Raw genomic sequence first — 111,690 nt, 5'->3', positions numbered from 1 at the left:
GCCCGGTCAGTCGTCGGGCCAGCCCTCCGGGCAGGACCCCACCTCGTCGAACCCGTACGGCCAGGGTCAGCCCGGCCAGTACGGCCAGTACGGCCAGCCCAGCCAGCAGGGCCAGTACGGGCAGGACCCGTACGGCCAGCAGGGTCAGTACGGCAGCCCCTACGGCCAGACCCCGTACGGCCAGACCCCGTACGGCCAGACCCCGTACGGCCAGAGCCCCTACGGCCAGAGCCCCTACGGCCTGCAGGGCCCCGGCACGGGCCGCCGGCCGGGCTCCGTCACCGCGGCGGTGTGGCTGTCGTTCGTCGGGTCCGCCCTGGCGCTGCTGGGCGCCCTCCTGATGTTCGCGCTGGCCGGCAACGACGACTTCATCGACGGGTTCAGCGAGGCGGCCGGCGGGGGGGTCTCCGACGACGACGTCACCACGATCGTCCGCATCTTCGCGCTGCCGGCCATCATCTTGTCCGTCGCGTCGCTGGCCGTGACCCCGTTCGTGCTGAAGCGGCGCAAGTGGGCCCGCGTCACGCTCATCGTGCTCGCCAGTCTCGGCATCCTCGCCTCGCTGCTCTTCGCCCCCCTGGGCCTGGTGTGGACGGGCCTGTGCATCGCCGGCATCGTCACCCTCGCCCAGCGCAGCGCCGGCGACTGGTTCCGCGGCGGCGGCGCCATCCAGTCCTCGCCCGGCTACGGCAGCGCCACGACCGACCAGAAGCCCTGGGGCTGAGCCTCCGCGTCCCCCGTCGGCGCGCCGCGTCGCGCTGACGGGGGGACGGAGCGCGTGGTCCAATGGCCGCGTGAGCAACTGGAACCCTGACCCCAGCTCGTCGCAGCCCGGCCAGCCCACCCCGCCGCCCTACGGCAGCCAGACCGGCGCCAACCCGCCGGGCGCCTACCAGGGCGCGCCCTTCAACGGGGGTGCGTACGGCGGTCCCACCGGTTCGCTCAAGCGCCCCGGCACCGTGACCGCGGCCTCCGTCATCACCTGGTTCTCGACGCTGGTGGTCGGCGCCATCGCGCTGTTCGGCCTCATCGGCTCGGTCGCGAGCCGCGACACGATCGCCGACGAGCTCCGCCAGATGGCGGAGGACGACCCGGACTTCCGCGAGCAGCTCGAGCAGTTCAACAGCAGCGGCGGCCTGGACGCGGTCGTCGACGCCACGGTCGGCCTCCTGGTCGCCCTGAGCGCCGTGGTGCTCGTCTGGTGCCTGGTGGTCTTCGTGCTGACGATCTTCGCGTTCAAGGGCTCGAGCGCCGCCCGCATCGCGGTCGTCGTCTCCTGCATCGTGAGCGCGCTGGCCCTGCTGCTCGTCTCGTGGCTCGTCTTCCCGATCATCTTCATCCTGCTCGCGATCGTCGCGACGGTGCTGTTCTTCGTCGGCGGCGCCAGCGAGTGGTACCGCAACAAGTCCCTCGCCCGCCGTCGAGGCTGAGCTCACCCGCACGCCCACCGGACGCCGGTCACCCCTCGGGGTGGCCGGCGTCCGTCGTACCCGGGGCTGCCCAGCCGGCTCAGGCGCGCAGGTCGGCCGCCGCGAGGCGGCGCAGGCCCTCGACGAGGACGGGCTCGTCCTTGCAGAACGCCCAGCGCACGAGGTGCTGCCCCACCGTCGGGTCGGAGTGGAACCCCTGCAGCGGGATGGCGACGACGCCCGCCCGCTCCGGCAGGGCGGCACAGAAGGCGGCGCTGTCGGCCCAGCCGAGCTCCGCCACGTCGGTCACGGAGAAGTAGGTGCCCTCGGGCACGCGCGGCGCGAGCCCGGCGGCGGACAGGCCGTCGCAGAGCAGGTCGCGGCGCCGCTGCAGGTCGGCGGCCAGGCGCAGCGGGAAGTCGCCCTCCGCGTCGAGCGCGTGGGCCGCGGCGGGCTGCAGCGGTGAGCCGGAGGTGAAGGTCGTCCACTGCTTGACGGCGAGCACGGCCGCGACGAGGTCGGCCGGACCGGTCGCCCAGCCCACCTTCCAGCCGGTCAGCGACCACGACTTGCCGAGGCTGGAGACCGTCAGGGTGCGCTCCGCCATGCCCGGCAGGGTGGAGATGGGCACGTGGCGGTGGTCGTCGTACACGAGGTGCTCGTAGACCTCGTCGGTCACGACGAGCACGTCGTGGCGCACCGCCACCTCCGCCACGACCGCGAGCTCGGCGGGCGTCAGCACGGAGCCGGTCGGGTTGTGCGGGCTGTTGAGCAGAATCAGGCGGGTGCCGTCGTGCACCGCCGCCCGGAAGGCGTCGGCGTCGAGGCGGAAGTCGGGGGAGCGGAGGGTGACGGGTCGCCGTACCGCTCCCGCCATGGCGAGCACCGCGTCGTACGCGTCGTACGACGGCTCGAGCAGCACGACCTCGTCGCCCGGGTCGACGAGGCCCAGCAGGGCGGCGGCGATGCCCTCGGTGGCCCCGGTGGTGACGACGACCCGGGTGTCGGGGTCGAGGTCGATGCCGTGGTGGCGGGCCTGGTGGCGCGCGACGGCCTCGCGCAGCGCCGGGACGCCGACGCCGGGGGCGTACTGGTTGCGTCCCTCGGCCACCGCCGCCCGGGCGCGCTCGAGCACCGAGGCAGGACCGTCGGTGTCGGGGAAGCCCTGCCCCAGGTTGATCGCCCCGGTGCGCAGCGCCAGGGCCGACATGGCGGAGAAGACGGTCGGCGGGATGCCCTGCGCCCGGCGGGCGAGGCGAGCGCCCACGATCAGTCGGCCACGCCGTACAGCCGGTCGCCGGCGTCGCCGAGGCCGGGGACGATGTAGCCGTTCTCGTCGAGGCGCTCGTCCATCGCGGCCGTCACGACCCGCACCGGGATGGAGAGGTCGGCGAGCTCGTCCTCGAGGCGCTTCGTGCCCTCGGGGGCGGTGAGCAGGCAGATGGCCGTGATGTGGTCGGCGCCGCGGTCGACGAGGAACCGGATGGCGGCGGCCAGCGTGCCGCCGGTCGCGAGCATCGGGTCGAGCACGTAGCACTGGCGGCCCGAGAGGTCGTCGGGCAGCCGCTCGGCGTACGTCGAGGCCTGCAGCGTCTCCTCGTTGCGCACCATGCCGAGGAAGCCGACCTCGGCGGTCGGCAGCAGGCGGACCATGCCGTCCAGCATCCCTAGACCGGCGCGCAGGATCGGCACCACGAGCGGCTTGGGCGTGGACAGGCGGACGCCCGTGGCGGGCGCCACGGGGGTGCGGATCTCGGAGGGCACGACGCGCACGTCGCGCGTCGCCTCGTAGGCCAGCAGGGTCACGAGCTCGTCGGCGAGGCGCCGGAACGTCGGGGAGTCGGTGGTCGCGTCGCGCAGCGCGGTGAGCTTGTGCGCGACGAGCGGGTGGTCGACGACGAGGGTGTCCATGGGCACCGAGCCTAAGGCGTGCGAGACCGGCCGCGGATCCCGCTGGCGCGTCGCGCCCGGGTCTGACACGCTGGGCGTCGGTCGTCGGGCACGCGAGGAGGGGGACACGTGGACACGGACAGCATCGACTTCGCCCTCGTGGCCTACCGCGAGGAAGGCGTGTGGCAGCTGCACGAGATCGTGGACGACGTCCTCGACTCGGTCGACACCCTCGCCGCCGCGCTGCGGCGCTTCCCGGGCGACGGCGGCGCCATCGGCGTCGTGGGCGTGGACGAGGACTTCTTCGTGCTGGTGCGCGTCGCCGGTCCGCGCACGCGCATCCTGCTCTCCGACGTCACCGCCGCCGACGAGTGGGAGCTGGCCCGCACCGCCGTCGAGGCGCTCGACCTGCCGATGCCGGAGGACGAGGACGAGCAGGAGCCCGCGGGCGACCTGTCGCTGCTCGCCGACCTCGGCATGAACGCGATGGACCTGGGGCTGCTGCTCGACGACTTCGACCTCTACCCCGACGAGATGGTCTCCGAGATCGCCCGCAAGCTGGGCTTCGGCGTGCTCTTCGACGACGCGGTCGGTCTCACCTCCGCGTGAGCCGCCGCCCGTCCGCCCGTCCGTCGGCGCCGGTCCCCGCGTGATCCACCCCCAGGGGGGCCGCTGGGGCGCGCCCATGCGCGCCGCCCTGGGCGAGGCCCGCGCCGCCCTCGCGACCGACGACGTCCCCATCGGGGCCGTGGTGGTCGACGAGCAGCGGCACGTGGTGGGACGCGGCCGCAACGTGCGGGAGGCCGACACCGACCCCACCGGGCACGCCGAGGTCGTCGCGCTGCGCGAGGCCGCCCGTGCCCGCGGGGAGTGGCGCCTGACCGGCTGCACCCTCGTGGTGACGCTCGAGCCCTGCACGATGTGCGCCGGCGCGGCCGTGCTCGCCCGCGTCGACCGGGTGGTGTTCGGCGCCTGGGACGAGAAGGCCGGGGCCGTCGGCTCGTTGTGGGACGTCGTGCGCGACCGCCGGCTCAACCACCGTCCCGAGGTCGTCGGGGGGGTCATGGCGGGGGAGTCGACCGCCCTCCTGGAGGAGTTCTTCTCGGCCCGCCGGCCGTCGTGAAACTGAGAAACGACTGAGACGCGGGTGCGGGGGTACCGGCGGTATGTCGGCGGCGCTCGCGCCACCGGTGCACCACACCCTCCCCCACCCGGGCGGCGTGCCGCCGGGACCCGGACCCGGGGCGGCGCGCTGCCGCGAAGGAGCACCACATGACCACCACGCAGCACACCCAGCACAACTCCGCCCACGGCACCGGCGTCGCCCGTCGCCGGATCAGCACGGAGACGAAGGCGTCGTTCAAGACGACCGAGCTCATCGCCTACGTGGCGGCCGTCGTCGGCGTCCTCGTCGCCTCGGCGCTCGTCGACGTGTCCGACTTCGGCGCCCAGGAGGCGTGGTTCTACGTCACGCTGCTGACCATCGGCTACATGGTGAGCCGCGGTCTGGCCAAGTCGGGCTCGCGCGACTTCTACGACGACGACTCCGCCGACCACGGTCGCACCGGCACCCACGCCTGATCCCTCCCGCACCACCACGAGTGGCGCCGTCCCGACCGGGGCGGCGCCACTCGTGCGTCCGGGCGTGTGCCGGTGTCCGGGGCCCAGGCCCGCTGACCGGGGCTCAGGCGCCCGGGGCGAGCACCACGGCGCCGTGGGCCGGTACGACGAGGGGTGACCCCGCGTCGTACCCGCCGGGCGTCGCCCACGCGACGCCGTACCCCTCGGGGACCTCGACCGTGGCCGGCTCGGTGCCCAGCGCGAGCACCATCCGCACGGACCCGCGGCCGATGTGCACCACGCGCGTGGTCTTGTCGACCTCGCAGGTGGTGGCGGCGAAGGACGGGTCGGTGAGGTCGGGCAGGGTGCGCCGCAGCGCCGCCAGCTCGCGGTAGACACCGAGGAGCACCGCGTGGCGGCCGCCCTCGGGCTCGGACCAGTCGAGCTTGCTGCGGGTGAACGTCTCCGGGTCCTGCGGGTCGGGCACGACGGCCGGGTCCCAGCCCATCTTCTCGAACTCCGCGATGCGGCCCTCGGCGGTCGCCGTCCCGAGCTCGGGCTCGGGGTGCGAGGTGAAGAACTGGAACGGCGTCGAGGCCGCCCACTCCTCGCCCTGGAACAGCATCGGGGTGAAGCCGGTGCCCAGGGTCAGCAGCGCGGCGGTCGCGAGCTGGTCGTCGTCGAGGTGCTCGGTCAGCCGGTCGCCGACGGCGCGGTTGCCGATCTGGTCGTGGTTCTGGCTGCAGACCACGAGGCGCCACGTGGGCGCGGTGGCGGTGTCGATCGGCACGCCGTGGTCGCGCTCCCGGAACGAGCTGTAGGTGCCGGCGTGGAAGAAGCCCTCGGTCAGCACCTTCCGCAGCGCCGCCAGCGGCTCGAAGTCGGCGTAGTAGCCGGCCGTCTCGCCGCTGAGCGCCACGTGCACCGCGTGGTGGAAGTCGTCGCTCCACTGCGCGGTCAGCCCGTAGCCGCCCGCCTCGCGGGGCGTGAACATCACCGGGTCGTTGAGGTCGGACTCGGCGATGAGCGTCAGGGGCCGGCGCACGTGCGCCGACCAGTCGGCGGTCTCGACCGCCATCTCCTCGAGCACGTGGGTCGGCGAGGAGTCGTGCAGCGCGTGCACGGCGTCGAGGCGCAGGCCGTCGACGTGGTAGTCGTCGAACCAGGAGCGGACGTTGTCGAGCACGTAGCGCCGCACCTCGCCCGCGGCGTCGTCACCGTCGAGGTTGACGAGGTCGCCCCACGTGTTGCGGCCCGTCTTCAGGTAGGGGCCGAAGAGCGGCAGGTAGTTCCCCGACGGCCCCAGGTGGTTGTAGACGACGTCCTGGATCACGCCGAGACCGGCCGCGTGGCAGGCGTCGACGAAGCGCTGGTACGCCGCGGGCCCGCCGTACGTCTCGCTCACGGCGAACCAGCCGACCCCGTCGTAGCCCCAGTTGTGGGTGCCGTTGAACGCGTTGACCGGCAGCAGCTCGACGAGGTCGACCCCGATGGAGACGAGGTGGTCGAGGCGGCCGATGGCGGCGTCGAGCGTGCCCTCGGGGGTGAACGTGCCGAGGTGCAGCTCGTAGATCACGGAGCCGGCGAGCTGCCGCCCGGTCCAGCCCGCGTCGGTCCACGTGAACCCGGACGGGTCGAAGGTGCGGGACAGGCCGTGCACGCCCTCGGGCTGGCGGCGCGAGCGCGGGTCCGGCCTGGGCGTGGGGTCGTCGTCGAGCAGGTAGCCGTAGCCGACGCCCTCGGGGTACGCCGCGGGGTCGAGGCGCAGCGCACCGGCCGGCACCGTCCACCAGTCGTCGGCGCCGCGCTCCAGCTCGACCACCTCGTCGTGGTCGCCGGTGGCGACGGTGAGCCGGACGGTGCGGGGCCGGGGGGCCCAGACGGCGAACGGTGGGCGCGGTGGGCGCGTGGTCATGCGGACTCCCTCGTGAGCAGGGCGACGGGGTACGTCGCGAGCAGGTCCGCCACCAGTACCCGCCCCGACGCGTCCCGCGCGACCGGGGCGTCGGCGAGCAGGTCGCGCCACTCGCCCTCGGGCAGCTCGAGCGTCGTCGTGCCCCACCCGCCGCGACGCCCGAGCCCGACGGGCAGCCGCGTGACGACGCTGACGGCGCCGCCGCGGTCGAACGCCACGAGGTGGTCCGCGGCCTCGCCCTCGGCGGCCAGCGGCGCGTACGACGAGAACAGCTCGGGGCGGTCCCGGCGCAGGCGCAGCACCGTCGCGACCAGGCGCAGCTTGACCGCACCGGAGTCGGCGAGGCCGCCGGCGAGCGGCGGGCGCACGCCACCCAGCAGGGCCGGCAGGACCTCGGAGCGCACGTCGAAGTCGACGGGACGGCGGTTGTCGGGGTCGACGAGCGACTGCTCCCACAGCTCGCTGCCCTGGTAGACGTCCGGCACCCCGGGGATCGTCAGCGCCACCAGCTTGGCGGCCAGCGCGTTCGACCAGCCGGGACCGGTGACGGCGTCGAGCAGCGTCACGAGCGTGCGCCGGGCGTCGCGGTCGTCGAACGCCGCGTCGACCGCGCGGTGCACGGCGGCCTCGTAGTCCTCGTCGGGGGCGGTCCACGTCGTGCCGTCGCCCGCCTCGCGCATCGCCTTCTCGGCGTACGCGTGCAGGCGCGAGCGCAGGTCCCCGCTGCTGGTGGCGGGCCAGGCGCCGACGATCGCCTGCCACAGCAGGGCACCGAAGCCGGGGTCGGGCAGCGGAGCGGCCTCGAGCAGCTCCGAGAGCGCCCCGGCCCACAGGTCGGGCAGCTCGGCGAGCACGCTGATGCGGGCGCGCACGTCCTCGCCCCGCTTGGTGTCGTGCGTCGACATCGTGGTCATCGCGTGCGGCCAGTGCTCCTGGCGCTCGGTCATCGCCGCGTGGAACGTCGCGGCGTCGACGGCGAAGACCGACGGGTCCGCACCGACCTCGTTGAGGCTCGTCAGGCGCGACCAGCGGTAGAACGAGCAGTCCTCGACGCCCTTCGCCATCACCATGCCGGAGGTCTGCTGGAAGCGCAGCGCAGCCGGGTGCTCGGGGTCGGTCAGCAGCGGGTGCAGGCGGTCGAGCACCGCGTCGAGGTCGGGGCGGTGGCGCCGGGCGGAGGTGAACGCCTCCTCCAGGTGGTCGCGGCCGGCGGGCAGGTACGAGCGGTAGACCGGCATGCCGGAGACCAGCTCGGCGACCGCGTCGACCACCTCGTCGCCGTCGTCGCCGAGCTCGCGGGAGATGCGGCGCACCTCGGAGCCGAGGATGCCGTCGGCGACCTCGCGCTTGCGGTCGTGGACCATCGCGTGCCACTCGACGGGTGCGCCGCGCAGGGAGGCCTCGAGCGCGTCGAGGGGGGCCTCCCCGGCCGGGTCGACGAACAGGCGGTCGACGAGGGCGAGCGCGTCGTACCCGGTCGTGCCGGCGGTCGCCCACGACGGCTCGAGCTCCTCGCCGGGCTCGAGGATCTTCTCGACGAGCACGTAGGCGCCGCCCGTGATGCCGGCCAGGTCGTCGAGGTAGCCCGCGGGGTCGCGCAGGCCGTCGGGGTGGTCGACGCGGAGCCCGTCGACGAGGCCCTCGGCGAACCACCGCTTCACCTCGGCGTGCGTGGCGTCGAACCAGCGCCGGTCCTCCACCCGCACGGCGGCCAGGGTGTTGACCGCGAAGAAGCGGCGGTAGTTGAGCCGGTCGTCGGCGGTGCGCCAGCCCACGAGCTCGTAGTGCTGCGCGGCGTGCGTGGCCTGCGCGTCGGGGGTGCCGTCGACGAGCGCCAGCGTGCCGGGCCGCACCGGGAAGCGGTGGTCGTGGTAGCGCAGCTCGCCGTCGACGACGCGCAGGTTGCCCACCGCCCCGTCGGCGCCGAGGTCGTCGTCGCCCACCACGGGGATGCGGATGCGCCCGCCCCCGGCCTCCCAGTCGACGTCGAACGCGTCCGCCCAGGGCGACGCGTGGCCGGCCGCGAGCAGCGACCACCACCAGGCGTTCTCCGCGGGCGTCGCCACGCCGACGTGGTTGGGGACGATGTCCACCAGCACGCCCATGCCGAGCGAGCGGGCGCGGGCCGAGACGGCCTGCAGCCCGGCGGGGCCGCCGCGGGACAGGTCGATGCCGTTGTGGCCGACCACGTCGTACCCGTGGTCGCTGCCGGGCTCGGCGGCCAGCACCGGCGACAGGTAGACCCAGTCCACGCCGAGGGCGTGGAGGTAGGGCAGCGTGCGGGCGGCGGCGTACAGGTCGAACTGCGACGTGATCTGCAGTCGGTAGGTGCTGGTGGGCGTGCGGGCGCTGCGGCGCTCGTCGTTCATGGTGGGTCCCGTCCTCGGCCGGCCGTGGGGTGCAGCGTCGTCAGCGTAGAGGGGCGCGCCGAGCGCGCGGGCCGCGTCGGCGGGCGACCCGCGGCGCGGCGCCCGTCCGTGGTCTGATGGGTGGGCGACCGACCCGACGACCCCGACCGGAGCCGACCGGTCCGGCGAGGCGTCGGGTGACGACTGGGGAGGAACGACCATGCGAGTGACCGTGCGACGCGGGGTACGTCGGGGAGTGGCCATCGCCGCGGGAATGGTGCTGACGACGTCGGTCGTCGCCGGCTGCGGCGGCGACGAGGGCTCCGGCGGTGACGACTCGTCGGGGGGCGGGTCCGACGACAGCGCCGAGGAGTTCGCCGACTCGTCGGCCGAGGACATCATCGCGGCGGCCCAGGAGGCCGTCGAGGGTGCCGAGTCGTTCCGCGTGGCGGGCGAGATCGAGGAGGACGGCGACACGGTCGAGGTCGACCTGATGGTCGACGAGGCCGGGGACTGCACGGGCGAGATGACGCTCGGCAGCGTCGGCGGCCTCCAGATCGTCGGGGTCGACGGCTCCTACTGGGTCAAGGGCGACGCCGAGTTCTGGACCGCGGCCGCGGGCGACCCCGCGGCGGCCGCCGTGTTCGCCGACAAGTGGGTCGTCGACGCCGAGCAGGACTTCGCCGAGGTCTGCGACATCGAGACGTTCCGCGACTACGAGTCCGACGGCGACGTCGAGAGCCCCGAGAAGGGCGACGTGACCGAGGTCGACGGCGAGGAGGCCGTCGAGGTCACCTTCACCGACGACGACGGCGAGACCGCCACCATCTCCGTCCTCACCTCGGAGCCGCACTACCTGGTGCAGCTCGAGCGCGAGACCGGTGCCTTCACGCTGAGCGACTTCGACGAGCCCGTCGACGCCGAGGAGCCCCCGGCCGACGAGGTGTTCGACCCGAGCACGCTGGGCTGACCCGCCGCGCGACGCACGACGGCGCCGGCCCCGCGGAGCGATCCGCGCGGCCGGCGCCGTTCGTCGTACCGGGTGGTGTCCCGGGGGTGGTGCCGGTCAGTCCGTGGTCATCGCCGCGATGCTGGCCGCCACCGAGTGGTCGGGCTCCTCCACGGGGGCCTGGTGCTCGCGGAGCACGAGCACGCTGCGCGAGGTCATCGACAGGTGGCTGCCCGCCGGGTGGCCCTCGTCGTCGGCCAGGTGGCCGGCGGTGTCGATCACGACGTCCCACGCCTCGGCGTACTCCGCGGGGGGCAGCACGACGTCGCAGTCGCCGTCCCCGTTGAAGTAGAGCAGGAAGTGGTCGTCGGTGATCGTCTGGCCGCGGGCGTCCTTGCCGGCGATCCCGTGGCCGTTGAGGTACATCCCGAGCGCCTTCGCGCCGGGGCCCTCGCCGCCGTCCCAGTCGCCGTCCTCCATCGGGCGACCGTCGAGGTGCAGCCACACGATGTCGTTGAGCCGGTCGCCGTCCTCGCCGGGCAGCGGGGTGCGCACCGAGCCGCCCGTGAAGAACCGCTTGCGCCGGAACGTCGGGTGGGTACGACGCAGGCGGGCCACCGCCGCGGTGAACTCCACGAGCGGCCGGTCCGCGTCCTCCCAGTGCACCCACGACAGCTCGGAGTCCTGCGCGTAGGTGTTGTTGTTGCCCTGCTGCGTGCGGCCCAGCTCGTCGCCGTGCAGCAGCATCGGGACGCCCTGGCTCAGCAGCAGCGTCGAGATGAAGTTGCGCTGCGAGCGGGCGCGGGCGCCGAGGATCTCGGGGTCGTCGGTGGGCCCCTCGACGCCGTGGTTCCACGACCGGTTGTGGCTCTCGCCGTCGTTGTTGTCCTCGCCGTTGGCGTCGTTGTGCTTCTCGTCGTAGGAGACGAGGTCGCGCAGCGTGAAGCCGTCGTGTGCGGTGACGAAGTTGATGCTGGCGAACGGGCGGCGCCCCGAGTGCTCGTAGAGGTCGCTGGAGCCGGCGAGGCGCGACGCGAAGTCGCCGAGGTCGGTGTCGCCGCGCCAGAAGTCGCGGACCGTGTCGCGGTACTTGCCGTTCCACTCCGTCCACTGCGGGGGGAAGCCGCCGACCTGGTAGCCGCCGGGGCCGACGTCCCACGGCTCGGCGATGAGCTTGACCTGGCTGACCACCGGGTCCTGCTGCACGAGCTCGAAGAAGGTGGCGAGGCGGTCGACGTCGTAGAACTCGCGGGCCAGCGTCGAGGCGAGGTCGAACCGGAAGCCGTCGACGTGCATCTCGGTGACCCAGTAGCGCAGCGAGTCCATGATCAGCTGCAGCGAGTGGGGGTGGCGCACGTTGAGGCTGTTGCCGGTGCCGGTGTAGTCCATGTAGTACCGCTGGTCGTCCTCGACGAGGCGGTAGTACGCCGGGTTGTCGATGCCCTTGAAGCTGAGCGTCGGCCCGAGGTGGTTGCCCTCCGCGGTGTGGTTGTAGACCACGTCGAGGATGACCTCGATGCCCGCGGCGTGCATCGCCTTGACCATCGACTTGAACTCCTGCACCTGCTGGCCGTCGTGCTCGCTCGCGGCGTACGAGGCCTGCGGCGCGAAGAAGCCGAGGGTGTTGTAGCCCCAGTAGTTGCGCAGGCCCTTCTCGAGCAGCGTGTTGTCCTGCACGAACTGGTGCACGGGCATCAGCTCGAGGGCCGTCACGCCCAGCTTGGAGAGGTGGTCGGTGATGGCGGGGTGCGCGAGCGCGGCGTAGGTGCCGCGGATCTCCTCGGGGATCTCCGGGTGCAGCTGGGTGAGGCCCTTGACGTGCGCCTCGTAGACGATCGACTCGTCGTACGGCGTGCGCGGTCGCCGGTCACCCTCCCAGTCGAAGAAGGGGTTGATGACGACGCCGTGGGTCATGTGCGGCCCGGAGTCGTCGTCGTTGCGGGAGTCCTCGTCGCCGAACGTGTAGGCGAAGAGCGAGGGGTCCCAGTCGATCTCGCGGCTGGTCGCCTTGGCGTAGGGGTCCAGCAGCAGCTTGTTCGGGTTGCAGCGCAGGCCCTGGTCGGGCTCCCACGGGCCGTGCACCCGGTAGCCGTAGTGCTGCCCGGGCTGCACCGTCGGCAGGTAGGCGTGCCACACGTGGGCGTCGACCTCGGTGAGCTCGACGCGGGTCTCGACCCAGGTGTCCTCCCCGCCCTCGGGGTCCGGGTCCAGCAGGCACAGCTCCACCCGCTCCGCGACCTCGCTGAACAACGCGAAGTTCGTCCCGCTCCCGTCGAACGTCGCCCCCAACGGGTACGGCGTACCCGGCCAGACCTCCATGCCTGCTCCTCTCGCTGCGCACCGTCGTGTCGTCTGAACGATCCAACCAGGGGGGTGGGCGGTGCGCCGCGCGTCCCCGGGCCCCGGGCGCGGCGCCGCGGGTCGCACCTCGGCGGCGGACGGGGACCTCAAGATGCTTGATCCGATCTTGAGAGAACGATGTTCTCTTTACCCTTGACCTGTTCCCGGTCGGCCAGGATCGACCTAGGGTTCGTAGCGGTCCGGTGAGGGGTTCACCGGGCCATCTACGTCAGGGAGATCGCCATGTCCGAGATCCAGGCCCGTTCGGGCCACGTCAGCCGCCGAGCGGTCACCCGGGCCGCCGTCTGGTCCGTGCCCACCGTCGCCGTCGTCGCGGCCGCGCCGGCCTTCGCCGCGTCCGCCGTCGACGTCGGCGCCTTCAGCATCACCGGGACCTGCGGCACCCTCGGCCTCGTGAACGTCGGCTTCGACCTCACCGCAGGCCCCCAGGACCTCCCGGCCGGCACGACGGTCACGATCGCCCAGTTCGGCGTCAACCTCGGCGCGCTCGGCACCCAGCCGGGCGGGATCGCCACGGTGACCCCCGGCTCCAGCACCACCTCCGTCCAGCTGGTCGCCCCTCTGCCCGCGGGCACGACGCTCTCGCTGCGCTCCACCGTGAACGTCTCCGCGTTGTGGTCCGCCGACGCCGTCGTCAACCTGCCGAGCGGCTTCACGGCCACGGGCGCCAAGACCACGGGCGGCATCGGCGGCACGGCCGTCGCCTGCTCGGCCACCTGAGCGTCCTCCAGCTCGCGACCGCCGGCACCCTCCTCGGGGTGCTGGCGGTCGGTGCCTCCGCGAAGTTGCGCCGGCCCGACCTGGCGCGGTCCGGTCTCGCCGCCCTCGCGCCCTCCCGGGTGGCGCGGTGGCGGGGCGCGCCGTACCTCCTCGTGGGGCTCGAGGCCGGGCTCGCCGTCGGCCTCCTCCTGTCGGGATGGGCGGGTCGGGCGGCGCTCGTCGGCGTCGTGGTGGTGCTCGCTGCCTTCACCGTGGCGCTGGCCCGCGCGGTCCGCCGCCGTGGCGAGGGGGCGCGTTGCGGCTGCTTCGGCGCCTGGTCCGACGAGCCCGTGACCGCGCTGTCGGTGGCCCGCACGGCCGGCCTGGTCGTCGTCGCCGTCGTCGCCCTGCTCACCGGCTGGGGTACGCCGGGTCTGCTCGCCGCACTGGGGTCGGCGTCCGGATCCGAGGTGGCGGCCGCCGCCGCGCTGGCGGCGCTGCTCGGCGCGGTGCTCGCGCTGACGACGGCCCTCGGCGTCGCCCGGGGCCGCGCGGGCGTCGGCCGCGGCGCGTCCCTGCCGGCGTACCCGGGAGCGACGGCGGACCTCACCGGGCAGCCGGTCCCCGTGGTCGAGGTGGTGCTGCCCGACGGGCAGGTGCGTCTCCTGGCCGACCTCGCCCACGACCGCAGCCTGCTCGTGGTGGTCGCCTCGCTGCAGTGCGCCACCTGCCACGAGGTGCTCGACGAGCTCCCCGCCTGGCAGGCCGACCTCGGCCGCGGCGCCCACGTGCTCGTGGTGACCTCCTCGGACCGCGACCCCTTCCTCGACCGCTTCCCGGACCTGCGCCCCCACCTCGCGCTCGGCGCCCACGGGGCGCGGGAGGCGTTCGGCATGCCGGGCACGCCGGCCGCGGTGCTGATCGGCGTCGACGGCAGGGTGGCCACGCGGGTGGCGCTCGGGGTCGACGAGGTGAGGGGCCTGCTCGCGGGCACGCTCGACGCGGTCCGGCGCGCGGGGCACCGTCCCCCGGTGGAGGCGCCCGGCGGGTGAGCCCCGACGTACGTCACACCCGCTGGAAGCCGCCGGTTACCTGCGAGTAAGGTCCCGCCTCGTGAACCGAGAGATCTACGACGAGGACCACGAGGCGTTCCGCGCATCGGTGCGCGAGTTCCTGGAGCGTTCGGTCATCCCCGACGTCGAGGCGTACGCCGAGAAGAAGGGCATCCCGCGCGAGTTCTGGCTCGAGGCGGGCAAGCAGGGGTTCCTGGGGCTCGAGATCCCCGAGGAGTACGGCGGCGCGGGCGCGGGCGACTACCGCTTCAACGCCGTCATGGGCGAAGAGCTCAGCAAGGTCAACGCGGCGCTCGGCTCGTGCTGGGGCATCCACGCGGACATCACGGCGCCGTACCTCGTGCAGCTCGGCACCGAGGAGCAGAAGCAGCGCTGGCTGCCGGGCGTGGCGGCGGGCGAGATCCTGCTCGCCATCGGCATGACGGAGCCCTCCGGCGGCTCCGACCTCGCCGCGCTCAAGACCACCGCGGTGCGCGACGGGGACGAGTGGGTCATCAACGGGTCGAAGACGTTCATCACGAACGGCTACTCCGCCGACCTCGTCATCACCGCGGTGCGCACCAGCCCGGAGAAGAAGGCGCGCGGCATCACGCTGTTCGCGATCCCGGCCACCGCCGAGGGCTTCAGCCGCGGCCGCAAGCTCGACAAGGTCGGCCAGGACGAGTCCGACACCGCCGAGCTGTTCTTCGAGAACGTCCGCCTCGGCGACGACCACGTGGTCGGCGAGGTGGACGGCGGCTTCATCCACATGATGCAGAAGCTGCCGCAGGAGCGCCTCGGCTGCGCGATCTCCAACATCGCGCACGCCCAGCAGATCCTCGTCGAGACGCTGCAGTACACGAAGGACCGCAAGGCGTTCGGCCAGTCGATCGGGCAGTTCCAGCACTCGAAGTTCCTGCTGGCCGAGCTGTTCACCAAGATCGAGGTGAGCCAGGCGTTCCTCGACCAGTGCGTGGTCGCGCACGGCAAGGGCGAGCTCACCCCCGTGGACGCCGCCAAGGCGAAGTGGTGGACCAGCGAGATCCAGAACGACGTGCTCGACCACTGCGTGCAGCTGCACGGCGGCTACGGCTTCATGAACGAGTACCGGGTCGCTCGCGCCTGGCGGGACGCCCGCGTCTCGAAGATCTGGGCCGGCTCGAACGAGATCATGAAGGAGCTGATCGGTCGGGACCTCGGTCTCTGACCTGAGGGGTTCGCGGTTTTATTTGCCGTGTCTTTGCCCTGGGACGGGGGGTGGTCCGGACCTCCCGGGACCCCCGTTTGACGGGTACCGGGACCTGGGGTGGATTACGTGCGTAGTGCACGTAATCCGACCCTGGGGAGGGTCCGCCCATGTCCGACCACACGCTCGATCACACGTCCGGCCAGACGCCCGGCCAGGCGCCCGGCGACACGTCGAGGAGCGGCGTGTCCCGCCGCTCGTTCACCCGCGCCGCGGCGTGGTCCGTCCCGACCGTCGCGGTCGTCGCCGCGGCGCCGGCGTACGCCGCGTCGATCTCGGACGTCGGGGCGTTCGCGCTCGCGGGCAGCTGCGGCACGCTGGGCGTGCTCGGCCCCGGATTCACCCTGCAGGCGGGGCCGACGGCCCCGCTCCCGGCGGGCACGTCGGTGACCGTCACCGGTTCGGGCGTGACCAACATCGGGGTGTTCTCGGTCTCCGGAGGGACGGCGAGCGTGGCCGTCCTGAGTGGCACGTCGCGCCTCATCACCCTCACGAGCGACCTGCCCGCCGGGGCCACGATGGCGTTCCGTACGACGCTCTCGATCAGCGTGGCCTTCCAGCTGAACGCGGTCGCGACGCTGCCCAGCGGCTACGAGGCGACGGGCGCCAAGACGACGGGCAACGTCAGCAGCACGTTGATCCTCTGCTCGGGCAGCTGACGACGCGACCGTTGCCTCAGGTGGCCGGGACCGTGGTCGATGGGGTCCTGGACAGGAGGCCCGGGACCTCGTCGACGGTCGACGCGGCACCGGGGCACGCATGAGCACGCAGCAGCACCACCGTCCCACGGATGCCACGCCCCGCGAGCTGTCCCGTCGCACCTTCACCCGTGCGGCGGCGTGGAGCGCACCCATCGTGTCGGTCGCCGTGGCAGCCCCCGCTCACGCGATGAGCGTCGCCGTCGAGCACGACCTGTTCGTGGCCTTCGTCGGCTCCCAGTGGACGAGCGTGCCCGGTGGTGGCGACGCCGCGTGGGCGAGCATCCCGGCGGTGCTCGAGGTCTCGAACCTCGGCACGGCCGACTCGCCGGTGGGGACCGTGGGCACGCTGACGTCGGACGCGCCCGTGCTCCAGATGCAGGCATCCCACCCCGAGGTCACCGTCACCGAGACGTCCGGCGGCGCCGAGATCGGGCTGCCGTCCGTGCCCGCGGGCAGCACGCTGACCGTCTCCCTCGGCGCCCTGCTCGACCAGGAGGCGGCGCTCGCCCTCGGGTCCGGAGACCATGCCGCCCAGGTCGCCTTCGCCCTGACCGGCACGGACGCATCGGCCACGAACGACGCCGCGTCGGCTCCCGTCGTCATCACGGTGACCAGCGCCTGGGGCATCCCCTGACGGTTGGCGACCGCCTCGGCTCGCCCGGAAACGCGGTGCGGCGGGGGAGCCCCCCGCCGTACCGTCGTCCCGATGCGTCTCTTCACCGCCCTCGTCCCGCCCGCCGACGTGCTCGAGCACCTCGACGACTTCCTCGACGTGCGGCGTGCGGCCGCCGACCTGCGGTGGAGCCGCCCCGAGAACCTGCACGTCACCCTCGCCTTCGCCGCCGACGTGGAGGAGTGGCGGGTCGACGAGGTGCTGGAGCGGACCGCGGCGGCCGCGGCGCGCCGTACCCCGTTCACCACCCGCGTCGCCGGGGGCGGCGCCTTCCCGCACCCCGACGCCGCGCAGGTGCTGTGGGCCGGACTGGCGCTCGACGAGCCGACCGGCGCCGAGCTCGAGGCCCTCGCCCGGGGTGCCCGGGCGGCCGTCGCCACCGCGGGCGCCGCGGTCGACGGCACCCGGTTCCGGCCCCACCTGACGGTCGCACGCGCGGGGCGACCGCGGCAGCTGAGCGACTGGGTGCGGCTGCTCGACGCCTACGAGGGCCCGGAGTGGGCCGTCGACGAGGTGGCCGTCGTCGCCTCGCACCTGGGGGAGGGGCCTCGGCGCCGGCCGCGCCACGAGGTGCTCGCCACCGCCCCGCTCGCCGGCTGAGGTCACCCGCGGTCCCCGAGCGGCCCTGGCGCCACGACCACTACGCTCAGGGCCCATGAGCGCCCCCGACTCCCCGGCCAAGCAGCAGCTGATCGCCCAGGTCGACGCCAAGGCCGTCGTGCGCGGCGAGGTCGTGCTGAGCTCCGGCGCGACCGCCGACTACTACGTCGACATGCGCCGGGTGACGCTCGACGCCGCGGCCGCCCCGGCGATCGGCCGGGTCATGCTCGACCTGACGGCCGACTGGGACTACGACGCGGTGGGCGGCCTCACGCTCGGCGCCGACCCCGTCGCCACCGCCATGCTCCACACCGCCGCCGCCGGGGGCCGGGTGCTGGACGCGTTCGTCGTGCGGAAGTCGCAGAAGGTGCACGGCCTGCAGAAGCTCATCGAGGGCCCGCCCGTCGCGGGCCGCCGGGTGCTCGCCGTCGACGACACCTCCACCACCGGCGGGTCGGTCCTCGAGGCCGTCGCGGCCCTGCGCGAGGCCGGCGCCGAGGTCGTCGGGGTCGCGGTGGTCGTCGACCGCGACACCGGCGCCGCCGAGCGCGTCGAGGCCGAGGGCGTGCCCTACCGCTTCGCGGTGGGCAAGGACGAGCTCACCATCTGAGGCGCTCTCAGCCTCCGTCGTTATCCTCGCCGGGTGATCACGACCGGCGCCCTGCCTGGCCTGAGCCTGATGACCGGCCCGACCCTGCTGAACAGCGACCCCGACGACCTCACCGGGTTCGCCGGCTGGGCCGTCGACCTCATGGAGAAGATCGGCCCCGTGGGGGCCGGCGTCGCGATCGCGGCAGAGAACCTGTTCCCGCCGCTGCCGAGCGAGGTCATCCTCCCGCTCGCGGGCTTCACCGCCCACCAGGGCGACTTCACCCTCGCCGAGGCGCTGTTCTGGACGACGGCGGGCTCCGTCATCGGCGCCGCCGTCCTCTACTGGCTGGGCGTGGCGTTCGGCCGCCAGCGGATGTACTGGGTGTGGGAGCACATGCCGCTGGTGAAGACCGAGGACCTCGAGCGCACCGAGGCCTGGTTCGAGCGGCACGGCAAGAAGGCGGTGTTCTTCGGCCGCATGATCCCGATCTTCCGCAGTCTCATCTCGGTCCCGGCGGGCATCGAACGGATGTCGTTCGGCCTGTTCCTGCTGCTCACCCTGGCGGGCAGCCTCATCTGGAACAGCATCTGGGTGCTGGCGGGCTACTTCGCCGGTTCGCAGTGGGACCGCGTCGAGCCCTACATGGGCGTCGTGCAGAAGGTCGTCATCGCCGCCGTCGTGATCGGCGTCGCGTGGTTCGTGATCTTCCGCGTGCGCCAGATCCGCCGGGCCCGGCACCTGCGCAACCCCTGGGACGACGAGCCCGAGGGGGCGTGAGCACGCCCGCCGAGCCGGGGCGCGCGCCGTACGACCCCATGCCGCACGGACCCGCCGAGGTGGGCGTCGGCCCGTGGGAGGGCCCGTGGCCCGAGGGACCGCAGTGGGACCCCGAGCTGCTGCGCGACGGTGACCGGCGCAACGTGGTGGACCGCTACCGCTACTGGCGCCTCGAGGCGATCGTCGCCGACCTCGACACCCGCCGGCACGGCTTCCACGTGGCGATCGAGAACTGGCAGCACGACTTCAACATCGGCACGATCGTGCGCACCGCCAACGCGTTCCTCGCCGCGGAGGTGCACGTGGTCGGCAACCGCCGCTGGAACCGCCGCGGCGCCATGGTCACCGACCGCTACCAGCACGTGCGCCACCACCCGTCGGTGCCCGACCTCGCGGCGTACCTGCACGGGCTCGAGCGTCCCGTGCGCCTGCTGGGCATCGACAACCTCCCGGGGTCGGCCCACCTGGAGACGACGGCCGTGCCTCACGACGTGTGCTTCCTCTTCGGCCAGGAGGGGCCCGGCCTGTCGGAGCAGGCGCGGGCGGTGTGCGACGGCACCTTCTCGATCGCGCAGTTCGGCTCCACGCGCTCCATCAACGCCAGCTCGGCGGCGGCGATCGCGATGCACGCGTGGGTGCGCACCCACGCCGACCTGGGCGACGCTCAGGTCTGGCGCGGCTGAGCGCCGTCGCGGCGCCGCAACCGGGCCACCTCGCCGCGCAGCCGGTCGACCTCGCCCTCCAGTGCGAGGACCCGGGCGATGCCCGCGATGTTGAGACCCTCCGCCAGCAGGGTGCGGATGCGGTGCAGCCGGTCGATGTCGGCCTCGCTGTAGAGCCGCGTGCCCCCCGGGGTGCGGTCGGGCTCGAGCAGCCCGCGACGCTCGTAGACCCGCAGGTTCTGCACCTGCAACGACGTCATCTCGGCCGCCACCGAGATGGCGAACACGCCCGTCGTACGTCGTGCCACGACGCCTCCTCGTGATCCGGTGCTCGGGGGGCTTGATTCTCCCGTGGGCCTGGAATATATAACGGAGATGTCAGGTTCCCTGATGCACCAACCATCAGGTCCCGGCGCGGGACCAGGACACACGAGGAGGATGACGTGATGCTGCTCCGGACCACCGACCCGTTCCGCGAGCTCGACCGCCTGGCCGCCCAGCTCGTGGGCTCCGGCACGACCAACCGCCCCGCCGTCATGCCCATGGACGCGTGGCGCGAGGGTGAGCGCTTCGTCATCGAGTTCGACCTGCCCGGCGTGAGCGCCGAGAGCATCGACCTCGACGTCGAGCGCAACGTGCTGACCGTCAAGGCCGAGCGCGTCGCCCGCAACGGCGACTGGGAGATGCTCGCCTCCGAGCGCACGCGCGGCACGTTCACGCGACAGCTGGTGCTCGGCGACAACCTCGACCTCGACCGCATCGAGGCGGCGTACGCCGACGGCGTGCTGCGGCTCGTCGTGCCCGTCGCGGAGAAGGCGAAGGCGCGCAAGATCGCCGTCGCCGGTGCCACCCCGGCCGCGCAGCCGGAGGCCATCGAGGCCTGATCCCCGCGCCGACGCCGGTCCCTCGTGGAGGGGCCGGCGTCGTCGTGCCCGGGGGCAGCGGGGGTACGGCGCACCCCGCCGTCACCTCCCGGCCACCTGCCGTCACCGCGGGGGCCTACGCTGGCCCGTCCGCGTCCCGGCGCGGCCCCCGCCCGACCGCGCCCCCGCGGTCGAACGCCCCCGTGAGGAGGACCGATGTCGGACCGCGCCCGCCCGTCCCGCCTGCTGCCGCCGCCCCTGCGGCGCCACCGCGTCGAGCCCACCCACGTCGACGCCGTCGAGGGCGCCGCCGGCGTCGACGAGCCGACCGGGGACGACGACACGGGGGCGACGGGTCGTCGCATCATCGACAGCGCCCTGTACGTCGACGGGCGCCGCGTCGCCTCCCCGGGCGACCTCGCCGCGACGTACCGGGTGCTGCGCGAGCACGACGAGGCCATCGCCTGGATCGGGCTGTACCGCCCCGAGAACCACGAGCTGGCCTCGCTCGCCGGCGAGTTCGACCTCCACGAGCTCGCGGTGGAGGACGCGATCGTCGCCCACCAGCGCCCGAAGCTGGAGCGCTACGACGACACCCTCTTCGTCGTGCTGCGTCCCGCCCGCTACGTCGACGACCGCGAGGAGGTCGAGTTCGGCGAGGTGCACCTCTTCGTCGGCCCCGACTTCGTCGTCAGCGTGCGCCACAGCGAGGCGCCCGACCTCGGCGCGGTGCGGCACCGGCTCGAGGAGGACCCGGAGCTGCTGGCGCTGGGCCCCGAGGCGATCCTCTACGCCATCCTCGACCGGGTCGTCGACGGCTACGCGCCGGTCGTGGCGGGCCTGGAGAACGACATCGACGAGATCGAGACCGAGGTCTTCAGCGGCGACCCGCGGGTGTCGCGGCGCATCTACGCGCTGACGCGCGAGGTCGTCGAGTTCCAGCGGGCCACCCGGCCGCTGGCCGCCGTGGTCAAGGGGCTCGCCGCGGGGTTCGCCAAGTACGGCACCGACGAGGAGCTGCAGCGCTACCTGCGCGACGTCGACGACCACCTCACCGTCGTCATCGAGCAGGTGGACGAGTTCCGCCAGCTGCTGCGCGACATCCTGACCGTCAACGCCACCCTCGTCGCCCAGCAGCAGAACGAGGAGATGAAGGCGCTGAGCGAGGTCAGCATCGACCAGAGCGAGGAGGTCAAGCGCATCTCCTCCTGGGCGGCCATCCTCTTCGCGCCGACCCTCGTGGGCACCGTTTACGGCATGAACTTCGACCACATGCCCGAGCTGCACTGGGCGTGGGGCTACCCCATGGCCGTCGTCATGATGCTGATGGTCAGCGTCGTGCTCTACCTCGTGTTCCGCCGCCGCGGGTGGCTCTGAGCCGGGGGGCGGCGGCACCCCGCTAGGGTGACGGCGATCCGCCCGCTCATCGAGGAGACCCCACCGATGCCCATCGCCACTCCCGAGAAGTACGCCGAGATGCTCGACGCGGCCAAGGCGAAGTCCTTCGCCTACCCGGCCATCAACGTCTCGTCCTCCCAGACCCTCAACGCGGCCCTCAAGGGCTTCGCCGACGCCGGGTCCGACGGCATCATCCAGATCTCGACGGGCGGCGCGGAGTACCTCTCCGGCCCGACCGTCAAGAACATGGTGACCGGTTCGGTCGCGTTCGCCGCGTACGCCGCGGAGGTGGCGAAGAGCTACCCCGTCAACGTCGCGCTGCACACCGACCACTGCCCGAAGGACAAGCTGGACGGCTTCGTCCGCCCGCTCATCGACATCTCCAAGGAGCGGGTCGCCCGCGGCGAGGCGCCGCTGTTCCAGTCGCACATGTGGGACGGCTCGGCCGTGCCGCTGGAGGAGAACCTCCAGATCGCCGAGGAGCTCCTGGCCCAGGCCGCGGCCGCCCGGATCGTGCTCGAGGTCGAGATCGGCATCGTCGGCGGTGAGGAGGACGGCGTCGAGGGCGGCATGGGCGAGCACCTCTACACGACCCCCGAGGACGCGCTCGCGACCGTCGCGGCGCTCGGCACCGGCGAGAAGGGCCGCTACCTGACGGCGCTGACCTTCGGCAACGTGCACGGCGTCTACAAGCCCGGCAACGTGAAGCTGCGCCCGGAGATCCTCAAGGCCGCCCAGGAGGCCGTCGTGGCCCAGCTCGGGCTCGACGCCGACGCCAAGCCGTTCGACCTCGTGTTCCACGGCGGGTCGGGCTCGACGGACGAGGAGATCGCCGCGGCCGTCGACTACGGCGTCATCAAGATGAACGTCGACACCGACACGCAGTACGCCTTCACCCGCCCGGTCGCCGGCCACATGCTCGCCAACTACGACGGCGTGCTGAAGGTCGACGGCGAGGTCGGCAACAAGAAGGCCTACGACCCCCGCGCCTGGGGCAAGGCCGCCGAGGCCGGCATGGCCGCGCGCGTCGTCGAGGCGTGCCAGGCCCTGCGCTCGGCGGGCACCACGCTCGGCGCCTGAGCGTCGCCCGCAGCACCGACGGGGCGGTCCCACCTGCGGGTGGGGCCGCCCCGTCCGTCGTACCGGTGCCGGGTCAGCGACCCGGTGGCTCGGCGTCGGGGACGCCCTCGGCGAGCTTGTCGGTGAGCAGGTGCGCCAGCAGGAACATGGCCACCGCGACGACGGGCACGACCAGCAGCGCGACCCACGAGAACAGCACGTCGAGCAGGAAGACCAGCACGACGAACGCGACCAGGCCGAGCGCGAGGAAGCTCGTGCTCCCCGGCTCGGACACCTTCCACGCGCTGAGCAGCCGGGCGCCGAGCACGACGGCGATCACCAGCACGGCGACGAGCAGGAGCAGCACCGGGCTGCCGCACGACCCGGTGCCCTGCACCACCGAGCACAGCCGGAGCGAGCCGGTGGCCAGCACCGCGACCAGCAGCCCCGTCACCAGTCCGGTGGCCGCGACCGCCGCCGTCTCGGGCAGGGGCGGCAGCTCGAAGGTGCGCAGCCGGGTGAGCAGCGCCGACCCGGTACGACGCTGCTCACCCCCGTCCGCCCCCGCGCCGTCGGCGGGCGCCGCCGCCTCACCGGGCTGCTGGTCGGTCTCGTCCGGGTAGAGGATCTCCGCAGGCACGGGCGCGGTCCCGGCGACGGGCTCCGTGGCCGGCTCCTCGACGGGGCGGTCGACGAGCGCGGGCGGGGTGGGCTCGGCTGCCGCGGGCACGGGCGCGACCTCGCGGGTGGCGGCCTCGACGGCGGCGCGCAGCGGCGACGCAGGTGCCGGCCCGGGCTCCGTCTCCGCGGCGGGGACGGGCTCGGCCGGCGGGGCGGGCACGACCGTCGGCTCGACGGTGGCGGCCGGCTCCTCGGCAGGAGTGACCACCGGCTCGGTGGCCGGCGTCGGCGGCGCCGGCTCGGGTGCGGCCTCGACGGGTGCGGCCTCGGCGGGTGCGGCGGTGGAGGCGACCTCCTGCTGGCGCCGGCGGGCGGCGAGCCGCTCCGTCAGGGTGCCTCCGACGCGACCGCGGGACGACGACAGGGGTCGCGACCGCCGGACGACGGGCGGGACGGCCGGCGGGGTCGCGACCGGCGTCGGCTCGGCCTCCGGCTTCGCGGCCGCCGCGGGCTCCACGGCGGGCTTCACGGCGGGCTCCACGGCGGGGAGTACCCGGGTGACGGGCTCCGGCTCGGGACGGGGCTCCGGCTCGGGCGGCGGCTGCGGCGCAGCCGGCTCGACGGCCGCCGGCTCGGCTGGCGGTGCGGTGTCAGCAGGGGCCTCGACGACCGGGGCGGCGGGCTCGCTCCTCTTCCTCCGACGACGACCGAAGGAGGGCAGCTGGAGGGAGAGCTCGAGGTCCTTCTCGACGTCGCGCGCCGGCCCGTCGCCCTCGTCCTTCTCGACCATGGGGGCGAGTGTGCCACGCGTGAGCCGCGCCGCAGCAGGGGAACAAACGGCCTGGAAACAGGTGACGGCCGGACCCCTGGGGGTCCGGCCGTCCCGGTGGTCGGGCTGACAGGATTTGAACCTGCGGCCTCCTCGTCCCGAACGAGGCGCGCTACCAAGCTGCGCCACAGCCCGACGATCGTGGCCTCTCGGCACACGAGCGTCAGGAGCATATACGAGCCGGTGACCGGCGCTCCAATCGGCCTCGCGTCAGTCCGCGGCCGGTCCCCCGGGCCGCGGGACCAGGGTCAGCAGCGTCGCCTCCGGGCGGCAGAACGTGCGGATCCGCATCGAGGGCGCCGTGCCCAGCCCGGCGGAGACGTGCATCCACGTCGACCCCGGGTCGCCCGGCGCGGAGTCGGCGGGGTGGCGGTGCAGCCCCTTCGCCCGCGCCGGCTCCAGGTCGCAGTTGGTGGTCAGCGCGCCGATCCCCGGCAGGCACACCTGGCCGCCGTGGGTGTGGCCGGCGAGCACGGCGTCGTACCCGTCGCGGGCGAACTGGTCGAGCACCCGCAGGTACGGCGCGTGCGCCACCCCCAGGGCCAGGTCCGCGTCGGCCCCGAGGCCGGCCCGCGCGTCGCCCGCGACGGCGCCGAGGTCGTCGTGCTCGAGGTGGGGGTCGTCGACGCCGGCGAGCACGAGCCGCAGGCCGCCGACGTCGATGGTGGTGCGGCGGTTGGTCAGGTCGCGCCAGCCGGCGGCGGAGAACGTGGCGACGAGCTCGCGCCACGGCAGCTCGGGGGTCCGGGTGTTGCGCCGGCCGTCGTCGGGCAGCAGGTAGCGCAGCGGGTTGCGCAGCGACGGGGCGTAGTAGTCGTTCGAGCCGAGCACGTGCGCGCCCGGCACGTCGAGCAGCGGACCGAGCGCGTCGAGCAGCACCGGGACGGCGTCGGGGTGCGCCAGGTTGTCCCCGGTGTCGATCACCAGGTCGGGGCGCAGCTCGCCCAGGCCCCGCAGCCACGCGATCTTGCGTCGCTGCGTGGGCACGAGGTGGATGTCGGAGAGGTGCAGCACCCGCAGGGGCCGAGCGCCGGGCGGCAGGATCGGCACCTCCACCTCGCGCAGGGTGTAGCGGCGGGCCTCCCACGCGGCGTACGACGTGGCCGCGGCGCCCGCGGCCGCGCCCGCCAGCGCGGTGCGCGCCACGACCCCGCCGAGCCGTCGCCCACCGCCGAGGTGGGGGGCGGAGGGGCGCAGGAAGTCGGTGGGCGGCACCCCGACAGGCTGCCACAATGGCCCCATGAGTGCCCTGAAGGACCGTCTCCGCGCCGACCTGACGACCGCCATGAAGGAGCGGGACGCCCTGCGCTCCTCGACCCTGCGCATGGTGCTGGCCGCGGTCACCACCGCCGAGGTCTCGGGCAAGGAGGCCCGCGAGCTGAGCGACGCCGAGGTGCTCGCCGTGCTCGGCAAGGAGGCCAAGAAGCGCCGGGAGGCCGCGACGGCCTTCGCCGAGGGCGGTCGCGCCGAGAGCGCGGAGAAGGAGCAGGCCGAGGCGGCCGTCATCGCCGACTACCTCCCGGCCCAGCTCGATGAGGCGCAGATCACGGAGATCGTCCGCGCCGCCGTCGAGCAGCTCGGGGTCGCCGGCGAGGGCATGAAGGCCATGGGCAAGGTGATGGGCGTCGTCCAGCCGCAGGTCAAGGACCGTGCGGACGGCGGGGCCGTCGCCGCCGAGGTGCGCCGCCAGCTGGCGTGACCCCACGCCCGGGCGTGTCGCGGCGTCGTGGCCGGGGCCCGATTTCGCGGTGGGCGTACGGCGAATCTGCGTCGGGAAGTGCGGGAACGACCAGCGAACAGGTAGCGTTGCGCCCACGACACAGACAGTCAGTCCGGGTGCCCCAGAGCCCCGGCCAAGCGCGAGGGGGTCGACCCTATGGGGCGCGGCCGAGCAAAGGCCAAGCAGGCGAAGGTCGCACGCGACCTGAAGTACCGCACGCACGACACCGATCTCGGTGCTCTGGCGCGGGAGCTGCATGGCGACAGCGGCGATGACGACTCCACGGAGTCGTTCGATGAGTACGACAAGTGGGCCGACTACCCCGGCCCCCAGCGTGACTGACCTCCGCTGAGCGGATCGGCACCCCCGAAGGCGAGATCCTCGGGGGTGCCGGTGCGAAGGGGCCTCTCGGCCCTCCGCTCAGCTGCCCAGCCAGACCCCTCGCAGTCGACCCACGTCCTGCATCCGCTTCTCGGCCAGCCGGTCGGCGGCGGTCGCGGGCGTGACGCCGTCCCGGTCGGCGAGCTCCAGCACCGCCCGGGTCGTGTCGAAGATCCCCGCCGCGCGCTGCTGCGCGCGCTCGAAGACGAACCCGTCGAGCTCGTCCGCGACCTGGATGAGGCCGCCCGCGTTCACGCAGTAGTCGGGCGCGTAGAGGATGCCGGCGTCCGCGACCCGCTCCGCCGAGCCCGCGTGCGGCAGCTGGTTGTTCGCCGCACCGCACACGATGCGGGCCTTCAGCACGCCGATCGTCTCGTCGTCGAGGGCGCCGCCGAGCGCGCACGGCGCGTAGACGTCGAGGTCCTCCCGCACGAGGTCCGCGGTCGTCGCGACCGCCCGCACACCGGGGTACGCCGCGAGCACGCCCTCGACCGCGGGTCCGTGCACGTCGGTGACGACGACCTGGGCGCCGTCCTCGGCCAGCAGGCCCGTCAGGTGCCGCCCGACCTTTCCGACGCCGGCGATGCCGACGGTGCGTCCGGCGAGCGTCGCCTCGCCCCACAGTCGCTCGGCCGCGGCGCGCATGCCCTGGAACACGCCGTACGCCGTCAGCACGGAGCTGTCGCCGGCGCCGCCGTTCGCGACCGTGCGGCCGGTGACGTAGCGGCACTCGCGCGCGACGAGGTCCATGTCGGCCGAGTAGGTGCCGACGTCGCACGCGGTCAGGTAGCGACCGCTGAGCGACTGCACGAACCGGCCGTAGGCGCGCAGCAGCGCCTCGGACTTGTCCCGCCGCGGGTCGCCGATGATGACGGCCTTGCCGCCGCCGAGGTCGAGCCCGGCCAACGCGGCCTTGTACGACATCCCCCGCGACAGGTCGAGCACGTCGCGCAGCGCGGCGTCGGTCGAGGCGTAGGGGTGGAAGCGCGTGCCGCCGAGACCCGGGCCGAGCGCGGTGGAGTGGATCGCGATGATCGCGCGGAGGCCGGAGGCCGGGTCGTTGGCGACGACGACCTGCTCGTGGCCGGCGGCCAGCTCGAAGAGGTCGGACCCGACGGCGTCGGGGGGAGTGGCGGGGCTGGTCATGGCTCTCCTGTGCTCGGGCGCCGCGGGGGTGGGCGGCGCGGTGGGCGCGCCCGCAGGGGTGGCGCGGGCGACGCCCACCACCCTAGGACCGGGGCGGCCCGGCGTCAGGAGGTGGCCGGGGTCACGCTCAGCGCAGGCGCGCGACGTACTGGTGACCGCGGCGCAGCGACCGCAGCCGGCTCTCCCAGGTCACGCCCACCGTGACGAGCGCGGCGCCCGCGAGGAGCATGACGAGGTACGGCGGCACCAGCGCGGCGTACGGTGCGAGCGCGCGCAGGAGCAGCAGGCTCCCGGTCACGGCGCCGGCGAGGAGCGGGGCGCTCCAGCGCAGCCCGGCCCCGCCGAGCACGAGTCCGAGGCAGGCGACGGCGAGCAGCAGGCCGCGCAGGGACGCGGGCTCGGCGAGCGCGGCGAGCAGGCTGGGCGTCAGGGCGAGCAGCAGCCCGCCCAGGAGGGTGGGCGTCGTGCGGAGGCGCGGCTCGCGCAGCAGGGCGAGGACGCCGACGGCGAGGAGCACGAGGGCGGCGGGGAGCGTGTAGGCCTCGGGGGTGGTGACCCCCGTGTCGGCCAGGCGCGCCCAGGAGGCGAGCACGAGCAGACCGCCCCCGACCCAGGCGAGCGGACGTCGGTCGGCGCGCAGCAGCGCGGCCAGGCCGGCGCCGACCCCCAGCACGGTGAGGTCGACGGCCAGCCACGTGCCCGCCGCGGGCAGGGTCGCCGCGGCGCCGGCGAGCACCACCGCGGTCGTGGCGGCGCCGACCTCGACGGCCACCCGACCGACGAGCGCGAGCAGCAGGGCGAGGAGCAGGGTCGCCACCGCGACCCCGGGCTGCGGGTCGGCCCCCAGCAGGTCGCCGAGCACGAGCACGGTGCCGGCGACGGCGGGCGCGAGGGCGAGGCCCGCAGCCGCGGCCACGGCCTCCGCCGTCGGCAGCAGCAGCGCGGCGACGCAGGCGACGACGGCCAGGACGAGCGTCGCCAGCAGCAGCGACGGCGCGGGGGTCGCGGCGATCGCCGCCAGGCAGGTCAGGGCGGCGGCGAGCGCCCACCACGGGGTGGAGCGGCCACTGCCGTGCGTCGCCGCCCGGGCGAGCGCCGTGGCGCCGGGCACGAGCAGCACGAGGACCACGGCGAGGAGCGGGACGGGGTACGACGCGACGACCACCGCGGCGAGCAGCGTCGCGCCCAGGACGACGCCGGGCACCACGCCGGACACCACGCCGGGCAGGCCGAGGGGCAGGGTGAGGGGCACGTCCCCGCGGTCCCCACGTGCCGCGGGGACGTGCCGTCCGAGGACCGCGACGAGCGCCGCGGCGAGGGCGAGGGCGGCGACGACCACGACCCACGGCCGGTCCAGCAGGCCCGCGACCGGGTCCAGGCGCACGAGGGCCGCGCTCGGGCGCGGCACCGTGAGCACCGCCCCGGCGGCCCGGCCGGCGACGTCCGTCAGCACCACCAGCGGGACGAGCGCGCTGACCGCGCCGGGGCCGAGGAGGGCGACCCGCCACGCGGGCGGGACGACCGCCGCCGCGGCGGCCGCGACGAGCAGCGCGAGGCTCCACCCCACGACGGCCGCATCGGGCCCGACCGCGTGCAGGCCGACGACGACCGCGACCGTGAGCGTGGCCCCCGCGGCGCCCGCGCACACCGCGCGGGCGAGGTGGGGCAGCGCGAGCAGGGTGGGCGGCAGGACGGCGGGGGCGGCGGCCAGCGCGGTGGCGACGAGGAGGGGCACGACGTCGCCCTCCGACCACAGCGTGTCGAGGTGCAGGACCGCCCGCGCCGCACCGATGACGGCCAGCAGCGCCCACGTGGCGGCGCCGGCCCCGGCGGCGAGGACGCACAGGAGCCGCGCGGGGCGGACCGCGCCGTACGCCGCGAGGACGAGGAAGCCCGCCGTGCCGCAGGCCAGGCCGGTCTCGAGAGGCAGCGTGGACGCGGCGCCGAGCGTCGCCAGGCACCCGCCGAGGACGGTGCCGAGCTGGGCCGCGGTCAGGAGGCCCGGGGCGCCGCGCCTCGCCTCGGTGAGGCCGAGCCCGGCGGCCACCACCGCGCCGCCCATGAGCAGCAGGAGGGCGCTGTCGCCGAGGTCGCCCCACCAGCCGGCGGCGTCGGCGCCGCCGACGACCAGCAGCACGAGGCCGAGCGTCACGCAGGTGAAGGACTCGGCGCCGGCCCGCAGCCCGCGACGGGCCAGCGCGACGGTGCCGGCCGCCGCGCCGACGGTCATCATCCCCACCAGCGCGGTCCGGCCCCCGACGCCGAGCAGGGCCCAGGCGATCGCCAGGAAGACCAGCGCGCCGACGAGCAGGCAGGCTGCGCCGAGCCCGAGCAGCAGGCCGGGCACGCCGCTCTCCAGGATGCCCGTGGTGGGCGGCACGGGCGGCGCCACCCGCACCGGCACCGGCACCGGCACCGGGGCGGGTGCGGGTGGGGCGACGCTGGCGCGGAGCCGCCCGAGCAGGTCGTCGGCCTCGCGCAGCGTGCTGAACAGCTGGCGGGCCAGGTCGCCGCGCAGCGGGAGGCCGCAGCGGGAGCAGCCGGGGCTCCCCGCGACGTACGGCGCACGGCAGTCGGGGCAACGGGTGGGGTCGGCGAAGCGCATGGTCACCATCCAGCCAGCCGGGCTCCGCGCGCGGCAGGCCGCCGGGACTCAGGTGCGTCTGAGTACGCGCACCTGCACCGGGCGGTCGCCTAGGGTGGCCCGCGTGCGTGTACTCCTCGACCGCCGCAACCCCTCCGCCGCCGGCACGGACGACCTGGGTGACGACCAGCTGCCCGCGCTGTACGGCGTACCGGCGGGAGGTCCGTGGCTGCGCGTCAACATGGTGAGCACGCTCGACGGGGCCGCGACGGGCGACTCCGAGCGATCCGACTCCATCCACGACGCCGCCGACCAGCGCGTGTTCCGGGTGCTGCGGGAGCTGGCCGACGTCATCGTGGTCGGCGCGGGCACGGCGGAGGCCGAGGGCTACTCGCCCGCCGAGCGGCCGATCGTGCTCGTGAGCCGCCGCGGCCAGGTGCCCGCGGGCCTGCGCGGGGCCGAGCCCGGCCGGGTCATCCTCGCGACCTGCGCGGCGGCCGACGGCCTGGCCGAGGCGCGGGAAGCGCTGGGCGAGGACAACGTGCTCGTGCTGGGCTCGCACAGCGTCGACCTCGTCGCGCTGCGGGAGCAGCTCGTCGAGCAGGGCTTCGTGCACCTGCTCGCCGAGGGCGGTCCGCACCTGCTGCGCGACCTGCTCGCGAGCCGGGTCGCCGACGAGCTGTGCGCCACGTTCGTGCCGCGGATCGTCGCCGGCGAGCGTCCCCGCATCACGGCCGGCCCCCCGGTCGACGCGGCGCTCGACCTGCAGCTGCTCCTGGAGGCGGACAGCACGCTGCTGGGCCGCTGGACCGTCCGCCGCTGACACGGCGTCGCCGGCGCCCGCGTGCCGGTGCGAGGATGACCGACCGTGACTGTCCGACGGATCGCGTACCAGGGTGAGCCCGGCGCCAACTCCCACATCGTGTGCCAGCGGCACTACCCCGACCTGGAGTCGGTGCCCTGCGCCTCGTTCGAGGAGGTCTTCGCGGTCGTCGAGCGCGGGGACGCCGACCTGGCGCTCATCCCCATCGACAACACGCTCGCGGGGCGCGTCGCCGACATCCACCACTTCCTGCCGACGACGAGCCTGCACATCGTCGCCGAGCACTTCCTGCGCATCCAGTTCCACCTGATGGCGGTGCCGGGGGCGACGGTGGGCACGATCCGCACCGTCCACAGCCACGTGCACGCGCTGGGGCAGTGCCGCCGCATCATCGCGGAGCACGGGTGGACCAAGATCATCTCCGGCGACACCGCGGGCGCCGCGCGCGAGGTCGCGGAGTCGGGCGACCCCACGCAGGCCGCGCTCGCGCCGCCGCTGGCCGCCGACATCTACGGCCTCGAGGTGCTCGCCACCGACGTCGAGGACGAGGACCACAACACGACCCGCTTCGTGGTGCTCTCCCCGTCGTACGACGAGGCGCCCGCGGACGGCGGGCCGGTCGTGACCACCTTCGTGTTCAACGTGCGCAACCTCCCGGCCGCGCTCTACAAGGCCCTCGGTGGGTTCGCCACGAACGGCGTCAACATGACGAAGCTCGAGTCCTACATGGTCGGCGGGGAGTTCACCGCGACCCAGTTCCTCGCCGAGGTCGACGGCCACCCGGCGGAGCCCGGCCTGGCCCGGGCGCTCGAGGAGCTGTCGTTCTTCACGACCGACGTGAAGGTGCTGGGCGTCTACCCGGCCGACCCGTTCCGGGCGGGCTGAGCGGCGTCCCGGGGGCCGTCGGTGCGACGGGCTAGTGTGACGTGCAGCACACGCCACCGACGGGAGCTCGCATGACGGCCACCCAGGACGGCCATCCCGGCCGGCGCACCGACGTCGACAAGGCCTTCCTCGACACCGCGACCTACCGCAGCCTCGGCGAGCAGCACCTCTCGCCGCGCGAGGAGCGTTTCGAGAAGGGCCGGCGCACGGTCGGCCTCGTGCTGGCGCCGCTGCTCGGCGTCGTCTTCTGGCTGCTCCCGACGGGGCTCGACGGCGACCAGCACCTGCTCGCGGCGATCCTGCTCGGCGTCATCGTGCTGTGGGTGACCGAGCCGGTCCCGATCCCCATCGGCGGTTTCCTCGGGATCGCCGCCATCGTCGTGCTGGGCGTGGCGCCGGCGGAGGAGGCACTCGCCCCGTTCGGGTCGTCGACGGTCTTCACCTTCATCGGTGCGTTCATCCTGGCCCAGGCGATGCTCAAGCACGGGGTGGCGCGGCGCTTCGCCATCTTCGTGCTCAGCCTGCCCGGCGTCGGGCGCTCGACCTTCCGCGTCGTCATCGCCTTCGGCGCCATCACCGCGCTGCTCTCGGCCTTCGTCTCCAACACCGCGACGGTCGCGATGCTGCTGCCGACCGCGATCGGCATCCTCACCGTCATCGCGAAGCTGATGCAGGACCGCGGCGAGGTCGCGGCCGACTTCGACCCCCTGCGCCTGCGGGTGGGGGCGGCGCTGATGCTGATGCTGGCGTACGGCGCGAGCGTCGGCGGCCTGCTCACCCCGGTCGGCTCCCCGCCGAACCTCATCGGCCGTGGCCTCATCGAGGAGGCGACGGGGGAGCGCATCTCGTTCCTCGACTGGATGATCATGGCCGCGCCGATCTGCGGCCTCATGTTCCTCGCCCTGGCCGTCGTCGTGCTGCTGCTCAACCGGCCCGAGACCCGCCGCCTCGAGGGCGTCGAGGAGTACGTCGCGGCCGAGCGCGCGCAGCTGGGCCGCTTCTCCGTCGCGGAGCGCAACACCCTCGTCGCGTTCGCGGTGACGGTCACGCTCTGGATCACGCCGGGCATCGTGGCGCTGGTCGCGGGAACCGACTCCAGCGCCTACACGAGCGTCAGCGACCGGCTCGACGAGGGCGTCGTGGCCATCCTCGGGGCCTCGCTGCTCTTCCTGCTGCCCACCCGGTGGGCGGACCGCGAGTTCACGCTGCGCTGGAGCGACGCCGCGAGGATCGACTGGGGCACGGTCGTGCTCTTCGGCACCGGCATCATCTTCGGCAGCCTGCTCGAGTCCTCCGGCCTCGCCGAGACGCTCGGCAACGGGGCGTCGGACCGCCTCGGCCTGGCCAGCGCGTTCTGGATCACGGCGTTCGCGGTGGTGCTCGCCATCGTCGTCTCGGAGACGACGAGCAACACGGCGTCGGCCGCGGTGGTCGTGCCGATCGTCATCCCCATCGCGGTGGCGGCCGGGATCAACCCGTTCGTGCCCGCGCTGGCGGCGACGTTCGCGGCCTCGTTCGGCTTCATGCTGCCGGTCTCGACGCCGCAGAACGCGGTGGTCTACGGCTCGGGGACCGTGCCGATCACGCGGATGATCCGCACGGGGATCTCCTTCGACGTGCTCGGCGCCGTGCTCATCGTCCTCGTGCTGCCGCTCATGGTGGGCGCGCTCGGGCTCGGGGGCTGAGCGCGCCCCACGATGGCCGCCACGGCGAGCGCCACCGCCAGGGTCAGCACCGCCAGCAGGGTGACGCTGCCGACGAACGCGGTGGTACGCCGGGGGTCGAGCGCGTCGTACACGGCCAGGTCGCCCGCGACGTACCAGGTCAGGTAGGCCGCCGGCGGCAGCAGCCACGACGGGGCGTGCCAGCGGCGGGGGGCCGGCGAGCGCGCCACCAGCAGGTGGTCGAGCGTCACGAGCGCGGGGGTGAGCACGTGCTCGAAGAGCGAGTACGGGTCGGTGAGGTTGTCGTTCTGCATCGGCAGGTAGGCGAGGGCGACGAGCAGCACGGCGGTGGTGAGGGCGCCGCGGAGCCAGCCGCTGCGGGGCTCGGCGCGGCCGGTGACGTGGGGGAGGGCGGCGAGGGCGAGGTACGTCGCGCCGACGGCCAGGCTGACGAGCTGGCTCAGCGCCGTCCACCACACGTCGTGCTGCAGCGCGGCGAGCAGCACGCCGGTGAGCGCGGAGCCCGCGACGGTGAGCCGCCAGGCGGTGAGGGGGAGCAGGGGCACCCCACGACCATGCCACGTTCACGTTGCGTCCATGTTGCGTTCACCTGAACCGTGCGACGGGCGGGCTCGCCGCGGGGGCGGGGTCAGAACAGCTGGTCGTCGCGCGGCGGGTCGAGGTCGCAGACGTCGCCGATGCGCACCGTGCCGGAGTCCAGCAGCCGGCAGACCACGCCGCCGCGGCGACGCAGGGCCACGGCGCCGCCGGGGCCGAGCTCGTCCTCCATGATCCGGCAGGGCGCGGCGACGCGGAGCACCTCGAGGTCCAGCCCCGCCAGCCGCAGGCGCGCGCCGGGGGTGGTCGGCAGCGGACCGCGGTCGAGGGTGATGTTGCGGCGCGTGCGGTCGGGGGTGACCGGGCGCCCCAGTCGTCCCGTGGCCACCGCCAGGTCCTCGGCGGTCTGCACCGTGACGTGGCGCGAGCGGGCGCCGAAGAAGCGGTCGCCCACGATGCCCCGCCCACCGACCAGCTCGAGCGCGTCCATCGCCCGCATCGGGGTGCGGTGGGCGGGGGCGAGGTGGAGCGCGACGACGGTCGCCGTGGGCGACGGCACCGGCCGATCCTAGCCAGCGGGCTGGTGCGGGCTCTCAAGCCACCTACCCTCGGCCCCGTGCCCATCACCGTCGCCCACCCGGCCGTCGTGCTGCCGCTGCGGGCCCTCGGCCTGCCACTGACGCCGCTCGTGGTGGGCGCGACGATCCCCGACCTGGGGCTGTACGTCGGGGCCCGCGAGGTCTACGCGTTCGCGCACTCGCCGCTCGGGCTGGTGACGTGGGCCCCGGTGGTCACCGTCGTGGTGGTCGCCCTGTGGTTCGGGGTCGTGCGCGACGCCCTGGTGGGCCTGGCGCCCGTCGCTGTGCGGGCCCGCCTCGACCTGCACGTGCGCCTCGGGCCACGCGGCTGGGCCTGGGTGCCGCTCGGTGGGGTCGTCGGCGCGCTGAGCCACGTGGCGTGGGACTCGTTCACCCACCCGGGCCGGTGGGGGTGGGAGAACGTCGCCTGGCTCGCCGAGCAGCACGGCCCGCTGCCGGGCGGGAAGTGGCTGCAGTACGGCTCGGGCGTGGGCGGCATGCTCGTCGTCGCGGTGGCGGCGGTGCTGTGGCTCGCCCGGCGGCCGGCGCGCCCCGACGTCCCGTCCCGGGCGACCCGGCTGCCGCTGCTCGAGGTCGCGGTGGCCGCAGCCACCCTGGTGGCGGTGGGCACCGCCGTACGACGGGTGCCCGAGGGCCTGCACGCGGTGGCCTTCGACGGGGTGGTGACCGGGTGCGTGGCGCTCGTGGTCGCCCTGGGCGTGGCGACGGCGGGGTGGCACGCGGCGCGGGTGCGCGGCGTACCCGACCGGGGCTAGCGCCCGGCCGACCTTGCCGACCCGGTCACGCTGCTCAGACCTGCTCCTGCGGGCACCACCAGGTGGTGCGGCCGCCGACCGTGGCGCGGGTCATCGCCGCGCCGCAGCGCGGGCAGTGCGCGCCCGCCCGCCGGTGGCCGATCACCTCGCCCGTGTGGACGCCCCCGCGCTCGATGGCGGCGCGGGTGCAGCGGCGCAGCACCCGGCGCAGGTGGTCGAGCTGGTCGTCGTCGAGCTCGCCGGCGGGGCGCAGCGGACTGAGGTGGGCCTGCCACAGGGTCTCGTCGGCGAGCAGGTTGCCGATGCCCGCGACCGTCGCCTGGTCGAGCAGCCGCGCCTTGAGCGGCAGCGTGCCGCGCCCGACCCGGGCGCGGAACGCCTCCCGCCCGACCTCGGCGGCGTCGGGGCCCAGCGCGGTCAGGTCGGGGTCGAGGCGCACCCGGCCGAGGCGGCGGGGGTCGAGCAGGCGCAGGCTCCCGCCGTCGGCGAAGCGCAGGGTGAAGCGGTACCACTCCTCCTTGCGCCGGTCACCGGTGCGCCCCGCGTAGTCGCCGCCCTCCTGCTCCTCGCCGCCGTCGGCCTCGGGCCGGCCGCGCACGAGGATCCGCCCGCTCATGCCGAGGTGCAGCCCGAGCGCGGGCCCCTCCGCGTCGTCGGCCGTCGGGTCGTCGCCCTCGCGGGCCGACGTGGTGCACCACATCGACTTCCCGCGCCGGTGCGCGGCCACGAGCGTGCGGCCGAGCAGGGCCTCGCGGATCTCGCCGGGCGCGTGCGGCCGGCACTCCCACGTGTCGGAGTCGTCGACGTCGACGATCCGCCGGCCCAGGGCGCCGCGCTCGACGACCGCGCGGGCCGACTCGACCTCGGGCAGCTCCGGCACTCAGGGCCCCAGCAGCCCGCGGACGTACGCCGCCTGCCCCGCGTGCTGCGCGCCGTCGTCGACGACGCTGACGAGCCGCACGCCGAGGGTGACCGGCGGGTCCCAGCGCTCGTCGACCACGCGGTCGAGCGCGTCGGGCGTGACCGAGCGCAGGAAGTCGGCGCTCGCCTCGTGGGTGGCCCGCAGGTACGCCGTGAGGTCGGCCGCGCTCGCCCGCACCAGCCCGACCTGCTCGGAGCTGTGGCCGTAGCCCGTGTCGGCGTTGTCGAGCGGCAGGGCGAAGCGGGCGGCGTACCCCTGCTCGGTCCACACCTGCGGGGTGCCGGCGACCTCGGCGACGTGGTCGTCCTGCACGCGGGTCAGGTGCCACACGAGCCAGGCGATCGAGTTGGCGCCGGCCGCGGGGCGGGCCGCGAGCTGGTCGTCGTCGAGGCCCTCGACGGCGGCCGTGGCGTTCTCGAGCACGCGCCCGTAGGCGTCGAGCAGCAGGTCGGCGGGGGTCATCTCAGCCCTCCTGGGGGATCGTGACGGCGATCTTGCCGCGGGTGCGGCCCTGCTCCGAGGCGCGGTGCGCGTCGGCGATCTCCTCGAGCGGGTACGTCGCGGCGAGGTCCACGCGGAGCCGGCCGGCGTCCACGAGGGCCCGCAGCTCGTCGAGGTGGGCGCGCTCGGGGCGCACGAAGACGTAGTGGCCGCCGAGCCGGGCGACGCCTTCGTCGTCGACCACCGAGGCGATGCGGGAGGGGTCGCGCACCTGGCGGGGAGCGTCCTCCAGCGCGTCGCCGCCCACGAGGTCGAGCACCGCGTCGACGGGGGCCGACAGCTGCGCGCTGACCGGGCCGGCGGAGTGGTCGACGACCTCCGTGACGCCGAGCTCGCGCAGGAGGTCGTGATTGTCGGGCCGGGCGGTGCCGACGACCTCGGCGCCCCGGGCCAGCGCGATCTGCACGGCGAACTGGCCGACGCCGCCGGCCGCCGCGTGCACCAGCAGACGCTCGCCGGGCTGCACGTCGAGCGCCTCGACCACCGTCTGCCAGGCCGTCAGGCCCGCGAGGGGGACCGCGGCGGCCTCGGCGAACGAGAGCCCGCCGGGCTTGAGCGCCACGGTCCGCTGCGGCGCGGCGACGAGCTGCGCGGCGGTGCCCTGGGCGACGTCGTCGCGGCGTACGTAGCCCCACACCTCGTCACCCGGCCGGAGCCCGGTGCGCACCGCGGGCCCCACCGCCTCGACCACGCCGGCGACGTCCCAGCCCGGGATGATGGGGAGGTGGTGCGGGAAGGCGCCCCGCAGGTAGCCCTCGCGCACCTTCCAGTCGACCGGGTTGACGCTCGTCGCGTGCGCCCGCACCAGCACGACGTCCGGCCCCACCGGCGGGTCGTCGACCTCCCGCACGCTGATGACGCCCGCGTCGCCGAACTCGTCGTACACCGCTGCTCGCACCCTCGGCCTCCTCGCTCCCGCCCCGGCTCTCGGGGCCACCAGGCCATCGTGGCGCGGGGGGCAAGGGGCCGGGGGCGAGGAGGCCGGGGTCCGCCTCAGGCGGTGGCGGCGTCCTCGTGCCGGCCGTGCCGGCGCTCGCGCCGCAGCCGGCGCCGCTCGGCCCCGCGCTCCTTGCGGCGCTCGACCAGCAGGTAGAGCGCCGGCACGAGCAGGAGCGTGAGCAGCGTCGAGGAGAGCAGGCCGCCGATGACGACGATCGCCAACGGCTGCGAGATGAACGCGCTGCCGCCCGTGACGCCGAACGCCATCGGCGTCAGGGCCAGCACGGTGGCCAGCGCCGTCATCACGATGGGGCGCACACGCGTGCCGCCGCCCTCGCGCACGGCCTCGACGATGCCGGCCCCCGCCTCGCGGCGCTGGTTCACGAGGTCGATGAGCACGATCGCGTTCGTCACCACGATGCCGATGAGCATGAGCGCGCCGATGAGCGAGGGCACGCCGAGCGGGATGCCCGTGACGGCGAGCAGCAGCATCGCGCCGGTCGCGGCGAAGGGCACCGAGACGAGCAGGATGAGCGGCTGCACGAGCGAGCGGAACGTGCCGACCATGACGACGTACACGATGGCGATGGCGATGAGCAGGGCGAGGCCCAGCTGGGCGAACGCCTCCGCCTGGTCCTCCGAGACGCCGCCGAGGGAGACCTCGGTGCCCTCCGGCAGGTCGACGTCGTCGAGGACGGCCTGCACGTCGGCGGTGACCGAGCCCAGGTCGTCCGCCGCCGGCTCGGCGGTGATGGTCACGGTGCGCTCGCCGTCGGCGCGGGTGATGGCCGTGGCGACCTGCTCCTCGCGGAGCTCGGCGACCTGGCCGAGCGTGGTGCCCTCGCCGACGGGGAGCTGCTCCAGCGCCTCGACCGACGTGGGCGCCTCGCCCTGGGCGATGACGACGGGCAGCTGCTGGCCGTCGACGGAGACCTGGCCGACGGGGGGCTGCGCCAGGGCCGCCGCGAGCACCTGGCCGAGGACCGCCGAGGTCAGACCCGCGGCCTCCGCCTCGGGGCGCGCCTGCACCGACAGCACGGGCTGGGCCGGGGCGGCGTCGGAGGTGACCTGGCCGATGCCGTCGACGCCCTCGAGCTCGGCGGTGACGACCTCCGCGGCCTCCACCAGCCGCGACTGGTCGGTCGCCGTCACGACCACCTCGAGCGCGGAGGCGAACCCGGCGTCGCCGGCGGTGACGGTGATGTCGCCCTCCGCGTCGGCCAGCTCGTCGGTCAGGCGGTCCGCCACCGCCTCGGAGTCGGCCTCCTCGTCGAGGGTGATCGCGAACGACGCCGAACCCCCCGCCCCGAAGGCGGCCGCGGCGGGGTCGGCGGACCCGACGGCGGTCTGCACGCTCTCGACGTCGTCGGCGCCGACGAGCACCTCCTCGACCGTGCGCGCCGCCTCGTCGCGCCGGGCGAGGCTGGCCCCGGGCTCGAGGTCCTGGGTGACGGTGAGGGTGTTCTGCCCGCTGCTGCCGAGGAAGCTCGTGGCGATGAACGGGGTGAGGCCGAGCGTGGCGACCAGCACGACGACGGCGGCGCCGACGGTCGTCCACGGCCGGCGCACGACCCAGCGCACGGCCGGATCGTAGGCGCGGCGCAGCCAGGTGCGCTGCTCCCGCGCCTCCGCCTCGGCCTGCACCGCGGCCACGTCGACCGGGCTCGTGGGGGCCTCGAGGAACCAGTAGGCCAGCACCGGGATGATCGTGAGCGCGACGAGCAGCGAGGCCGCCAGCGCCAGCGCCACCGTCACCGCGAAGGGCCGGAACAGCTCGCCCACCTGGCCGCCGACGACGCCGATGGGCAGGAAGACGGCCGCGGTGGCCAGCGTCGAGGACGTGATGGCCCCGCCGACCTCGCGCACCGCCGTGGTGATCGCGGTGACCTTGGGCTCGCCGTACGACAGGTGCCGCTTGATGTTCTCGATCACGACGATCGAGTCGTCGACGACGCGACCGATGGCGACCGTGAGGGCGCCCAGCGTCAGGATGTTGAGCGTGTAGTCGCCCAGGCGCAGCCCGATGAGCGTCACCAGCAGCGACAGCGGGATCGAGATCGCGGTGACGAGCGTCGAGCGCACCGAGAAGAGGAACACGAGGATCACGAGCACGGCGAAGAACAGGCCGAGCCCGCCCTCGGTGGTCAGGTCCTCCACCGACTTCTCGATGAAGGGCGCCTGGTCGAACGCGACGGTGAACTCCGTGCCGTCGCCGAGGTCCTCCTCCAGCTCCGGGATCAGGTCGGCCACGGCGTGCGAGATGTCGACGGTGTTGCCGTCGGGGGTCTTGGTGATCGCGACCGCGAGGCTGGGCTCACCGTCGGTGCGCGAGTACGACGTCGCGGCCGCCTCGGTGACCTGCACCTGGGCGACGCTGCCGAGCGGCGCGGTGCCGCCCGCGGGCAGCGGGACGGGCACGGCCTGCAGCTCCTCGAGGGTCGCCGGGGTGGTGCCGACCTGGACGGACAGGGCCTGGTCGCCTGCCTCGAGGTTGCCCGCGGGCACGAGCGAGGCGTTGGTGCCGAGCGCCTCGGCCACCGACGCGCCGGTCACGCCCCGGGCGAGGCCCTCGGGGGCGATCGCGACCTCGACCCGGTCGGTCGGGGCGCCGGTGAGCTGCACCTGGCGCACGCCCTCCACGTCCTCCAGCTCGGGCAGCGCGAGCCGCTCGAGGCGCTCCGCGAGCGCGGCGGGCTCGGCGTCGGAGGTCACCGCGAGCTGCACCACCGGGAACTGGTCGAAGTCGCCGGCGAAGACGACGGGCTCGACCTCCTCGGGCAGCGTCTCCAGCCCGGTGACCGCGCTCTCGACCTGCTGCTGCGCCCGGTCGAGGTCGGTGCCGTACTCGAGGACCACCAGCACCAGCGAGGAGCCGCTGGACGACGTGGAGTCGAGCTCGTCGAGCCCGTCGACCCCTGTGAGGGCCTCCTCGACGGGGATCGTCACCTCCTGCTCGACCGCCTCGGGCGACGCCCCGGCGTACGGCAGTACGACCCCGACGGCCGGGAACTGCAGGTTCGGGATCAGCTCCTGCTTGAGCGAGCCGGCGGAGACGACGCCGAAGAAGGCCACCATCACGGTGGCGAGCGCGACGAGCGCGCGGTTGCGCAGGGAGAAGGACGCGAGACGGCCCACGGAGGTCAGCTCCTGTGTCGGTGGTGGCGGTGGTGCGGGACCCCGCGAGGGGGCCGGGAGGAACGGTTAGCGTCAGGCTAACCGTATCCTCGGACGGGTGAGTGACCGTCAGGTGGACATCGATGCGGTCGAGGGCATCGCGCTGCGCATCGAGGACCTCCTGACGGACGTCCAGGTCGACGCGGTCGTCGCGACCGAGCTGTCCATCCAGCAGCTCAAGGTGCTGATGCTCGCCGTGCACCGCAGCCCCGTGACGGCCCACGACGTGGCCGCGGCGCTGGGCGTGAGTGCGGCGACCGTCTCCGGACTCGTCGGCCGCCTCGTCGACCGCGGCCTGCTGCTGCAGGAGCGGGCGCCGCACGACCGCCGCGCCCGCCACCTCGTCGCCACCGAGGCGGGCCACGCCGCCCTCGAGCAGGTGGCGAGCACGGGCGTCGCCCACCGCCGCGAGCTGCTGCAGCGGCTCACCGACGAGGAGGTCGCCGCACTCCGGGTCGGGATGGGTGGCCTCGAGCGGGCGCTGCGCGAGCTGGTCGCCCCGGGTACGTCGGAGCGGCGCGGCGACTAGGCCGCCGGTGCTCCGGGCTCGGGTACCGTCGACGCGATGAGCGAGCACCCCCGCGGTCCGCGCGGTCTCCGCGCCGTCCCCGCCACCCTCGTCCGGGGCCGCGAGCGGCTCACCGGCGCCTTCCAGCACCGCTACCCGACCGTGGCCGTCACCGGCATGACGGGGGTGGGCAAGAGCGAGCTGGTCGACCACCTGGCCGGCCGGCCCCGCAGCGACGAGCCGCCGGAGGCGGGCTCGGCGGTCATGGAGCGCCGGGTGCGCCGCGACCGCCGCCTGCGCGGCTTCCGGTTCCGCGTCGTGCCGGGCGAGAACGCCGCGACGCGTCTGGGTGCGCTCGACGAGGTCTTCCACGACGACCCGGTCGACGGCGTGCTCCACGTCGTCGCGAACGGCCACGCCACGGGTCGTCGCCCCGCGGGCACGACCGGCGCGGTGCACGTCGACCGCGAGGAGCAGCTCGCCCGCGAGCTCGAGGACTGGACCGTCACCGCCCACCGCATCGCCTCGATGGCCGTGCGTCGGCCGCGGCCGACCTGGCTCGTGGTCGTGGTGACGAAGGTCGACCTGTTCCTCGACGACGTCGACGAGGTCGTGCGCTCCTACTCGCCCGGGAGCGGCACGCCCTTCGGCGACCGTCTCGACGAGCTGCGCGCGCTGGCCGGCGCGGCCAAGCTGTCGGTGGACGTGCTGCCCGCGTGCAGCCGGCTCGAGCCGGACAGCCCGCTGGAGCCGCGGCAGCGCGACGCCTACCTGGCCGCCCTCGAGGCGCGGATGGGGCAGCTCGCCGGGCACGTCTGAGGCGCGTCCCCGCGCCCGCGGGGTGCGGGGCCTCAGGAGCGGCGCGTCCCGGGGGCGAGCAGCGCCCGCAGGGCGAGGGTCGACGCCGCCGCCGCGCCGTCGACGTCGAGCCCGAGGTCGTCGCGCAGGGTCGACCACGCGGGGTACGTCGCAGCGGCCAGCACCGCGGAGGTGCGCTCGGGCGCCCCGGCGAGCTCGGTCGGGAAGAGGCGCAGCACGTCGTCGCGCACCGCACCCACGAACCGGGCCCGCGAGGCCCGCAGCGCCGGGCTGAAGGGCTCGGCGAGCGCGGCCGTGCGGGCGAAGGGCGCGATGGCCTCGTTCTCGGCGGCGCGCTGGGCGGCGAAGCGGTCGACCCGCGTCGCGAGGTCCGCATCGCCCGGCACCAGGACCCGTTCGTCGACGTAGCGGCGCCACAGCTCGCGGCTCGCCGCGTCGTACAGCGCCTCGAGGTCCGCGAAGTGCGTCCACACGGTGCGCACCGAGACGCCGGCGGCCTCGGCGACCTGCTGGCCGGTGACGCGTTGCCGGCCGGCGGCGACGAGGTCGAGGAAGGCGGCGACGAGCGCCGCGCGGTTGCGCTGCCCGCGCGCGACGCGCCCGTCCGTCCCGCGGTCGTCGTGCTCCACGTGCTCCCCCTCGGTCGCGTCGGTCCCGGCCCGTCCCGCGGTGCCGGGACCGACGCAGCCGGGTGGGCTCAGCTGATCCGGTAGTCCGAGACGTCGCCGAACGGCGAGACGCTCGTGCCCGGGGTCAGGAACTGCTCGTAGCGGGTGTCGTCGTCGACGTACCGCTTCAGCCACGCGATCGTGTAGGTCGCGATCGTGGTGTTCGCCGTGTTCGGTGCGAAGTGGCTGGCACCGGCGAGCTCGAGGTAGCCGCGCCGCTCCGCGCCCGTCAGCGAGCCGTAGAACGGGATGGCGTGGCTGGAGACCGGGGCGACCGTGTCGTCCTCGGCGCCGATCATGAGCGACGCCGCGTCGACCTCGGACCACGTCTTGTCGATGTTCCAGGGGGTGAGGCCCACGGCGGCCTCGAGGGAGGGCCGGGTCACGGCCGCCTCGAGCGTGCCGCCGCCGCCCATGGAGTGGCCCACCACCGCCTGGCGGGTCGCGTCGACGCGCGACGCCGTGCGCGAGTCGGCGATGACGTGGTCGAGCGCGGCCAGCAGCTGGTCGCCGCGGGCGTCCGGCTGGTCGTAGCGGGAGTTCGTGTTGAAGGTGACGACGACGAACCCGAACGACGCGAGGCGCGGGCCGAGCCAGGCGATGGTCGACTCCGACGCGGTGTAGCCGGGCGAGATGGCCACGACGCCGAAGCGTCCCTCGCTCGTGGTGGTCGGGTAGGTGACCGTGCCGGAGCCGAAACCGCGGCTCGCCAGGTCCGAGACCGAGTACGACGACGTGGCGTAGGGCCCGCGGGTGGCGCGCAGCGCGGCCAGGGTCGGGTCCGGGCCGTGCTGGTAGGGGCTGGCCGCCGCCGCGGCGGTCGCGGCGGTGACGGGCGTGCCGGCCGGTGCGGCGGTCGCGGGGCCGGTGGTGGCGGTGCCGAGGGCGAGGCCGGCGACGAGCGCGGGCGCGGCGAGACGACGCAGGAGGGGGTGCTGAGACATGGGTGGTGCTCCCGAGGTGGAGGGGCGTCGCGGCGGCACCCGAGTGGCGCGTGGCGAGGTGGTGCCCGTGTTCCTGCACTCATGGTGCAACTAGTTCGCCGGTTCGGCAAGGGGTGCGCACGCTGCGTCCTCGCCGCTCGGGGAACCGTCGTCGCGCGGCGTGCTTCTGCTCGTTGTGTCCGAATTATCGCGATTCCTGCACGTTTCGGTCGTAGGGTGCGCGTCATGGAGACGACTACGACCGACGCACACCTCACCTCCCCCTCCGGTGGCACCGCCGCGGGCCGCGGCACGCCGGGACTCGACGTACCGGACGCGCGGGGGCGCACGGGCCTCGACCGGGTGGGCCGGGACCTGCGGGGCAACGACGACGTCGTGGTGCGCGACGTCGAGCTGCTCGCCGCGGGCTGGCACGTGCTGCGCCGCACGACGTTCGACTACCGCGACTCCCGCGGGCGGTGGAGCGTGCAGCAGCGCGAGACCTACGACCGCGGCAACGGCGCGACGATCCTGCTCCACGACCGGGTACGGCGCACCGTGCTGCTGACGCGCCAGTTCCGGTTCCCGGTCTACGTCAACGGCCACCCCGACGGGCGGCTCGTCGAGACCGCGGCCGGTCTCCTCGACGAGGACGACCCGGTCACCGCCGTCCGGCGCGAGGTGGCCGAGGAGCTGGGCGTCGTCGTCGGCGAGGTGGAGCACGTCATGGACCTCTGGATGAGTCCCGGCTCGGTCACGGAGCGCGTGCACTTCTACGCGGCCCCGTACGGCCCGCAGGACCGCACCGGCGCGGGCGGCGGGCTGGCGGAGGAGGGCGAGGACATCGAGGTGCTGGAGCTCGACGTCGACGACGCGCTGCGTCGGGTGGCCGACGGTCGGATCAGCGACGCCAAGACGGTGGTGCTGCTGCAGTGGGCCGCGCTGTCGGGTCCGTTCCGCACGGACCCCCGCGCCTGAGGGTCGGACGAGGACCGGACGTGGACCCGGGGGCGGTCCGGGGTCGGGTCCGGGGCGTCAGGCGGTGGGGTCGGCCGCGTCGAGCAGGGGCACGCCGAGCGCGGTCAGGTCGGCCACGGCGGCGGCGCCAGGGGGTGCGTCGATGACGATGCCCGCGACACGGTCCAGCGGCAGCACCGTGTACGGCGACGCCGCGCCCACCTTCTCGACGCTGGCCAGCACCCAGGTCTCGGCTGCGCGCTCCGCCAGGAGTCGCTTCATCGCCGCCTCGTCGGGGTCGCCGGTGGTGAGGCCGGCCCGGGCGTGCACGCCGGTGACCCCGAGGAGGAAGAGGTCGGCCGCGACGGTGGCGGCCGCCTCGGCGGCGGCGGCGCCGCTGGTGACGGCCGAGTGCTTGAAGAGCCGGCCGCCGAGCACGACGACGTCGACGGACGGGTGCTCGACCAGCGCGGCGGCCACGGTGACGCTGTGGGTGACGACGGTGGCCCGCAGGTCGGCCGGCAGGGCGCGCGCGACCTCGAGGGCCGTCGTACCCCCGTCGAGCAGGAGGGTGCAGCCCGGGCGGACGAGCCCGACGGCAGCCGCGGCCACGCGGCGCTTGCTGTCGGACGCCACCTGGGTGCGGGCGGCGTGGTCGCCGACGGCCGGCGAGACCGGCAGGGCGCCGCCGTACACCCGTTGGCACAGGCCGGCGGCGGCGAGCTCGCGGAGGTCGCGGCGGACCGAGTCCTCCCCGACGCCCAGCTCGGCGGCGACGTCCTTCGCGATGATGCGGCCGTCTCGCCGCAGGCGGGCGAGCAGCAGGTCGCGCCGCTCCGAGACCAGCATCGACCACTCCCTCCTGTCCGTCGCCCGAGCGGCCCACGCTAGCGCCACGACGTCGCGGACGGGTCCGGGAAGGGCGAGAGCCCCGCCGGCGGACCGGCGGGGCTCTCGTGCTCGTGGGCAGGGGCGGGGTCGAACCGCCGACCTATCACTTTTCAGGCGATCGCTCGTACCAACTGAGCTACCTGCCCGAGCGGCCAGAAGCATACCGCAGCCCGCGGGGGCGCACGAAACCGGTCAGCGGCCCGGCCCGGGGCCGGTGTCCTATGCTTGCCCGGTCGTCGGCACCCGGCTCGCCCGGTGCGCCGCGCGGCTGGCCCCCATCGTCTAGCGGCCCAGGACCCCGCCCTTTCACGGCGGTAGCGCCGGTTCGAATCCGGTTGGGGGTGCGGGCCGGACCTCGATTGGGAATCGGTCGAGCAGATGAGTTATGGTTCACCGGCTCCTGACGCAGGAGCCGCCACACCTGGCCCCGTAGCGCAGTTGGTTAGCGCGCCGCCCTGTCACGGCGGAGGCCGCGGGTTCGAGTCCCGTCGGGGTCGCAGATGATCGCCCCGGATCCCCGAGCGGATCCGGGGCGATCGCCATTTCCGCCCACCGGTGATGATGGTGCGGTGCCCGTCGACCTGGACCGTGAGGCGTTCGAGCGCATCGTCGACGCCGCGCTCGACTCCGTGCCCGACGAGCTGGCCCGCCTGGTGCACAACGTGGTGGTGCTCGTCGAGGACGAGCCGCCCGAGGACGAGCCCGACCTGCTGGGCCTGTACGACGGGGTCGCCCTCACCGAGCGCGGGTTCGACTACGGCGGCGTGCTGCCCGACCGCATCTTCGTGTTCCGCCGCCCGCTCCAGGAGATGTGCGACTCGCTGGAGGAGCTCGAGGACGAGGTGCACGTGACCGTCGTGCACGAGATCGCCCACCACTTCGGCATCGACGACGCCGCCCTGCACGCCCTCGGCTACGGCTGAGCCGCGCGCTCCTCAGGAGGCGTGCGCGTCGCCCACCCGGTCGGTCGCCGCGGCCGTCCACGACCGGGGCTCCTCGCCGCGGCCCTGGCGCGCCACCTCCCGCAACAGCCACTGCTGGAAGGTCCGCTGCGCCGCGCTCCGCTCGAGCGACAGCAGGCGCTGCGCCCGGCAGAAGGCGTCCGCGAGGTCCAGCAGCTCGAGCATCTGCTCCGCGAGCCCGCTCGCGGGTTGCCCGACCGTGAGGTCGACGTCGGCCCGGTCGCGCCCGGCGGCCAGGCTCGCCTCGACGTCGGCGACCGCCGGGCCGTGGTCGATCTGGCGCTCGAAGGTGTCGAACAGGCGCGAGAGGTCCCGGGCCAGGGGGTAGGCGTCCTCGTGGGCCAGCGCGAGCAGCCGCACCTCGCGGCGCAGGTCGCTGTAGTGGCGGCGGAAGTCGCGGTACGCCGACGCGGGCAGCCCGCGGAGGTGCACGACGTACCGGTCGGTGGCGTCGGGGGCCGACGGCGCCGCGGTCACGTCGTACACCTCGCCGGACAGGTCCCCGTCGAGGCGCGGCTCGGCGACGGGCTCGAACCAGACGACCTTGCCCTCGGGCGTGATGTCGGCGCCCCAGGCGGCCGAGTTCATCGCGACCATGCCGAGGCCGCGGCCGACGGTGAGGAGGAGGTCCAGCTCGTCCTCGACGTCCGCCTCCGCCATCGGGGTGAACACGGGCGGCCGGTGGGAGCCGTCGAACACCTCGAAGCGCGGGTGCTCGCGGGTGCCGCGCACCCGCAGCGAGATCGGGGGCTCGGCGTGGAGCACCGCGTTGGTCACCAGCTCGGAGACGCACAGCTCGGCCGGCTCGACGAGGTCGTCGCGACCCATCTCACGGCAGGCGGCAGCGACCCACCGTCGGGCGTGCTGGACGCTGGACGGTCCGGGGTCGAGACGGACGGCGTCGCGGCTCTGGGGCATGACGGGCAACCTCGAGTGCGGGTCGCGTCAGACCGGGACCGACGCGGGGTACGGGGGCATCTGGCGCCTGTTTCCCCGGGTGGTTGTGTCTGAAACCACCTCTGGTGATGTGCTTCAGGACGCCGGCCGGACAAGAATGGGGGATGCGCGCCGGGATCTGGGGTAACCGGCGTCGTACGGGATGCCACGAGGGTGAAGTCGACGAGAAGGGCGAGGCCGATGAGCGCAGCACGGACCAGCGGGAACCGTCACGAGGTGGTCGTCATCGGCTCAGGCTTCGGGGGTCTGTTCGGCACCAAGGCCCTGCGGAAGGCCGACGTCGGCGTGACGATGGTCGCGAAGACCACGCACCACCTCTTCCAGCCGCTGCTCTACCAGGTGGCGACCGGCATCCTCTCCCAGGGCGAGATCGCCCCGCCGACCCGCGAGATCCTTGCGAAGCAGCACAACGCGACGGTCCTGCTCGGCGAGGTGTCCTCGGTCGACCTCGAGGCGCGCACCGTGACCTCCCACGTGCTGGGACGCGAGACGGTGACGCCGTACGACTCCCTCATCGTGGCCGCCGGCGCGAGCCAGAGCTACTTCGGCAACGACCACTTCGCCGAGTTCGCCCCGGGCATGAAGAGCATCGACGACGCCCTCGAGCTGCGCGGCCGGATCTTCGGCGCCTTCGAGATGGCCGAGCTCGCCGCCGGCCGCGGCGAGCCCGTCGAGCACCTCCTGACCTTCGTGGTCGTCGGCGCCGGCCCGACCGGCGTGGAGATGGCCGGCCAGATCGCCGAGCTCGCCCGCCGGACGCTGCGCCGCGACTTCCGCCACATCAACACCGAGCGCGCCCGCGTCCTGCTCGTGGACGCCGCACCGCAGGTGCTGCCGCCGTTCGGTGCCCGCCTGGGCCAGAAGGCCAAGGAGGGCCTCGAGAAGCTCGGTGTCGAGGTCATGCTCGGCGCGATGGTGACCGTCGTCGACGAGCGCGGCCTCGAGGTCAAGTTCAAGGACGGCAGCACCCAGCGCATCGAGTCGATGGCGAAGATCTGGGCCGCCGGCGTGCAAGCCAACCCGATCGGCAAGCAGCTGGCGGAGCAGAGCGGTGCGCCGCTCGACCGCGCCGGCCGCATCGGCGTGAACCCCGACCTCACGCTCCCGGGCTACCCCGAGGTCTTCGTGGTCGGCGACATGATCAGCCTCAACAACCTCCCGGGTGTCGCCCAGGTCGCGATCCAGGGCGCGCGCTACGCCGCCCGCGAGATCGAGGGCCGGCTCAAGGGCAAGGAGCCCCAGAAGCCGTTCAAGTACTTCGACAAGGGCTCGATGGCGATCATCAGCCGCTTCCGTGCCGTGGCCATGGTGGGCAAGTTCCGGTTCACCGGCATCCTCGCGTGGCTCTCCTGGCTCGCCGTGCACCTCGTCTACATCACGGGCTTCAAGAACCGGGTCAGCGCGCTCATGCACTGGGCCATCTCGTTCCTGGGCCGCGACCGCTCCGAGCGCACCGTGACCGAGCAGCAGATCTTCGCGCGTACGGCGCTCGCCCGGCTCGAGGGCGGGGCGAAGGACCTCGTGTCGCGCCCCGGTGAGTACGAGGCGGAGCTCGAGGCCCGCCGCATGGAGCTCGAGGACCAGGCGGCGGAGGAGAGCAGGCTCACCGACGCCGGTGAGCGCGGCGTGCGCGTCGGCGGGTGAGCCGACGCCGGGGCGGTGCCCGCGTCCGTGTCCGCGAGGTCCCGCACGGGCACGGTCACGGTCACGTCGACGCGCCCACCAGCCGGATCGCGCGCGTCGTGCTGCTCGGCTTCCTCGCCGTCGTGGCGCTGGGGTCGGTGGCCGGTCTCGTCGCGCTGTGGCCCTCCGGTGACAGCGCCGTCGAGGACGTGCAGTACGCCGCGGAGGGCGTGACGTTCCCCGACGCCGAGGTGCTGGCCGTCCGCGAGGCGTGCCCGGTCATCGCCGTCGGTCCGGGCCTGGAGACGCCGGAGGGCGCCGAGGAGTTCCCCGAGGGCTGCAACGAGATCGACGTCCGCCTGACCTCGGGCCCCGAGGAGGGGGACGAGGCCACGGTGCAGACCGAGCCGTCCGTCGTGCGCTCCGGGCTCCGCGCGGGCGACGACGTCGTGCTCCTGCGCATCCCGCCGGCCGACGAGGCGGCTCCGGTCGTCTACGGCTTCTCCCACACCCACCGCGAGGCGCCCCTGCTCGGCATGACGGTGCTGTTCGTGGTCGTCGTCGCGGTCGTGGCGCGCCTGCGCGGTCTGCTGGCGCTGCTCGGGCTGGTCTTCGCCGCGGCCGTCATGTGGTGGTTCGTCATCCCCGGCCTGCTGGCGGGGGAGTCGGGCGTGGCGGTCGCCGTCGTCGGGTCGACCGTCATCATGTTCGTGGTGCTCTACCTCGCCCACGGCCCGTCGATCCGCACCTCCACGGCGCTGGCCGGCACCTTCCTCGGCATCGCGGTCACGGCCCTGCTCGGCATGTGGGCCGTCGACGCCGCCCGGCTCTCCGGGATGAGCGGGGAGGGCAGCGAGATGCTGCAGCTCTACGCCGACGGCCTCGACTACAAGGCCCTGCTGTCGGCGGGCATCGTCATCGCCGGCCTGGGCGTGCTCAACGACGTCACCATCACCCAGTCCTCGGCGGTGTGGGAGCTGCGGGCCGCGGCCCCCGACCTCACCCGGCGCGAGCTGTTCAGCCGCGGCATGCGGATCGGCCGCGACCACATCGCCTCGACGATCTACACCATCGTCTTCGCGTACGCCGGCACCGCCCTCGGCGTGCTGCTCCTGCTGTCGCTCTACGACCGCCAGGCCTCGCACGTGCTCTCCGACGACATGCTGAGCGAGGAGGTCGTGCGCACCCTGGCCTCCGCCATCGGGCTCGTCGCCAGCGTCCCCATCACCACGGCGGTGGCGGCGCTGACGGTGAGCGGGGCCCGGGCGCGCTCCGCCGTACCGGAGCACGAGGACGCACGGGCCTGAGCGGCCCGCGGCAGCGACGCGTCGTCAGACGTCGCGGCGGTAGCGGCGCACGGCGGCCATGAACGCCGTCGGGTCGACCATGCGGCGGTCGACCGCGACCGGCCCGAGGCTGCGCCGGTGGACCACGAACTGCCAGGTGCGGTCCCGCGGGTGCCCCTGCTCCTCGACGTCGAGCTGCAGGTTGGTCAGGTCGAAGGTCGAGCGCTGGGCGCCGCGGTGGATCTCCAGCACGCCGCGGTCGATGGCGACGCGCGACGGGGCGGAGCCCGCCCGCACGCCCCACACCACGAGGGTGAGGGCGGCCGCGACACCCGCGAGCGCGATGTCGGGGGTGGCCCGGGTGTCGTAGGCGACCCAGCCGAGCCCGGCCGTCACCAGCAGCCCGGCGAGGATGAGCAGCGAGGCCGTCAGCTGCCCCGTGCGCGACGACGTGAACTCGACCCGCGCGGGCGGCAGCGCCTCCGGCGTACCGGCGGCCCGGCTGCGCGCGCCGATCGGGGTGCTAGGGGCGGGGTCGGGTACGGCGGCAGGCGCGGCGGCCGCGTCGGCGGCGGGCTCGCTGGTGGGCGTCGCGGTGGGCGTCGTGGTGGGCGTGTGGGCGGGCGTGCGGGCGGCCGCTGCCTCCCGCGCCTGCTGCTCCTCGAGCCGCCGGGCGGCGGCGAGCAGGGGCGACGCCGCGGCCGTCGGGCTGGCCGGCTCCCCGGGGAGGGGCTCGGGCTCGGCGTGCGGCTCGCGGTCCGCCTCGGCGTCGGGCGTGGGCTCGGCGCGGGGCTCGGGCGGGGCCCGGAACGCGGCGAGGACCGAGTGGGCGATGGCGTGCCGGGGGTCCACGGGCTCGGGCTCGGGTGCCGGCGTACCGACCCCGGTCGGCTCGGCGTGGGGCTCGGCGTGGGGCTCGGCGGGCCCCTCGGCGGCCGGGGCGGCGAGGTCGCGGTCGACGGCGGAGGGGGCGGGGTCGTCCGCGGCGGTGCGGGGCGGGCGCTCGGCCCGGTGGGCGGGCGCGCTCGTCCCGTCGTCGTCGGGGTTGCGGCTCTCGAGCCAGCGGCTCAGCAGGTCGACGGGCGCGTGGCCGCCGTCCCGGGGAGTGCTCATGCCCCACAAACTACGCCGGAGGGGCCGCGTTACGGGGCCGTTCCGCCCCGCCCACCCGTCCCGCCCGGCACGCCGGCAGGCCCTGGCCACTGGCAGACTGGGGCGGCGGGCCACTAGCTCAATGGGCAGAGCATCGGACTTTTAATCCGCTGGTTCAGGGTTCGAGTCCCTGGTGGCCTACCGCTCCCGCCCCACGGAGCGCCACGTCCGGCCCCCCGCCGGGGCGTCGGCCCGCCCGGGCGTAGCGTGCGCGGGTGAGCACGGGACCCGACGGCCGACCGGTCCGCGCGACGTTCCCCTGGGTGCCCGTGCTGGCGCTCCTGCTGGTGGCGCTCAACCTCCGTGCCCCGTTCGTCGGGGTCTCGGTCGTCACCGACGAGCTGCGCTCCGCGCTCGACGCAAGCAGCGGCGAGATCGGGCTCCTGACCAGCCTCCCGGTGCTCTGCTTCGGCCTCGCCGCCCCGCTCGCGCTGGCCGTCGTGCGTCGCCTCGGCGCCGAGGTCGCCGTGGTCGTGTGCCTCGCCGGGGTCGTCCTCGGCAGCCTCGTGCGCTCGACCGGCTCCCTGGCCGGTGCCGCGGTCGGCACCGTCGTGGTCGGTCTCGGCATCACCATCGGCAACATCGTGGTGCCCGTCCTCATCCGCCGCTCCACGCCGCCGGCGTACGTCGGCGCCGTCACCGGCGCCTACACCGCGACCCTCAACATCGGCTCGATGTGCGTCCTCGTGGGTACGGCGCCGCTCGCCGACGCCGCCGGCTGGCAGGTCGCCCTCGTCGCCCCCGCCGTGGTCGCGAGCCTCGCCATCGCGGTGTGGTGGCGCGTGGCGCTCCCGCGCCGGATCCCGGTCGCCCGCGGCGTCGCGGAGGAGCCCGGGGCGGGGGAGTCCGCCGTACCGGCCGACGGAGGCACCCGCGCCCGCCCGCTGTGGCGCGAGCCGGTCGTCCTGCTGCTCGCGCTGGCGTTCGCCGGGCAGGCGACGTCCTACTACTCCCTCACCGCCTGGCTGCCGTCGGTGCTGAGCGACGAGGCGGGTGCCGGCGATGCGGCCGGCGGCCTGGCCGCGGTGTTCCAGGTCGCGGCGATCATCGGCGCGGTGGGGGTGCCGCTGCTGGCGCTGCGCGTGCCGGAGTGGTGCACGGTCGCGCTCGTCGGGGTGCTGTGGACGAGCTTCCCGGTGCAGCTGCTCGCGGCCCCCGACGCCTACCTGCTCGGCAGCCTGCTCGGCGGCGCCGCCCAGGGCGGCGGCTTCTCGGCCATCTTCACCATCATCGCCCGGGTCGCCCGCTCCGACCGGGAGAGCGCGGGCATGTCGACCTTCGTGCAGACGGTCGGGTACGCCGTCGCCGCCGTCGGCCCCACGCTGCTCGGCGCGGTCCACGACGCGACCGGGTCGTGGACGGTGCCGTTGGCCCTCGTCGTCGGGACGACCGCGACGTTCACGGTGGCGGGCTCGGCCGCCGCCCTCAGTGCGCGACGTCGCTGAGGACGGTGTCCCGGCGCCCGGTGGGGAGAGCCGCGGAGCGGTCGTCACGGGCCGCGTAGCCCCCGCGTCACCGGCTCGTAGCGCAGTCTTCACCGCCGTCCGAAAAAAATCGGCCGCCGAGAATGTCGTGCTGGGGGTAGGGGTTGGTACTGTCGGAGACGCAACAGGTGCAAGTTCCAGCAGGTATCGCCCGCGGAGTTTGTGATCCAACGGCGCTTTTCTTCGTGGGCCTACCACTCACGACAGTCGGAGCGACGTATCACCGCATCTGGTGTGGGTCGTCGAAGTGACGGCTCTCGCCCCGACAAGAGGAGAATGAGTCACATGACTCTGGGCACCGTTAAGTGGTTCAACGCTGAGAAGGGCTTCGGCTTCATCGCGCAGGAGGACGGCGGCGACGACGTCTTCGTGCACTACTCGGCGATCCAGTCGCAGGGCTACAAGTCCCTCGACGAGAACCAGAAGGTCGAGTTCGACGTCACGCAGGGCCCCAAGGGCCCGCAGGCGGAGAACGTTCGCGCCGTCTGATCGAGCCTCTCGGACGCACCTGTCCGTAGCTCACGAGGCCCCTCCCGCTCCGGCGGGAGGGGCCTCGTCCCTTTCCCGGCGCCGCCCCTGCGGGCGCGCACTAGGCTCGGGCCCCGTGAGTGCCTCCGCCGAGCTCCCCCACCGACTGCGCGACGCCCTCGTGGCGGCCGACTTCACCGTCGACGCCGTCGCCGAGCTGCTGGGGACGACGGCCCACGCCGCCCTGGCCCGCAACCAGACCGCGCCCGGGCTCGCCCGCACGGGGGACGGATCGCCGCTGGCGACGCTCACCCGGCTGTTCCTGCTGCAGACCGCGGTGCCGGCCTCGGCCGCGGAACAGGCCCTGCCCGGCCTCGTCGACCGGCTCGCCGTCGAGGGGATCCTGGAGGCCGGGGTGGGCGAGGTGCGCGCGCGGCTCGACTGCCGCCCGTACGCCGCCCCCGACGCCGCGGGCGACCACGACTTCTGGGTCGTCAGCGACCTGACGCCGGGCCTCGACGGTGCCCCCAACGTGGTCAGCACCGACCACGTGCTGGGCATCAGCTCCGCCTCGACCTCGTTGGCGCAGCTCACCATCCGCGACGACGTGGCCACCGCGCTCGACCTCGGCACCGGGTGCGGCGTCCAGGCGCTGCACTTGGCCACGCACGCCGGCCGCGTGGTCGCCACCGACGTGAACCCCCGGGCGCTGCGGATCGCCCGGCTCAACGCCGCGCTCAACGACCTCGGCACGGTCGAGGTGCGCGACGGCTCCTACTTCGAGCCCGTCCGCGACGAGCAGTTCGACCTCATCGCCACCAACCCGCCGTTCGTCATCTCGCCGGGCACCCGCGAGCGCCTCGTGTACCGCGACTCCGGGCTGCCGGGCGACCGGGTCGTCGAGGACATCGTGCGCACCGCGCCCCGCCACCTCGTGCCCGGCGGCTGGTGCCAGGTGCTGGCCAACTGGGTCATCGCCCGCGGCACGCCGTGGGACGAGCGGCTCGGGTCGTGGCTCGAGCCGGGCGCCGACGGCGTCGCGTGCGACGCGTTCGTGGTGCAGCGCGAGGTGCTCGACCCCGCGGCGTACGTCGAGCTGTGGCTCGCCGACGAGGGCGCCACGGGGACGCCGGACTACCTGCGCCGCTACGACACCTGGCTCTCGTGGTTCGCCGAGCAGGGCATCGAGGGCGTCGGGTTCGGCTGGATCAACCTGCGGCGCCGTCCGGACGGCGCGCCCGGCAGCCCGGTCACGCGGCTGGAGGAGTGGCCGTACGACGTGGAGCAGCCGATCGCCCCCGCCATCGCCGCGTGGGGTCACGCCATCGACGACCTGGCGGCACTCGACGACGCCGCGCTGCTGGGTGCCCGGCTGCGGGTGCGGGCCGACGTGCGGCAGGAGAACGTCGGGGCTCCGGGCGCCGCCGACCCCGAGGCCATCGTGCTGCGCCAGCAGCGCGGCTTCCGCCGCGGGCACGCCGCCGACACGGTCACGGCGGGCCTCGTCGGGGCCTGCGACGGCGACCTCGCCGTCGGCCAGCTGCTCGACGCCCTCGCCCAGCTGCTCGACGAGGACGCCGCAGGGCTGCGCACGACGTACCTCCCCGTGGTGCGGGGCCTCGTGGCCGACGGCTTCCTCGAGGTCTGAGCCCGGCGGGCCTCAGGCGGCGTCCCCGGCCGCCTCGGCCAGTGCGCGGTCGCGGGCCCGCACGAGCTGGCGCCGGGTGCTCGTGGTGAGCACCCCCGCCCACCCGGTGGCCAGGAGGTCCGACCCGACCCCGACGTGGTGGTGTCTCCACGGCCAGCGCGGCCCCAGGGAACGCTGCACGACCTGACCCGTCGAGCTCAGCTGGCCGCGGAGCCCGAGCAGCTCCCGCACGACCGCCTGGGTGGCGCCCGGCACGAACAGCCCGTTGGCCCGGCCGACGACCCAGCACACGCCGCCGGCGACCTGCGCCGCGGTGCGCGACCCCGTCAGCAGCAGCGGGTCGTCGGTGCAGAGGTGGTCGACGACGCGGTGCAGCGCCGCCTCGACGTCGGCGTCGAAGCAGCGCTCGGCGACCGCGGAGACGAGGTCGCGAACGACGGCCCGGCGCTCGAGCACCCCGCTGGGCACCCCGAGCGGGGCCTCGCCGGGGGCCGGTGCCTCCGGGGTCAGGGCCAGCAGCGCCTCCCGGCCGCCGACCAGGTCGTCCAGCCAGGCGAGCACCTGCGCGTGACGGGGCGGCGGGGGCGGGGCCGGGTCGGGGGCCGGACGACGGGGGCGGTCCAGGGCCTCGGCGACCCCCGCCCACGGCGTCAGCTCGACGGGCTCCGTCCACGCGTCGACGAGGCGGCCGTCGACGAGCACGAGGTGGGTCAGGCGGTCGCCGCGCTCGAACGCCGGGCGGGGCGGGGCGAGGCCGCCGACCTCCGCGCGGCGCGTGGGTTCCGTCTCGTCGTCGCGCCACCGCTCGGGCGGCGGGTCGGGCCAGTCGTCGTACATCTCGTGCTCCCCCTCGGTCGTGTGGTGGCAGCCACCCTGGCACCGCGCGCCGACCTCCCGGCCCGCTCCTCCACAGGTCCGGCGCGGGCCCGCGGGCCTGGGGACGACGCCGCCTCGACTCGCGTCCCCGTCGGGGTTCCGCGCTACTGTGACCCGCCGTGGGGGCCCGGAGATGGGTCGCGGTCCTCGCGTGACGCAGTGGGAGAGGGAGTCGTGGCACACAAGCTGGTGATCGTCGAGTCGCCTGCGAAGGCCCGGACGATCGCGGGTTACCTGGGCGAGGGGTACGTCGTGGAGTCCTCGATCGGGCACATCCGCGACCTGCCCAACAACGCCGCGGACACCCCCGCCAAGATCAAGGACAAGCCGTGGGGCCGCCTCGCGGTCGACGTCGACAACGGCTTCGAGCCCTACTACGTGGTGCCCCGCGACAAGAAGTCCCACATCAGCAAGCTCAAGGGCCTGCTGAAGGGCGCCGACGAGCTCTTCCTCGCCACCGACGGCGACCGCGAGGGCGAGGCCATCGCGTGGCACCTGCTCGACGAGCTGAAGCCGAAGAACATCCCCGTCAAGCGGATGGTCTTCCACGAGATCACCAAGCAGGCCATCCTCGAGGCGGCCGAGCACCCGCGCGAGCTGGCGATGGACCTGGTGGAGGCGCAGGAGACCCGTCGCATCCTCGACCGCCTCTACGGCTACGAGGTCTCGCCGGTGCTGTGGCGCAAGGTGATGAGCGGCCTGTCCGCGGGCCGCGTGCAGTCGGTCGCGACCCGCCTCGTCGTGGACCGCGAGGCCGAGCGCCTGCGGTTCCGCCCGGCGTCGTACTGGGACCTCGAGGGCACCTTCGACGCCGGCAGCGACCACGACCAGCGGATGTTCCCGGCGAAGGTCCACTCCGTCGACGGCGCCCGCGTCGCCCGGGGCTCGGACTTCGGCCCCGACGGCCTGCTGAAGACCGCCTCCGAGGGCAAGGTCGTCCACCTCGACCGCGCCCGCGCCGAGGGCCTCGTCGGCGCGCTCGCCGAGTCGACGTACGACGTGCGCTCGGTCGAGTCGAAGCCCTACAAGCGCTCGCCGTACGCGCCGTTCCGCACCACGACGCTGCAGCAGGAGGCGAGCCGCAAGCTCGGGATGAGCGCGAGCGTGACCATGTCGGTCGCGCAGCGGCTCTACGAGAACGGCTTCATCACCTACATGCGCACCGACTCGACCACCCTCTCGGAGGGCGCGGTCGCCGCGGCCCGCGACCAGGTCCGCGAGCTGTACGGCGCGGAGTACGTGCCGGACCGGCCCCGGGTCTACGCGAGCAAGGTCAAGAACGCGCAGGAGGCGCACGAGGCCATCCGCCCCGCGGGCGAGTCGTTCCGCACGCCGGCGCAGACCGGGCTGACGGGGGAGCAGTTCCGCCTCTACGAGCTCATCTGGATGCGCACGGTCGCCTCGCAGATGCGCGACGCCGTCGGCCAGTCGGTCTCGATCCGCATCGGTGGCACCGCGGCGACCGGCGAGGACGTCGTCTTCTCCGCGTCGGGTCGCGTCATCACGTTCCACGGGTTCCTCAAGGCGTACGTCGAGGGCACCGACCACGGCGCCGCCAGCGACGACCAGGAGACACGCCTGCCGGCGCTCGCCGAGGGCGACGCCGTCTCGGCCGCGTCGCTCACCGCGAACGGCCACGAGACCAAGCCCCCGTCGCGCTACACCGAGGCGACGCTGATCAAGGAGCTCGAGGACCGGGAGATCGGCCGCCCGTCGACGTACGCCTCGATCATCGGCACGATCCTCAACCGCGGCTACGTCTACAAGAAGGGCACCGCGCTGGTGCCCGCGTGGCTCGCCTTCTCCGTGGTGCGGCTGCTCACCGAGCACTTCCCCCGCCAGATCGACTACGAGTTCACCGCCCAGATGGAGGACGTGCTCGACGAGATCGCCGCGGGCCGCTCGGACCGCAACACCGAGCTCGCGGAGTTCTACTTCGGCAGCGGCGACGTGGACGGGCTGAAGAAGCTCGTCAACGAGCTGGGCGACATCGACGCGAAGGGGCTCGCGACCATCCCGCTGCCGTTCGGCGCCTCCGCGGAGGAGTCGGACATCCACCTGCGGGTCGGCAAGTACGGCCCCTACCTGGAGGGCCCCGGCGACGACGGCACGGCCTTCGCGAAGCGGGCGAACGTGCCCGACGACCTGCCCCCCGACGAGCTGACGCTGGAGAAGGCCGAGGAGCTGCTGGCCAACCCGGCCGGTGAGGAGCGCGAGCTCGGCCGCCACCCGGAGACGGGCCTCGTCGTCGTGGCCAAGAACGGTCGGTTCGGTCCCTACGTCACCGAGCTGCTGCCCGAGGACGCGCCGAAGTCGGCGAAGCCGCGCACCGGCTCGCTGTTCTCCTCGATGACGCTCGACACGGTGACCATCGACCAGGCCGTCAAGCTGCTGAGCCTGCCGCGCGTCGTGGGCACCGACGCCCAGGGCGTGGAGATCACGGCGCAGAACGGCCGCTACGGCCCGTACCTGAAGAAGGGCACGGACTCGCGCTCGCTCACGAGCGAGGACCAGATCTTCGACATCACCCTCGACGAGGCGCTCGCGATCTACGCGCAGCCGAAGCAGCGGGGTCGCGCCGCGGCCGCGCCGCCGCTCAAGGAGCTCGGCAACGACCCGGTCTCCGGCCAGCCGATCGTGGTGAAGGCCGGTCGCTTCGGCGAGTACGTGACCGACGGCGAGTTCAACGCGACGCTGCGCAAGGACGACTCGGTCGAGGCCGTGACGCTCGAGCGGGCGGCGGAGCTGCTGGCCGAGCGCCGCGCGAAGGGCCCCGCCACGAAGAAGGGCGCCAAGAAGGCGCCGGCCAAGAAGGCCCCCGCGAAGAAGACGGCGGCGAAGAAGACCGCCGCCAAGAAGACCACCGCCAAGAAGACGACCGCGGGGAAGACCACGAAGGCCACGGCCAAGAAGGCCTGACCGCGGGCCGCGCTCAGCCGAGCGCGGCCCGCAGGTTCTCCGGCGTGAGCCGGCGGGGCCCGACGTAGTAGAGCGTCGCCCCCGCCGGCACCCGCGTCGCCCAGTCGGGGCTGACGTGCACGTCGCCGTCGACGCCGAGGGCCAGCACCGTGGTGGCGCTGGTCTCGCCGAGCGTGCGCTGCCACTCGCCGTACGTCGCGTCGGCGCCGTCGGGCACGACCGTCGACCAGGTGCTCGGCCCGCCGGGGGTCATCAGCTCGTCGTACACGGTCGCGATGCCGGGGTCGGCCAGCTCGTCGAGGACGAGCCCCAGCGCGTGCCACTGCACGCAGTGCACCGTGGGGTCGATGCGGCGCACGGTACGACGTCGCGCGACGTCGCGCAGGGTGACGACCGTGTGGACTCCCGGCGCGGCCTCCTCGGCCGCCACGGTGAGCGTGATGGCCTCGTTGTCGTCGCGGGCGTCGACGAGCACGGCGGAGGCCCGGTCGATCGCGGCCCGCCGCAGCACGGCCAGGTCGGTCAGGTCGCCGCGCACGAACTCGACCCCCGCGACGTCGACCAGGGGGTGCTGGGGCACCTGGTCCTCCCAGGCGCACACGACGATCGTGGTGTCGTCCTCCGCGCGCAGGTCGGCGACGAGCCGGTCGGTGCGCCCGGCGGTGTAGCCGACCAGCACGAGGTGGCCGGAGAGGTCGAGGCTGAGGAGGCCGTTCATGCGTCGTCCCTTCGCGTTCGCCAGCGTGGCGGCGAGGTGGGTGAAGAAGGTGGTGAGGGTGGCCACGCCTCCGGCGACGACGTAGGCGCCCACGAGCCGGCCGCCCGTCGTGACCGGGAAGTAGTCGCCGTACCCCACCGTGGAGGCCGTGACGAGGAACCACCACCAGTAGTTGGCGGGGTCGGCGATGTCTCCGTCGGGCTCGAGCAGGGCCATCGCGGCCCAGCTGGTGCTGAACACGACGAGCAGCACGATCAGGGGCGTGCGCCACGTGACGCGCGAGGTGAACCGGGCCCAGAGCCGGGCGAGGACGAAGACCATCAGTAACCCACCCAGGCGTGCTCGGAGTAGCGCAGGATCGCGGGGTCCAGGAGCGTCGACACGTCACCGGGGCGATCGGCCATGTCGGGCGGGAAGACCGCCGCCGCGTCGAGCACGCCCGGGGAGGCGAAGCGCGTCGCCGGGGCCCCGGCCGCGATGTCGAGGGGCGGCGCGACCGTCGCGCCCGTGCCGTCCGTGCCGCCGGGGCCGTCGGCGGTCGCCAGCACCCAGCCCCAGTCGCCGAAGGACGGCACGTCCGCGTGGTACGGCGTCGTGGCGAAGCCGGCGTCGGCGAGCGTGCGTCGCACGCACCAGAACGCGTCGGGGGCGAAGAAGGGTGAGCCCGACTGCACGACCAGCCGCGCGTCGGGGGCGAGGAGCGAGCGCAGCGTCGCGTAGTGCTCCCGCGAGTAGAGCTTGGCCAGCGCGGGCGAGTCCGGGTCCGGGTAGTCCACGACCACCACGTCGTAGCTCTCCCCGGCGTCGGCGGCGCCGCGGGCCCACGAGAACGCGTCGGCGGCCTCGTAGGTCACCCGGGGGTCGGCCCACGCGTCCTCGTTGAGGTCGCGGATCGGCTCGTAGCGGCGGGCCAGGTCGACGACCGCCGGGTCGAGGTCGACGAGCGTGACCTCCTCGACGTCGTCGTACCCCAGCACCTCGCGCAGCGCCAGGCCGTCCCCGCCGCCGAGCACGAGCACCCGGGCGTGCGGGCCCGCCATGGCCGGGTGCACGAGCATCTCGTGGTAGCGGTACTCGTCCACGGACGAGAACTGCAGGTCGCCGTCGAGGTAGAGCCGCACGTCGTCGAACTCCGCACCCTGGAACCACCCGCGGGTCACGACGATCGACTGGTACGCCGACCGCTCGCTGTGGACGATCGGGTCGCGGTAGAGCGCCTGCTGGGCCGTCGCCTCGAAGGCGCTCGCCCGCCACGCCATGAGCCCCAGGGCCAGCGCGGTGACGACGCACGCGGAGACCGCGACGAGCAGCGGCGTACGGGTGCGGGCCCGGCGGCCCAGGGCGAGCGCCACGACGGCGGCGGCGGCCACGTTGAGCGCGGCCGTGGCCAGCGCGCCGTCGAGCAGGCCGAGCAGGGGGAGCAGCAGGAAGGGGAACGCGAGGCCGCCGACGAGCGCTCCGACGTAGTCGACGGCGTTGATGTCGGCGACGGCGTGGGCCGCGTCCTGGCGGCGCAGCTGCTGCAGCAGCGCCATGAGCAGCGGGATCTCGGCCCCGACCAGCAGGCCGATGGCGAAGGACGCGACGACCATCGCCGGGGTGTAGAGCGAGAGCCAGGCGAAGGCGGCGTACAAGGCGGGCACGGAGAAGCCGCCGACGACCGCGAGCGCGAGCTCGACGCCGACGAAGGCGCGCAAGGGGTGGCCGAGCAGCGGCTTGGCCGCGACGGCGCCCACACCCATCGCGAACATGGTCACCGCGAGCACGAGGGAGGTCTGGGTGACGGTGTTGCCGAGCAGGTAGCTGCCGAGGGTGACGAGGGAGAGCTCGTAGACGAGGCCGCACGCGGCGCACACGAAGACCGCGGCGAGCACGACCACGCGCAGCGCGCGCGCCGAGACCCCCCGGGGCGCGGCGCCGGCCCCGGGGGCGGGAGCGGTGGTGGCGCTCAGCTGATCGACGCGGCGACGACCAGGCCGACCGCGAGCTGGACCGCGACCGCGACGTACGCCGCCGGGTCGTCGGAGTCGTCGACCACCAGCTCGGCGAGGCTGCCCGGGGTCACCAGGTCGAGGAGCCAGAACGAGAGGCCGAGCAGGGCGACGCCGATGAGGCCGAAGACCGAGGCCTCCAGCAGCGTGTCCCACGTGTCGCCCTGGGCCGTCCAGAACGCCGTGGCGATGATGAACCCGAGTGAGACCTGGGTCGAGGCCAGCACCAGGGCGGCGTCGCGGCGGTGCTCGACGAAGACCTGCCGGCCGAGGTGGCCCGGGGTCAGCAGGTCGACCATGAAGTAGCCGATGACGAGCAGGAGGAGGCCGACCCCGGCGAAGGCCAGGGTCGCGAGGGACTCGTCGAGGAGCTCGGGCATGTCGTGCCTTTCGGTGCGGGTCGGTGCTCGTGGGGTGCGCGTGCTGTGCCGGGGTGGAGCAGGTGGTGCGGGTGGTGCGGGCGGTCGGCCGGGTCACTTCCCGGAGCCGGAACCGCCCCCGCGGTAGCTGCTGCCGCCGCCCCCGCCGCCGTAGTAGCCGCCCCAGAAGCCCACGAAGGTGCTGTTGTTGGAGTAGCCGCGGTCGAACTCGTCGAGGGTGATGCGCGAGCCGTCGCCGTCGTCCGAGACCGTCACCATCCAGTCGTTGCTGTAGCGCAGGAAGGCCCGGCCGTCGGCCTCGCGACGGTCCGACGGGTTCGTGCCGGCGGCGATGGCGGCGGCGGTGGTCGTGACGTCGTCGTCCGAGCGCCACGTGACCGTCTCGTCGTCGGGGTCGGAGCCCGAGACGTGCTCGTAGTGGTCGTCGATCCAGTCCTTCGGGCCGTTGCCGAAGCCGCCGAAGAGGATCGGGACGAGCACGATGCCGACGAGGAGGAGGGCCCCGACGATCAGCAGGCCCTTGGCGCGTGAGCTCACGGGCGACCCTCTCAGCGGGCGCCGGGCTCGTCGGAGCCCGGGTAGACGGTGAGCTCCCACGGCTGGAGGGGCTCGCCGAGCGAGGCCTCCCAGCTGCCGCCGAAGTTCTCGAAGCCGAGCAGGTGCTTGCCGTCGGCGCTGGCGTAGTCGACGTACTCCGCGGTGCCCTGCGGGGCGGTACCCGTCGAGCCCTGGGAGCGGAAGGCCGCGGAGCCCCGCTCCTGCAGCCGGTAGGCCACGCCGCCGACGATGACGTCGCGGTCGCCGGGAGCGCCCTGCTCGACGTCGCCCGCGGGGATGCCGCGCCACAGCGCGACCTCGAAGCCCTCGTCGTCCTCCACCGAGAGCCAGCGGCGGGCCTCGGCGTCGTCGAGGAAGTGCTCGGTCCACGTGTAGCCGGACTCGTCGAAGTCGAGGCGGCCGCGGACGAAGAGCATCGCGCCCTGGTACTCCACGATGTCGCCCACCCGCAGGCGTCGCAGCGGCTCGACGGAGGCCAGGTCGTTCTCGGCGATCACGTCACCGGGCGGTCGGGAGCCGCTGGTCGCGGGCTTGCGCGTGCGCGCCACGACGACGGCGGCCGCGACGGCAGCGGCCAGCACCAGCAGCAGGATGAGCCACCACACGGACGATCACTCCTCAGGGGGTCGGACGGGATCCGGAGCCTCGTTACCCCGCGCCCGGACGCCCAAACCCCACCACGCCGCGCCGGGGACCGCCAGCCCCGTCCACAGGTCGGCGGCCGCCACCACCCCGCGGGTGGCCGGGTGTCGGTGCGACCTCGTAGGTTCGTCGCCGTGAGCGTCCCCCCCGTGCCCCCGCCGCCGACGGACGGGACCCCCGCCCCCGTCCGCACGAGCACCGGGGTCTTCGTCTGCCTCGAGGGCGGCGACGGTGGCGGCAAGTCGACGCAGTCGGCCCTGCTCGTCGAGCGGCTGCGGGCGGGGGGCTACGAGGTGGTGCCGACGTTCGAGCCCGGCGACACCGCGGTGGGCCGCGAGCTGCGCCGCATCGTGCTCGACCCGGCCACCGGCGACCTCGCGGCCCGCACCGAGGCGCTGCTCTACGCCGCCGACAAGGCGGAGCACGTCGAGCGCGTCGTGCTGCCCGCGCTGGAGCGCGGCGCGGTGGTGGTGACGGACCGGTACGTCGACTCCACCCTCGCCTACCAGGGGGCCGGCCGGGCGCTCGGCGACGCGCTGGCCGGGCTCGAGCAGGTCGCCCGCTGGGCCACCCGGGGGCTGCGTCCCCACCTGACCGTCGTGCTCGACGTGCCGCCGGCGGCCGGGCTGGGCCGTCTCGAGGGCCGCGACCGCATCGAGGCCGAGTCCGCCGAGTTCCACGAGCGCGCCCGCCAGGCGTTCCTGGCCCTCGCGGCCCAGGACCCGGCCCACTACCTCGTCGTCGACGCGCGGGGCACCCGCGCGGAGATCGCGTCGGCGGTGTGGGAGCGCGTCGCCCCGCTGCTGGGCCAGGCAGTCCGCGGCGACGGGGCCGACCAGACCGGCGGGGAGGGCGCGTGAGCGTCTGGGACGGCCTCGTGGGCCAGCGCCCGGCCATCGCCGCGCTGGCCCCGGCCGCGCGGGAGGGCCGGGGCATGACGCACGCCTGGCTCTTCACGGGCCCGCCCGGCTCGGGTCGCTCCAACGCGGCGATCGCGTTCGCCGCCGCGCTGCAGTGCGAGCGGGGCGGCTGCGGCGAGTGCCACGACTGCCGCACCGTGCTGGCCGGCTCGCACGCCGACGTCGGCGTCATCCGCACCCAGCGCCTGTCCATCGGCGTCGACCAGGTGCGGGACCTGGTGCGCCGCTCCGCCCTCGCCCCGGTCGGGCGGCGCTGGCAGGTGCTGGTCGTGGAGGACGCCGACCGGCTCACCGACCAGGCGTTCAACGCGTTGCTCAAGGCGATCGAGGAGCCGACGGAGCGCACGGTGTGGATGCTGTGCGCCCCCACGGTCGAGGACGTGCTGCCGACCATCCGCTCGCGCTGCCGGCTCGTCACGCTGACGACCCCGGCGGCGGCCGACGTGGCCGCGTTCCTCGAGCGCACCTGCGACGTGCCGCCCGACCTCGCGGCGTACGCGGCCCGCGCCAGCCAGGGCCACATCGGCCGGGCGCGGGCGCTCGCCACGGACGAGGCGACCCGGCAGCGGCGGGCGGCGGTGGTCGCTCTCCCGGGGCGGCTGCGGTCGCTCGGCGCGGCGATGACGGCGGCCGCGACCCTCAACGAGACGACGAGGCAGGAGGCCGAGGCCATCACGGTCGAGCTCGACGCGGCCGAGCGCGCCGACCTCGACGCGGCGTACGGCGTGGTCGAGCGGGGCCGCCGGCCGCGGGAGTACGCGCCCGCCCGCGCCGCGCTCGAGCGCGAGCAGAAGTCGCGGGCCAAGCGTCGCCACCTCGACGTGGTCGACCGGGCGCTGACGGACCTGGTGTCGGTCTACCGCGACGCCGTCGCGCTGGCCGTCGGCGCGGGCGGCGAGCTGGTCAACGAGGAGCTGCGCGACGACGTGCAGGTGCTCGCCGACCAGCGCGGCGCCGAGGGCTGCCTGCGGTGCATCGACGCGATCTTCGCGGCCCGCGAGCAGATGCTGGAGTTCAACGTCCCTGTCATGCTGGCGCTCGAGTCGATGGCGGCGGGTCTCCTGCCGACGACCGGTGGTGTCGGCGCGGGGACCTCGACGAGGGTGGGGGACGCGTGAGGCGAGGAGCAGTCCTGGCGTTGGTGCTGGCACTGGTGGTGGTCGTGGCGGGAGCCGTGACCGCGGTGGTGCTGGTGAGGGGTGGCGGTGATGACGTCCGCGAGACCGGCGGGCGTCAGGAGGCCGCCGGCGACGGCGCCTCGACGGAGGACGACGACGCCCGCACCCCGCCGAGCCCGGAGCTCGAGCCGTTCTACTCCCAGGAGATCGACTGGGAGGAGTGCGACGACGAGGGCGACGAGTTCGACTGCGCCCAGCTCGAGGTGCCGCTCGACTACGCCGAGCCCGACGGCGAGACCATCGAGCTCAAGCTCGTGCGGGACCCCGCCGACGAGCCCGACGACCGGATCGGCTCGCTCGTGGTGAACCCCGGCGGCCCCGGGGCGCCGGGCTCCGAGATGGCGACGCGGGGCAGCGCGGCGTACGGGCAGGTGCTGCTCGACCGCTTCGACGTCGTGGGCTTCGACCCGCGCGGCACCGGCGCCAGCCGCCCGATCGACTGCCTCTCCGACGCCGAGCTCGACGCCTACCTGGCCGACTCCGTCGACCCGACGACGCCGGAGGGCGTGGCCGAGGTCGAGGGCTGGCAGCAGCGGATGGGCGAGGGCTGCGCCGTGCTGTCGGGCGACCTCGTCGACCACGTCTCCACCGTCGAGAGCGCCCGCGACATGGACGTGCTGCGCGCCGCGGTGGGGGACTCCTCGCTGCACTACCTGGGCTTCTCCTACGGCACCACGCTGGGCGCGACATACGCCGAGTACTTCCCCGAGCGCGCCGGCTCGCTGGTGCTCGACGGCGCGACCGACCCGTCGCTCTCGCGCATCGACGGGTCGCTGAGCCAGGTCGCCGGCTTCGAGCTGGCGTGGGACAACTACCTGGCCGACTGCGTCGAGACCGCGTGCTCGCTGGGCGCGACGGTGGAGGAGGCCGACGCGGCGGTGAACGGCTTCCTCGACGGCCTGCTCGCGCAGCCGCTGGCCGTCGGTGACCGCGAGCTGACGCAGGCGCTGGCCACGACCGGCATCCAGGCCGCGCTCTACAGCGAGGACAGCTGGACCTACCTGACCCAGGGCCTCGAGACCGCGTTCGCCGGCGACGGCACGCTGCTGCTCCTGCTGGCCGACCTGTACGCCGACCGCAACGAGGACGGCAGCTACAACTCCAACCTCATGGAGGCGTTCTACGCCATCTCGTGCCTCGACGACCCGACCAGCCTGACGCCGCAGGAGGCCGCGCCGTACGCGGACGACTTCGCCGCCGCCTCGCCCACCTTCGGCGAGGGCGGCCAGCTCGGTCTCGGCTGGTGCAGCGGGTACCCGGGGCGCACGAGCGAGGAGCGCCGCGAGATCCGCGGCGCCGGCGCGGAGCCCATCCTCGTCGTCGGTACGACGGGCGACCCGGCCACGCCGTACGAGGAGGCCGTCGCGATGGCCGAGCAGCTCGAGTCGGGCGTCCTGCTGACCCGGGAGGGCGAGGGTCACACCGCCTACGGCTCGGGCAACGACTGCATCGACGAGACCGTGGAGGCGTTCCTCGTCGACGGCGAGGTGCCGGACGACGGCACGACCTGCGCAGCCTGAACCACCCGTCCCCCGGTCACCGCGGGTCGTAGGGCTCGGCGATCTGTCGGATGCGGGCCGTGGCCAGCTCGATCATGAGGCGCGCGGCCGGTGAGAGGGTCGCCCCGGCCCGGTGCACGACGGCGAGGCTGTCGTACTGCCGCGGGCGCAGCGACACGTAGCCGGCGCCCGGCGCCAGGCGGGGGAGCAGCTGCACGGCCGCGCCCTTGGGGATGACGGAGTCGGCCAGGCCCATGCCGACGAGCTCGACGGCCGTCTCGACGTCCTCCACCTCGATGCGCGTCATCGGGTTGCGCCCCGTCTCGTGGAGCATCTGGCGCAGCACCATCCGGGTGGAGTCGACGGCCCGCCACGTGGTCTCGGGCATGACGAGCTTGGCCAGCGACAGCCGGTGCGCCGTGACGGGCGTGGCGAGGTGGGCGGGATCGGCGCTGATGTAGACCAGCTCGTCCTTGGCCACCGGGGTGACGCTCATGCCCTCGCTGCTCGCGGCCGGCACCGCGATCATCGCCGCCTCGAGCCGACCGCGGCGCAGGTCCTCCTGCACGTCGGTGGAGTTCTGGCCGATGAGCTCCACCCGCACGCCGGGGTAGCGCTCCAGCACGTCGGCGACGAGCCCGGCCCCGGCGTACAGCCGCGCGGTGCCGAACATCCCGAAGCGGATGGTGCCGGTCTCGAAGTTGCGCGCGCTGGCGACCGCGCGGCGCGCCTCGTCGGCGGCGGCCAGCGTGCGCTCGGCGTGCGGGCGCAGCTCGTCGGCCATCGTGGTCGGCACCACGCCGCGGCCGACGCGACGGAAGAGGGGCACGTCGAGGGTCTTCTCCAGCGCCCGGATCTGCTCCGAGACGCTCGGCTGGGCGTACCCCAGCTCGGCCGCGGCCGCCGTCAGCGAGCCGTGCTCGTAGGTGGCGAGGAAGCAGCGGAGCTGGTGGAGCGAGAGCACGGTCACAACCATAGGTCAGACCTAGGGTTCCTGCTGGGAAGTGAGGCTACCCCTTGAATCTCGATGACGAGAGACTCGTGGTGTCACCGATCTGACCCCGAGGAGGTCCCCGTGTTCGTCCACCACTGCACCGCGTGCCGGAAGCAGCAGCTCACCTTCGACTCGCAGTTCACCGCGGTCCGCGCCGTCGAGGGCGGCTACGAGGCCACCTTCACCTGCTGGTGCGGCGCCGAGCAGACGCACCTGAGCGACGGCGCCCGCGCCGCCCGCCTGGCCCTCGCGGCCTGACCGACCCGACCCGCGGCCCCCGCGGACCCGATTTCGCCTCCGCGACGGACGTCCCTATACTTCTGCGGGTCGTCCGTCATGGCGGACGGCGCGCCGCCTTAGCTCAGTCGGTAGAGCGAATCACTCGTAATGATTAGGTCGTCAGTTCGATTCTGACAGGCGGCTCCGGCACGTGGCCCCCTGACCTGCAGCGATGCAGGGCGGGGGGCTTCGTCGTACCCGGGGTGGTAGGAGAGAGGCCATGACCCCCGCGACCCCCGCGACCCCCGTGACCCCCGCGATCACCGCCGTCCGGATGACCGGCGCCGCCCACCGCGAGGAGCTGCCGCTCCTCGTCCTCGGGCCGTCGCTCGGCACGTCCGCCGCCACGCTGTGGACCACCTGCGCGGCCGGGCTGACCGACGCCTTCGACGTCCTCGCCTGGGACCTGCCCGGCCACGGGCACAACAGCTCGGTGCCCGACGAGCCGTGGACCGTCGCGGACCTGGCCCGCGGGGTGCTGACCGTGATCGACGACGTGCTCGCGCAGCGCGGGGAGGTCGGCGGCACGTTCGCGTACGCCGGTGACTCGGTCGGCGGAGCGGTCGGCCTGCAGCTGCTCCTCGACGTCCCGGCCCGGGTCGAGGGCGCCGTGCTGCTGAGCACCGGCGCCCGGATGGGCACCCCCGAGCTGTGGGCCGACCGGGTGGAGCGCGTGCGCGCCGGAGGTACGGCGGCCGTGGTCGCCACCGCGGCCGAGCGCTGGTTCGCCCCCGACTTCCTCGACCGGCGACCGTCGGTCGGCTCGGCCCTCCTGGTCGCGCTGCAGGAGACGGCGGACGAGGGCTACGTCCAGGTGTGCCGAGCGATCGCGGCGTTCGACGTGCGCGAGCGGCTCGCGGAGGTCACGGCCCCCGTGCTCGCCGTGGCCGGCGCCGTCGACGCGGCCACCCCGACCGCCGCCCTCGAGGAGATCGCCGCCGGCGTGCGGGACGGCCGGCTCGTCGTGCTCCCCGACGTCGCGCACCTGCCGCCGGCGGAGGCGCCCGAGACCGTCGCCGCGCTGGTGCGCGAGCACCTGCTCGGCGAGACCGCGCCGTCGACACCCGTCACCTCGGCGGCACGCGACGACCGCTCGGCGCGGCACGAGACCGGCGACCTGGTGCGCCGCGAGGTGCTGGGAGACGCCCACGTCGACCGGGTGGTCGGGGAGACCACCGACTTCACCGACGACTTCCAGGAGCTGGTCACCGACCACCTCTGGGGCGGCGTCTGGGCCCGCCCCGGCCTCGACCGGCGGAGCCGGTCCCTCGTCGCGCTCACCGCCCTGGTGGCGCAGGGCCACCACGAGGAGCTCGCCGTGCACGTGCGGGCCGCGCTGCGCAACGGGCTGCGCGCCGACGAGATCAAGGAGGTGCTGCTGCAGACGGCGGTCTACTGCGGCGTCCCCGCGGCCGGCGCGGCCTTCCGCATCGCCCAGGAGGTGCTGGCGGAGGAGGGGCTGGCCTGACCCGGCGTCGTGGCGCGGCCGGGCCGTTCCCGCCCGCGGGGCGTCCGTCGTCGGTAGGTTCCGGTGCCGTGGGGGACGCGGGGCAGAGCGACGAGCGGGACGCGCGCGGAGAGCGTGCGCATCGGGGCGTTGACGACGCAGGAAAAGTGGGCGGTGCTGTCGTGCGCGCTCGTGGCGGTCTCTGCCGTCTTGGGTTCGGATGACGATCCTTCAGTGCTGGACCACGTGCTCGACGCCTTCGTCCTCGCCTCGTTCGCCGGCCTCCTCTGCTGGACCGTCTGGGCCTGGTGGCACCGCCGCCGCACGGGCCAGGACGTGGCACGCTGCGTCGGCGTGGTCGCCACGTGGCGGACCGCCAGCACCTGCCCGACCTGCGGGGCGCCCGTGGTGGGCGAGCGCCGCGGCTACGACAGCCGGCTCGGGCCGCTGCACCGCGAGCGCTACACGTGCGCGGCCGCAGGCCCGGCGCACCTCGACGACACGTGGCCCGTGCGGGACCGCGGTGGGAAGGACGTGGCGCGATGAACCCCGACGACCTCGGCGACGACCTCGTGCTCGACTTCGTCCCCGCGCTGGTGGCGGTGCTGCTCGCGACCGAGCGCGCCAAGGGCGAGCCGCTCGCCGAGGCGGAGGTGCTGGCGGTGCGCGACGGCGCGACCTGCGTGCGGGTGCCGCGCTCGGTCGCCGCGGCGCTGGCCGAGCAGCGCGGCTACGACGACCTCGACCCCGAGCGGGTCTGGGAGGAGTGGCAGGCGGTCCGCCGCTCCTGGGAGTGACGCGAGCCGGACGTCAGGCGCCCTGCTCCTCCTCGCGCAGCCGCGGCGGCGTGAAGGTCTCCGGGTGGAAGCCGGTCTTGTCGGCGTAGAACTCCCGCACCCGGTCCATGTCCGCGCGCACGTCGCCGGACGGGTGGAACGTCGGGCCCCAGCCCACGGTGCGGCTCGGCACGTCGAGGTAGGCGAGCGTGATGGGCAGGCCCGTCTGCTGGGCGATGCGGTAGAAGCCGGACTTCCAGTACTCGCCCTTGCTCCGGGTGCCCTCGGCGGCCAGGCCGAGCAGGAAGGGGTGGTCGCCCTCGGCCTGCGCGAGGAGGGCGCGGACCGTCGTACCGGGGTTCTTCCGGTCGAGCTCGACGGCGCCCGTCGCGCGCAGCAGGGGGCCGAGCGGGCCGCGGAACATCTCCTTCTTGACCAGCAGGCCGATGCGGATCCCGTAGGACCAGCCGAGCAGGAGGGTGAGCACCCAGTCCCAGTTCGAGGTGTGGGGGGCGCCGACGAGGACGCCCCGCTCGGGCACCTCGCCGACGGCGCGCCACCGCGCGGCCTTGAGGACGAGACGGGCCACCGTGCGGCGGATCAGGAAGTGACGCTTCACCTCCTGACCGTACCCGGCGCGGGCCCCGCTCAGCCGTCCCGGTCCGGCGCCGAGCCCCCCGCGCCGTCGACCTCGCCGGTGCGCGCGAGCGTGTCGGCCAGCATCGTGCGCAACGTCCAGGCGAGGTCGGCCGGGTCGCTGGCGGGGCCGCTCTCGAAGCCGACGAGCACGTACATCCCGGCGACCGCGGTACGGCGGGCCAGCTCGCCGTCGCCGAGCACGGCCTCCATCGACTCCGCGAGGTGGCGCAGCCGCTCGGCGTCCACCTCCTGCTGCACGGCCCGCACCTCGGGGTCGTGGGCCGCCCAGACGCGGATCGCGGCCTCCGAGGCGTGCGGCAGCCCCAGGGCGACCTCGACCAGTGCCTCGAGCCGGTCGACGTCGCCCACGACGGAGCGCGTGCGGGTGATCAGCTCGTCGCTGCGGCTCGCCCGCCAGTGCCGGATGAGTGCGGACGTGTAGGCCGGCCAGCCGTCGAAGAAGTGGTAGAAGGGCCCGGTCGAGGTGCCGGCCTCCGCGCACACCGCGGCCAGCTTGAGCCCGGCGTGCCCGTGCTCGGCGAGGATCGCGAGGCCGGCCTCGAGGTAGCGCTCCTGCCCGCGGGTCCGCCGTACCGCCGCTGCGCCCTCCCCGTCCACCTCCACGGCCGCGACGGTACCGGCGTACCCGTTGCACGTCCCTGTAACTCGACTTACAGTCCGAGGACCGCCCCCTGGAGGTGCAGCGTGAGACGGACCGACCGCACGGCCGGGCTCGACCCGGAGACCGACTACCTCGAGATCTACCGCGACCTCGGTGCCCACGAGTTCCCCTGGGACCTCAACCAGGCCCTGAGCTTCGCCCTCTTCCGCACCTACGCCGTGCCGAGCATCGGGCGACTGCTGGACGCGACCGGGCAGTTCACCGGGCCGACGCAGAAGCGGTACGACGACACCGCCCTGCTGCTCGAGGCCCCGCTGGTCGACGGGCTCGACAGCCCCCGGGGCCGGGCCGCGATCCGTCGCATCAACCAGATGCACCGCACCTACGACATCAGCAACGACGACATGGTCTACGTGCTGTCGACCTTCGTCGTGGTGCCGCGGCGCTGGATCGACGCCTACGGCTACCGCCGGCTGAGCGAGACCGAGGTGCGGGCGTCGGTGCGCTACTACGTCGAGCTCGGCCGCCGGATGGGCATCAAGGACGTCCCGGACACGTACGACGGGTTCGCCGCGCTCATGGACTCCTACGAGCGCACGCACTTCGCGTACGACCCGGGCGCGCGACGGGTCTCCGACAGCACGCTCGCGCTCCTCGCGTCGTTCTACCCGCGCCCCGCGCGGAAGGCGGTCGAGCGCTTCAGCCTCGCGGTCATGGACGACCCGCTGCTCGCCGCGTTGCGGTACGACGCGCCCCACCCCCTCGCGCGGCGCCTGTCCCACGGCGCCCTGCGGACCCGTGGCCGGATGGTCGCGCTGCTGCCGCCCCGGCGCCGGCCCGTGCTGGTGCAGGACTCGCGCCGCCAGCGCACCTACCGCGGCGGTCTGCCGCCGGTGGAGTCGATGGGCACGTTCGCGCCGGGGTGCCCGGTGCACCGCCCGGTCGGCACCGGTGCCGACCCGGCGGGGGACGTCAGGTCGGCGTGACGGCGCCGGTACCGACCGGCACGATCACGACGACGGGCTCGAACCGCTCGCCGGGTGCGTAGACGCCGCCGAACAGCTCGGCCCCGGCCGCGGTGAGGCGCACGTCCCCGGCGGTCCAGAGCGCCACGCCGTCCGCGGCCGCGTCGGGACTCGGGCGGTGCGCGAGGTCCAGCGTCACGAGGGGCACGCGCGGGGCGCCGGCGGTGTCGTGGGGGTCGTGCGGGTCGTGGGGGTCGTGCGGGTCCGCGACCCAGAGCGTCGCGCCCGCGTCGCCGAGCGTGATCCACGGGTGGGCGATGCGCACGGACATCATCCCGCCGTGGCCGGAGAACCGGACGTCGCCGCGGAAGGCCCATGCCCGCGTCGTACCGCTCGGCAGGTCGACCGCGGCCGGCGCCCGGTCGTCGAGGGGGAACAGCACCTCGTCGCCGCCGACCGGCACCGCTCCGTCGGAGACCGAGCCGGTGCCGCCCGGCGTGCGCCGCACGTAGGAGACGAACGACGCCTTGATCGCCCACCGCAGGCCCGGGGGCGGGGCGCCGCCAGGGGTGCGTGTCTGCTCCGGGGCCGTCATGCGTCCGATGCTTCCATGCGCAGGGTTTCGGGTCCAGGTGCGCCTGGCGACGACTCGGCCGTGCTGCGCGTGCGCTTCGCGACGACTCGCGGGGAAGGGTCGCGCGGGTGCGCGCGTTGCCCGGGCGTGAGGCTCTCCCTGCTCGACCGCTCCCGCACGCGCGCCGGCCGCCCCGACGGCGAGGCGCTGCACGACACGGTGGCGCGGGCGCGGTGGGCGGAGGAGCTGGGGTACGACCGCATCTGGGTGGCCGAGCACCACGGGGTGCCCGGCGTCGCCTCCGGCTCGCCGCCCGTGCTGCTCGCCGCGATCGGTGCGGCTACCGGTCGCATCCGCATCGGCTCCGGGGGCGTCATGCTGCCCCACCACCAGCCCTTCGTCGTCGCCGAGCAGTTCCGCATGCTCGACGCGCTGCACCCCGGGCGCGTCGACCTCGGGGTGGGCCGCTCCCTCGGCTTCACCGAGCCGGTGCGCCGCGCGCTGCGGCAGGGCACCGACGCGCCGGACACGTTCGAGGCCGACCTCGCCGAGCTGCGCCACCACCTCGCCGGCACCGGGGCGGTGACGGTGCGCCCGGCGGGCGGGCACGTCGTACCGCTCCACGTGCTCGCCACCGGCCGTGGGCTCGTGGTGGCTGCCCGCCTCGGGCTGCCGGTCGTGCTGGGTGGGCCCGTGCTGGGGAGCGACGAGCTGCCGGGGGCGCTGGCGGCCTACCGCTCCGGGTTCCGGCCCCACGCCGACGGCGACCGGCCACGGGTCACGGTGTCCCTCGACGTGCTCGTGGCCGACGACGCGGCGACCGCCCGCGAGCTGGCCCTGCCCGAGGCGTGGGCCATGGCCCGCTCGCGGCAGACGGGGGAGTTCGGCCCGCTCGAGGCGCCGGCCGCCATCCGCGCGCAGGCGTGGACCGACCAGCTGCGGCGCCGCGTCGAGGCCCACCTCGACGGCGCGGTGGCGGGCACGCCCGCGCAGGTACGACGCGCGCTCGAGCGCCTCGCGGAGCGCACCGGCGCCGACGAGCTGCTGGCCAGCACCTCGACCCACGACCGCGACGCCCTGCGCGCCGCCGACGCCGCCCTGGCCGCCCTCGTGCTGGGCGGCTGACCCGGCGGCGCGGCTCGTCGGGCGCGGGTCGTCGGGCGCGCTCCGGCAGCGCTCAGCGGGCGCGGCGGTCCACGTAGGCGACGACGCGGGCGAAGAGGGCGGCGGCGGCCGCGGGGTCGCCCTCGCCGCGCTCCTCGGCCGGCACGGCCCGCAGGAGGGGGCCGTCGGTCCCGGTGGGGGGCTCGCCCGCCGCCGCGGCGCAGGTCCGGGCCGCGGCGGCCACGTCGGCGGGTCGCAGCGACCACACCGCCTCGAACTCCCGGCGGGCGTCGGGCAGGCCGTCCTGCCCCGGCACCTCCCACGCCGACAGCACGACCGAGAGGTCCTCGGCGTCGCAGACGACCGCCCACTCGCCGTGCAGGGGCGAGTCGTCGGCGAGCGCCGCGCGCCGCACGGTCCCGGGCGCGGCGACCGGATCGCTCTCGGGGAAGTCCGCAAGCACGGTGGCCGACGCGCAGCGGCGCGCGAGGTCGCGCCAGCGGCCCCGCGACGCGGCGTAGAACTCCGCGCGCTGGAACGCGCCGTACAGCCGCGGTCGTCGCGCCTGGACGACGAACTCGTCCTCGATCGCCCACGACATGGCGACGAGGGTGTCCTTGCCGAGACGGTGGACCGGCAGGCCCGGGTTGCGGTGGCGCAGCTCGGCGAAGACGGAGGCGTCGGGGGGCGCCGCGCTGCGCCGCACGCGAGCCACCGCCTGCTCGAGGCGCAGGCCGGCGGCGCGTTGCTCCGCGACCCGGCGGACGAGCTCGACGTCGTCGGCGTGGTAGCGGCGGTGCCCGCTGGGCAGGCGCACGGCGACGGGGAAGCCGTGCCGCTGCTCCCACATCCGCAGCGTCGGGACGCTCACCCCGGTGGCGGCCGCCAGGTCGCCGATCGAGAGCGCGGCTGCCTGGGGGTTGCGTGCGGCTTGGACCATGGTGCCACCATACCTCCACAATGCGTTGACATCGTTGTTGACATTCCCGGAAGGAGCTCGGATGGACGAGCACCGCTGCGTCGGCCACGTCGGTGGTCTCGCCCTCGAGCTCGACGGGGACCGCGGCCCGGTACCCGCGCTGCTGCTCCGCGACGAGGCCGGCGGACTGGTCCTCCGCCTCGAGGACCCCTCGGCGTACCGGGGTCTCCGGGTGCGGCCGCAGGTCCGGCGGGCGAGCGCCCTCATGGCCGAGCGCGGCGTCGAGGTCCGCGTCGTCGCCGGCGAGCGCGAGGTGATGGTGCTCGGCGTCCCCTCGGCCCCGTGGTGGCACCGCGTGGTGACCGGTACGGCGCACGTCCGGCTCGGCGCGCGCCCCCGTCGCCGGCGCCCGGCGACCGGCGGGATGACCGGCGGGGCGCCGTCGGCGGCGCCCGTCCGGCCGGCCTTGAGGTGAAGTTGACCGCAACCAGCGGAGAAATCGAGACGCCGGGGGCCCGGCGGGTGCATAGTTGACCTCGAACCGCGGTGGAGACCCGAGACTCCACCGCGGTTCTTCATTTCCCCCGACCTCGCCGCGGTCCCCCGAGGACCGCCGCGGGGCCCGCCGCCCCGGGCGGCGCCGGACCGGGTCTACGGTTCGCCGGGTGAGCACAGCCGACGCCATCTCGCCCGACTCCGACCGGCCGTGGGGCGACGCGGGCGCTTGGCCCGTCGCCCCGGGCGTGCACCGCATCCCCCTCCCGCTGCCGAACGACGGCCTGCGCGCGGTCAACGTCTACGCGCTGGAGACCGTCGAGCCCGACGGCGCCCGCAGCCTGACCCTGGTCGACGGCGGCTGGGCCATCGAGGAGGCCGACGCGGCGCTGCGCTCGGCGCTCGCGACGATCGGCGCCGGCGTCGAGGACGTCCGCCGCTTCCTCGTCACCCACGTCCACCGCGACCACTACACGCAGGCCGTCGCGCTGCGTCGCACGACCGGGGCCGAGGTCGTCCTCGGCCGCGGCGAGCAGACGTCGCTGGCGCTCGCCGGCGACCCCGAGGGTGGCGTCCGGGCGGTCATGGCCGCCCACCTCGCCGACGCCGGCTCCGTGGAGGACGCCCGCCGCCTGCGCGCCGCCCCGTCCGAGGCCGACCACGACATCTGGGAGGCGCCCGACACGTGGCTCGACGGCGACGTGCGGCTGCAGGTCGGGGAGCGCGCGGTCGACGCGGTGCACACCCCCGGCCACACCAAGGGCCACTACGTCTTCGCCGACGCCGCCGCGGGACTGCTGCTCGCGGGCGACCACGTGCTGCCGACCATCACGCCGTCCATCGGCTTCGAGCCCGACACCCAGCTGGGCGCGCTGGCGGACTTCCTCGGCTCGCTCGCCAAGGTCCGGGCCCTGCCGGACCTGCGCCTGCTGCCCGCCCACGGGCCGGTGACCGCCTCCGCGCACGCCCGGGTCGACGAGCTGCTGGAGCACCACGAGCAGCGGCTGTCGCTCAGCCGTGCCCCGCTGGAGGCCGCCGGCACCGAGGGGCTCACCGCCCGCGACGTCGCCGCGCACCTGCCGTGGACCCGCCGCGCGCACGCCTTCGCCAGCCTCGACCCGTTCAACGGAGCGCTCGCGGTGATGGAGACCCGCGCGCACCTCGAGGTGCTCGTGGCCCGCGGCGAGGCGTCGGTACGGCGCGCCCCCGCCCCCGCGACCGGCCCCGGGACGGACCGCGTGACGGGCGAGCCGGCGCGCTACACGCTCGCCTGAGCCCCCGGCGTACCGCCCGGGCCGCCGCCCGTGCCCGGGCGCTCCATCGGCACGTGCGGGATGCCGTCCTCGAGGAACTCCGGGCCGGTGACCGCGTAGCCGAACCGGGCGTACCAGCCCGCCAGCGGCGCCTGCGCGTCGAGGTGCGAGGGGCGCTCGCCGACCACCTCCAGCGCGGCGGTCATCAGCGGGTCGGCGAGGCCGCGACCCCGCGCCGTACCCCGCAGGACGACCCGGCCGACGCGCGCCCGGTCGCCGTCGTCGAGCACCCGCACGTAGCCGAGGAGCACGTCGTCCTCGACGAGCAGCAGGTGGACGGTGCCCGGCTCGACGTCGCGGCCGTCGAGGTCGGGGTAGGGGCAGTCCTGCTCGACCACGAACACGTCCTGGCGCAGGCGCCAGACCTCGTAGGCCAGGCGCGGGGGGAGGTCGTCGAACGCGAGGCGCAGCACGGTCACGGCGGCACGCTCCCACACCGTGCGGCACCGGGCGGCCCCGGGCGGCCCGAGCCCCCGGGCCGGGGCGGGGGAGGCGCGACGTAGGGTGTCGGGCACACGACAGGGGAGCGCCTCACGGGCGCTGAGAGTGCGGATCCGCCGCAGACCCTCGAACCTGCTCCGGTTAGCACCGGCGAAGGGAGTCATCATGTTGCCGTCGCGCCATGCCGTCCGACGCTCGGGCCTCGCGGTCCTCGCCACCACCCTCCTCGCGCCCCTGGCGTCCTGCTCGCTCGTGGGCGGCGGGGACGACGAGGCCTCCGACGGGCGCGGGGAGGTCGTCCTGCTCACCCACTCCTCGTTCGTCCTGCCCGACGCGCTCGTCGAGGACTTCGAGGCCGATCACGACGTCGACCTCGTCGTGCGCCAGCCCGGTGACGCCGGTGCCGTCGTGACCGAGGTCAGCCTCAACCCGGACGACGCGGGCGCCGACGTCGTCTTCGGTGTCGACAACACGTTCGCGAGCCGCGTGCTGGAGGCCGACGCCCTCCTGCCGTACGACGGGGAGCTGCCGGCCGGCGCCGACGCCTTCGCCCTCGAGGGCGAGAACCGGCTCGTGCCCGTCGACACCGGCAACGTCTGCGTCAACGTCGACACGGCCTGGTTCGCCGAGCAGGGCATCCCGGAGCCGAAGACCCTCGAGGACCTGGCCGACCCGGCGTACGCGGGCCTGTTCGTCACCCCCGGCCCCGTCGACTCGAGCCCGGGCCTGGCGTTCCTCCTCGCCACCGTCGCCGAGTTCGGCGAGGACGGCTGGGAGGGCTACTGGGAGCGACTGCTCGCCAACGACGCCCTCGTGGTCGACGGCTGGACCGACGCCTACTACGGCGACTTCACGGCCGCCGGCGAGAACCCGACGCGCCCGATCGTCGTCTCCTACGACTCCTCGCCGGCCTTCACCCTCACCGAGGACGGCTCGGCGACGACCACCCGCGCGCTGCTCGACACCTGCTACACGCAGGTCGAGTACGCCGGCGTGCTGCGCGGCGCCGACCACGAGGACGTCGGTCGCGAGCTCGTCGACTGGCTGCTCTCGCCCGAGGTGCAGGCGGCGCTGCCGGAGAGCATGTACGTCTTCCCCGTCGCCGACGACGCCGAGCTGCCCGCCGACTGGGCGAGCTTCGCGGAGCGGCCCACCGCGCCGTACCAGCTCGAGGCGGACGTCGTCGCCGCCGGCCGCGAGGAGTGGATCGCCCGGTGGCGCGACCTCGCCGCGGGGTGAGGTCGGGCGCGGAGGCGGGTCGGTGACGGGCGCGGGGGCCGTCGCGTGAGGGCGCTGCGCCTGCTGGCGCTGGCGGCGCTGCCGCTGTCCGTCGTCGGCGTGTTCTTCGCCCTGCCCGTCGGCGCGATGGTGGCGCGCGGGCTGTTCGCCGACGGGTCGTTCGACCCGGGCGCCCTCCTCGACGTGCTCGGCCGCGAACGGACCGGCCGGATCCTGGGGTTCACCCTGTGGTCGGCCGCCTTCGGCACGGTGCTGTCCGTCGTGCTCGGGCTGCCCGCCGCCCACGTGCTGCACCGGCTCGACCTGCCCGGGGTGCGGGTCGCGCGCGGTCTGCTGCTGGTGCCGTTCGTGCTGCCGACGGTCGTCGTCGGGGCGGCGTTCCGGGCGCTGCTCGCCGACGGCGGCCCGCTGGGGTTCCTGGGGTGGGAGGGCTCGGCCGCTGCGATCGTCGCGGCGCTCGTGTTCTTCAACGTCTCGGTCGTGGTGCGGGTCGTCGGCGCCTCGTGGGCGACCCTCGACCCGCGCCCCGCCGAGGCGGCTGCGGCGCTCGGCGCGAGCCCGGCGCGCGTGCTCGCCACGGTCACGCTGCCGGCGCTGCGACCCGCGATCGTCTCCGCGGCGGCCGTGGTGTTCCTCTTCTGCTCCACCGCCTTCGGCGTCGTGCTCACCCTCGGCGGGCAGCGCCACGCCACGGTCGAGACGGAGATCTACCTGCTCACCCGGGCCTTCGACCTGCCGGCCGCCGCGTGCCTGTCGCTCGTGCAGGTGCTGGGCGTGGTCGCCCTGCTCGTGGTGCTCGGCCGGCTCCGGGCCGACGGGCCGGATGGCACCGCGGTCGGGCGGCGCCCGGTGGTCCCGCGGCGGCCGCGGCGCCCCGACGTACCCGCCGTGGTGGTGACCGCCCTCGTCGGCGTCGCCTCCGCCGTGCCGGTGCTCGCCCTCGTCGCCACGTCGCTGCGGGTGCGGGGGGAGTGGACGCTCGCGAACTACCGCGCGCTCACCGGCGTCGACGAGGACTCGCCGGTGCTCGTGCCCGTCACGCAGGCGCTGCGCAACTCGCTGCAGACCGCGGCCGACGCGACGTGGATGGCGCTGCTGCTGGGCGGGCTCGTCGCGGTCGTGCTGACGCGGCGCCCGCGGGGCCGCGGCGAGCGGGTGGTGCGCTCGGTGCTCGACGGGTTCTTCATGCTGCCCCTCGGGGTCTCGGCGGTCGTGCTGGGCTTCGGCCTGCTCGTCACCGTGGCCCGGCCTCCGTTTGCGCTGCGCGACGAACCGCTGCTCGTGCCGCTCGTGCAGGCGCTGGTCGCGCTGCCCCTCGTCGTGCGCACGCTCGTGCCGGTGCTCGCCGGCATCGACGACCGCCAGCGGCAGGCCGCCGCCTCGCTGGGGGCCTCGCCGGCCCGCACCCTGCTCGTCGTGGACCTCCCCGTCGCGTGGCGCCCGGTGCTCGCGGCCGGGGGGTTCGCCTTCGCGGCGTCGCTGGGCGAGTTCGGCGCCACGTCGTTCCTCGCCCGCCCCGACCACCCGACCCTGCCCGTCGTCGTCGCCCGGCTGCTGGGCACGCCGGGGGTCACGGGCGAGCAGTCCAACCCGGGCACCGCCATGGCGGGCGCCGTCGTGCTCGCCGCCACCGTCACCGTCGTCGTGCTGGCGGTCGAGCGCCTGCGCGTGCCCAGCACAGGAGCGCTGTGATGTCCCCGCACCCCGGCACCGGCCCCCGCACCGGTCTCGAGCTCGTCGGCGCCGGCGTGGAGTACGACGGCGCGCCAGCGCTGCGCGACGCCTCCCTGCACCTGCCGCGCGGCGAGGTGCTCGCGGTGCTCGGCCCCTCCGGCAGCGGCAAGTCGACGCTGCTGCGGGCGGTGGCCGGGCTCGAGGACCTCGCGAGCGGGTCGGTCGCCTTCGACGGCGAGGACCTCGCCGGCGTGCCGGTGCACCGGCGCTCCTTCGCGCTGATGTTCCAGGACGGCCAGCTCTTCGCCCACCTGAGCGTCGGGCGCAACGTCGCCTACCCGCTGCGCCTGCGCCGCACCCCGCGCCCGGCCGTGCGCGCCCGGGTCGCGGAGCTGCTCGAGCTCGTCGGCCTCGCCGGGTACGCCGACCGCCCGCCCGCCACGCTGTCGGGGGGCGAGCGCCAGCGCGTCGCGCTGGCCCGGGCGCTGGCCTGCGAGCCGCGGCTGCTGCTGCTCGACGAGCCCCTCTCGGCGCTCGACCGCGGGCTGCGCGAACGGCTGGCCGGCGACCTGCGGCGCATCCTCGTCGCGGCGGGCACGACCGCACTGCTCGTCACGCACGACGTCGACGAGGCGCTGGCGACCGCCGACCGACTGGCGCTGGTGCGCGGCGGCCGGGTGGTCCAGGAGGGGCCGGCGGCCGCCGTCGACGCGGCGCCGGTGGACGCCGACGCGGCCCGGCAGCTGGGCTACGCGCACGTGCTCGCCCCGGACGTGGCGGCCCGGGCGCTGGCCCCGGCCGGCGCGGGGGCGAGCGGGCGCGGGGGGCTGGCGGTCCGCCGTACGGGGTGGGAGGTGGTGGTGCCGGGCGGCCTCGCGGGCACCGTGACCGAGCAGCGGCGCACGGGCGCAGGCCCCCGCCTGGTCGTCGCCGTCCCCGGGGTCGGGGAGGTGGAGGCGCGGCTGCCGGGTACCGGGCCGGCGCCCGCGGCCGGGGCGCCGGTGCGCGTCGCGGTCGATCCGGCATCGACGGCCCCGATCGGCTGAGCCCCTACACTGCAGGGGTGTATCGCCGCGCCTACGTCCTGCTGATCGGGGTCGCAGCGACGATGGCGGTCCTGGCCTTCGTGACCGCCCTGTCGCTCGGCCGCAGCGTCATCGACCCCGAGGGCTTCCTCGGTCCGGGCTGGCTCCGGTTCCCCCTCCTGGTGGGCCTGGCGCTCCTCGCCGACCTCGTCCCGCGGTCGTTGTGGGGGGCGCGCGGCAACTTCTCGAAGGTCGTGCCGCTGATCAAGGAGCGCTGGCGCGAGCACTGGACGCGCGAGCGGTTCACGCTGGTGGCGCTGGGCATCGGGTGCTTCTACGTCACCTACGCCTGCTACCGGAACCTGAAGTCGTTCCTGCCCTTCGTGCTCGGCGAGCAGAAGTACGACGCGGAGCTGCACGCGCTCGACCGCATCCTCTTCCTCGGCAACGACCCGTCCGCGGTGCTGCACACCCTGTTCGGCTTCACCTGGTTCGAGCAGCTGATCTCGACCATCTACCTGTGGTACCTGCCGCTCGTGCCGGTGCTCGTGGCGATCTGGGTGATCTGGTCGCGCAACATCTCGTTCGGCTACTGGTTCGTGACGTCGCAGGTCATCGCCTGGTCGCTCGGCACGGCGACGTACTACATGCTCCCGGCGCTCGGCCCGAAGTTCGCGTTCCCGTGGCTCTACACCGACCTCGACTCCGGGGCCGCGGACCTGGCCGACTCGCTGTTCTACAGCCGCATCGACGTGTTGTGGGGCGGTGGCGAGGGCCTGCAGTCGACGGCGGCGTTCGCGAGCCTGCACACGGCCATCACGCTGCTGTGGGCGCTGATGGTGCAGTACACGGTGCGCAATCGCGTCCTGCACTGGGTGATGTGGGTGAACTTCGGCCTGACGATCATCGCGACGCTCTACTTCGGCTGGCACTACGTGGCCGACGACATCGCCGGCGCCATGATCGCGGTGGTCGCGTTCTACGTGGGCGGTGTGGCCAGCGGGCAACGGTTCGACAGACGCGGGCTGGGGAGCCACCCGACGACCACGACCTCCCGCATCCCGCTGACGCCCGACGGCAGCGACGCCGACGTCCGGGTCGAGGACCCGGCCGAGGCCGCTCCCGAGGCGTCGCGCCTCAGCCTCCGGAAGCGTCGTACTCCCGGGTAGGTTGGGGCGCATGGCCACCGACGCCGTCGTCTCCCCGCAGCCCGAGTCCGCCGCCGGCTCCGCCCCCGAGCCGTCCGCCGACGGGTACGTCCAGCCCGCACCCGACGCCGCCGCGCTCCAGCGCGTGCTCGACGGGCGCTATGCCGAGGTCCGTGACCTCGTGCGCCGCAACCTGGTCGACTACGCCGGCCTCCTCGAGGAGGCCGAGAGCCTGGACCGCGACGCGTTCCGCGACCGCGTGCTCGAGGTGGTGCTCGACATCGCCCGCACCGGCCAGACCGGCTTCGGGTTCCCGACGGAGTACGGCGGCGGTGGCGACATCGGCGCCTCCATCGCCGCCTTCGAGACCCTCGCCTACGGCGATCTGTCCGTGCTGGTGAAGGTGGGCGTGCAGTTCGGCCTGTTCGGCGGCGCCGTGCTGCAGCTCGGCACGAAGCGCCACCACGACGCCTACCTCGCCGGCATCATCGACGGCTCGATCCTGGGCTCCTTCGCGATGACGGAGTCCGGGCACGGGTCGAACGTGCAGGCGCTCGCCACCACCGCGACGTACGACGTGGCGACCGGCGAGTTCGTGATCGACACCCCCCACGACGCCGCCCGCAAGGACTACATCGGCAACGCCGCGCGGCACGCGGAGCTGGCGGTCGTCTTCGCGCAGCTGCACATCGGCGGCGAGAGCCAGGGCGTGCACGCGTTCGTCGTGCCGATCCGGGTGCGCGACGAGGACGGCGAGCTGGTGCCCGCGCCCGGCGTGCGGATCGAGGACTGCGGCCCGAAGATGGGGCTCGAGGGCGTCGACAACGGGCGCCTGTGGTTCTCTGGCGTGCGGATCCCGCGGGACAACCTGCTCGACCGGTTCGCCGAGGTCAACGCGGCCGGCGTCTACAGCTCGGCCATCGAGAGCCCCGGCCGGCGCTTCTTCACCACCATCGGCACCCTCGTGCAGGGCCGGGTCAGCGTGGGCGGCGCGGCCGTCAACGCGGCGAAGGTCGCGATGGTGCTCGCGGTGCGGTACGGCGAGCGGCGCCGCCAGTTCGAGGCCACCGGGTCATCCGAGGAGCTGCTCCTCGACTACGGCCTGCACCAGCGGCGCCTGCTGCCCCTGCTCGCCCGCACCTACGCGTTGCACTTCGCGCAGGAGGAGGTCGCGGGCCGGCTGCACGCCGTGTTCTCCGGCGAGGAGGACAGCGAGCGCTCGCGCCGGGCGCTGGAGTCCGAGGCCGCCGGCATGAAGGCGTTCGGCACGTGGCACGCGACGCGCACCATCCAGGAGTGTCGCGAGGCGTGCGGTGGTGCCGGCTACCTCTCCGCCAGCCGCTTCGCCGCCCTCAAGGCCGACACCGACGTGTTCACCACGTTCGAGGGCGACAACCACGTGCTGCTGCAGCTCGTGGCCAAGGGCCTGCTGACCGACTACGCGGGCGACTTCCAGGACGCCGACCAGTTCGAGATGGTGCGGCTCGTCGCGGGCCTGGCCCTCGACGAGGTCGTCAAGCGCACCCGCGCCCACCAGCTCTTCGAGCGCGTGCGGGACCTGCTGCCCGGCGGGGACGAGTGGGACTCCGAGGCCGGCCTGCGCGACCCGGCGTACCAGCTGGCGATGCTGCGCTACCGCGAGGAGCAGATCATCTCCTCGGCCGCGCGGCGCCTGAAGTCGGGCGTCGACGGCGGGCTCAACCCGGGTGCGGTCTTCTCGCGCGTGCAGCCCCACGTCATCGCGGCGGCGAAGGCCCACCAGGAGCGCGTCGTGCTCGAGGCGTTCCTGGCCAAGCTCGACGGCCTGCCCGACGGCGAGGAGAAGCGGGCGCTCGGGCTGCTCGCCGACCTGCACGCGCTGTCGGTCATCGAGGAGGACCGCGCGTGGTTCCTCGAGCACGGCCGGATGACCTCGACCCGGGCGAAGGCGATCACGCGGGAGGTCGACGACCTGTGCCGCAAGGTCCGCCCGCTCGCGCGGGTGCTCGTCGACGCGTTCGCGGTGCCCGAGGAGATCCTGCGGGCGCCCGACCTGCTGGGTCACGTCGTCGTGGCGGCCGAGCAGGGCCGGGGCGACGAGGCGGCGCACCACACTCTCGGCGAGACCGCGGAGCAGGTCGCGGAGCAGGCGTGAGGTCGTCGGGCCCCGTGCGTCCCGCGGTGGACGCCGTCGCGGGCGGGCTCCGGCGGGTCCGCGGGCTGCTCGGCGGCTGGGAGGGCGACCCCGCGTGGGCGCACGTCTACGCGTGGTCGGTGGACCACCCGGGCCCGGGCGCGGTGGGCTGGCGGGCCGCCGTCGGCTCCGACCTGCAGCTGCTGCTCGACGCGGCCGACGAGACCGGCACGCTCCCGGCCGGCTCGCGCGTGCTCGACGTGCCCTGCGGTTCCGGGGTGGCGCTGCGCGGGCTGCGCCCGGGGCAGGGGCTGGAGTACGTCGCGGCCGACATCGCCCCCGCGATGCTGGAGCGCACCCGGCGCACCGCCGCCGACCTCGGCGTCGCCGACCAGGTGACGTGCACGGAGGCGGACGTGGCGGCACTGCCGTTCACGGACGCGTCCTTCGACCGGGTGCTGAGCCTCACCGGGCTGCACTGCTTCCCCGACCCGGCGGCCGCGTTCGCCGAGATGGCGCGGGTGCTGCGCCCCGGAGGCGTGCTGCTGGGCAGCGCGCTGCTCACCGACACCGGGCTGCGCCACGAGCCGGTGCGGCGCATCGGCCGCCTCGCCGGGCTGCTGGGGCCGATGTGCTCGAGCGACGACGTACGGCGCTGGGCGACGGCGCACGGCGTACCCGACCTCGAGCTGCGCACCAGCGGGGCGTTGGCGTACTTCCGCGGCACCCGGGCGTAGCGCCCCGCGCGCTCGCCACGCCGATCGCCTGGAGCGCCGTCCCCCCGGCCCGTGTAACGCGGTGTCCGGGCGACTGCACACGTGGTCCTCGGCGTGCGCAGACGCCGGGACACCGCGTTACACGTCGGATGGCTCGTTCCCGCCCGGCGCTGGCCCACGGCGTACGGGGCTCATGGACGTCTGGTGCGGTGGTGGTGTCTGGTGCGGCGCCGGGGCGTCTGCGTCCGTGGTCGACCGCGTGTGGAGACGCCCGGACACCGCGTTACAGCGGGGAGGGGCGCCGGGTCACCAATGGTTGAAGCGGAAACCCGCCACTTCCGGGTGCGAACTTCCCACCGGAAGTGGCGGGTTCCCCGGTGCACCGGGGAACCCGCCACCCCGGCCGGATCAACCTGGTCAGTACGTGCTGCCGTTGTCCTTGAACCGCTGGTACGACGCCTCGATCTCCTTCTGCGCCTCCTCGGCGCCCACCCACTCGGCGCCCTCGACGGACTTGCCGGGCTCGAGGGCCTTGTAGACCTCGAAGAAGTGGCGGATCTCGAGCAGGTCGAACTTGGAGACGTCGCCGAGGTCCTTGAGGTGGTCGACGCGCGGGTCGCCGGCGGGCACGCACAGGACCTTGTCGTCGCCGCCGGCCTCGTCGGTCATGCGGAACATGCCGATGGCCCGGGCCTTGATGAGGCAGCCGGGGAAGGTCGGCACGGGGAGGATGACCATCGCGTCGAGCGGGTCGCCGTCCTGGCCGAGCGTGTCCTCGATGAAGCCGTAGTCGGCCGGGTACTGCGTCGAGGTGAAGAGCGTCCGGTCCAGGCGCAGACGACCACTGTGGTGGTCGACCTCGTACTTGTTGCGCTCGCCCTTGGGGATCTCCACCAGTACGTCGAACTCGAGCACGCTGTTGCCTTCCACGTCGCGGCCGCGCCGGCGCGGCCGATCTTGTCGGTCTCGATCTGCATAGTGTGCGGTACCCGCGGGGTCGCCGGGCCTGCACGGAACTCTAGGGGTGGGGCTGCAGCTGCGCCCGGCGCCAGCCCGGAGGCCGGGTTCGTCGACGTCGGCGGGCTCGCGCACAATGGCGCGGACCGATCGAGCTGAGGTGATCCTAGGTGGCCGTGGGACAGGGGCGCAGGCGGGGCAGCGGCCGGGGCCGACGGCTCCCGCTCGTGCTCGCGCTCGTCGTGGTCCTCCTGGCCGTCGCCGGCGCGGCCGCGTGGCGGCTCGACCTGCTCGACGGGGTGCTGGGCGACGACGGCTCCGGGGGGCCCGCCGCGGTCGCGCCGCCCGAGGGCCTCGACCTCCCGCCCCTGGCCGATCCCGACCCCCTCCTCACCCCCGTCACCGCCACCGCCGGCGCCGTCGACCCGCAGGCGGTGGCGGCGGCGATGGCGCCGTACCTCGCCGAGGCGGGCCTGGGTCCCCAGGTCATGGTCGGGGTGGCGCCGCTGGGGGAGGGCACGCCGTACCTGGCGGGCGCCGAGCGGGTCGTGCCCGCCTCCACCACCAAGCTGCTCACCGCCGTCGCCGCCCTCGAGGCGCTCGGCGGCGACCACCGCTTCACCACCCGCGTGGTCGACGGGGGCGCGTCCGACGCCGTCGCCGGGGTACGCCGCGTGGTGCTGGTCGGCGGCGGGGACCCGCTGCTGGCCCGGGAGCCGGTGCCCGCGGAGGACGCCGCGTCCACGTACCCGGCGCGCGCCTCGCTGCGCGACCTCGCCGACCGCACCGCCGCCGCGCTCGTCGCGGACGGCGTCACGAGCGTCGAGGTCGCCTACGACGCGTCCCTCTTCACCGGGCCCGCGATCAACCCGGCGTGGCCCGCTTCCTACGTGCCCGACGGGGTCGTGCCGCCGATCACGGCCCTGTGGGCCGACCGGGGGTACGTCGAGGACGAGGTGGTCGCCGACCCCGCCGCCGACGCCGCCGCGTGGTTCGCCCGGGCGCTGGTCGACGCCGGCGTGGAGGTCGTCGCCACGCCGGCCCCCGGCCTGGGCGGCAACGGCACGACGCTCGCCGAGGTCGACAGCACCCCCGTGGCGAACCTGGTCGAGCACCTCCTGGCCATCAGCGACAACGAGACGACCGAGGTGCTGGCCCACCACGTCGGTCTCCAGGTCGAGGGCGCGGGCACCTTCGAGGGCGGGGCGGCGGGAGTACGCCGCGTGCTCGCCGACCTCGGCGTCGACCTGGGCGCCGACGTGCTCCGCGACGGCAGCGGCCTGTCGCGCGAGAACCAGCTGAGCGCCACCACGCTCCTCGGGGTGCTGGGGGTCGCCGTCTCCTCGGAGCACCCGGAGCTGCGCGCCGCCGTCACCGGTCTGCCCGTCGCCGGGTTCAGCGGCTCGCTGGCGAACCGCTTCGACGACGCCGACCCCGCGGGCCTCGGCACGGTGCGCGCCAAGACGGGCACGCTCACCGGCGTGCAGGGTCTCGCCGGCGTGGTCGAGGACGCCACCGGCACGCCGCTCCGGTTCGTGGTCGTCGCCGACCGCGTCGACCTCCCCTCCACCCTCGACGCCCGCCAGGCGCTCGACCGCGCGGTCGCGGCGCTCGCCGCCTGCACCTGCTCGACGTCGGCGGCGGGCCCGGCGGCGACCCCGTCCACCGGCTCGACCGGCTCCGCCGGCGCCCCGGCGACCACGGGCTGAGCCCCCGGCTGAGCCCCCGGGCGGTCTTCGGCCCGCGCGTAGGGTCGCGGGCATGAGCTCCGCTGAGTCCTTCGGCCCCCCGGACCCGTCCGCGACGGGCGCGCCGGCCATCGACTGGGCGCTCGCAGCCCGCATCGGCGCCCGCCTGGCGCCGCCGGAGCCGGCCATCCCCGCCGAGTCCGTCGCCGAGACGGTCGAGGCGCTGCGGGCCGACGCCGAGCGCTCCTCGGGCCTGGTCCGCGAGTTCACCGGACTCCACGCCGTCGAGCACAGCGCCCCGGTGCTCGTGGTCGACCGCCGCCGCTGGATCGAGGCCAACACGCAGAGCTTCGGCGTGATGATGCAGCCGTTCGTCGACCAGCTGGCGCAGCGCCGCTCGGGCGGCCCGCAGGCGCCGGAGGTGCTGCGCCGCGCCGGCGCGGCGGTCGGCTCCCGCGTGACGGGCGCCGAGCTCGGTGCCCTGCTCGGGCTGCTGTCGGGCAAGGTGCTGGGCCAGTTCGACCCCTTCGCGCCCGCCGACGTCGCCCCCGACGGCCGGCTGCTCCTCGTCGCCCCCAACGTCTGGCAGGTCGCCGAGGAGATCGGCGCCCGCCACCGCGACTTCCGCCTGTGGGTCTGCCTGCACGAGGAGACCCACCGCGTGCAGTTCACCGCCGTGCCGTGGCTGCGCGACCACCTGCGCGCCCAGGTCGAGGCGCTCGCCGGCACCCTCGACCCCTCCGCCGTGCTGGGCGACGGCCTCTCGCGGGTCGTCGAGGCCGTGCGCGGCGGCGGGGGCGGCAGCATCGTCGACATGCTGAGCACCCCCGACCAGAAGGAGATCATCGACCGCGTCACGGGCGTGATGTCGCTGCTCGAGGGGCACGCGGACGTCGTCATGGACGGTGTCGGCCCCGGCGTCATCCCCACGGTGAAGCGCATCCGCCGCGCGTTCGAGCAGCGCCGCGACGGGGTCGGGCACCTCGACCGCCTGCTGCGCCGCCTGCTCGGCCTCGACGCCAAGATGGCGCAGTACCGCGACGGCGCCGCCTTCGTCCGCTCCGTCGTCGACCGCGTGGGCATGGACGACTTCAACGCCGTCTGGTCGGCGCCCGAGGCGCTCCCCTCCCGCTCCGAGATCGCCGACCCGGACGCCTGGGTCGCCCGCGTCCTCGCCTGAGCCGCAGGTCGTGACCCTGCCCCCCAGCCTCGCGGCGGTGCGCGGCGCCGTACGCCGGGAGCTCACCGCACCCGGTGCCGCCCCGCCGCCCGTCGTCGTCGTGGCCTGCAGCGGGGGAGCGGACTCGCTCGCGCTCCTCGCCGCCACCGTCTTCACCTGCTCCCGCGCCCGTGACGCCCTCGACACCCGGGTGGTCGGCGTCGTCGTCGACCACGGGCTGCAGGAGGGCTCCGCGGAGCACACGGCGCGCGTGGTCGAGCAGATGGCCGCGCTGGGCGCCGACGAGACCTTCTCCGCCCGGGTGCAGGTCTCCGCGGGCGGCCTGGGCGTGGAGGCCGCGGCCCGGGAGGCCCGCTACGCGGTGCTCGCCGAGGTCGCCCAGCGGGTCGACGCGCCGCTGGTGCTGCTGGGCCACACGCTCGACGACCAGGCCGAGACCGTGCTGCTGGGCCTGGCCCGCGGCTCGGGCGGGCGGTCGATCGCCGGGATGCGGCGCCGCTTCGAGGTCTTCGCCCGGCCCCTGCTCGACGTCACCCGCGCCGAGACCGAGGAGGCCTGCCGCGCCGAGGGGATCGCGTGGTGGGACGACCCGCACAACGACGACCCCCGGTTCCTGCGCTCGCGGGTGCGCCGCGCGGTGCTGCCGGTGCTCGAGGCCGAGCTCAACCCGCGCGTGCGCCACAACCTCGCCCGTACGGCGGACCTGCTGCAGGACGACCTCGCCGCCCTCGACGAGCTGGCGGCGGGGCTGCACCGCCAGGCGGTGCGGGGCACGGGGCTGGCCACCCAGGTCGACACGGCGGCCCTCCCGGGCGTGCCGCGCGCGCTCGTCACCCGCGTGCTGCGCCGGGCCGCGCTGGCCGCGGGCGCGTCGGACGCCGAGCTCTTCGCGGTGCACGTCGAGGCGCTCGACCGGCTCGCGTCCGGCCCCCGGGGCGCGTCCACCCCGCTGCCGGGCCACGTGACGGCGTACCGCGACGGCGCGCTCCTGCGCTTCCGGCCCACCCCGCCCGCCGACGCCTGACCGCGTGGCCGCACCGGCGACGGCTGTGGCAGGCTGCCTCCTCGTGGACGCCTCCTCCGTCGATGACGACCTGGTCAACATCCTCTTCACCGAGGAGCAGATCCTCGCCAAGCTCGACGAGATGGCCCGCCGGATCGAGGCGGACTACGCGGGGAAGGAGCTGCTGGTCGTCGGCGTCCTGCGGGGCGCGATCATGGTGATGGCCGACCTCTCCCGGGCGCTGGACCGCCACGTCGAGACCGACTGGATGGCCGTGTCGTCGTACGGCTCGGGCACCAAGTCGAGCGGCGTCGTGCGGATCCTCAAGGACCTCGACACCGACATCTCCGGCAAGCACGTGCTCGTCGTGGACGAGATCATCGACACCGGCCTGACCCTGAGCTGGCTGATCTCCAACCTCTCGAGCCGCGGCCCGGCCAGCGTCGAGATCGCGACGCTGCTGCGCAAGCCCGAGGCGCTGGCCATGCCGGTGACCCCGAAGTACGTCGGGTGGGACATCCCCAACGAGTTCGTCGTCGGCTACGGCCTCGACTACCAGGAGCGCTACCGCAACCTGCGGTGCATCGGCACGCTCGCCCCGCACGTCTACTCCTGACGCTCGTGGGTACGCCGCACCGCGCGGCCCCCGCGAGGTGGTTGGGCGGTGCTGCCAGAATTGCCGGAGCAGGGGCTCCGCCACGCGCCCGGGCCTGTAGCGTCGCTCCCTGAGTCCTCGATGCCGCGGCTGTGCCCGGTGTCCACCGTCGTACGTGGAAGAAGCCTGTGAAGCGTTTGTTCAAGGGGCCGTGGCTCTGGATCGTCCTGGCCGTCGTGGCCGTGCTGCTCGCCCTGCAGTTCCTCGCCCCCGGCGACGGCTCGGACGAGATCAGCACGTCGCGGATGGAGAAGTACATCGCGGACGGCGAGGTCTCCGAGATCACCTTCGTCGACGGTGAGCAGCGCATCGAGGCCACCCTCGACGACGACGTGGACCGCGAGGGCGGCCGCGAGGTCGTCTCCTACTACGTGCAGGGCCAGCAGGACGGCATCATCGAGGCCGTCGGCGAGCAGGTGGACGAGGGCACCATCGAGGAGTCGAACTCCGAGAACCCCCAGCCCAGCCTGCTCGGCTCGCTGCTGGTGAGCCTGCTGCCCTTCGTCATCATCCTGGCGCTGTTCATCTTCCTGATGAACCAGGTGCAGGGCGGCGGCGGTCGCGGTGTCATGCAGTTCGCCAAGTCCAAGGCGAAGCTCATCACCAAGGACATGCCGAAGACCACCTTCGCCGACGTCGCCGGCTGCGAGGAGGCGATCGAGGAGCTCGGCGAGATCAAGGAGTTCCTCTCCGAGCCCGCGAAGTTCCAGGCCGTGGGCGCCAAGATCCCCAAGGGCGTGCTGCTCTACGGCCCGCCCGGCACGGGCAAGACGCTGCTCGCGCGCGCCGTCGCCGGCGAGGCGGGCGTGCCGTTCTACTCCATCTCGGGCTCCGACTTCGTCGAGATGTTCGTGGGTGTCGGCGCGAGCCGCGTCCGCGACCTGTTCGAGCAGGCGAAGGAGAACGCCCCGGCCATCGTCTTCATCGACGAGATCGACGCCGTCGGTCGTCACCGCGGCGCCGGCATGGGCGGCGGCCACGACGAGCGCGAGCAGACGCTCAACCAGCTGCTCGTCGAGATGGACGGCTTCGACGTGCGCGGCGGGGTCATCCTCATCGCGGCCACGAACCGTCCCGACGTGCTCGACCCGGCCCTGCTGCGTCCCGGCCGCTTCGACCGCCAGATCCAGGTCGACGCCCCCGACCTCTCGGGCCGTCACCAGATCCTCAAGGTCCACTCGCGCGGCAAGCCGATGGCCGAGGGCATCGACCTGCTGCAGATCGCGCGTCGTACCCCCGGGTTCACGGGTGCCGACCTCGCCAACGTGCTCAACGAGGCCGCGCTGCTGACCGCGCGGTCGAACGAGAAGCTCATCACGCCCTCGGCGCTCGACGAGGCCATCGACCGCGTCATCGCGGGCCCGCAGCGACGCACCCGCCTGATGAACGAGCACGAGAAGCTCATCACCGCCTACCACGAGGGCGGCCACGCCCTGGTCGCCGCGGCGCTGCCGGGCACCGACCCCGTGCACAAGGTGACGATCCTGCCGCGCGGGCGGGCGCTGGGCTACACGATGGTGCTGCCCGACGAGGACAAGTACTCCCAGACCCGCAGCGAGATGCTCGACAAGCTCGCCTACATGCTGGGCGGGCGCGCCGCGGAGGAGATGATCTTCCACGACCCGACCACCGGCGCCGGGAACGACATCGAGAAGGCCACGAGCCTGGCCCGCGCGATGGTCACGCAGTACGGCATGACCGAGCGCCTCGGCGCCATCAAGCTGGGCGACTCCGGCGGCGAGCCGTTCCTGGGCCGCGACATGGGCCACCAGCGCAACTACTCCGAGGACGTCGCGGCGATGGTCGACGACGAGACGAAGAAGCTGCTGGCGACCGCGCACCAGGAGGCGTTCGACATCCTCGAGGAGAACCGCGACGTCCTCGACGCCCTGGTGCTCGCGCTCCTCGACAAGGAGACGCTCGACAAGGCGGAGATCGCCGCGATCTTCGAGGCGCTGCGCCGTCGTCCGGTCCGCCCGGCGTGGACCGGTTCGCCGACCCGCAACCCGTCCGCCATCCCGCCGGTCGAGATCCCCGAGGCGGTGCGCGAGCGCGCCCGCGCCGGCACGGTCGAGCTGGCCAAGGGCCCGCAGGGCGGCACCGTCATCACGCCCCCCGGCCCCGGCGGCGACATCCACGGCGGCACGCCCGGCCCGGGGGCCCCGTGACCGACCGCATCTCCGTGAGCGACCCCGGCGAGGTCCCGCCGTACGACCACGAGCGGGCCGAGGCGGCCGTGCGCGAGCTGCTCGCCGCCATCGGCGAGGACCCCGAGCGCGAGGGCCTGCGGGACACGCCGGCCCGGGTCGCCCGCGCGTACGCCGAGGTCACCGCCGGCCTGCGCCAGCGGCCGGAGGAGGTCCTCACCACCACCTTCGACATCGGCCACGACGAGATGGTCCTCGTGCGCGACATCGAGCTGTGGAGCATGTGCGAGCACCACCTCGTGCCCTTCACCGGGGTGGCCCACGTCGGCTACATCCCGTCGGCCGACGGGAAGATCACCGGGCTGTCGAAGCTGGCGCGCCTCGTCGACGTGTACGCCAAGCGCCCCCAGGTGCAGGAGCGGCTCACGACGCAGGTCGCCGACGCGCTCATGAGCATCCTCGAGCCGCGCGGCTGCATCGTCGTGATCGAGGCCGAGCACCTCTGCATGACGATGCGCGGCGTGCGCAAGGCGGGCGCCCGCACCCTCACCTCGGCCGTGCGCGGGATCATGCACAACCCCGCGACCCGCGCCGAGGCGATGGCGCTCATCCACAGCCCGCGTCGCTGAGGCCGCCCGTGAGCGTCCCCCGCCCGCCTCACCGGCCCCTCCTCATGGGCGTCGTCAACGTCACGCCGGACTCGTTCTCCGACGGCGGCCGCTGGGCCGACCCCGACCGCGCGGTCGCCCACGGCCTCGAGCTCGTCGCGCAGGGCGCCGACCTCCTCGACATCGGGGGGGAGTCGACCCGGCCGGGCGCCACCCGCCCGCTGCTGGCCGAGGAGCTCGGTCGCGTCGTCCCCGTCATCCGCGCGCTCGCCGCGACCGGCGTCCCCGTCTCGGTCGACACCATGCGCGCCGAGGTCGCCCAGGCTGCGCTGGACGCCGGCGCGAGCGTCGTCAACGACGTCTCCGGCGGGCTCGCCGACCCCCGCATCCTCGAGGTGGCCGCGGCGGCGGGCGCGACGTACGTCGCCATGCACTGGCGCGCCCACAGCGACCGCATGGCCGACTTCGCGTCGTACCCGGCCGGGGTGGTCACCGAGGTCGCCGACGAGCTGGCGGTACGGCGGGACGCGGCGCTCGCCGCGGGCGTGGCCCCCGAGCGCCTCGTGCTCGACCCGGGGCTGGGGTTCGCGAAGCGGGCCGAGCACAACTGGGAGCTGCTGGCCGGCCTCGACCGGATCGCCGCGCTCGGCCACCGGCTTCTCGTGGGCGGCAGCCGCAAGACGTTCCTCGGCCGCCTCCTGGCCGAGGGGGACCAGCCGCGGGCCGTGGACGGGCGGGAGGCCGCCACCACGGCCCTCACCCTGCTGCTCGCGGACGCCGGCGCGTGGTGCGTGCGCGTGCACGACGTGCGGGCCAGCCGCGACGCCCTCGCCGTGCGGGAGGCCTGGCACTCGGCCAGGGCCTCCACCTCGCCGACCGCCGCCCCACCGACCGCCACCCCACCGACCGCCGCCCCACCGACCGCCGGCGACGCCGGCCAGACGGGACCGACATGACCGACGAGCTCGCCGTCCTCGGCATCGAGTGCTTCGCCCACCACGGGGTCTTCCCCGACGAGCGGCGCGACGGGCAGCGCTTCGTCGTCGACCTCGTGCTGGGCGTGGACACCCGGGCCGCGGCGGCCTCCGACGACTTGCACGACACGGTCGACTACGGAAGTCTCACCATGGCGGTGAAGGCCGCCGTGGAGTCCGACCCGGTCGACCTCGTCGAGCGGGTGGCCCAGCGGATCGCCGACACCTGCCTGTCGGACGAGCGTGTTGAATGGACCAGGGTGACCCTGCACAAGCCGGACGCACCCATCACCGCGACGTTCTCCGACGTCGCGCTGACGATCGAGCGGAAACGAGGCAACGCGTGACCGAGACGCCGAACCCCCACATCATCGACGCGGACACCCTGACGGGCGAGATGCGCCCGATCCGACGGACCGTGATCTCGTTGGGGTCCAACCTCGGCGACCGCTTCGCCAACCTCCAGGGCGCGGTCGACGCGCTCGCCGACACCCCCGACGTGTGGATCACCGGCATCTCGGCGGTCTACGAGACCGAGCCGGTCGGCACCCCCGAGGGCTCCGAGAACTTCCTCAACGCGGTCGTCCTCTTCGACACCACGCTCTCCGCGGCGCGCCTCGTGGACCGCGCCCACGCCATCGAGGACGCGTTCGGTCGCGAGCGCACCGCGATCCCGAACAGCCCGCGCAGCCTCGACGTCGACCTCATCGTGGTCGGCGACCGCCGCAGCAACGAGGAGTGGCTCCAGCTGCCGCACCCGCGCGCCGCCGAGCGGGCCTTCGTGCTCCAGCCCTGGTGCGACCTCGAGCCCGACGCCGAGATCCCCGACCACGGCCGCGTCGCCGACCTGCTCGCGAAGGTCGGGTCGCAGGGCGTCCACCGCCGTGACGACCTCGTCCTCTCCACCCCCTCCTGACGGCCCCGGGGGTCCCGGCGCGCCGGGACCCGGCGGAGCGGGTGACGACCGTCGCCGGCTCCGGCCCGTGGCGCCGGGGGTCCTGACCGCCTGGGTCGTCGCCGGCCTCGTCGTCGGCTGGCTCCTGCGCCGCCTGGCGCGGGCCGCCGGCACGAGCGTGCCCGAGGTCTCCTGGACCCAGGTGTTGCTCCTCGCGCTGGTCGCCGCGATCCTCGGCGTCTCCGCCGTCATCACCCGGCGGGAGGTCACCACGGCCCGTCCGGACCTCCCGGCCCACCGCGCCGTCAACCGCCTCGTGCTGGCCCGGGCCTGCGCGCTGGTGGGCGCCCTCCTCCTCGGCGGGTACGCCGGCCACGCCCTGAGCTGGGTGGGCTCGCCGTCGTTCGTCGCCGAGGAGCGGATGGCCCGCGCGCTCCTCGCGGCCCTCGCCGGTGCATCGGTGCTGGTCGCAGCCCTGCTGCTCGAGCGCGCGTGTCGCGTCCGATCGGACCCCGACGCCGCCTAGGGTGGCGCGCATGGCTTCCCCCACCGCCCGCCGACGCCAGCGCAGCACGCGCCTCGCCGTGGCCGTCGCGCTCATCGTCGTCGCCGGGCTGCTGGTCGCGGCCACCGTGCCCACCGGGTCGTTCCCCGCGGTCGCCGTCGCCGGCGCCGTCGCGGTCGCGCTCGGTGCGGCCGCCCTGCGCATCGCCCACACCGAGCTCATGACGTCGCGCCGCGAGGCCGCGGGCGACCGGGCCGCCCAGGCGAAGGAGTACGCCGCGCTCGCCGCGCGCCGTACCGAGGAGAACGCCGAGTTCGTCAGCTCGATGAGCGACCGCCTCGCCCAGCGCGACGACGCCCTGGCCGAGCGCTCGAAGGCGATCGGCGAGCTGGAGGAGGCCGTGCGCCTCGCCCAGGAGAAGGTCGTCGAGCTCACCCGCCGCGCCGACGCGGAGGCCAAGCGGGCCGACGCGGCCGTCGCCGAGCGGGACGCGCTGCGCACCCGGCTCGCCGCCGCGGAGGAGCGCGCCGCCGACGCGATCGTGCGCCTCGCCGAGCTGGAGCACGAGCTCGACGTGGTGCGGGCCGAGCTGCAGGCGTGGCAGACCACCCACGTCGACCTGCGCAAGCGCGCCTGAGCGCTCCGCCCGTCCACCCCGGCCCCGCGCGGGCCCGCCGGTGGCACTGCCCGTCGTCCTCGGCCGGGGGTGGGGCAGAATCACCGGGGTGATCCCGGACGACAGCCGATTCGAGCGCGACCCCGACGAGCTCCTCGCGTCAGAGCCGCCCCTGCCCGACGGCTGGTCGGTGACCGGGGTCGACCCGTCCGTGGACGCCGACGTCGACCGCCTCGTCGAGCTGTTGCGCGGCCACGAGGTCGCCGGACGCGGCTGGGCGGGCGCCGGCCGGGACGGCGTGCTGGTCGAGATCTCCGACCTGGGCACCCGCACCCGCGCGAACGCCGTGGTGCGCGACCCCGACGGCGTCGTGCAGGGCTGGGGCAGCGTGCACGACCGCGCCGCCGGTCGCATGCTGCTGCTGCACGTCGTCGCCCGCGACCTGGACCACGTGGTCGCCGCCCGCTGCGCCCGGGTGCTCCTGACCTGGGCGGAGGCCCAGGCCCGCGAGGTCGGCGCCGCGCGCGGCCTGCCGGTCCAGCAGATCGACACCGGCGCGTTCACCGACGACCCCCGCCAGCACGCCTGGCTCAGCGCCGCCGGCTTCGAGCGGGTCCGCACCTGGTGGCAGATGAGCCGGCCGGTGACCGAGGCCGAGGCGGGCCTCGTGCCCGACCCGGAGCGCTGGGAGAAGGACGGGGTGGTCTTCCGCGCCGTGGGCCGCGAGGGCTCGGGCATGCCCGACGAGGCCGACCTCCGCAAGGTGCACCACGTGCTGGAGGGCGCCTTCACCGACCACTTCAACTCCCGCGAGGAGACGTTCGCGGAGTTCGTGCACCGGCTGCGCCAGGACCCGGGCCACCGGTGGGACCACTGGTGGCTGGCCGAGATCGTCGACGGCGACGAGGCCGAGCCGGCCGGCGCGCTGGTGGCGACCGAGAGCGAGTCCGACGACGGCCCGCACGGCTCGTACGTCGACTACCTCGGCGTCCTCGCCAACGCCCGCGGCCGCGGGGTGGCGAAGGGGCTGCTGCACACCGTGATCGCCGACGCCGCGCTGCGGGGCCGCAACCGGGTCGGGCTCGAGGTCGACGCGGACTCGCCGACGGGCGCCGACGGGCTCTACACCTCGATGGGCTGGACGTCGTCGTACCTCACCCAGTCGTGGCACAAGGACGTCCCCGTCACGGACGACGCGGCGGGCTCCCCGGCGGACGACGCCGCGGACCCGGCCTGAGGTCGTCGCCGTGAGCCCCACGAGCCTCGGGATGCCGGCGCTCCCGCCGCCCGGGGAGCCGACCTGGAAGCAGGCGTGGGACGCGGCGCTCTACGGCACGGCCGGGGGCTTCCTGCGCGCCCACCCGCCGACGCTGCTGCAGGCGCGCGACGCGGTGCTCGACCTGCTGGCCACGGAGCGGCCCGAGGAGCTCGTGCTGCTCGGCTCGATGGGCGTGCTGACGCCCGACATCGTCCGGGTGCTCCCCACGACCGCGATCCGGTTCGACCTCCCGGCGGGGTACGGCGGCACCGTGCTCGCCGCGGACTGGCTCGCCCACGTGCCGACCCACGTGGTGCAGGTCGACCGCGACGGCTACCCGCGGATCGTGCACGTCGACCCCGTGACCGGCCGCGAGCGCCTCGGCGCCCGCCTCGTCGAGACCGGCGTGCCGCAGCAGGTGGGCCGCTGGCTGCAGGAGTGGTGGCCCGTCGCCGACGGCGGTCCGGGGGCCCGCGCGGAGGTCGGCACGGCCCGCGACGCCGCGTGGCGTGACGTCGTGCGGAGCCTCGGGCCCGGCGGCCGCGCGGTCGCCGTCGAGTCCGGGCACACCCGCGCCGCCCGGCCGTTCGACGGCTCGCTGCGCTGCCCCGGGTCCCGCGACCACCCGGTGCTCGTGCCCGACGGGTCGCGCGACATCGTCGCCGGGGTGGCGCTCGACGCGGTCGCCGAGGCGACGGGCTCGGTCCTCGTCGACGGCGACGGCCCGACGCGCCTCGTGCACGTCCGCCGCTGACGCCGCGCCGTCGCCGCGGCACGTCGTGAGCCAGGTCACCGACCGGTCTGTTCCCCGGTTGGAAGCACGGGCGTAACGTTCCCGTTGCACTGAGCGGCCGGGTCGTCCGGCCGCACCGTTCGAGACAACGTCCGGTACCCACACCGGCCCCGCGAGGGGTGGTCGGAGGGACGGGAACGAGAGGTTCGGACCATGTCGTCAGACATGCCCCGCCCGCACGCCCTGCGCGTGGGCGTCATCGGCACCGGCCGCGTCGGTGCCGTGCTCGCGTCGGCCCTGGCCGACGCCGGGCACACGGTCGTCGCCGCCTCCGGCGAGTCGACGGCCTCCCGCCGGCGGGCCGCGGCGCTGCTGCCCGACGTACCGCTGCAGAAGCCCTCCGCCGTCGCCCGCGCCTGCGACCTGCTGCTGCTCACCGTTCCCGACGACATGCTCGGCAACGTGGTGCGCGTGCTCGCCGCGAGCGGCGCGCTGCACGCCGGCCAGGTCGTCCTCCACACCTCGGGCGCCCACGGCGTCGCCGCGCTCGCCCCGGCCGTCGCGGTCGGCGCGCGGGCGGTGGCGCTGCACCCGGCCATGACCTTCACCGGTACGGAGACCGACCTGCCGCGCCTGCGCGGGTGCGCGTACGGCGTGACCACCGGCCCCGAGGAGTCCGCGCTCGCCGACGGGCTCGTCGCCGACCTCGGCGGTCGGGTCGTGCGGGTGGCGGAGGAGCGGCGCCCGCTCTACCACGCCGCGCTGGCCCACGGCGCGAACCACCTGGTCACGCTCGTCGCCGAGGCGCTCGAGATGCTGGCCGCCGCCACGCCGACGGGGGAGCCCGGGGAGCCCGGGGAGCCCGGGGACACCGCCGGTCCGGCCGACGTGCTGCGCCCGCTGCTCACCGCGGCGCTCGACAACGCCCTGCGGGCCGGCGACGCCGCCCTCACCGGCCCCGTCGTGCGCGGCGACGTCGGCACGGTCGCCACCCACGTGGCGGAGGTCGCGGCCCACGCGCCGCAGGCCTCGGCGTCGTACGCCGCGCTGGCCCGCGCCACCGTCGGCCGGGCCGCCACCGACGGTCGCCTCCTGCCGCTGCGCGCCGGCCACCTGCTGGCCGCGCTCGAGGGCGAGCCGGCGACCGCGCCCGCCACCCCCGCCACCCCCACCAGCGCCATCAGCCCCGAGGACGTGGCCCGATGACGACGACCGTGCGTCCGACCCCGCCGTCCGCGGCGCTCGCCCCCGCCCTCGCCCCCACCCGCGCGGCGCTCCAGCACGAGCTCGCCGTGGTCCGCGCGCGCGGCGGCCGGGTGGCGTTCGTGCCGACGATGGGCGCGCTCCACGAGGGCCACGCCAGCCTGGTGCGGGTCGCCCGCGACCACGTCGGGGCCGACGGGGCCGTCGTCGTGTCGATCTTCGTCAACCCGTTGCAGTTCGGGGAGGGCGAGGACCTCGACCGCTACCCGCGCACGCTCGACGCCGACCTGGCGCTCTGCGCCGCGGAGGGCGTCGACGTGGTGTTCGCGCCGGCCGTCGACGAGGTCTACCCCGGCGGCGACCCGCAGGTGACGGTCGAGCCCGGGCCCCTGGCCACGGTGCTCGAGGGCGCCAGCCGCCCCGGTCACTTCCGCGGCGTGCTGACCGTCGTGGCCAAGCTGTTCGGCCTCGTGCAGCCCGACGTCGCGGTGTTCGGCCAGAAGGACTACCAGCAGCTCGCGCTCGTGCGACGCATGGCCGCCGACCTGTGCCTGCCGGTCGAGGTCGTCGGCGCCGAGACGGTCCGCGAGGCCGACGGCCTGGCGCTCAGCTCGCGCAACCGCTACCTCGACGCGGAGCAGCGTCGCCTCGCCGTCGTGCTCTCCCGCGCGCTGAGCGCCGCGGCCGACCACGCGTCGTACGGCGTGGACGCGGCCCGGCAGGCCGCGGCGACCGTGCTGGCGGAGGCGCCGCAGGTGGAGGTCGACTACCTCGTCGTGACCGAGGCCGACCTGGCCGAGGTCGACCCGGCCCGCACCGACCCCCGCGAGGGCCGCGTGCTGGTCGCCGCCCGCCTCGGCGCGACCCGCCTCATCGACAACCTGCCGCTGGACCTGCGAGCCACCGGAGCCCCAGGTTTCCCCGCCTAGCCGGGTATCCCTGTGCTTCACGGCCTAGGCATCAGCCGTAGACCACAGGTTTCCCCGCCTAGGCGGGGAAACCTCACCGAACCGCCCCACCACCCCGCACCCCCACGAGCACCGAGGAGACCTCCGATGCTGCGCACCATGATGAAGAGCAAGATCCACCGCGCGACCGTGACGCAGGCCGACCTGCACTACGTCGGCTCGGTCACCGTCGACGAGGACCTCCTCGACGCCGCCGACCTGCTGGCCGGCGAGCTCGTCCACATCGTCGACATCACCAACGGCGCCCGCCTCGAGACCTACACGATCGCCGGCGAGCGCGGCTCGGGCGTCATCGGCATCAACGGCGCCGCGGCCCGCCTCGTGCAGCCCGGCGACCTCGTGATCCTCATCGGCTACGGCCAGATGGAGACGGCGGAGGCCAAGGAGTTCCAGCCGCACGTCGTCTTCGTCGACGCCGACAACAAGATCCTCGCCACGGGCTTCGACCCGGCCGAGGCGCTCGCCGGCTCGGGCCTGGTGCGCGGGGACACGCTGGCCGCGCGCTGAGCGCGCGGTGCTGCGAGACTCCACCCCCATGAGCACCCCGACCACTCGCCTGCCGCAGCGGCTGAGCGCGCCCGAGCCGGGCTGGACGACGCGGGCCGACGTGGTCGTGGTCGGCTCCGGCATCGCCGGGTTGACCGCGGCGCTGCGGCTCCGCGCGGCCGGCGTGGGCCGGGTGCTGGTGGTCACGAAGACGGTGCTCGACGCCGGCTCCACCCAGTGGGCCCAGGGCGGGATCGCAGCGGCCCTCGGGCCCGGTGACACCCCGGCCGAGCACGAGCTCGACACCCTCGTCGCGGGCGCCGGCGCCTGCGACGGCGAGGCGGTGCGGGTGCTCGTCACCGAGGGGCCCGAGGCGGTCCGCGAGCTCATCGGCCTGGGGGCGCAGTTCGACCACGACCCCGACGGCGAGCTGTCGCTGACCCGGGAGGGCGGCCACCACCGCGACCGCATCGCCCACGCGGGCGGCGACGCGACGGGCGCGGAGATCCAGCGGGCGCTCATCGCGGCCGTGCAGCGGGACCCCGAGGTCGAGGTGGTGCAGCACGCCCTGGCCGTCGACCTCCTGCTCGCCGCCGACGGCGGCGTCGCCGGCCTGACCCTCCACGTGCTGGGCGAGGGGCAGCGCGACGGTGTCGGCGCGGTGCTGTGCCGCGCGGTGGTGCTCGCCAGCGGCGGCCTCGGCCAGGTCTTCCAGCAGACCACGAACCCGTCGGTCACCACCGGCGACGGCATGGCGCTGGCCCTGCGGGCGGGCGCCACCCTGCGCGACCTGGAGTTCGTGCAGTTCCACCCCACGGTGCTCTACCTGGGCCCCGACGCGCTGGGTCAGCAGCCCCTCATCTCCGAGGCGGTGCGCGGCGAGGGCGCCGTGCTCGTCGACGGCCCGCCCGAGGAGGGTGGTCGCCGCGTGATGGAGGGCGTGCACGAGCTCGGCGACCTCGCGCCGCGCGACGTCGTCGCCAAGGCCATCACCCGCCGCATGCACGCGACGGGCCGCCCGCACGTGTGGCTCGACGCCCGCGCCCTGGGGCGGGAGTTCTGGGAGCGCCGCTTCCCCACGATCCTCGCCACCTGCGAGCGGTACGGCGTGGACCCGGCCACCGACCTCATCCCCGTCGCCCCGGCCTGCCACTACGCGTCCGGCGGCGTGCGCACCGACCTGTGGGGGCGCACCGGCGTGCCGGGCCTCTACGCCACCGGCGAGGTGGCCTGCTCGGGCGTGCACGGCGCCAACCGCCTCGCCTCGAACTCCCTGCTCGAGGGCCTCGTGTTCTCGCGGCGCATCGCGACCGTGCTGCCCGGCGAGCTGCGGGGCTGGTCCGAGCCCGCCGACGACCGCCGGCCCGCCGGCCTCGTCAGCGGCGACGTGCGCGCCGAGCTGCAGGCGGTCATGACCGAGCGCGTCGGCGTGCTGCGCAGCGCCACGGGGCTCGCCGAGGCGCACGCGCGGCTCGCGGGGCTGGCCGCCGTACCGGCCGACCGGGTCGACGTCGACGCCTGGGAGACCACCAACCTCCTCACCGTCGCCGACGCCCTCGCCGCGGCCGCCGCCCTGCGCACCGAGACCCGCGGGTCCCACTGGCGCGAGGACCACCCCGACACCGACGACCACTTCCCGGGCCACTTCGACGTCACGGTCCACGAGGGCGTACGTCGGGTCGCGCTCGCCGCCGCACCCACCCGCACCGAGGAGACGACCCCCTGATGCTCGCGCGCCACCCCCTCGACGCGATGCCCGCCGCACTGCTCGCCGAGATCGAGGCCGCCGGCCTGTCCGCCGCCGCCCTGCACTCCGCCGTGGCCGCGGCCATCGACGAGGACCTGCCGGGCGAGGACGTCACGAGCGCCGCCACCATCCCGGCCGCCGCCCGCGGCGTCGCCGAGATGGCGGCCCGCGAGCCCGGGGTCGTCGCCGGCCTGGCGCTCGCCGAGCTGGTGTTCCGCTACGTCATGGGCGACGACGTCGAGGTCACCGACCGGCGCCCCGACGGCGACCGCGTCGCGGCGGGCGACCTCGTGCTGCGCGTCGCCGGCCCCACCCGCGGCCTGCTGACCGCCGAGCGGGTCGCGCTCAACTACGCCAGCCACCTCTCGGGCGTCGCCACCGCGACCGCCGCCTGGGTCGCGGCGCTCGAGGGCACGCGGGCGCGCGTGCTCGACACCCGCAAGACGCTGCCCGGCATGCGCGCGCTGCAGAAGTACGCCGTGCGCTGCGGCGGCGGCGTGAACCACCGGTTCAGCCTGTCGGACGTCGCGATGGTGAAGGACAACCACGTGGTCGCCGCCGGCGGGGTCGTGCCGGCGTACGAGGCCGTGCGGGCGGCCTACCCCGACGTCCGGGTCGTCGTGGAGGTCACCGAGCTCGACGAGCTGCGCCAGCTGCTCGAGGTGGGCTGCGACTGGGTGCTGCTCGACAACATGACCACGGCGACGATGGCCGAGGCGGTCGCGATCACGGGTGGCCGCGCGACGCTCGAGGCCTCCGGGGGCCTCACCATCGCCCGTGCCACCGAGGTGGCGGCCACGGGCGTCGACTACATCTCCGTCGGCGCGCTCACCCACTCCGTCACGGTCTTCGACCTGGGCCTGGACCTGCGGGGCTGACGTGAGCACCCCACTGCCACCGCCCGCCGCCGGCTCCCGGCTGCTCTGCGTCGCGATCGGCAACACCCGCACCGTGCTGAGCCTGCTGGACGGCGAGACGCCGCTCGCCGACTGGCGGGTGGCGACCGACGAGCGCCGTACGGCGGACGAGTGGGCCGCGCTGCTCACCTCGCTGCTCGCCGAAGGCGGGCCCGCGCAGCCGCTGCCGGACGGCATCCGGTCGCTGACGGGCGTCGCCATCGCCTCGACTGTGCCGGGCGTGCTCCACGAGTGGCGCGGGATGCTGGCGCGCCACCTGCCGCAGGTGCCGCACGTCGTCGTCGGGGCGGGGGTACGGACGGGCATCCCCGTGCTGGTCGACAACCCGCGCGAGGTCGGCGCGGACCGCATCGTCAACGCGCTGGCCGCGGCGACCTACCACGCGGAGCCGGGCCGGCCGGTCGTCGTCGTCGACCTCGGCACCGCGACCACCCTCGACGTGGTGAACGCGAAGGGGCAGTACGTCGGCGGGCTCATCGCGCCCGGCGTCGAGGTCGCCGCCGAGGCCCTCGACCGGCGTACGGCGCAGCTGCGGCGCGTCGAGCTGGTGCGTCCGCGCTCGGTCGTCGCCAAGAACACGGTGGAGGCGATCCAGGCGGGCCTCTACTTCGGCGTGCTGGCGCAGGTCGAGGGACTCGTGGCCCGGGTGGCCGCCGAGATCGGCACGAGCGTGGCGGACCTGCGCGTCGTGTCGACCGGGTATCTCGCCCCGCTCGTGAGCGAGGAGTGCGCCGGTATCGACCGGCACGACCCGTGGCTCACCGCGCGCGGTCTCGAGCTGGTGTTCCGCCGCAACGCGTCCTGAGGCAGTCGGTCTCTTTTCCGCTGCACCTCCTACCCCCTTTTCCCCGGTCGACTCCGCCCGCATTCCCGCCGGCCGTCGCCCGTTCTCCTCGGGCTTTCGCATCCGCTCCGTCGACGACATCACGAAATGCAATTCCCCGCACGGGTCGACCCGGTGCTGAATGTCGCGCTCCTTTCTGCCATGATCGAGCAGTAATTCATTCCCGGCCGGTTTTCCGGTCGACTCCTGGGAAAGTGGTGGGAAATGGCGCAGAAGGTGAACATCGTCCTCGTCGACGACATCGACGGCAGCGAGGCGACGCAGACGGTCTCGTTCGGTCTCGACGGCGCCGAGTACGAGATCGACCTCAACGACGAGCACGCCGAGGCCCTGCGCGAGGCGCTGGCCGGCTACGTCGGGCACGCCCGCAAGTCGGGCGGCAACCGGCGGGCGCGCCGTACGTCGTCCTCGTCGTCCGCGGCGGCGGCCTCCGACGGCCCGTCGACCAAGGAGGTCCGCGAGTGGGCCCGCGAGAACGGCTGGGAGGTCCCCGACCGCGGCCGCGTGTCGGCCGAGATCCGCGAGGCGTACGACGCCGCGCACTGACGCCGTACCGAGCGAGCCCTCTCCACGCTCCGTGCGCCACCGGGGTCTGTTCGCTGTGAGCAGACCCCGGTGGGTGTCTGGAGGGGAACACGTAGTCTGGACCGGGAGTTGATCTCCGGTGTACGAGCGGCCTCTGGCGGGGTCGCCCGGCCCACCCGCGGCGCTGGCGCGTCGCGGTATCGAGAAGGATCGAGGCGCACATGTTCGAGCGGTTCACTGACCGAGCCCGTCGGGTGGTCGTGCTGGCCCAGGAAGAGGCCCGCATGCTCTCCCACAACTACATCGGCACCGAGCACATCCTGCTCGGGCTGATCCACGAGGGCGAGGGTGTCGCGGCGAAGGCCCTGGAGAGCCTGGACATCTCGCTCGAGGCCGTCCGCGCCCAGGTCGAGGAGATCATCGGCCAGGGCCAGCAGGCCCCCAGTGGTCACATCCCCTTCACCCCCCGAGCCAAGAAGGTGCTCGAGCTGTCGCTGCGCGAGGCGCTGCAGCTCGGTCACTCCTACATCGGCACCGAGCACATCCTGCTCGGCCTCATCCGCGAGGGTGAGGGCGTCGCCGCCCAGGTGCTGCAGAAGCTGGGCGCCGACCTGAACCGCGTGCGGCAGCAGGTCATCCAGCTGCTCAGCGGTTTCCAGGGCAAGGAGAGCGCGGGTGCCGCGGCCAGCACGGGCGGCTCCGGCAGCGAGGCCCCGTCCTCGTCGCTGGTGCTCGACCAGTTCGGTCGCAACCTGACGCAGGCGGCCCGCGAGGGCAAGCTGGACCCGGTCATCGGCCGCGAGTCCGAGATCGAGCGGGTCATGCAGATCCTCTCGCGCCGCACGAAGAACAACCCGGTCCTCATCGGCGAGCCCGGCGTCGGCAAGACGACGGTCGTCGAGGGCCTGGCGCAGGACATCGTCAAGGGCAACGTGCCGGAGACGCTGAAGGACAAGCACATCTACACGCTCGACCTCGGCGCCCTGGTCGCCGGCTCGCGCTACCGCGGTGACTTCGAGGAGCGCCTGAAGAAGGTGCTCAAGGAGATCCGCACGCGCGGCGACATCGTGCTGTTCATCGACGAGATCCACACCCTCGTCGGGGCCGGTGCGGCCGAGGGCGCGATCGACGCGGCGAGCATCCTCAAGCCGATGCTGGCGCGCGGCGAGCTGCAGACCATCGGCGCGACCACGCTGGACGAGTACCGCAAGTACCTGGAGAAGGACGCCGCCCTCGAGCGCCGCTTCCAGCCCATCCAGGTGGCCGAGCCCTCGATCGCGCACACGATCGAGATGCTCAAGGGCCTGCGGGACCGCTACGAGGCGCACCACCGGGTGACGATCACCGACGAGGCGCTCGTCTCGGCGGCCACGCTCGCCGACCGCTACATCTCCGACCGGTTCCTGCCGGACAAGGCGATCGACCTCATCGACGAGGCCGGCTCCCGCCTGCGCATCAAGCGCATGACGGCGCCCGCCGACCTCAAGGAGTACGACGACAAGATCGCCGAGGTGCGCGTCCGCAAGGAGGCGGCCATCGACGGTCAGGACTTCGAGGCCGCCGCCGCGCTCCGCGACGAGGAGAAGCAGCTCATCCTCAAGAAGGCCGACCGCGAGAAGCAGTGGCGCTCCGGCGACATGGACGTCGTCGCCGAGGTCGACGAGGAGCTGATCGCCGAGGTGCTCGCCGTCGCGACGGGCATCCCGATCGTGAAGCTGAGCGAGGAGGAGTCGTCCCGCCTGCTCAACATGGAGGACGAGCTCCACAAGCGCGTCATCGGCCAGGAGGAGGCCGTCAAGGCCCTCTCGCGGGCGATCCGTCGTACGCGTGCCGGTCTGAAGGACCCGAAGCGTCCCGGTGGCTCGTTCATCTTCGCCGGCCCGTCCGGTGTCGGTAAGACGTGGCTCTCGAAGACGCTGGCGGAATTCCTCTTCGGTGACGAGGACGCGCTCATCCAGCTCGACATGAGCGAGTTCGGCGAGAAGCACACCGTTTCCCGCCTCTTCGGTTCTCCCCCCGGTTACGTCGGTTACGAGGAGGGTGGCCAGCTCACGGAGAAGGTGCGGCGCAAGCCGTTCTCGGTGGTGCTCTTCGACGAGGTCGAGAAGGCCCACCCGGACATCTTCAACTCGCTGCTGCAGATCCTGGAGGAGGGTCGCCTGACCGATTCCCAGGGTCGGGTGGTCGACTTCAAGAACACCGTCATCATCATGACGACGAACCTCGGCACGCGTGACATCGCGAAGGGCGTGAACCTCGGTTTCGCCCAGACCGGTGACGCCGCGGGTTCGTACGACCGGATGAAGAACAAGGTGTCGGAGGAGCTCAAGCAGCACTTCCGCCCCGAGTTCCTCAACCGTGTCGACGAGATCATCGTGTTCCCGCCCCTGAACCAGGAGCAGATCATCTCGATGGTCGACAACATGATCGCGTCGGTGGAGCTGCGCCTGAAGGACCGCGACATGTCGCTGGAGGTGACGCAGGCTGCGAAGGACCTGCTCGCCAAGCGCGGCTTCGACCCGGTGCTCGGTGCGCGTCCGCTGCGCCGCACGGTGCAGCGCGAGATCGAGGACACCCTGGCCGAGAAGATGCTCTTCGGCGAGGTCGGCCCCGGTCAGATCGTGCTGGTCGACGCCGACGGCGAGGGCCCGACGGCGACCTTCACCTTCAAGGGCCAGAAGGTCGGCGCCATGCCCGACATGCCGCCCCTCGAGGCGGCCGGCGTCGAGCTGACGAAGGGCGACCCGACCGAGGAGACCGAGGGTCCCGTGGACATCCCGCGGAGCCCGGAGGACTGATCCTCCGCCGCCCGGCGAGACCCGGGCGGTGACCAGCAGCGGCCCGTGCGCTCCGGCGCACGGGCCGCTGTCGTGTCTGCGGGCCGCGTGCCGTGCCGCCGGCGGACGCGGACGTCATGCGAAGGGAGGTCGCTGGCCTCGGGTCGGTATGACGTCCGGGGCGCTCGCCGGTGTGGTGCGGGGGACGTCATGCGGAGCGTGGCCCCTGGCCTCGGGTCTGTATGACGTCCGGGGCGGGGTACGGCGCCGCGTCAGGGCAGCGCGTACGTCGTGGGCCCGACCTGCGCGAGCAGGCCGTCGGCCAGGAGGCTGGCCAGGCACCGCTCGCGCTGCGTCGCGTCGGCCCACTGCGCCTCCAGCGTCGAGGCCGGCACCGGGCCGTCGGCGTCGCGCACGGCGCCGAGCAGGCGGCCGCGGCACTGCCGGTCGGTGCCGGCGTACGTCTGCACGGGGCGGGGCGGCCCGTCGTACGCCGGCCGCCCGGCCGCCACCCACGCGCACCGCTCCGCCAGCGGGCAGCGGGGGCACGCCGGCGAGGTCGCCGTGCAGACGAGCGCGCCGAGCTCCATCAGCCCGACGTTCCAGGTCGCCGCGACGGGTGCCTCGTCGGGCAGCAGGGACGCGGCCAGGTCGCGCTCGGCGCGGGTGACCGAGCGCGCCGGGTGCTCGACGCCCGCCACCGCCCGCCCGATCACGCGCCGCACGTTGGTGTCGAGCACGACGTGGCGCCGCGCGTGCGCGAAGGACGCGATGGCCGCCGCCGTGTAGTCACCGACCCCCGGCAGGGCCAGCAGGTCGTCGTACGACGCGGGCACCTCGCCGCCGTGCCGCTCCACGATCGCGGTGGCCGCCGCGTGCAGCCGCAGGGCGCGCCGCGGGTAGCCGAGCCGCCCCCACGCCCGCACCGCCTCGCCGGTGCCGGCGGCGGCCAGGTCGGCGGGCGTCGGCCACGCCTCGAGCCAGGCGGCGTGCACCGGCAGCACCCGCGCGACGGGCGTCTGCTGCAGCATGAACTCCGAGACCATGACGGACCACGCGGTCGCCTCGGTACGGCGCCACGGCAGGTCGCGGGCGTGCTCGTCGTACCAGGTGAGGACGGCGGCGTGCAGCGCCTCGAGCTCCGCCGGGGCCACGGCCGCGGGAGCGACGACCGCGGGGGAGCCGGGCGTCGTGGGGGTGGGCTGGGGCACGTCGCCCGAGCCTACGGTGCGCCTGCCCGGCGGGGGCCTCCACGCTGACTACCGTTCGCGCCATGTCTTCCCCGACCCGTCCCCGTCGCCGGCACCCGGCGCGGGTCTACTGGGTGCGCCGCGGCCTGGTGCTCGGCGTCGCCGCCCTGCTCGTCGTCGCGATCGCCCGGCTGCTCGGCGGGGGCGGCGACGAGGAGCCGGCGGGGGAGCCCGCCGCCCAGGTCGCGGGCGAGGCCTCGCCGACGGCGGAGGAGACGGGCGACGCGGCGCCGACCACCACCGCGGCCGAGCCGACGACCACCCAGCCGGCGAGCCCCACCGGCCCCTGCGCGCCGGAGGACGTCGTCGTGACCCCGCAGGTCGAGGACGCGGTCGCGGGCTCGCCGGTCAGCATCACCCTGGCCCTCACGACCCGCGAGTCGCCGGCCTGCTTCTGGAACGTCTCGTCGGCCACGGTGGTCGTGAAGGTGACCTCGGGCGAGGACGGCATCTGGACGAGCCAGCACTGCCCCGACGCCGTGGCGCGCGTCGACGACGCCGTGCTCCGCCCGGAGCAACCGGCCGTGGCGACCGTCGAGTGGCCCGCCTGGCGCTCCGGCCCGGGCTGCGAGCTCATGCAGTGGTCGCTGCCGGGCGCCTACCACGTGGAGGCGGCGGCCCTCGCGGGCGAGCCGACCGACGTGCAGTTCGAGCTGGTGGCCCCCGAGCCCGAGATCATCGAGCGGACGATCCCGCCGACGGCGCCGCCCGCGACCAGCGCGGCCCCGCAGTCGACGGCTCCCGCCCCCACCGCTCCCGCGACGACGGGCTGACCGCCCGAGCGGGCAGCGCCACCGGCTCAGACGTAGCGCTCGAGGATGCTCGACTCGGCGAGCCGGGACAGCCCCTCGCGCACGTTGCGGGCGCGCAGCTCGCCGACGCCGTCGACGGCCTGCAGGTCGTCGATGCCGGCGGACAGCAGCTTCTGCAGCGTGCCGAAGTGCTCGACGAGACGGTCGACCACGGCGGCGGGCAGGCGGGGCACCTTCGCCAGCAGCCGGTAGCCGCGCGGTGCCACGGCGCCGTCCAGGTGCTCGCTCGTGCCGAGGCCGAGGGCCTTCGCCACCTGGGCGGGGTCGACGAGCTCGGTGGCCGACAGGCCGTCGAGGCGGTCGAGCAGCTTCTCCGGCGAGGGCGCGCGGCGCCCCGAGGGCAGGTAGTCGCGCACGACCAGCTCGCGCTCGGCGTCGACGCCGGTGACGAGCTCCTCGAGCTGCAGCGACAGCAGGCGGCCGTCGGTGCCGAGCTCGAGCACGTAGTCCTCGATCTCGCGGGCGATGCGCGAGACCATCTCGAGGCGCTGGGCGACGACCGCGACGTCGCGCACGGTCACGAGGTCCTCGATCTCCAGCGCGGACAGCGTCGTGGCCACCTCGTCGAGGCGCAGCTTGTAGCGCTCCAGCGTCGCGATCGCCTGGTTGGCGCGGGACAGGATCTGGCCCGAGTCCTCCAGCACGTGGCGGGTGGACCCGACGTACGCCGCGATGATCTGCATCGACTGCGACACCGAGATCACCGGGAAGCCGGTCTGCTTCGCGACGCGGTCGGCGGTGCGGTGCCGGGTGCCGGTCTCGAACGAGGGGATCGTGTGGTCCGGCATGAGGTGCACGGCGGCGCGCTGGATGCGGCTGACGTTCGCGTCGAGGATGACGGCGCCGTCCATCTTGGCCAGCTCGCGCAGGCCGGTGGCGCTGAAGGGCACGTCGAGCTCGAAGCCGCCCGTCGAGATCGACTCCACCACGGCGTCGTTGCCCAGCACGATGAGGGCGCCGGTGCGCCCGCGCAGGATCCGCTCCAGCCCGTCGCGCAGCGCGGTGCCCGGGGCGATGGACGCCAGCACCTCCCGCACGCGCAGCATGTCCTCGCTGCGATCGATCCCGGCCACGTTCCTCCTCGAGCTGCGTCGCGCCCGCACGGGCGCCGGCCCGAGTCTAGGGCCGCCGGTGGCAGACGACGTCCGCCTTTGGTAGGGCGTGGCGCGCCCCGGGTCTCCCGGGCTCGCCCGATCCCCTCGCCGCGCCCGACGCGCCGCCGTAGCATGACCCGACCGGCCTCGGGGCATACACGGGCAGGTCGAGCGAGGGGCGGTGGGTCCAGTGGTGATCTTCATGGTGGTCGCCGGGGTGGGTGCCGTCATCGGCGCTGTCCTGGCCTGGGTCTGGGCCCGTACGACGGGGGAGCAGCGCCCTGCTCCGGGGCGCCACGCCGCGCCGGTCGCCCCCGTCGGTACGCCGACCGCCACGCGGCCCGGCGCGTCCCGGGCGGGCGGCGCCTCCGTGGACGACGAGCCGACCGTGCCGCTGCGCACCGGGAGCCCCGCCGAGCGCGACACCGGTCGCCCCGAGCCCACGCTCCCGCTGCCCCGCCCCGCGGCGCCGCGGGCCGCCGT

Annotated in this window: 109 protein-coding genes, 6 tRNA genes and 1 riboswitch (1 of these 116 only partly in view); of the genes, 78 read left to right on the top strand and 37 right to left on the bottom strand. The window is 74.7% G+C overall.

The window, feature by feature from the left end; all coding sequences use genetic code 11:
* A protein-coding gene (locus tag INN71_RS11945; protein WP_301800507.1) for a hypothetical protein crosses the window boundary here: on the top strand, positions 1–724 show its 3' portion. 20 nt of this gene lie to the left of the window's left edge; the window shows 724 of its 744 coding nt (coding positions 21–744); the start codon falls outside the window, past its left edge; the stop codon is at positions 722–724.
* Between the two features lie 70 nt (positions 725–794).
* Complete coding sequence (locus INN71_RS11940; protein ID WP_301800504.1) at positions 795–1,430, top strand: hypothetical protein; 636 nt, start codon at positions 795–797, stop codon at positions 1,428–1,430.
* 79 nt (positions 1,431–1,509) lie between these two features.
* Here INN71_RS11940 and INN71_RS11935 read toward each other — a convergent pair whose 3' ends face one another.
* Positions 1,510–2,676 carry an aminotransferase class I/II-fold pyridoxal phosphate-dependent enzyme gene (locus tag INN71_RS11935; protein WP_367619032.1) on the bottom strand — a complete coding sequence of 389 codons (1,167 nt, stop codon included), beginning with the start codon at positions 2,674–2,676 and terminating at the stop codon, positions 1,510–1,512.
* 2 nt (positions 2,677–2,678) lie between these two features.
* Positions 2,679–3,320, bottom strand: coding sequence for a uracil phosphoribosyltransferase (upp, locus tag INN71_RS11930; RefSeq protein ID WP_277499874.1), 642 nt, complete (start codon positions 3,318–3,320; stop codon positions 2,679–2,681).
* A gap of 108 nt (positions 3,321–3,428) precedes the next feature.
* Between upp and INN71_RS11925 the strand changes: the two genes are divergently transcribed.
* From INN71_RS11925 to INN71_RS11915, 3 genes are all read left to right on the top strand, one after another.
* Positions 3,429–3,908, top strand: coding sequence for a tRNA adenosine deaminase-associated protein (locus tag INN71_RS11925; RefSeq protein ID WP_277499875.1), 480 nt, complete (start codon positions 3,429–3,431; stop codon positions 3,906–3,908).
* 76 nt (positions 3,909–3,984) lie between these two features.
* On the top strand, positions 3,985–4,422 hold the full coding sequence (locus tag INN71_RS11920; protein WP_277499920.1) for a nucleoside deaminase: 438 nt from the start codon (positions 3,985–3,987) through the stop codon (positions 4,420–4,422).
* Between the two features lie 149 nt (positions 4,423–4,571).
* The gene (locus INN71_RS11915) at positions 4,572–4,880 is read left to right on the top strand and encodes a hypothetical protein (protein WP_277499876.1); all 309 of its coding nucleotides are present in this window, start codon (positions 4,572–4,574) and stop codon (positions 4,878–4,880) included.
* A 103-nt stretch (positions 4,881–4,983) separates the two neighbouring features.
* Here the strand turns inward: INN71_RS11915 and treZ are convergent, their stop codons facing one another.
* Both treZ and treY read right to left on the bottom strand, forming a co-directional pair.
* Positions 4,984–6,774 carry a malto-oligosyltrehalose trehalohydrolase gene (gene treZ, locus INN71_RS11910; RefSeq protein ID WP_301800501.1) on the bottom strand — a complete coding sequence of 597 codons (1,791 nt, stop codon included), beginning with the start codon at positions 6,772–6,774 and terminating at the stop codon, positions 4,984–4,986.
* Positions 6,771–9,143, bottom strand: coding sequence for a malto-oligosyltrehalose synthase (gene treY / locus INN71_RS11905; RefSeq protein WP_277499878.1), 2,373 nt, complete (start codon positions 9,141–9,143; stop codon positions 6,771–6,773). The genes treZ and treY overlap by 4 nt, the downstream gene beginning before the upstream one ends.
* A 199-nt stretch (positions 9,144–9,342) precedes the next feature.
* On the opposite strand from treY, the gene INN71_RS11900 reads away from it, so the two are divergent.
* On the top strand, positions 9,343–10,092 hold the full coding sequence (locus INN71_RS11900; protein ID WP_277499879.1) for a hypothetical protein: 750 nt from the start codon (positions 9,343–9,345) through the stop codon (positions 10,090–10,092).
* A 96-nt stretch (positions 10,093–10,188) separates the two neighbouring features.
* Here the strand turns inward: INN71_RS11900 and glgX are convergent, their stop codons facing one another.
* The gene (gene glgX, locus INN71_RS11895) at positions 10,189–12,390 is read right to left on the bottom strand and encodes a glycogen debranching protein GlgX (protein WP_277499880.1); all 2,202 of its coding nucleotides are present in this window, start codon (positions 12,388–12,390) and stop codon (positions 10,189–10,191) included.
* A gap of 264 nt (positions 12,391–12,654) precedes the next feature.
* Here glgX and INN71_RS11890 point away from each other — a divergent pair, with 264 nt between their 5' ends.
* The 9 genes from INN71_RS11890 (at position 12,655) to INN71_RS11850 (ending at position 19,455) form a co-directional block, all read left to right on the top strand.
* Complete coding sequence (locus tag INN71_RS11890; RefSeq protein ID WP_301800496.1) at positions 12,655–13,152, top strand: hypothetical protein; 498 nt, start codon at positions 12,655–12,657, stop codon at positions 13,150–13,152.
* Complete coding sequence (locus INN71_RS11885; RefSeq protein ID WP_367619031.1) at positions 13,047–14,183, top strand: TlpA family protein disulfide reductase; 1,137 nt, start codon at positions 13,047–13,049, stop codon at positions 14,181–14,183. Before INN71_RS11890 ends, INN71_RS11885 begins: the two co-directional genes overlap by 106 nt.
* 61 nt (positions 14,184–14,244) lie before the next feature.
* Positions 14,245–15,390, top strand: coding sequence for an acyl-CoA dehydrogenase family protein (locus tag INN71_RS11880; protein WP_301800492.1), 1,146 nt, complete (start codon positions 14,245–14,247; stop codon positions 15,388–15,390).
* Between the two features lie 149 nt (positions 15,391–15,539).
* Positions 15,540–16,088 carry a hypothetical protein gene (locus INN71_RS11875; RefSeq protein ID WP_301800490.1) on the top strand — a complete coding sequence of 183 codons (549 nt, stop codon included), beginning with the start codon at positions 15,540–15,542 and terminating at the stop codon, positions 16,086–16,088.
* Positions 16,089–16,188: 100 nt separating this feature from the next.
* Positions 16,189–16,764, top strand: coding sequence for a hypothetical protein (locus tag INN71_RS11870; RefSeq protein ID WP_277499885.1), 576 nt, complete (start codon positions 16,189–16,191; stop codon positions 16,762–16,764).
* A 72-nt stretch (positions 16,765–16,836) separates the two neighbouring features.
* Positions 16,837–17,403 (top strand): RNA 2',3'-cyclic phosphodiesterase, encoded by a 567-nt coding sequence (gene thpR, locus INN71_RS11865; protein ID WP_301800489.1) that lies wholly within the window; start codon positions 16,837–16,839, stop codon positions 17,401–17,403.
* Positions 17,404–17,458: 55 nt separating this feature from the next.
* On the top strand, positions 17,459–18,013 hold the full coding sequence (gene pyrE, locus INN71_RS11860) for an orotate phosphoribosyltransferase (RefSeq protein WP_301800488.1): 555 nt from the start codon (positions 17,459–17,461) through the stop codon (positions 18,011–18,013).
* A gap of 33 nt (positions 18,014–18,046) precedes the next feature.
* Positions 18,047–18,772 carry a DedA family protein gene (locus tag INN71_RS11855; protein ID WP_277499888.1) on the top strand — a complete coding sequence of 242 codons (726 nt, stop codon included), beginning with the start codon at positions 18,047–18,049 and terminating at the stop codon, positions 18,770–18,772.
* Between the two features lie 38 nt (positions 18,773–18,810).
* A complete protein-coding gene (locus INN71_RS11850; RefSeq protein WP_301800564.1) occupies positions 18,811–19,455 on the top strand; it encodes a TrmH family RNA methyltransferase in 645 nt (214 codons plus the stop codon).
* On the opposite strand, the gene INN71_RS11845 is transcribed toward INN71_RS11850, so the two are convergent.
* A complete protein-coding gene (locus INN71_RS11845) occupies positions 19,437–19,742 on the bottom strand; it encodes a MerR family transcriptional regulator (RefSeq protein WP_277499889.1) in 306 nt (101 codons plus the stop codon). The two genes, INN71_RS11850 and INN71_RS11845, sit on opposite strands and share 19 nt — an antisense overlap.
* A gap of 138 nt (positions 19,743–19,880) precedes the next feature.
* Between INN71_RS11845 and INN71_RS11840 the strand changes: the two genes are divergently transcribed.
* The 3 genes from INN71_RS11840 to fbaA all read left to right on the top strand — a co-directional run bounded on the left by INN71_RS11840 (position 19,881) and on the right by fbaA (position 22,775).
* Positions 19,881–20,318 carry an Hsp20/alpha crystallin family protein gene (locus INN71_RS11840; RefSeq protein ID WP_277499890.1) on the top strand — a complete coding sequence of 146 codons (438 nt, stop codon included), beginning with the start codon at positions 19,881–19,883 and terminating at the stop codon, positions 20,316–20,318.
* A 195-nt stretch (positions 20,319–20,513) separates the two neighbouring features.
* Positions 20,514–21,674 carry a magnesium/cobalt transporter CorA gene (gene corA / locus INN71_RS11835; RefSeq protein WP_277499891.1) on the top strand — a complete coding sequence of 387 codons (1,161 nt, stop codon included), beginning with the start codon at positions 20,514–20,516 and terminating at the stop codon, positions 21,672–21,674.
* Between the two features lie 66 nt (positions 21,675–21,740).
* Positions 21,741–22,775 carry a class II fructose-bisphosphate aldolase gene (gene fbaA / locus INN71_RS11830; RefSeq protein ID WP_301800486.1) on the top strand — a complete coding sequence of 345 codons (1,035 nt, stop codon included), beginning with the start codon at positions 21,741–21,743 and terminating at the stop codon, positions 22,773–22,775.
* A gap of 73 nt (positions 22,776–22,848) precedes the next feature.
* Here the strand turns inward: fbaA and INN71_RS11825 are convergent, their stop codons facing one another.
* The 3 genes from INN71_RS11825 to INN71_RS11815 form a co-directional block, all read right to left on the bottom strand.
* The gene (locus tag INN71_RS11825; RefSeq protein WP_301800484.1) at positions 22,849–24,165 is read right to left on the bottom strand and encodes a hypothetical protein; all 1,317 of its coding nucleotides are present in this window, start codon (positions 24,163–24,165) and stop codon (positions 22,849–22,851) included.
* Positions 24,166–24,262: 97 nt separating this feature from the next.
* A tRNA-Pro gene (locus tag INN71_RS11820) sits at positions 24,263–24,339 on the bottom strand.
* 75 nt (positions 24,340–24,414) lie between these two features.
* Complete coding sequence (locus tag INN71_RS11815; protein ID WP_367619030.1) at positions 24,415–25,419, bottom strand: metallophosphoesterase; 1,005 nt, start codon at positions 25,417–25,419, stop codon at positions 24,415–24,417.
* A gap of 25 nt (positions 25,420–25,444) precedes the next feature.
* On the opposite strand from INN71_RS11815, the gene INN71_RS11810 reads away from it, so the two are divergent.
* Both INN71_RS11810 and INN71_RS11805 read left to right on the top strand, forming a co-directional pair.
* Positions 25,445–25,903, top strand: coding sequence for a GatB/YqeY domain-containing protein (locus INN71_RS11810; protein ID WP_277499895.1), 459 nt, complete (start codon positions 25,445–25,447; stop codon positions 25,901–25,903).
* 177 nt (positions 25,904–26,080) lie between these two features.
* On the top strand, positions 26,081–26,266 hold the full coding sequence (locus tag INN71_RS11805) for a DUF3073 domain-containing protein (protein WP_277499896.1): 186 nt from the start codon (positions 26,081–26,083) through the stop codon (positions 26,264–26,266).
* Between the two features lie 78 nt (positions 26,267–26,344).
* On the opposite strand, the gene INN71_RS11800 is transcribed toward INN71_RS11805, so the two are convergent.
* On the bottom strand, positions 26,345–27,451 hold the full coding sequence (locus INN71_RS11800; RefSeq protein ID WP_301800481.1) for a Glu/Leu/Phe/Val dehydrogenase: 1,107 nt from the start codon (positions 27,449–27,451) through the stop codon (positions 26,345–26,347).
* A 127-nt stretch (positions 27,452–27,578) separates the two neighbouring features.
* Positions 27,579–30,056: an SCO7613 C-terminal domain-containing membrane protein gene (locus INN71_RS11795; protein ID WP_301800478.1), complete on the bottom strand. Its 2,478-nt coding sequence runs from the start codon at positions 30,054–30,056 to the stop codon at positions 27,579–27,581.
* Between the two features lie 103 nt (positions 30,057–30,159).
* On the opposite strand from INN71_RS11795, the gene INN71_RS11790 reads away from it, so the two are divergent.
* The 3 genes from INN71_RS11790 to INN71_RS11780 all read left to right on the top strand — a co-directional run bounded on the left by INN71_RS11790 (position 30,160) and on the right by INN71_RS11780 (position 33,428).
* Positions 30,160–30,858: a dihydrofolate reductase family protein gene (locus tag INN71_RS11790; protein WP_277499899.1), complete on the top strand. Its 699-nt coding sequence runs from the start codon at positions 30,160–30,162 to the stop codon at positions 30,856–30,858.
* 45 nt (positions 30,859–30,903) lie between these two features.
* Positions 30,904–31,743 carry a prephenate dehydratase gene (locus tag INN71_RS11785; protein ID WP_277499900.1) on the top strand — a complete coding sequence of 280 codons (840 nt, stop codon included), beginning with the start codon at positions 30,904–30,906 and terminating at the stop codon, positions 31,741–31,743.
* Between the two features lie 71 nt (positions 31,744–31,814).
* The gene (locus INN71_RS11780) at positions 31,815–33,428 is read left to right on the top strand and encodes a DASS family sodium-coupled anion symporter (protein WP_301800474.1); all 1,614 of its coding nucleotides are present in this window, start codon (positions 31,815–31,817) and stop codon (positions 33,426–33,428) included.
* A gap of 628 nt (positions 33,429–34,056) precedes the next feature.
* On the opposite strand, the gene INN71_RS11775 is transcribed toward INN71_RS11780, so the two are convergent.
* Entirely contained in the window at positions 34,057–34,524 is a 468-nt protein-coding gene (locus INN71_RS11775) for an MOSC domain-containing protein (RefSeq protein WP_301800472.1), read from the bottom strand.
* Between the two features lie 57 nt (positions 34,525–34,581).
* Between INN71_RS11775 and INN71_RS11770 the strand changes: the two genes are divergently transcribed.
* Positions 34,582–35,319: a DUF4184 family protein gene (locus INN71_RS11770; RefSeq protein ID WP_277499903.1), complete on the top strand. Its 738-nt coding sequence runs from the start codon at positions 34,582–34,584 to the stop codon at positions 35,317–35,319.
* Positions 35,320–35,353: 34 nt separating this feature from the next.
* On the opposite strand, the gene INN71_RS11765 is transcribed toward INN71_RS11770, so the two are convergent.
* The 4 genes from INN71_RS11765 to INN71_RS11750 form a co-directional block, all read right to left on the bottom strand.
* Positions 35,354–36,199, bottom strand: a complete 846-nt coding sequence (locus INN71_RS11765) for an Fpg/Nei family DNA glycosylase (RefSeq protein ID WP_301800469.1) — start codon at positions 36,197–36,199, stop codon at positions 35,354–35,356.
* Entirely contained in the window at positions 36,200–36,703 is a 504-nt protein-coding gene (locus INN71_RS11760) for a DUF664 domain-containing protein (protein ID WP_301800467.1), read from the bottom strand. It abuts the gene before it with no gap.
* 1 nt (position 36,704) lies between these two features.
* Positions 36,705–37,640 (bottom strand): NADP-dependent oxidoreductase, encoded by a 936-nt coding sequence (locus tag INN71_RS11755; RefSeq protein ID WP_301800466.1) that lies wholly within the window; start codon positions 37,638–37,640, stop codon positions 36,705–36,707.
* Between the two features lie 95 nt (positions 37,641–37,735).
* Positions 37,736–40,816 carry an efflux RND transporter permease subunit gene (locus INN71_RS11750; RefSeq protein WP_301800464.1) on the bottom strand — a complete coding sequence of 1,027 codons (3,081 nt, stop codon included), beginning with the start codon at positions 40,814–40,816 and terminating at the stop codon, positions 37,736–37,738.
* Between the two features lie 97 nt (positions 40,817–40,913).
* On the opposite strand from INN71_RS11750, the gene INN71_RS11745 reads away from it, so the two are divergent.
* Positions 40,914–41,384: a MarR family winged helix-turn-helix transcriptional regulator gene (locus INN71_RS11745; protein WP_301800462.1), complete on the top strand. Its 471-nt coding sequence runs from the start codon at positions 40,914–40,916 to the stop codon at positions 41,382–41,384.
* Positions 41,385–41,420: 36 nt separating this feature from the next.
* Positions 41,421–42,182, top strand: a complete 762-nt coding sequence (locus INN71_RS11740) for a GTPase domain-containing protein (RefSeq protein WP_301800461.1) — start codon at positions 41,421–41,423, stop codon at positions 42,180–42,182.
* A gap of 32 nt (positions 42,183–42,214) precedes the next feature.
* Here the strand turns inward: INN71_RS11740 and INN71_RS11735 are convergent, their stop codons facing one another.
* Both INN71_RS11735 and INN71_RS11730 read right to left on the bottom strand, forming a co-directional pair.
* Positions 42,215–42,811, bottom strand: coding sequence for a TetR/AcrR family transcriptional regulator (locus INN71_RS11735; protein WP_301800459.1), 597 nt, complete (start codon positions 42,809–42,811; stop codon positions 42,215–42,217).
* Between the two features lie 68 nt (positions 42,812–42,879).
* Positions 42,880–43,794, bottom strand: coding sequence for an alpha/beta hydrolase (locus INN71_RS11730; RefSeq protein ID WP_301800458.1), 915 nt, complete (start codon positions 43,792–43,794; stop codon positions 42,880–42,882).
* Between the two features lie 225 nt (positions 43,795–44,019).
* On the opposite strand from INN71_RS11730, the gene INN71_RS11725 reads away from it, so the two are divergent.
* Positions 44,020–44,751, top strand: coding sequence for an NUDIX domain-containing protein (locus tag INN71_RS11725; RefSeq protein WP_301800456.1), 732 nt, complete (start codon positions 44,020–44,022; stop codon positions 44,749–44,751).
* Between the two features lie 57 nt (positions 44,752–44,808).
* Here the strand turns inward: INN71_RS11725 and INN71_RS11720 are convergent, their stop codons facing one another.
* The gene (locus INN71_RS11720; RefSeq protein WP_277499914.1) at positions 44,809–45,579 is read right to left on the bottom strand and encodes a DeoR/GlpR family DNA-binding transcription regulator; all 771 of its coding nucleotides are present in this window, start codon (positions 45,577–45,579) and stop codon (positions 44,809–44,811) included.
* A 114-nt stretch (positions 45,580–45,693) separates the two neighbouring features.
* Positions 45,694–45,767: transfer RNA gene (locus tag INN71_RS11715), tRNA-Phe, on the bottom strand.
* A 125-nt stretch (positions 45,768–45,892) separates the two neighbouring features.
* Here INN71_RS11715 and INN71_RS11710 point away from each other — a divergent pair.
* The 3 genes from INN71_RS11710 (at position 45,893) to INN71_RS11700 (ending at position 46,544) form a co-directional block, all read left to right on the top strand.
* Positions 45,893–45,965 (top strand) — tRNA-Glu (locus tag INN71_RS11710).
* A 79-nt stretch (positions 45,966–46,044) separates the two neighbouring features.
* Positions 46,045–46,118, top strand: a tRNA-Asp gene (locus tag INN71_RS11705).
* 72 nt (positions 46,119–46,190) lie between these two features.
* Positions 46,191–46,544 carry a metallopeptidase family protein gene (locus tag INN71_RS11700; RefSeq protein ID WP_301800454.1) on the top strand — a complete coding sequence of 118 codons (354 nt, stop codon included), beginning with the start codon at positions 46,191–46,193 and terminating at the stop codon, positions 46,542–46,544.
* Positions 46,545–46,556: 12 nt separating this feature from the next.
* On the opposite strand, the gene INN71_RS11695 is transcribed toward INN71_RS11700, so the two are convergent.
* Positions 46,557–47,501 (bottom strand): ATP-binding protein, encoded by a 945-nt coding sequence (locus INN71_RS11695; RefSeq protein WP_301800453.1) that lies wholly within the window; start codon positions 47,499–47,501, stop codon positions 46,557–46,559.
* A gap of 219 nt (positions 47,502–47,720) precedes the next feature.
* Between INN71_RS11695 and INN71_RS11690 the strand changes: the two genes are divergently transcribed.
* Positions 47,721–49,184: an NAD(P)/FAD-dependent oxidoreductase gene (locus INN71_RS11690; RefSeq protein WP_301800452.1), complete on the top strand. Its 1,464-nt coding sequence runs from the start codon at positions 47,721–47,723 to the stop codon at positions 49,182–49,184.
* Positions 49,181–50,470, top strand: coding sequence for a YibE/F family protein (locus tag INN71_RS11685; RefSeq protein WP_301800450.1), 1,290 nt, complete (start codon positions 49,181–49,183; stop codon positions 50,468–50,470). Before INN71_RS11690 ends, INN71_RS11685 begins: the two co-directional genes overlap by 4 nt.
* 24 nt (positions 50,471–50,494) lie before the next feature.
* Here the strand turns inward: INN71_RS11685 and INN71_RS11680 are convergent, their stop codons facing one another.
* Positions 50,495–51,562, bottom strand: a complete 1,068-nt coding sequence (locus INN71_RS11680) for a hypothetical protein (RefSeq protein ID WP_301800448.1) — start codon at positions 51,560–51,562, stop codon at positions 50,495–50,497.
* 107 nt (positions 51,563–51,669) lie between these two features.
* Between INN71_RS11680 and INN71_RS11675 the strand changes: the two genes are divergently transcribed.
* The 4 genes from INN71_RS11675 to INN71_RS11660 all read left to right on the top strand — a co-directional run bounded on the left by INN71_RS11675 (position 51,670) and on the right by INN71_RS11660 (position 55,201).
* A tRNA-Lys gene (locus INN71_RS11675) sits at positions 51,670–51,742 on the top strand.
* A 74-nt stretch (positions 51,743–51,816) separates the two neighbouring features.
* A complete protein-coding gene (locus INN71_RS11670) occupies positions 51,817–53,046 on the top strand; it encodes a CynX/NimT family MFS transporter (protein ID WP_277499505.1) in 1,230 nt (409 codons plus the stop codon).
* A gap of 324 nt (positions 53,047–53,370) precedes the next feature.
* The gene (locus INN71_RS11665; RefSeq protein ID WP_277499506.1) at positions 53,371–53,574 is read left to right on the top strand and encodes a cold-shock protein; all 204 of its coding nucleotides are present in this window, start codon (positions 53,371–53,373) and stop codon (positions 53,572–53,574) included.
* Between the two features lie 115 nt (positions 53,575–53,689).
* Positions 53,690–55,201, top strand: coding sequence for a class I SAM-dependent methyltransferase (locus INN71_RS11660; RefSeq protein WP_277499507.1), 1,512 nt, complete (start codon positions 53,690–53,692; stop codon positions 55,199–55,201).
* A gap of 12 nt (positions 55,202–55,213) precedes the next feature.
* On the opposite strand, the gene INN71_RS11655 is transcribed toward INN71_RS11660, so the two are convergent.
* Positions 55,214–56,038, bottom strand: a complete 825-nt coding sequence (locus INN71_RS11655) for a hypothetical protein (protein ID WP_277499508.1) — start codon at positions 56,036–56,038, stop codon at positions 55,214–55,216.
* A gap of 213 nt (positions 56,039–56,251) precedes the next feature.
* On the opposite strand from INN71_RS11655, the gene topA reads away from it, so the two are divergent.
* Positions 56,252–58,996 (top strand): type I DNA topoisomerase, encoded by a 2,745-nt coding sequence (gene topA, locus INN71_RS11650; RefSeq protein ID WP_277499509.1) that lies wholly within the window; start codon positions 56,252–56,254, stop codon positions 58,994–58,996.
* Between the two features lie 13 nt (positions 58,997–59,009).
* On the opposite strand, the gene INN71_RS11645 is transcribed toward topA, so the two are convergent.
* The 5 genes from INN71_RS11645 to INN71_RS11625 all read right to left on the bottom strand — a co-directional run bounded on the left by INN71_RS11645 (position 59,010) and on the right by INN71_RS11625 (position 63,248).
* Positions 59,010–60,035 (bottom strand): ion channel, encoded by a 1,026-nt coding sequence (locus INN71_RS11645; protein ID WP_277499510.1) that lies wholly within the window; start codon positions 60,033–60,035, stop codon positions 59,010–59,012.
* Positions 60,035–61,666: a polyamine aminopropyltransferase gene (locus INN71_RS11640; protein ID WP_277499572.1), complete on the bottom strand. Its 1,632-nt coding sequence runs from the start codon at positions 61,664–61,666 to the stop codon at positions 60,035–60,037. Before INN71_RS11640 ends, INN71_RS11645 begins: the two co-directional genes overlap by 1 nt.
* Positions 61,663–62,085: a DUF350 domain-containing protein gene (locus INN71_RS11635; protein WP_277499511.1), complete on the bottom strand. Its 423-nt coding sequence runs from the start codon at positions 62,083–62,085 to the stop codon at positions 61,663–61,665. Before INN71_RS11635 ends, INN71_RS11640 begins: the two co-directional genes overlap by 4 nt.
* 93 nt (positions 62,086–62,178) lie before the next feature.
* Positions 62,179–62,622, bottom strand: coding sequence for a DUF4247 domain-containing protein (locus INN71_RS11630; RefSeq protein WP_277499512.1), 444 nt, complete (start codon positions 62,620–62,622; stop codon positions 62,179–62,181).
* An 11-nt stretch (positions 62,623–62,633) separates the two neighbouring features.
* Positions 62,634–63,248 (bottom strand): DUF4178 domain-containing protein, encoded by a 615-nt coding sequence (locus tag INN71_RS11625; protein WP_277499513.1) that lies wholly within the window; start codon positions 63,246–63,248, stop codon positions 62,634–62,636.
* A 171-nt stretch (positions 63,249–63,419) separates the two neighbouring features.
* Between INN71_RS11625 and tmk the strand changes: the two genes are divergently transcribed.
* Genes tmk through INN71_RS11610 form a run of 3 tightly spaced genes read left to right on the top strand, consistent with a single transcriptional unit; the run spans position 63,420 to position 66,903 of the window.
* A complete protein-coding gene (gene tmk, locus INN71_RS11620) occupies positions 63,420–64,145 on the top strand; it encodes a dTMP kinase (RefSeq protein ID WP_277499514.1) in 726 nt (241 codons plus the stop codon).
* Entirely contained in the window at positions 64,142–65,323 is a 1,182-nt protein-coding gene (locus INN71_RS11615; RefSeq protein ID WP_277499515.1) for a DNA polymerase III subunit delta', read from the top strand. The genes tmk and INN71_RS11615 overlap by 4 nt, the downstream gene beginning before the upstream one ends.
* Positions 65,320–66,903, top strand: a complete 1,584-nt coding sequence (locus INN71_RS11610) for an alpha/beta hydrolase (RefSeq protein ID WP_277499516.1) — start codon at positions 65,320–65,322, stop codon at positions 66,901–66,903. Before INN71_RS11615 ends, INN71_RS11610 begins: the two co-directional genes overlap by 4 nt.
* 16 nt (positions 66,904–66,919) lie before the next feature.
* Here the strand turns inward: INN71_RS11610 and INN71_RS11605 are convergent, their stop codons facing one another.
* Entirely contained in the window at positions 66,920–67,846 is a 927-nt protein-coding gene (locus tag INN71_RS11605) for a LysR family transcriptional regulator (protein ID WP_277499517.1), read from the bottom strand.
* Positions 67,847–67,957: 111 nt separating this feature from the next.
* Between INN71_RS11605 and INN71_RS11600 the strand changes: the two genes are divergently transcribed.
* From INN71_RS11600 to INN71_RS11580, 5 genes are all read left to right on the top strand, one after another.
* On the top strand, positions 67,958–68,134 hold the full coding sequence (locus INN71_RS11600; RefSeq protein ID WP_277499518.1) for a hypothetical protein: 177 nt from the start codon (positions 67,958–67,960) through the stop codon (positions 68,132–68,134).
* A 92-nt stretch (positions 68,135–68,226) separates the two neighbouring features.
* Positions 68,227–68,299, top strand: a tRNA-Thr gene (locus tag INN71_RS11595).
* A gap of 76 nt (positions 68,300–68,375) precedes the next feature.
* Positions 68,376–69,623: a 4-carboxymuconolactone decarboxylase gene (gene pcaC, locus INN71_RS11590; protein ID WP_277499519.1), complete on the top strand. Its 1,248-nt coding sequence runs from the start codon at positions 68,376–68,378 to the stop codon at positions 69,621–69,623.
* A 213-nt stretch (positions 69,624–69,836) separates the two neighbouring features.
* The gene (locus INN71_RS11585) at positions 69,837–70,148 is read left to right on the top strand and encodes a hypothetical protein (RefSeq protein WP_277499520.1); all 312 of its coding nucleotides are present in this window, start codon (positions 69,837–69,839) and stop codon (positions 70,146–70,148) included.
* On the top strand, positions 70,145–70,399 hold the full coding sequence (locus tag INN71_RS11580; RefSeq protein ID WP_277499521.1) for a hypothetical protein: 255 nt from the start codon (positions 70,145–70,147) through the stop codon (positions 70,397–70,399). Before INN71_RS11585 ends, INN71_RS11580 begins: the two co-directional genes overlap by 4 nt.
* A 13-nt stretch (positions 70,400–70,412) precedes the next feature.
* Here the strand turns inward: INN71_RS11580 and INN71_RS11575 are convergent, their stop codons facing one another.
* Together INN71_RS11575 and INN71_RS11570 are read right to left on the bottom strand one after the other, a co-directional pair.
* Positions 70,413–70,997, bottom strand: coding sequence for a 1-acyl-sn-glycerol-3-phosphate acyltransferase (locus INN71_RS11575; protein ID WP_277499522.1), 585 nt, complete (start codon positions 70,995–70,997; stop codon positions 70,413–70,415).
* Between the two features lie 29 nt (positions 70,998–71,026).
* Positions 71,027–71,641 (bottom strand): TetR/AcrR family transcriptional regulator, encoded by a 615-nt coding sequence (locus INN71_RS11570; protein ID WP_277499523.1) that lies wholly within the window; start codon positions 71,639–71,641, stop codon positions 71,027–71,029.
* A gap of 81 nt (positions 71,642–71,722) precedes the next feature.
* On the opposite strand from INN71_RS11570, the gene INN71_RS11565 reads away from it, so the two are divergent.
* A complete protein-coding gene (locus INN71_RS11565; RefSeq protein WP_301800441.1) occupies positions 71,723–72,625 on the top strand; it encodes an oxygenase MpaB family protein in 903 nt (300 codons plus the stop codon).
* Here INN71_RS11565 and INN71_RS11560 read toward each other — a convergent pair.
* On the bottom strand, positions 72,612–73,199 hold the full coding sequence (locus INN71_RS11560) for an HtaA domain-containing protein (RefSeq protein ID WP_277499525.1): 588 nt from the start codon (positions 73,197–73,199) through the stop codon (positions 72,612–72,614). The genes INN71_RS11565 and INN71_RS11560 overlap by 14 nt on opposite strands.
* A 126-nt stretch (positions 73,200–73,325) precedes the next feature.
* On the opposite strand from INN71_RS11560, the gene INN71_RS11555 reads away from it, so the two are divergent.
* A complete protein-coding gene (locus tag INN71_RS11555) occupies positions 73,326–74,303 on the top strand; it encodes an MsnO8 family LLM class oxidoreductase (RefSeq protein WP_277499526.1) in 978 nt (325 codons plus the stop codon).
* A gap of 52 nt (positions 74,304–74,355) precedes the next feature.
* Here INN71_RS11555 and INN71_RS11550 read toward each other — a convergent pair whose 3' ends face one another.
* The gene (locus tag INN71_RS11550) at positions 74,356–75,222 is read right to left on the bottom strand and encodes a DICT sensory domain-containing protein (RefSeq protein WP_277499527.1); all 867 of its coding nucleotides are present in this window, start codon (positions 75,220–75,222) and stop codon (positions 74,356–74,358) included.
* A gap of 61 nt (positions 75,223–75,283) precedes the next feature.
* Here INN71_RS11550 and INN71_RS11545 point away from each other — a divergent pair, with 61 nt between their 5' ends.
* Both INN71_RS11545 and INN71_RS11540 read left to right on the top strand, forming a co-directional pair.
* Entirely contained in the window at positions 75,284–75,676 is a 393-nt protein-coding gene (locus INN71_RS11545) for a hypothetical protein (RefSeq protein ID WP_277499528.1), read from the top strand.
* A gap of 190 nt (positions 75,677–75,866) precedes the next feature.
* Positions 75,867–76,970, top strand: a complete 1,104-nt coding sequence (locus INN71_RS11540; RefSeq protein ID WP_277499530.1) for an MBL fold metallo-hydrolase — start codon at positions 75,867–75,869, stop codon at positions 76,968–76,970.
* On the opposite strand, the gene INN71_RS11535 is transcribed toward INN71_RS11540, so the two are convergent.
* Positions 76,955–77,428, bottom strand: a complete 474-nt coding sequence (locus INN71_RS11535) for a GNAT family N-acetyltransferase (protein WP_277499531.1) — start codon at positions 77,426–77,428, stop codon at positions 76,955–76,957. The genes INN71_RS11540 and INN71_RS11535 overlap by 16 nt on opposite strands.
* 91 nt (positions 77,429–77,519) lie before the next feature.
* A riboswitch (TPP riboswitch) is annotated at positions 77,520–77,626 on the top strand.
* On the opposite strand from INN71_RS11535, the gene INN71_RS11530 reads away from it, so the two are divergent.
* The 6 genes from INN71_RS11530 (at position 77,616) to INN71_RS11505 (ending at position 85,386) form a co-directional block, all read left to right on the top strand.
* The gene (locus INN71_RS11530; protein WP_277499532.1) at positions 77,616–78,689 is read left to right on the top strand and encodes a thiamine ABC transporter substrate binding subunit; all 1,074 of its coding nucleotides are present in this window, start codon (positions 77,616–77,618) and stop codon (positions 78,687–78,689) included. (Overlaps the previous riboswitch by 11 nt.)
* Positions 78,690–78,734: 45 nt before the next feature.
* Positions 78,735–80,381, top strand: coding sequence for an iron ABC transporter permease (locus INN71_RS11525; RefSeq protein ID WP_277499533.1), 1,647 nt, complete (start codon positions 78,735–78,737; stop codon positions 80,379–80,381).
* Positions 80,381–81,409: an ABC transporter ATP-binding protein gene (locus INN71_RS11520; RefSeq protein ID WP_301800437.1), complete on the top strand. Its 1,029-nt coding sequence runs from the start codon at positions 80,381–80,383 to the stop codon at positions 81,407–81,409. The genes INN71_RS11525 and INN71_RS11520 overlap by 1 nt, the downstream gene beginning before the upstream one ends.
* A gap of 17 nt (positions 81,410–81,426) precedes the next feature.
* Positions 81,427–82,557 (top strand): phosphatase PAP2 family protein, encoded by a 1,131-nt coding sequence (locus tag INN71_RS11515; RefSeq protein ID WP_277499535.1) that lies wholly within the window; start codon positions 81,427–81,429, stop codon positions 82,555–82,557.
* Positions 82,558–82,567: 10 nt separating this feature from the next.
* Complete coding sequence (locus INN71_RS11510) at positions 82,568–84,670, top strand: acyl-CoA dehydrogenase (protein WP_277499536.1); 2,103 nt, start codon at positions 82,568–82,570, stop codon at positions 84,668–84,670.
* The gene (locus INN71_RS11505; protein ID WP_277499537.1) at positions 84,667–85,386 is read left to right on the top strand and encodes a class I SAM-dependent methyltransferase; all 720 of its coding nucleotides are present in this window, start codon (positions 84,667–84,669) and stop codon (positions 85,384–85,386) included. Before INN71_RS11510 ends, INN71_RS11505 begins: the two co-directional genes overlap by 4 nt.
* Positions 85,387–85,782: 396 nt before the next feature.
* Here INN71_RS11505 and INN71_RS11500 read toward each other — a convergent pair whose 3' ends face one another.
* Complete coding sequence (locus INN71_RS11500; protein ID WP_277499538.1) at positions 85,783–86,280, bottom strand: inorganic diphosphatase; 498 nt, start codon at positions 86,278–86,280, stop codon at positions 85,783–85,785.
* Positions 86,281–86,492: 212 nt separating this feature from the next.
* On the opposite strand from INN71_RS11500, the gene dacB reads away from it, so the two are divergent.
* From dacB to INN71_RS11395, 21 genes are all read left to right on the top strand, one after another.
* Positions 86,493–88,031: a D-alanyl-D-alanine carboxypeptidase/D-alanyl-D-alanine-endopeptidase gene (gene dacB, locus INN71_RS11495; protein ID WP_277499539.1), complete on the top strand. Its 1,539-nt coding sequence runs from the start codon at positions 86,493–86,495 to the stop codon at positions 88,029–88,031.
* 52 nt (positions 88,032–88,083) lie between these two features.
* Positions 88,084–89,190, top strand: coding sequence for a zinc-dependent metalloprotease (locus INN71_RS11490; RefSeq protein ID WP_277499540.1), 1,107 nt, complete (start codon positions 88,084–88,086; stop codon positions 89,188–89,190).
* Between the two features lie 10 nt (positions 89,191–89,200).
* Positions 89,201–90,214, top strand: a complete 1,014-nt coding sequence (gene tilS / locus INN71_RS11485; RefSeq protein ID WP_277499541.1) for a tRNA lysidine(34) synthetase TilS — start codon at positions 89,201–89,203, stop codon at positions 90,212–90,214.
* A gap of 43 nt (positions 90,215–90,257) precedes the next feature.
* On the top strand, positions 90,258–90,809 hold the full coding sequence (gene hpt / locus INN71_RS11480; RefSeq protein ID WP_277499542.1) for a hypoxanthine phosphoribosyltransferase: 552 nt from the start codon (positions 90,258–90,260) through the stop codon (positions 90,807–90,809).
* 167 nt (positions 90,810–90,976) lie between these two features.
* A complete protein-coding gene (ftsH, locus tag INN71_RS11475) occupies positions 90,977–93,016 on the top strand; it encodes an ATP-dependent zinc metalloprotease FtsH (protein WP_277499544.1) in 2,040 nt (679 codons plus the stop codon).
* Complete coding sequence (folE, locus tag INN71_RS11470; protein WP_277499545.1) at positions 93,013–93,624, top strand: GTP cyclohydrolase I FolE; 612 nt, start codon at positions 93,013–93,015, stop codon at positions 93,622–93,624. The genes ftsH and folE overlap by 4 nt, the downstream gene beginning before the upstream one ends.
* A gap of 44 nt (positions 93,625–93,668) precedes the next feature.
* A complete protein-coding gene (folP, locus tag INN71_RS11465) occupies positions 93,669–94,559 on the top strand; it encodes a dihydropteroate synthase (RefSeq protein WP_277499574.1) in 891 nt (296 codons plus the stop codon).
* Positions 94,556–94,924, top strand: coding sequence for a dihydroneopterin aldolase (folB, locus tag INN71_RS11460; RefSeq protein WP_277499546.1), 369 nt, complete (start codon positions 94,556–94,558; stop codon positions 94,922–94,924). Before folP ends, folB begins: the two co-directional genes overlap by 4 nt.
* Complete coding sequence (gene folK / locus INN71_RS11455) at positions 94,921–95,493, top strand: 2-amino-4-hydroxy-6-hydroxymethyldihydropteridine diphosphokinase (RefSeq protein WP_277499548.1); 573 nt, start codon at positions 94,921–94,923, stop codon at positions 95,491–95,493. The genes folB and folK overlap by 4 nt, the downstream gene beginning before the upstream one ends.
* A 67-nt stretch (positions 95,494–95,560) precedes the next feature.
* Complete coding sequence (locus tag INN71_RS11450; protein ID WP_277499550.1) at positions 95,561–95,998, top strand: DUF3180 domain-containing protein; 438 nt, start codon at positions 95,561–95,563, stop codon at positions 95,996–95,998.
* Positions 95,999–96,008: 10 nt separating this feature from the next.
* Positions 96,009–96,614, top strand: coding sequence for a hypothetical protein (locus INN71_RS11445; protein WP_277499552.1), 606 nt, complete (start codon positions 96,009–96,011; stop codon positions 96,612–96,614).
* 88 nt (positions 96,615–96,702) lie between these two features.
* On the top strand, positions 96,703–97,830 hold the full coding sequence (locus tag INN71_RS11440; protein WP_277499553.1) for a GNAT family N-acetyltransferase: 1,128 nt from the start codon (positions 96,703–96,705) through the stop codon (positions 97,828–97,830).
* Positions 97,831–97,840: 10 nt separating this feature from the next.
* The gene (locus INN71_RS11435; RefSeq protein ID WP_277499554.1) at positions 97,841–98,605 is read left to right on the top strand and encodes a hypothetical protein; all 765 of its coding nucleotides are present in this window, start codon (positions 97,841–97,843) and stop codon (positions 98,603–98,605) included.
* Positions 98,606–98,797: 192 nt separating this feature from the next.
* The gene (locus INN71_RS11430) at positions 98,798–99,790 is read left to right on the top strand and encodes a Rossmann-like and DUF2520 domain-containing protein (protein ID WP_277499555.1); all 993 of its coding nucleotides are present in this window, start codon (positions 98,798–98,800) and stop codon (positions 99,788–99,790) included.
* Complete coding sequence (gene panC, locus INN71_RS11425; protein ID WP_277499556.1) at positions 99,787–100,716, top strand: pantoate--beta-alanine ligase; 930 nt, start codon at positions 99,787–99,789, stop codon at positions 100,714–100,716. Before INN71_RS11430 ends, panC begins: the two co-directional genes overlap by 4 nt.
* 126 nt (positions 100,717–100,842) lie before the next feature.
* Positions 100,843–101,262, top strand: coding sequence for an aspartate 1-decarboxylase (gene panD / locus INN71_RS11420; RefSeq protein ID WP_277499557.1), 420 nt, complete (start codon positions 100,843–100,845; stop codon positions 101,260–101,262).
* Between the two features lie 28 nt (positions 101,263–101,290).
* Positions 101,291–102,967, top strand: coding sequence for an L-aspartate oxidase (locus INN71_RS11415; protein WP_277499558.1), 1,677 nt, complete (start codon positions 101,291–101,293; stop codon positions 102,965–102,967).
* The gene (gene nadC / locus INN71_RS11410) at positions 102,967–103,866 is read left to right on the top strand and encodes a carboxylating nicotinate-nucleotide diphosphorylase (protein ID WP_277499559.1); all 900 of its coding nucleotides are present in this window, start codon (positions 102,967–102,969) and stop codon (positions 103,864–103,866) included. Before INN71_RS11415 ends, nadC begins: the two co-directional genes overlap by 1 nt.
* 1 nt (position 103,867) lies before the next feature.
* Positions 103,868–104,710, top strand: coding sequence for a type III pantothenate kinase (locus tag INN71_RS11405; RefSeq protein ID WP_277499561.1), 843 nt, complete (start codon positions 103,868–103,870; stop codon positions 104,708–104,710).
* Between the two features lie 243 nt (positions 104,711–104,953).
* Positions 104,954–105,295 (top strand): Lsr2 family protein, encoded by a 342-nt coding sequence (locus INN71_RS11400; RefSeq protein ID WP_277499562.1) that lies wholly within the window; start codon positions 104,954–104,956, stop codon positions 105,293–105,295.
* A 200-nt stretch (positions 105,296–105,495) separates the two neighbouring features.
* Positions 105,496–108,072 (top strand): ATP-dependent Clp protease ATP-binding subunit, encoded by a 2,577-nt coding sequence (locus tag INN71_RS11395; RefSeq protein ID WP_277499564.1) that lies wholly within the window; start codon positions 105,496–105,498, stop codon positions 108,070–108,072.
* A gap of 251 nt (positions 108,073–108,323) precedes the next feature.
* On the opposite strand, the gene INN71_RS11390 is transcribed toward INN71_RS11395, so the two are convergent.
* Positions 108,324–109,181 (bottom strand): A/G-specific adenine glycosylase, encoded by an 858-nt coding sequence (locus INN71_RS11390; protein WP_277499575.1) that lies wholly within the window; start codon positions 109,179–109,181, stop codon positions 108,324–108,326.
* A 143-nt stretch (positions 109,182–109,324) separates the two neighbouring features.
* On the opposite strand from INN71_RS11390, the gene INN71_RS11385 reads away from it, so the two are divergent.
* Positions 109,325–110,074, top strand: a complete 750-nt coding sequence (locus INN71_RS11385; RefSeq protein WP_277499566.1) for a hypothetical protein — start codon at positions 109,325–109,327, stop codon at positions 110,072–110,074.
* 26 nt (positions 110,075–110,100) lie between these two features.
* On the opposite strand, the gene disA is transcribed toward INN71_RS11385, so the two are convergent.
* Positions 110,101–111,159 (bottom strand): DNA integrity scanning diadenylate cyclase DisA, encoded by a 1,059-nt coding sequence (gene disA / locus INN71_RS11380; protein WP_277499577.1) that lies wholly within the window; start codon positions 111,157–111,159, stop codon positions 110,101–110,103.
* A 229-nt stretch (positions 111,160–111,388) separates the two neighbouring features.
* Here disA and INN71_RS11375 point away from each other — a divergent pair.
* Positions 111,389–111,690 (top strand): hypothetical protein (locus INN71_RS11375; RefSeq protein ID WP_301800427.1); only part of this gene is annotated, 302 nt, incomplete at its 3' end.

The sequence above is a fragment of the Nocardioides sp. ChNu-153 genome (assembly GCF_030466625.1).
Taxonomy (GTDB): Bacteria; Actinomycetota; Actinomycetes; order Propionibacteriales; family Nocardioidaceae; genus Nocardioides.
Note: the sequence above shows the minus strand (reverse complement) of the source record. Positions and strands in the feature narration are given on the sequence as shown.

What these genes read in the sequence shown, in the direction of transcription:
- upp (WP_277499874.1), bottom strand. Translation starts at nt 3,320, where the DNA reads ATGGACACCCTCGTCGTCGACCACCCGCTCGTCGCGCACAAGCTCACC.
- INN71_RS11920 (WP_277499920.1), top strand. Translation starts at nt 3,985, where the DNA reads ATGCGCGCCGCCCTGGGCGAGGCCCGCGCCGCCCTCGCGACCGACGAC.
- INN71_RS11915 (WP_277499876.1), top strand. Translation starts at nt 4,572, where the DNA reads ATGACCACCACGCAGCACACCCAGCACAACTCCGCCCACGGCACCGGC.
- treZ (WP_301800501.1), bottom strand. Translation starts at nt 6,774, where the DNA reads ATGACCACGCGCCCACCGCGCCCACCGTTCGCCGTCTGGGCCCCCCGG.
- treY (WP_277499878.1), bottom strand. Translation starts at nt 9,143, where the DNA reads ATGAACGACGAGCGCCGCAGCGCCCGCACGCCCACCAGCACCTACCGA.
- INN71_RS11900 (WP_277499879.1), top strand. Translation starts at nt 9,343, where the DNA reads ATGCGAGTGACCGTGCGACGCGGGGTACGTCGGGGAGTGGCCATCGCC.
- glgX (WP_277499880.1), bottom strand. Translation starts at nt 12,390, where the DNA reads ATGGAGGTCTGGCCGGGTACGCCGTACCCGTTGGGGGCGACGTTCGAC.
- INN71_RS11890 (WP_301800496.1), top strand. Translation starts at nt 12,655, where the DNA reads ATGTCCGAGATCCAGGCCCGTTCGGGCCACGTCAGCCGCCGAGCGGTC.
- INN71_RS11875 (WP_301800490.1), top strand. Translation starts at nt 15,540, where the DNA reads ATGTCCGACCACACGCTCGATCACACGTCCGGCCAGACGCCCGGCCAG.
- INN71_RS11870 (WP_277499885.1), top strand. Translation starts at nt 16,189, where the DNA reads ATGAGCACGCAGCAGCACCACCGTCCCACGGATGCCACGCCCCGCGAG.
- thpR (WP_301800489.1), top strand. Translation starts at nt 16,837, where the DNA reads ATGCGTCTCTTCACCGCCCTCGTCCCGCCCGCCGACGTGCTCGAGCAC.
- pyrE (WP_301800488.1), top strand. Translation starts at nt 17,459, where the DNA reads ATGAGCGCCCCCGACTCCCCGGCCAAGCAGCAGCTGATCGCCCAGGTC.
- INN71_RS11850 (WP_301800564.1), top strand. Translation starts at nt 18,811, where the DNA reads ATGCCGCACGGACCCGCCGAGGTGGGCGTCGGCCCGTGGGAGGGCCCG.
- INN71_RS11840 (WP_277499890.1), top strand. Translation starts at nt 19,881, where the DNA reads ATGCTGCTCCGGACCACCGACCCGTTCCGCGAGCTCGACCGCCTGGCC.
- corA (WP_277499891.1), top strand. Translation starts at nt 20,514, where the DNA reads ATGTCGGACCGCGCCCGCCCGTCCCGCCTGCTGCCGCCGCCCCTGCGG.
- fbaA (WP_301800486.1), top strand. Translation starts at nt 21,741, where the DNA reads ATGCCCATCGCCACTCCCGAGAAGTACGCCGAGATGCTCGACGCGGCC.
- INN71_RS11825 (WP_301800484.1), bottom strand. Translation starts at nt 24,165, where the DNA reads ATGGTCGAGAAGGACGAGGGCGACGGGCCGGCGCGCGACGTCGAGAAG.
- INN71_RS11810 (WP_277499895.1), top strand. Translation starts at nt 25,445, where the DNA reads ATGAGTGCCCTGAAGGACCGTCTCCGCGCCGACCTGACGACCGCCATG.
- INN71_RS11805 (WP_277499896.1), top strand. Translation starts at nt 26,081, where the DNA reads ATGGGGCGCGGCCGAGCAAAGGCCAAGCAGGCGAAGGTCGCACGCGAC.
- INN71_RS11800 (WP_301800481.1), bottom strand. Translation starts at nt 27,451, where the DNA reads ATGACCAGCCCCGCCACTCCCCCCGACGCCGTCGGGTCCGACCTCTTC.
- INN71_RS11795 (WP_301800478.1), bottom strand. Translation starts at nt 30,056, where the DNA reads ATGCGCTTCGCCGACCCCACCCGTTGCCCCGACTGCCGTGCGCCGTAC.
- INN71_RS11780 (WP_301800474.1), top strand. Translation starts at nt 31,815, where the DNA reads ATGACGGCCACCCAGGACGGCCATCCCGGCCGGCGCACCGACGTCGAC.
- INN71_RS11760 (WP_301800467.1), bottom strand. Translation starts at nt 36,703, where the DNA reads ATGACCCCCGCCGACCTGCTGCTCGACGCCTACGGGCGCGTGCTCGAG.
- INN71_RS11740 (WP_301800461.1), top strand. Translation starts at nt 41,421, where the DNA reads ATGAGCGAGCACCCCCGCGGTCCGCGCGGTCTCCGCGCCGTCCCCGCC.
- INN71_RS11730 (WP_301800458.1), bottom strand. Translation starts at nt 43,794, where the DNA reads ATGTCTCAGCACCCCCTCCTGCGTCGTCTCGCCGCGCCCGCGCTCGTC.
- INN71_RS11725 (WP_301800456.1), top strand. Translation starts at nt 44,020, where the DNA reads ATGGAGACGACTACGACCGACGCACACCTCACCTCCCCCTCCGGTGGC.
- INN71_RS11720 (WP_277499914.1), bottom strand. Translation starts at nt 45,579, where the DNA reads ATGCTGGTCTCGGAGCGGCGCGACCTGCTGCTCGCCCGCCTGCGGCGA.
- INN71_RS11695 (WP_301800453.1), bottom strand. Translation starts at nt 47,501, where the DNA reads ATGCCCCAGAGCCGCGACGCCGTCCGTCTCGACCCCGGACCGTCCAGC.
- INN71_RS11690 (WP_301800452.1), top strand. Translation starts at nt 47,721, where the DNA reads ATGAGCGCAGCACGGACCAGCGGGAACCGTCACGAGGTGGTCGTCATC.
- INN71_RS11680 (WP_301800448.1), bottom strand. Translation starts at nt 51,562, where the DNA reads ATGAGCACTCCCCGGGACGGCGGCCACGCGCCCGTCGACCTGCTGAGC.
- INN71_RS11665 (WP_277499506.1), top strand. Translation starts at nt 53,371, where the DNA reads ATGACTCTGGGCACCGTTAAGTGGTTCAACGCTGAGAAGGGCTTCGGC.
- INN71_RS11655 (WP_277499508.1), bottom strand. Translation starts at nt 56,038, where the DNA reads ATGTACGACGACTGGCCCGACCCGCCGCCCGAGCGGTGGCGCGACGAC.
- INN71_RS11645 (WP_277499510.1), bottom strand. Translation starts at nt 60,035, where the DNA reads ATGGTCTTCGTCCTCGCCCGGCTCTGGGCCCGGTTCACCTCGCGCGTC.
- INN71_RS11635 (WP_277499511.1), bottom strand. Translation starts at nt 62,085, where the DNA reads ATGCCCGAGCTCCTCGACGAGTCCCTCGCGACCCTGGCCTTCGCCGGG.
- pcaC (WP_277499519.1), top strand. Translation starts at nt 68,376, where the DNA reads ATGACCCCCGCGACCCCCGCGACCCCCGTGACCCCCGCGATCACCGCC.
- INN71_RS11580 (WP_277499521.1), top strand. Translation starts at nt 70,145, where the DNA reads ATGAACCCCGACGACCTCGGCGACGACCTCGTGCTCGACTTCGTCCCC.
- INN71_RS11560 (WP_277499525.1), bottom strand. Translation starts at nt 73,199, where the DNA reads ATGACGGCCCCGGAGCAGACACGCACCCCTGGCGGCGCCCCGCCCCCG.
- INN71_RS11550 (WP_277499527.1), bottom strand. Translation starts at nt 75,222, where the DNA reads ATGGTCCAAGCCGCACGCAACCCCCAGGCAGCCGCGCTCTCGATCGGC.
- INN71_RS11545 (WP_277499528.1), top strand. Translation starts at nt 75,284, where the DNA reads ATGGACGAGCACCGCTGCGTCGGCCACGTCGGTGGTCTCGCCCTCGAG.
- INN71_RS11530 (WP_277499532.1), top strand. Translation starts at nt 77,616, where the DNA reads ATGTTGCCGTCGCGCCATGCCGTCCGACGCTCGGGCCTCGCGGTCCTC.
- INN71_RS11520 (WP_301800437.1), top strand. Translation starts at nt 80,381, where the DNA reads ATGTCCCCGCACCCCGGCACCGGCCCCCGCACCGGTCTCGAGCTCGTC.
- INN71_RS11510 (WP_277499536.1), top strand. Translation starts at nt 82,568, where the DNA reads ATGGCCACCGACGCCGTCGTCTCCCCGCAGCCCGAGTCCGCCGCCGGC.
- INN71_RS11490 (WP_277499540.1), top strand. Translation starts at nt 88,084, where the DNA reads ATGAGCTCCGCTGAGTCCTTCGGCCCCCCGGACCCGTCCGCGACGGGC.
- folP (WP_277499574.1), top strand. Translation starts at nt 93,669, where the DNA reads ATGGGCGTCGTCAACGTCACGCCGGACTCGTTCTCCGACGGCGGCCGC.
- folB (WP_277499546.1), top strand. Translation starts at nt 94,556, where the DNA reads ATGACCGACGAGCTCGCCGTCCTCGGCATCGAGTGCTTCGCCCACCAC.
- INN71_RS11445 (WP_277499552.1), top strand. Translation starts at nt 96,009, where the DNA reads ATGGCTTCCCCCACCGCCCGCCGACGCCAGCGCAGCACGCGCCTCGCC.
- INN71_RS11430 (WP_277499555.1), top strand. Translation starts at nt 98,798, where the DNA reads ATGTCGTCAGACATGCCCCGCCCGCACGCCCTGCGCGTGGGCGTCATC.
- panC (WP_277499556.1), top strand. Translation starts at nt 99,787, where the DNA reads ATGACGACGACCGTGCGTCCGACCCCGCCGTCCGCGGCGCTCGCCCCC.
- panD (WP_277499557.1), top strand. Translation starts at nt 100,843, where the DNA reads ATGCTGCGCACCATGATGAAGAGCAAGATCCACCGCGCGACCGTGACG.
- INN71_RS11415 (WP_277499558.1), top strand. Translation starts at nt 101,291, where the DNA reads ATGAGCACCCCGACCACTCGCCTGCCGCAGCGGCTGAGCGCGCCCGAG.
- nadC (WP_277499559.1), top strand. Translation starts at nt 102,967, where the DNA reads ATGCTCGCGCGCCACCCCCTCGACGCGATGCCCGCCGCACTGCTCGCC.
- INN71_RS11400 (WP_277499562.1), top strand. Translation starts at nt 104,954, where the DNA reads ATGGCGCAGAAGGTGAACATCGTCCTCGTCGACGACATCGACGGCAGC.
- INN71_RS11395 (WP_277499564.1), top strand. Translation starts at nt 105,496, where the DNA reads ATGTTCGAGCGGTTCACTGACCGAGCCCGTCGGGTGGTCGTGCTGGCC.
- INN71_RS11385 (WP_277499566.1), top strand. Translation starts at nt 109,325, where the DNA reads ATGTCTTCCCCGACCCGTCCCCGTCGCCGGCACCCGGCGCGGGTCTAC.
- disA (WP_277499577.1), bottom strand. Translation starts at nt 111,159, where the DNA reads ATGCTGCGCGTGCGGGAGGTGCTGGCGTCCATCGCCCCGGGCACCGCG.